The organism is Amycolatopsis sp. lyj-90 (assembly GCF_046549035.1).
In the GTDB taxonomy this organism is placed as follows: domain Bacteria; phylum Actinomycetota; class Actinomycetes; order Mycobacteriales; family Pseudonocardiaceae; genus Amycolatopsis.
In genome coordinates this window covers 1-114,826 of the sequence record NZ_JAJPWP010000010.1, presented here as the reverse complement: position 1 = coordinate 114,826, position 114,826 = coordinate 1, and the positions used below count along the sequence as shown (strand labels likewise).

Here is a 114,826-nt window from a genome sequence, read left to right as displayed (position 1 = left end):
TCCATGGCGATCGGCTGGATCAGCACGACGCTGATGTCCGTGTTGTCGCCCGGCATGACCATCTCGGTGCCCTCCTTGAGGGTCACCACGCCGGTCACGTCCGTCGTGCGGAAGTAGAACTGCGGGCGGTAGTTGTTGAAGAACGGGGTGTGACGACCACCCTCGTCCTTCGACAGGATGTAGACCGAGCCCTCGAACTCCGTGTGCGGGGTGGTGGTGCCCGGCTTCACGACGACCTGGCCGCGCTCGACGTCCTCGCGCTTGATGCCGCGGACCAGCAGACCGACGTTGTCGCCGGCCTCACCCTGGTCGAGCAGCTTGCGGAACATCTCGACACCGGTGACGGTGGTCTTGGTCGACTTCTCCTTGATGCCGACGATCTCGACCTCTTCGTTCACGTTGACGCGGCCACGCTCGATACGGCCGGTCACGACCGTGCCACGGCCGGTGATCGTGAAGACGTCTTCGATCGGCATCAGGAACGGCTTGTCGAGCTCACGCACCGGGTCCGGCACGTTCTCGTCGACGGCCGCCATGAGCTCGAGAACACTCTCGCCCCACTTGGCGTCGCCCTCGAGGGCCTTCAGGCCGGAGACCTTGACGACCGGAGCGTCGTCACCCGGGAAGTCCTGGGAGGACAGCAGCTCGCGGACCTCGAGCTCGACGAGCTCCAGGATCTCTTCGTCGTCGACCATGTCGGCCTTGTTCAGCGCGACCACGATGTAGGGCACGCCGACCTGCTTCGCGAGCAGCACGTGCTCACGGGTCTGCGGCATCGGGCCGTCGGTCGCCGCGACCACGAGGATCGCGCCGTCCATCTGCGCCGCACCGGTGATCATGTTCTTGATGTAGTCCGCGTGACCGGGGGCGTCCACGTGGGCGTAGTGACGCTTCTCGGTCTGGTACTCGACGTGCGAGATGTTGATCGTGATGCCGCGCTGCTTCTCTTCCGGCGCGTTGTCGATCTGGTCGAACGCCGACGCCGTGTTCAGCTCGGGGTACTTGTCGTGCAGAACCTTGGTGATCGCCGCGGTCAGAGTGGTCTTACCGTGGTCGACGTGACCGATGGTCCCGATGTTGACGTGCGGCTTGGTCCGCTCGAATTTCGCCTTCGCCACTGGAATGTCCTCCTGGACTGTTTTGCTTACTCACCGGCCGACGTGGCTGTCGTCGGACGGAGATTCGTTTCTCGGTGGGTGGTGCGGACGTTCAGGAGTTTTCCTTATGCCCGCGAGCGAGAGGGAACTACTCCCCTGTCGCCTTCGCGATGATTTCCTTCGCGACGTTCGCGGGAACCTCGGCGTAGGAGTCGAACACCATGGAGTAGTTGGCCCGCCCCTGGGTACGCGACCGCAGGTCACCGACGTAACCGAACATCTCCGACAGCGGGACCAGTGCCTTGACGACACGGGTACCGGCGCGCTCCTCCATGGCCTGGATCTGGCCACGGCGGGAGTTGAGGTCGCCGATCACATCGCCCATGTAGTCCTCGGGCGTGGTGACCTCGACGGCCATCAACGGCTCGAGGATGACCGGGTTGGCCTTCCGCGCGGCTTCCTTCATCGCGATGGAGCCGGCGATCTTGAAGGCCATTTCCGAAGAGTCGACCTCGTGGTACGCGCCGTCCAACAAGGTGAACTTCAACCCGACGAGCGGGTAGCCGGCCAGCACGCCGTACTGCATGGCGTCCTGCGCGCCCGCGTCGACCGACGGGATGTACTCCCGCGGCACGCGGCCACCGGTGACCTTGTTGGAGAACTCGTAGAGGGCACCGTCGGTGGACTCGAGCGGCTCGAGCTTGACGATGACCTTCGCGAACTGACCGGAACCACCGGTCTGCTTCTTGTGCACGTAGTCGAGCTTCTCGACCGTCTTGCGCACCGTCTCGCGGTAGGCGACCTGCGGCTTACCGATGTTCGCCTCGACCTTGTAGTCGGACTTCATCCGGTTCACCAGCACCTCGAGGTGCAGCTCGCCCATACCCGCGATGATCGTCTGGCCGGTGTCCTCGTCCAGGTTGACCTGGAACGTCGGGTCCTCTTCGGCCAGCTTCTGGATCGCCAGGGACAGCTTCTCCTGGTCGGCCTTGGTCTTGGGCTCGATCGCGACGCGGATGACCGGCGCCGGGAACGTCATCGACTCGAGGACGACCGGGTTCTGCGGGTCGGCGAGGGTGTCACCGGTGGTGGTGTCCTTCAGGCCGATGACCGCGTAGATGTGGCCCGCCTGGGCCTCCTCGACCGGGTTCTCCTTGTTGGAGTGCATCTGGAAGAGCTTCCCGATGCGCTCCTTGCGCTCCTTGGTGGCGTTGATCAGCTGCGCGCCGGAGGAGACCTTGCCCGAGTACACCCGGATGTAGGTCAGCTTGCCGAAGAACGGGTGCGCGGCGATCTTGAACGCCAGAGCGGCGAACGGTTCGTCGACGGACGGCTTCCGCAGCACCGGGGTCTCACCGTCGGGCAGCGTGCCCTCGACGGCGGGGACGTCCAGCGGCGACGGCAGGTAGTCGATGACCGCGTCGAGCATGGGCTGAACGCCCTTGTTCTTGAAGGCGGAACCGGTGAGCACCGGGTACGCCTCGCGGTTCACGGTGAGCTTGCGGATACCGGCCTTGAGCTCGGCTTCCGTCAGCTCCTCGCCCTCGAGGAACTTCTCCATCAGGGAGTCTTCGGTCTCGGCGATGGCCTCGACCAGCTTCTCCCGGTACTCGGCCGCCTTGTCGGCGAGCTCGGCCGGGATCTCCTCGACGGCGTAGTCCTCGCCCTTCTGGACCTCGCCGCGCCAGGTCAGCGCCTTCATGCGGACCAGGTCGATGACGCCTTCGAACTCGTTCTCGGCGCCGATCGGCAGCTGGATGACCAGCGGGCGGGCGCCGAGGCGCTCCTCGATGGTGCGGACGGTGAAGTAGAAGTCCGCGCCGAGCTTGTCCATCTTGTTGACGAAGCAGATACGAGGAACCTCGTACTTGTCCGCCTGACGCCAGACCTGCTCGGACTGCGGCTCGACACCTTCCTTGCCGTCGAACACGGCGACGGCACCATCGAGCACGCGGAGCGAACGCTCCACCTCGACGGTGAAGTCGACGTGACCCGGGGTGTCGATGATGTTGATCTGGTGATCGGCCCAGAAGGTGGTGGTGGCAGCCGAGGTGATGGTGATACCCCGCTTCTGCTCCTCCTCCATCCAGTCCATGGTGGCGGCGCCATCGTGGACTTCACCGATCTTGTAGTTGACCCCGGTGTAGAACAGGATCCGCTCGGTGGTGGTGGTCTTACCGGCGTCGATGTGGGCCATGATGCCGATGTTGCGGACCTGGTTCAGGTCGGTCAGCACTTCACGTGCCACGAGAGTGTTCCCCTGTCTCAAAATTGGGGCCCGGCAAGGCTTTGATCGGCAGCCGGGCGGTCATCACCAGCGGTAGTGCGCGAAGGCCTTGTTGGACTCGGCCATCTTGTGCGTGTCCTCGCGCCGCTTCACGCTGGCGCCGAGGCCGTTGCTCGCGTCGAGGAGCTCGTTCTGCAGGCGCTCGATCATGGTCTTCTCGCGGCGGGCCGCGGAGAAGGAGACCAGCCAACGCAGGGCGAGGGTGGTCGAACGGCCCGGCTTGACCTCGATCGGCACCTGGTAGGTGGCACCACCGACGCGGCGGCTCTTCACCTCGATGGTGGGCTTCACGTTGTCGAGGGCGCGCTTCAGCGTGACGACCGGGTCGGTGCCGGTCTTCTCGCGAGCTCCTTCGAGGGCGCCGTAAACGATGCGCTCGGCCAGGGACCGCTTGCCGTCCTTCAGCACCTTGTTCACCAGCTGGGTGACCAGCGGGGATGCGTAGACGGGGTCAGAGATCAGCGGCCGCTTCGGGGCCGGACCCTTGCGGGGCATTAGCTCTTCTCCTTCTTCGCGCCGTACCGGCTGCGCGCCTGCTTACGGTTCTTGACACCCTGGGTGTCGAGCGAACCGCGGATGATCTTGTAACGGACACCCGGAAGGTCCTTCACACGACCACCACGCACGAGCACCATCGAGTGCTCCTGCAGGTTGTGGCCCTCACCGGGAATGTAGGCGGTGACCTCGATGCCGCTGGTCAACTTCACACGAGCGACCTTGCGAAGCGCCGAGTTCGGCTTCTTGGGGGTTGTGGTGTACACGCGAGTGCACACGCCACGCCGCTGCGGGCTCCCCTTGAGGGCCGCGGTCTTCTGCTTGGCAGCCTTGTCCTGGCGGCCCTTACGGACCAGCTGCTGGATCGTGGGCAATGGACCAGCTTTCTGTTCGCGATCTTGCTACTACGTGTCTGTCTCCGGCCCCCGCGGTCGGGCGTGTCGGCCCGCGTCACGGTCTTTCGACCGGTAACTTCCCGTAGGGATTTTCCGTCGGATCCCGTGTTGGCGAAGCCTTGGAACCGGATGCCTGAGCACCCCGTTCATGCCGCACGGCACACGGGACGGCCCGACGCCTGCCGGGCACGGTCTCCAAAGATACCCGCCCACTGACAGGGCGACCAAATCGGGGGGTCGATAACTATATCGTGCCGGGCGTCACGCCGCGGCCACCCTGATGGAACGGCGTTTCGGGCCGTTTAATTCCTCGTCGGCCCCTACGGCAGAGGGCTCATTCCTCGTCGGGCTTGGCGTGATCCGCCCGGCCCGGATGCGGATCCCGGTTGAGGTCGATCAACGGATGCACGGGAGCCCCCTCCGGCGCCGCGTGACTCCCCCGCCGGGGTTCCTCGGTGCTTTCCTGCTGCTCGGCGTCCACGACGCCCTCCCCTCACTGTGCTGATACCGCCTTACTCGGCGAACCACGCTACCTATTCCCCTGACGGGTGAGCCGGATGGATCCGGAAAGCACACCAGCGCGTCCAAGCGGTGAATGGGTCACGATGACACCGGTCACAGTGATGACCGGTTGACGCAGCGCAAGCACGGGAGGGTCCATGTCGGCCGAGTTCGAACAGCTGGTCGCGGAATTCGAGAAGTTCCAGTCCAAGATCAAGAAGGCCGAAACGCAGTTCGCGAAGGTCGGCGAAATGCAGGCGGAACTGGCGGAACTGGAGTCGGTGGCGGCGTCGCCGGACCGTTCGGTCACCGTCGTCGCGGGGCCGGGCGGGTCGGTCAAGGACATTCGCCTGAGCCCGGAAGCCCTTAGGCAGCAACCACAACAGCTCGCCGCCGCCATTCTGTCCACTTTGCACACCGCGGTGGCCGACGCGGCGCGGAAGCAGGCGGGGATCGTCGACGAGCAGTTCGGCGGGACCTTCCATCTGAACGTCGAAGAACAGGTACTCGAAGCCCAAGCGGAAGCTTTGGGAACCACAGCCGCCGATCTGCGGTCTCAGATGTCGGAGGAGCCACCACCGGAGGCCGCCCGCCCCGCCCGCCGCCCTCGGAACGAGGACGACTTCAGCGAGGAGACGGTGCTCCGGCGGTCGGACGAAGCGACTCCCGGCCAGCCGCCGGCGGGCGGGAACTCGGCCGGTGACCAGTTCCTCAAGAACCTGTTCGACGAGGAGGACCACTGATGACCGGACCAGGCGCCGGCGGGCACGCGGTCAAGACGCAGGCCTTGACCGACTACGCGAACAACCTCGGTTACTACAAGGACGAGGCGGGCAAGTTCGGCGGCCTCGTCGACCAGGCCGACGTCACGGACAAGTCGTGGGGCCTGATCGGCCTCGCGGTGAAGCAGACCTACACGGGCAAGCTCGCCGATCTGCGTGAACTGCTCGAACTGATGAAGACCGGGGTCGATGCCTTCTCCGGGAAGCTCAACCAGGCGGCGTCGATCTACAACGGCTTCGAAACCGACGCGACGATCACCCTGGGGAAGTACGAAGCCAAGATCGACGGACCGAAGTGAGCTGGGAGACGGCATGACCGACGAGAAGGCGAGCATCGCCGGCGGCGTCAAGATCACGGGTGACGACAGTTTCGGCAAGAACGCGCTCGACGCGGCGAAGAAGGTGCCGGTCGCGGGTAAGGGCGTCACCACCGTGGCCAACGCCTACGAGAAGTTCAGCACCGCGCAGGGCCCCGGCGACCTCGCGGCCGCGGGCGGGCAGCTGGTGCAGGACGGCGCCGGGTTCATCGCGGGCGCGGGCGCGGACCTCGCGAGTTTCGTGCTCGACCCGGTCGGCTGGCTGGTCAGCAACGGCCTGAACATCCTGATCGAGCTGATCCAGCCGCTGCAGGACGCGCTGCACTTCGTCACGGGGGACGGTCCGGCACTCAAGACCGCGGCGGGCAACTTCGGCAACATCGCCAAGGGTTTCGTCACGCTGGCCGACGACTTCGTCAAGACCGGCGACGAGTCGCTGAAGGAGTGGGTGGGCGACGCGGGCGACGCCGCTCGCAACGCGCTCGGCGACTTCGCCGTCGGCATCAAGGGCATCGGCAACAGCGCCGGCACGGTGGCCGAGACGTTGCAGATGTGGTCGATGGTGATGACCGTCATCGAAGAGGTCGTCAAATCGATCATCTCCGAGCTGGTCACCTGGGCGATCTACATCTGGCTGCCCGCGCTGGCCGCGTCCATCGTCAGCCTCGGCTCCTCGGTGGCCGCCGCGATGACCGCGACGATCGCCAAGGCCGCGAGCGCGATGGGCAAGATCACCAAGCACCTCGGGAAGCTCGGCAAGCTGCTCGACAAGTTCATGGGCTTCATGCTCAAGTGGACCGATGACCTGGTCAAACAGGGTTCGAAGCTGACGAGGGCAGGCAAGATCGGGATGACGCCCGGTCAGGAGAAGTCGATCGTCGGCGCGATCGCCAAGGGCTCCAAGACGCAGCTGGGCACGTTCGGCGATGCCGCGGCGGACGTCCTCAAGGGCGTGCCGAACCAGGCGATCAAGCAGGTGGTCGGGGTCAACCCGGCCGACATCTCGAAGGGGTCGGCGTACGCGGGCAAGGCCGGCTTCGACTTCGTGAACAAGACCATCGACAACTCGAGGACCACCATCGCCGGACAGGAGTACGGCCGCACCGGCGGGCATCACAGCGAAGAGGAGACCCGCGAGAACCTCGACATGGACCAGTAGGGTCGCCCGATGGACGATCAGGCCGGGCCGTGGCTCGTCGCCGGTGGGTACGCCCTGGCTCTGACGCTGCTGTTGCTCGGCGGGCGGTTCGACGGACGGCGGCCGACCGCCGCGGCGGTCAGCTACGCGCTCTGCGGGATCCTCGTCTCCGAGACGTCGCTGTACTGGCTCTCGGCGGGATCCGGCAGCTCGGTGCCCGGCTGGCTGTGGTTCGCGTTCCCGCTCGTCATCGCGGCGCTAGCGGCGTGGCGTGGCTACCGGCAGAAGACGTGGATCCGCAGGCTCGACGGGTCCGGCGAGCCGAGTTTCGGCGTCCTCCCCCAGCGCGGCATCGCCGTCACCCACGCGTCCCCCGAGTCCGTGGTGACGGCGGTCGAGTTCGAGCACAACGGGCATCGGCTGCTGGGGGTCGAGTACCGGCTCGGTGGTTCGGAAGGCTTCCCGGAGCTGGCCAGGACAGCTGACCTGATGGACGGGACGTACGCCCTGATCCAGCTTCGGACGCCCGCCGTGCCGTCGGTCGTCATCACGCCCAATACGGGTGCTTTCGAGCCGGAGCGGTTCACACCGCTGGAGGACGCCCGCATCACGCGGAACACCGTCGGGGCGCCGAAGCCGGATGCGCTGCTGCAACGGTTCGAGACCGGCACGGAGTTCGACCGCCGGTTCACCGTGACGACGTCCGATCCGGAGTTCGCGCGCACGCTGCTCACCTCGGCTTTCCGTGAACTGCTGGACGGCGATCCGTGGTTCCGGGTCCGCGAAGTGGCTTTCCACGGCGGCTCGCTGTGGGTCGCCGAGGCCGGGACGCTGACCGAAGAAATGATGTTCGCCGACTCCCGCCGTCTCGCTGTCCTGGCGTCCACAGTGGATTGGCAGGATGCGGACTTCCGTGCCGTCGCAGCGGCTTCCGACACGAGCGACGCCGGATGGCTCGGCGGACGGCGAGGTCCGCTCGCCGGGCTCCGCGGTCCGCTCAACCGGCGACGGGAAGCGGCCGGCCGTCAGCCGCTGTCCTCACTGTCGCTGGTGGCGCGTTCGGTCGTCGCGCTCGCTCTGGTGCTGCCGGGGCTGGCGCTCGCGGTGAACTCGCTGACCGCGTTGACCGGGCTCGCTCCCGAGGCGCGGCTCACCGTCACCGCGACGCTGCGGGCGGAGGCGGGCACGTCGAGCTGCACCAGCTGTGGCAACAGCAACCTGGTGGACGGCACCTACGAACTCGACGGCGAAACGCACGAGGTCAAGGACCTGTGGTGGATGTCGTTCGGGACGTTTCCGGAGCGGGGTGACGTCGTCGACATCGCCGTGACGCCGCTGTGGTGGCATCCGCTGATCGAAGGCAAGGACACGGGCGTCTTCCTGCTGCTGATCGGCCTGACCCCCGTCCTCGCCGGCTCCCTCCTCGCGAAGGCGACCTACGCCCCGCGCCCGCGCCGGTCCACGTCGCGTTTAGCGGGCTAAACGCGATCCGACAAAGCCTGGACCAGGGGCTTCGCGAAGTAGTAGTGGGCGTAGGGGTCGTCGTTGAAGGGCTCGACCTCGTCGTAGCCGAGGCGTGTGTACAAGGCCCTCGCCTCGACGAGGTCGCTGCGGGTGTCCAGGCGGATCGTCGTGGCCCCCAGGCCGCGGGCGACGTCCTCGGCGGCGGCCACGAGCAGCGACGCACCGCCCTTGCCGCGCTCGGACCGCCGGAGGAAGACTCGCTTGAGTTCGGTGATCTCGGGCGTCATGACCCGGAGTCCGGCGCAGCCGGCGAGCACCCCGTCGCGCCACGCGAGGAGGAAGGCACCGGTCGGCGGGACCATGTCCCGGCTGTGGTTCTTCTCGAGCAGGTCGTCGAGCTCTTCCTCACCGACCTGGCGCTCGTAGTAGCGGGACGCGATCTCGTCCAGGTACTCGCGCAGCAGCTGGGCGGCGTCCGGGTGATCGACGGGGGTGACTTCGAAGGTCCAGCTCATGCCCCCATTCTGCCCAACCCGGCCACCGATTTTCCCCGGCCACCGGATCGCGATTAGGGGGCTGAAGTCGCCGCGCGAGGCCGGGCCCCGGATCGCACTTTGCCCGCTAAAGTCGCCGCGCGGCGCTGGTCAGGAGGGGGCGAGGCGGCCGGCGCAGGTGGCGACCTCACCGGGCGTGGACTTCTCCGACGTGACGACGGCGCCGCCCACGGCGACCCGGCATTCGACGGTGCCCTCGCCCTGCCCCATCAGCTGGACGGTCGGCGGCGTACCGGTGTTCTTCCACGTGAGCTCCTTGCGCCACGGCAGTGTCACCTGCAACTCCTGGTGCACCAGCCCCAGCCCGTTCGAGTCGTAGACCACGGTCGCGGTCCCCGTCCCGACGAGCTCGTAGGCGATCTGCCAGTCGTTCGACACCGGCTGCGGCTGCGCCTGGCTCAGCGTCCGGGTGATCGTGCGGTCCGGCTCCCGCGACGGCGCGGCGCCGGTCGGCTCCCCGACGACGGCCACGCCCTCGGCCTGCGGTTCCTCACCGCCGTTGAGCAGCACCACACAGGTCGCGAGCGCGGCCACCACGATGCCCGCGATGGCGATGCGCCCGATCAGTTGTCTGTCGGCCATCGGTTCTCCTCACCGAAAGCGGCGGCGCGGCCCGAGAGCCGCGCCGCCACGGAAGTCAGGACGGCAGCAGCCGGCCGGGGACGCCGTTGAGGGACTGGATGAGGCCCAGCACCGGGACGCCGAGCGGCGCGAACGTCCAGATGTTGTTGAGGTCGCTCGTGTCGGGTTCGTCGACGACGACGACATCGCTCGGGGCCGCCTGCACGGCGAGGGCCGGAGCGGCCGAGCCGAGCACGACGAGGCCGGCGAGCGCCACGCCGGTGACCGCGCGGACGAGGGTCTTCTTCATGAGATTCTCCTTTGCTGGTAACGGTTTTACGAAATCGGCGTGATGATCCCGTAGATCGGGGCGAGCAGATCGGTGGGCACGGGGACGCCTGCGCCGAGCAAGCCGCCGAGGTCGAGGCCGGGGATCAGCCACACCGCGGGGTTGCCGCCACCGGTCGGCAGACCCGGCAGCGGGTCGGCCGAGGCGACCCCGCCGGCGAGTCCGGACAGCGCGCCCGCGACGGCGAGCGGCAGCAGCACACGGGCCGCGATTCGCTTCATCTCTTCTCCCTTTTTCCTTACCGCTGCTGGAATCGAGCGGAATCCTTCATCGCAGTACCGAGCTGATCGGCACGATCGTGCCGTCGGGGATCCATTGCCCCGCGTAGTTCCGGTCGGCGATCATCCCGACGGCGTGCGGTTCGCCCGGGTACATCGGCATGGCGTTGACCTGTGCCGCCGCGAAGATCTGGACGTCGCCGTTCAGCGACTTCCACTGGTCGCCCAGCCAGTTCCGGAATCCGCCGAGCGTCGGGCTTTCGCCACCGAAGGCGTTGCCCGCGGCGACGGCGAAGCTCACGGCGACCTGCTCGCGCGGGTCGAACCTCAGCGGGAGCGAGGAACTCGCGACGGAGTTGACGATCGGCCCGTTGAGCAGCCAGGGTGCCAGGTACAGGCCGTACTGGTGGGTCGGCTTGAGCCGCTGGGACTCGGCCGCGCGCGTCATCGCCGTGTAGCCGCCCGCCCAGCCGGACACCACGACCAGCGCGGTGTTCGGGCCCGCCTCGGCCTGCACCGGGAGCCCGGAGCGCGCGGCGGTCTCACGGACCAGCTTCGCGGCCGCCACACTGCGCGGCGAAGTGTCCTCGACGAGGGTGAGCGCGGATGGCTTGCGCGCGGCGAGGAACTCGACGAGTTTGACGAGCGAACCGCTGTCCTCGCCCGAAAGCGCGTCCGCGGGACACGAGGCGAGGACTTCGCGGCGGTCGGCGATCAGGCCGCCCAGCGCGGCCGAAGCGCACTCGGGCGCGTCCGCCTCCACGATGGTGGGTCCTTCTTCTTCGCCCGCGTCGACCTCGATCGTCGTCTTCTCCCCGCCGCGGCTGATGATCAGCTCACTGCGGCCCTTCGGCAGGTCGACTTCGGCCCAGGTGCCCTCGGCGCCGGGACGCACGATGGCCTTGCCGATCAGGCCGCCTTCGATTCCGGCGGACAGCTCGTCCCCCGCGCTCGCGGGGAAATGGACGAGGTTCCTGCCCGGCCGCTGCGGGCTCACCAGCACCGGGAACTGACGCTCGCCGGCGGACGCCTCGGTGAGCAGAGCGACGCCGGGAATCGGCAGGGCGGCCGGTTTCGGGATGGCCGCGAGGGCGCTCCACGCGACGAAACCGATGGCCACGGCGGCCGCGCCGAAGCGGTAAGCACGCGTGGATTCCTTACCGGAGAGGAAGAATCCGGCGACAACGGTGGCGACAACCGGAAGCACGGCGATCACCAGCAACGTGACACCGAAGAGCGTTTCGTAGATCCGGCGGTCCAAGCCGAGTCCCGAGGAGAACAGCTGGACCGCACCCGCGACGACGAGAAGTCCGCCCAATGTCAGGGAAAGCGGGCCGAGCCGGAAGTTCGTCTGTCGCCACTGGTCGGCGGGCACCCACCCGGAGAGAACGGTGACGCCGAACCACAAGGCCGCCGCGGCGACGTAAACGGTGTCGATGGCGAATTCGACGCCCGTCCGCCCCAGCGAGGTTTCGAGCACCACCAGCGCGGCGAGCGCGAGGGAGGCCCAGCGGCCGGCGGACGGCCACCGGACGAGGACCGGGATGGCCAGCGCGAGCACGAGATGCACGATCAGCGCGATGACGTTGACGTCGGTCGCGAAGGCGGAAACCGCCGCGAGGACCGCGGAAACCCCGCCGAGCACGGCGATGGTGAGGTTCAGGCGCTTCGGCAGTTCGCCCACGAGCGGGCGCAGAATCCCGGTACCGGCGAGGAAAGCGGTCGCCAGCAGGAGGCCGAGCCGAAGCAGGACGAGGGCGATGTCGACTCCGGCGGAACCCGAACTCGCCGGTATGACGTGGTGATCCATGGGGACCTTCTCCGAACATGTCGGCGGGGTCGTGGGTGGCGGGGTGTGCCCACCACCCACGACCTTCCGCGCCGAGCAGGGTTACTTGAGATCCGCGTCAGCCACGACGAAGAGTTCCGAGTGCGGCTTGGCGTTGCCGAAGGACCCGTGCGGCCAGGTCTTCCGGTTGAAGTTGATCCCGACCTGTCCGGTGAACTCGTCCCGGAAGTTCTGGTCGACCGCGAGCTTCCCGTCCTGGGCGAGGTTCAGCAGGTTGACCTTGTGGTCACCGTCCAAACCGGACCGTGCGACGAAGTAGTTCGACACCGCGAGGTGCTGCGGCTTGTCGGTCTCGCGGTAGAAGCCGTCTTCACCGAGCACGAAGTTGTCGTACGCGCCCCAGTGCGGTCCGCCACCCGAGGTACCCGGGTTGATCGCGGCCGCGCCGACGACGGTCGGCAGGTCGCCGCCACCGCCCTGCTGGGACTTTTCCTTCGTGTCGATCCGGCCGTTGATGTTCTCGACCTTGTCGCCCGCGGCGAGCAGCTTCTGGATGTCGAGGATGTAGACACCACCGGTGGTGCCGGGGTCGTCCGGGCCGAGCGCGCCTTTGGACCGTCCGGTGATCGCGCGGTAGAGGTACTTGTCGTCGGGGCTGGTCTGGATCCAGCCGCCGTTCGACCCGCCGCCGTTGGAATCGTTGTTCGGGTGGATCGCCTTGTTCGCGGCGCCGTCGTCGAACACCTGGATCCAGTGCGGCTCCTTGGCGGTGATGTCCGGCGTGTAGAACACCGCGCCGCCCTGCATGGTCTGGGCGAACGCGCCCTTGTGACCGGGCAGGTTGGTCACCGTGGTCTCCATGACCGCGCGGCTTTCGGCGTGCAGCGGGTCCGCGGGATCGGCGCGCGGGCCGTCCGGCAGGTACGAAACCGCCTTGAGCTTCGGCTTGTTGCGGTCGGAGATGTCCCACGTGCGGACGGTCGGCCGCCGCAGGTACGGCGACGGCTGCTTCACCGGGTCGAGAATGATGTTGCGCGGCTCGGCGTAGTCACTGGTGACCAGGGTGTTGAGGTCCTCGCGCGCCTGGATGCCGTGCGGGTTGGCGCAGGTCGGCTTGTCCAGCTGCGGGAGGTTGTCGCACAGCTTCTTGTTGTCGCCCTGCGGCGTGGCCGCCGGGGACTCGGAGAGCACCTGTGCGTTCTGGTCGAAGCGGACGACCTCGCCGGGGCTGCCGGCGAAACCGTTGCCCACCACGGTGGAACCGTTGGCGTAGGTGTGCGGTCCGGGCACGACCGGGCCGCCCATGTACGTGCCGTAAGCGGTGCCGTCCTTGAGCACCCAGTACGCGTCCGGCACGGAACCGCCGAGGGTCTGGGTCGGGAGGCTGACGCCCTTGAGCTTCAGTTGCGGCAACGCGGAGACGTCGAAGGCGTACGTCGCGGCGGCGAACAGCGCGCCGGCGTAGATCGTGTCGCCCTTGTGCCACACGTACTGCATGTGGTGCGGCTCGTTCTCGACGAGCGGTCCGACGGTGGCGGTGTTGACGACCTTGCCGTAAGTCGGCGAGCCCTGCGTCGCGTCGATCACGGCGAGGAAGTCCGGGCCAGGCAGCGCGTTCTTGATCTTGTTCAGGCCGCCGCCGAGTGAACCCGGCAGGTTCTTGATGTCCTTGACCAGGGTGTCGGCGATGTTCTCGTCACCGGCCCAGACCAGCAGCCACTTCTTGCGCTGGCCGTCGGCACTCCGGGACGCCGCGACGTCCTTGGACACCAGGTGGTTCTGGACCCAGTACTCCTTGCCGTCGGCCGCCTTCTTCGCGTCCTTGACGACCTGGACGTCGGCGTACGCGCTCGTCGTGGAACCGGTATAGGTCACCGTGCCCACGGCGAGCGCCGCCGCCATGGCGCCAATCACCACTTTTCGCCACTTGGGCGAGTTGGATAGCATTCTTTCTCCCTGTTTTCGCTACCGAAGCGCCAGACAATTGGCACACCTCTCCCCTCATTTCGCGCAGGCGTCACCGACACGGATCAGGGGAAAGCAATCAACCGCCGGTTCAAGCAGGGAACCGTTGCGGCACAGCGGAAAGCGTCAGCGCACGAAGAACGGGCGCATCCGTTTCGGATACGCGAATTCATTGACGACGCGACGAGCCGGAATAGGTCAGGAATCCATACACAGCGCGCTTGCTTGCTGCCGCAAGTCAACGTGCCGGCGCCACACCAAGGCGACTGGGGATTGCATGGGCGAAATACTCGTGTGAAGCCGCCCGAGTGTCAATCTCGTGATCAAAGAATGGGACATGCCACGGTCGAGTGAATTTCCCACGATGCGGATGCGTCATTAGGCCGAACGGGTGGCGATATTCCGAGTACTGGGAATTAGACCACTTGGCGGCACTACTACAGGTCACAACGGCCCAGTAACCTGCGTCCGGCGAACACTGGTCCGTTACGAGTTCGTTATGCAATCCGGGGAACTCTGGTGGATCCGCAGGTCCACGAGGCCCTCGGAGGCTCGCCGACGATCCTGCACGAGATCCGGTACCGCGGGCAGCACAACTTCGTCGGCCGGAAGATCGACGGGTACATCGCGGAGAAGTCCGGGCACAGCCGCGGGAGCACGGTGGACCTGACGATCGTGAAGCTGCCGCCTCTGCCGCAGCGCTCCTTTCGGCCGGGCGAGGCGCTGAAGCCCTGCTTCGCGCCGGACCGGTTCCCGGACAACATGGTCGACATGGGGACCGGGTACGACTGCTTCGACACGCTCTCGCACACCGACGATCCGCGGGTCACCGGCGAGGCCCGGACGAACCGGCAACTGCTCAAGGGCACGCTCGCGGCGGCCGGGTTCCGGAACCTCGCCGAGGAGTGGTGGCACTACACGTTCAACAGGGAGCCCTTCCCGGACACCTACTTCGACTTCCCCGTCTCCCGGCACTCCCTGACCTGCGCTTCTCCCGCCCCGGATCGCGTTTAGCCCGCTAAACGCAGCTCACGCTCCCCCGCCGGCCGGATCGCGATTAGGGGGCTAAACGCAAGTCGGTGGTGGGTCAGGCAGGGCCGCGGAGGGCTTGCAGCTTGAGGGCGGCCAGGGCGTCGTCGATGGGGTGCGGCGTTCCCTCGGTGCCCGGCTTGGCCCACCTCGCCAGGTTCATCGCGGCGGAGAACTGCCGCCCGCCGTCGGGGCGGGTCCAGGCCATCGTCAAGGCTCCCCAGACCGTGCCGTCGTGGCCCCAGAAGGTGCCGTGACCGGGGATCTCGGTCTTGTACAGGCCGAGGCCGTAGTCGAGCAGCCGCCCGTCCTGCGCGATGACCGGGACCGTGCGCTGCATCTGCGCCAGCGATGACGGGCTGACGATCTCGCCGCCGAGCAGCTTGCCGTAGAAGCAGTTGAGATCCTCGACGGTCGAGATCAGGCCCGCGCCGGTCATCACCCAGGACATCTCGTAGACGCTGTAGTCCCGCGGCGGATCGATCGTCCCGAACATCGCCTCGTAGATCCGCGAATGTGGCTCCTCGATCCTCGGACCGACGGGAAACCCGGTGTGCGCGAGACCCGCCGGCTCGATGACGGAGCGAGCGATGTGCTTCTCGACCGGGGCGCCGGTCACGTGCTCCAGGAGCTCACCCAGGAGCAGGTAGTTCGTGTTGGAGTACACCCCGGGAGTGCTTCCCGGCTCGCCGGTGGCGGGCGCGCCGACGCCCATCTCGATCAGCTCGGCCGGGCGGAACTGCCGGAACCGGTTGTCGTCGAGGCTCCCGGGAGCGAGTTCCTTGAGCGACGGGAACGCGTACGGCAGGTACTCGGCGAGGCCGCTGGTGTGGTTGAGCAGCATGCGGACCGTGATCCGGCGCCCGCGCTCACCGGGGACCAGTCGTGGCAGGTAGTCACCGATCGGCGCGTCGAGCCCGATCCGCCCGCTCTCGACTTCCAGCAGAACCGCGGCGGAGACGAAGGTCTTGGTGATGCTGCCGACTCGCTGCCGCATACCGGTCTCGACGGGACGGCCGGTTTCGAGGTCTGCGACTCCGGAGGCGCCGCGCCAGACCTGCTCGCCCGCGCGTACTTCGGCGAACACACCCGGCACGCCCGCCCGGTGGACACCGTCCAAAGCGGACCGCAGCTCCGCGGGGTCGAGGCCCGTGTTCTTGTCTGTCGCTAGAGGTTCCATATCGACCATCCTGTCGATCGGCACCCCCGGGATCGCCCGCCATCCGTCGCGCATCCAGGCGGATACCGCACCGATCGTCGCCCTGCCGCCGGATCGCGATTAGCCCGCTAAACGCAAGTCGCGCTCCCCCGCTACCGGATCGCGATTAGGGGGCTAAACGCACGTCGTGCGGGAGCGGAGCGGGGGAAAGCAAAGCGCCCCCGGCCGGAGGCCAGGGGCGCTTTGGTGAAGCGGGGGTGGATCAGCGGAAGTCGCGGCCGAAGTCGTAATCGTCCAGCGGAACCGCGGCACCCGGGGTGGAGCCGAAGACATCCGGGGTGTAGTAGCCGTCGTCGTAGGACGGGATCGCGTAAGCGGCGACCCGCGCCTCCTCGGTCGGCTGCACCTGGATGTTGCGGTACTTGTTGATCCCGGTACCGGCCGGGATCAGCTTACCGATGATCACGTTCTCCTTGAGGCCCACGAGCCTGTCCGAACGGCCGTTGATGGCCGCGTCGGTCAGAACACGCGTGGTCTCCTGGAACGAGGCCGCCGACAGCCACGAGTCCGTGGTCAGCGAGGCCTTCGTGATCCCCATCAGCACCGGGCGACCCGAAGCCGGCTCGCCACCCTCGGCGACCGACGCACGGTTCTTCGCCTCGAACTTGGTCCGCTCGGGCAGCTCGCCCGGCAGGAAGTCCGTGGCACCGGAGTCGATGATCGTCACGCGGCGCAGCATCTGCCGCACGATGACCTCGATGTGCTTGTCGTGGATCGACACACCCTGCGCCCGGTACACCTTCTGGACCTCGTCCACCAGGTGCATCTGCGCCTCGCGCGGCCCCATGACCCGCAGGACCTCGTGCGGGTCCGGCGTGCCTTCGAGCAGCTGCTGACCGACGTTGACGCGGTCACCGTCGCCCAGCGGGCCGTTCGGGGTGTTCGCGAGCCGCTGACGCTTGGACAGCTTGTCGAAGACGATCTCTTCGCTGCCGTCGTCCGGGATCAGCGTGATCTTCCAGAACCGCTCGCTCTCCTCGATGCGCACACGGCCATCGACGTCGGCGATCGGCGCCTTGCCCTTCGGGACCCGGGCCTCGAACAGCTCCTGGACACGGGGCAGACCGGTCGTGATGTCGTCACCGGCGACACCACCCTGGTGGAACGTACGCATCGTCAGCTGCGTACCCGGCTCACCGATCGACTGGGCCGCGACGATACCCACGGCCTCGCCGACGTCGACGAGCTGACCGGTCGCCATGGACCGGCCGTAACAGGTGGCGCAGATACCGACGGCCGACTCACAGGTCAGCACCGAACGCACCTTGACCTTGGAGATCCCGCTCGAGATGAGCTTGTCCAGGGCCGGGTCGCCGATGTCGTCACCGGCGTTGAGCACGACGTTGCCCTTGGCGTCGACCGCGTCGGTCGCCAGGTTCCGCGCGTACACGCTGGTCTCGACGTGCTGGTCACGCAGGACCTTGCCGTCGCCGATGTCCTCACCGATCGGCATGTTGATGCCGCGGGTGGTGCCACAGTCGACCTCGCGGACGATGACGTCCTGCGACACGTCCACCAGACGACGGGTCAGGTAACCCGAGTCGGCGGTACGGAGCGCCGTGTCCGCCAGACCCTTACGGGCACCGTGCGTCGCGATGAAGTACTCCGCCACCGACAGGCCTTCACGGAAGTTGGCCTTGATCGGACGCGGGATGTACTCACCCTTCGGGTTCGACACCAGACCACGCATACCGGCCAGCGACCGGACCTGCGTCATGTTGCCCGCCGCGCCCGACTTCACGATCATCGCGATCGGGTTGTCGTCCGGCAGCGCCGTCTCCATGATCTTGTGGACCTCTTCGGTGGCCTGCGTCCACACCTTGACGAGCTCGTTGTTGCGCTCGGTGTGCGACAGCTGACCACGCTGGTACCGCTTCTCGACCTGGTCGGCCTTGCCTTCGTACTCGTCCAGAATGGCTTTCTTGCCCGTCGGGACCAGCACGTCGGAGATCGCGACCGTGACACCCGAACGGGTCGCCCAGTAGAAACCGGCGTCCTTCAGGCGGTCCAGGGTCTGCGCGACCTGGGTCATCGAGTACCGCTCGGCGAGGTCGTTCACGATCAGGGCCTGACGCTTCTTCGGCATCGGCTCGTTGATGAACGGGTAGTCCGCCGGCAGCAGCTCGTTGAACAGCACGCGGCCAAGGGTGGTCTCGGCCAGCCAAGCCTTGCCCGGCTCCCAGCCCTTCTCCGCGAGCGCCGCTTCGTCGGCCTTGGCGGGCTGACGGTCGACGATGCGGATCTTGACCGGGGCGTGCAGGCTCAGCGCCTTGAGGTCGTACGCCATGATCGCTTCGGCGGGCGAGGAGTACGCGTTGCCGGCACCCTCCGCCTTCTCGGTGAGCCGGGTCAGGTGGAACAGACCGGTCACCATGTCCAGACGCGGCATGGCGAGCGGGCGGCCCGACGCCGGCGAAAGGATGTTGTTCGCCGACAGCATCAGGATGCGGGCCTCGGCCTGCGCCTCCGCGGAAAGCGGGAGGTGCACGGCCATCTGGTCACCGTCGAAGTCCGCGTTGAACGCTTCACAGACCAGCGGGTGCAGCTGGATGGCCTTGCCTTCGACCAGCTGCGGCTCGAAGGCCTGGATACCGAGGCGGTGCAGGGTCGGCGCACGGTTCAGCATCACCGGGTGACCGGTGATTACCTCTTCGAGCACGTCCCACACCTGCGGGCGCGAGCGCTCCACCATCCGCTTGGCGGACTTGATGTTCTGCGCGTGGTTCAGGTCGACCAGCCGCTTCATGACGAACGGCTTGAACAGCTCGAGCGCCATGTCCTTCGGCAGACCGCACTGGTGAAGCTTCAGCTGCGGGCCGACGATGATGACGGAACGGCCGGAGTAGTCGACACGCTTGCCGAGCAGGTTCTGACGGAACCGGCCCTGCTTGCCCTTGAGCAGATCGGACAGCGACTTCAGCGGGCGGTTACCGGGACCGGTGACCGGGCGGCCGCGGCGGCCGTTGTCGAACAGCGCGTCGACGGCCTCCTGCAGCATCCGCTTCTCGTTGTTGACGATGATCTCGGGCGCGCCGAGGTCGATCAGCCGCTTCAACCGGTTGTTGCGGTTGATGACCCGGCGGTAGAGGTCGTTCAGGTCGGAGGTGGCGAACCGGCCACCGTCGAGCTGGACCATCGGGCGCAGGTCCGGCGGGATCACCGGGACGGCGTCGAGCACCATGCCGCGCGGGTCGTTTCCGGTCATCTGGAAGGCCGCGACGACCTTGAGCCGCTTCAGCGCGCGGAGCTTCTTCTGCCCCTTGCCGTTGCGGATGGTGTCGCGCAGGTTGTCGGCCTCCGCCGAGACGTCGAACTCGGCGGCCAGCTTCTGGATGGCCTCCGCGCCCATGCCGCCGGTGAAGTACTCGCCGTAGCGGTCGATGAGCTCGCGGTAGAGCAGCTCGTCGGCGATCAGCTGACGGACGTCGAGCTTGGTGAAGGTCGTCCAGACCTCCTCGAGACGGTCCAGCTCGCGACCGGCGCGGTCACGCAGCTGACGCATCTCGCGCTCGCCGCCTTCCTTGACCTTGCGGCGGACGTCGGACTTGGCGCCCTCCGCCTCCAGCTCGGCCAGGTCGGCTTCCAGCTTCTGCGCCCGTGCCTCGATGTCCGCGTCACGCTTGGTCTCGAGGTTCTTGCGCTCGACGCCGATCTCGTTCTCGAGGGTCGGCAGGTCGTTGTGCCGCAGCTCGGTGTTCACACCGGTGATCACGTAGGCCGCGAAGTAGATGATCTTCTCGAGGTCCTTCGGCGCCAGGTCCAGCAGGTAGCCGAGGCGGGAAGGAACACCCTTGAAGTACCAGATGTGGGTGACGGGGGCGGCCAGCTCGATGTGGCCCATCCGCTCACGGCGCACCTTGGCGCGGGTGACCTCGACGCCACAGCGCTCGCAGATGATGCCCTTGAAGCGGACCCGCTTGTACTTACCGCAGTAGCACTCCCAGTCCCGGGTCGGGCCGAAGATCTTCTCGCAGAAGAGGCCGTCCTTCTCGGGCTTGAGCGTCCGGTAGTTGATGGTCTCCGGCTTCTTGACCTCACCGAAGGACCACTGACGAATGTCGTCGGCGGTGGCGAGACCGATGCGGAGCTCATCGAAGAAGTTGACGTCCAGCACGTCTTTGCATCCCCTTGGGGTTGAGTCGACTAGAGGGGTTGGCGGTCGAGGCGGGACCCACGGGAGGCAGGCCCCGCCTCGGACAGCCGTCAGTGCACGACGTCGTCCACCGAGGGCGACTCGTTGCGGGACAGGTTGATGCCGAGGTTGGCGGCGGCGCGCTCGAGGTCCTCGTCGTCGGAGTCGCGCATCTCGATCGCGGCGCCGTCGCTGGACAGCACCTCGACGTTGAGGCAGAGCGACTGGAGCTCCTTCAGGAGCACCTTGAACGACTCGGGGATACCCGGCTCGGGGATGTTCTCCCCCTTGACGATCGCCTCGTACACCTTCACGCGGCCGACCACGTCGTCCGACTTGATGGTGAGGAGCTCCTGCAGGGTGTATGCGGCGCCGTACGCCTGCATCGCCCAGCACTCCATCTCACCGAAGCGCTGGCCACCGAACTGCGCCTTACCACCCAGCGGCTGCTGCGTGATCATCGAGTACGGACCGGTCGACCGGGCGTGGATCTTGTCGTCGACGAGGTGGTGCAGCTTCAGGATGTACATGTAGCCGACCGCGACCGGGTACGGGTACGGCTCGCCGGAGCGGCCGTCCAGCAGCGTGGCCTTGCCGTTCTGCTTCACCATGCGCTCACCGTCACGGTTCGGCTTGGTGGCACCGAGCAGGCCGGTCAGCTCGTCTTCCTTGGCACCGTCGAACACCGGGGTGGCGGTGTTCGTGCCGGGGTCGACGTCGTACAGCTCCTCGTTGAGGTTCTTCGCCCAGTCGGGGTTGCCCTCGATCTTCCAGCCCTGCGACGCCAGCCAGCCCAGGTGGAGTTCCAGGACCTGGCCGATGTTCATACGACGCGGGACACCGTGGGTGTTCAGGATGATGTCGACGGGCGTGCCGTCCTCCATGAACGGCATGTCCTCGGCGGGGAGGATCTTGCCGATGACACCCTTGTTCCCGTGGCGGCCGGCGAGCTTGTCGCCCGGCTGGATCTTCCGCTTCTGGGCCACGTAGACGCGGACCAGTTCGTTGACGCCCGGGGGCAGCTCGTCGTCGTCCTCGCGCGAGAACACGCGGATGCCGATGACCTTGCCGGTCTCGCCGTGCGGCACCTTCAGCGAGGTGTCGCGGACTTCACGGGCCTTCTCACCGAAGATCGCGCGGAGCAGGCGCTCTTCCGGGGTCAGCTCGGTCTCGCCCTTGGGCGTGACCTTGCCGACCAGGATGTCGCCGTCGCGGACCTCGGCACCGATGCGGATGATGCCGCGCTCGTCGAGGTCGGCCAGGACCTCCTCGGAGACGTTCGGGATGTCCCGGGTGATCTCCTCGGCGCCCAGCTTGGTGTCGCGGGCGTCGATCTCGTGCTCCTCGATGTGGATCGACGTGAGCACGTCGTCCTGCACCAGGCGCTCCGAGAGGATGATCGCGTCCTCGTAGTTGTGGCCCTCCCACGGCATGACCGCGACGAGCAGGTTCTTGCCGAGCGCCATCTCACCGTTCTCGGTGGACGGGCCGTCGGCGATGACCTGACCCTGCTCGACCCGGTCACCCTCGTTGACGATCGGGCGGTGGTTGAAGCAGGTGCCGTGGTTGGAGCGACGGAACTTGTACAGTCCGTAGCTCTTCCGCGTGCCGTCGTCGTGCATGATCGTGATCAGGTCGGCCGAGAGCTCCTCGACGACACCGGACTGCTCGGCGACGAGCACGTCACCGGCGTCGACCGCGGCACGCAGCTCCACCCCGGTGCCGACGTACGGCGCCTGGTTGCGGAGCAGCGGAACGGCCTGACGCTGCATGTTCGCGCCCATCAGCGCGCGGTTCGCGTCGTCGTGCTCGAGGAACGGGATCATCGCCGTCGCGACCGAGACCATCTGCCGCGGCGAGACGTCCATGTAGTCCACGTCGAGCGGGTCGATCAGCTCGACCTCGCCGCCCTTCTTACGGACCAGGACGCGGTCTTCGACGAAGGTGCCGTCGTCCGAGATCGGCGCGTTGGCCTGCGCCTTCACGAACCGGTCTTCCTCGTCCGCGGTGAGGTAGTCGACCTGGTCGGTGACACGGCCCTCGACGACCTTGCGGTACGGGGTCTCGATGAAACCGAACGGGTTGACCCGCGCGTACGAGCAGAGCGAACCGATCAGGCCGATGTTCGGGCCTTCCGGCGTCTCGATCGGGCACATGCGGCCGTAGTGCGACGGGTGGACGTCACGGACCTCCATGCCGGCGCGCTCACGCGACAGACCACCGGGGCCGAGGGCGGACAGACGACGCTTGTGCGTCAGCCCCGACAGCGGGTTGTTCTGGTCCATGAACTGCGACAGCTGCGAAGTACCGAAGAACTCCTTGATCGCCGCCACGACGGGACGGATGTTGATCAGGGTCTGCGGCGTGATCGCCTCGACGTCCTGCGTGGTCATCCGCTCGCGGACGACGCGCTCCATCCGGGACAGACCCACGCGGATCTGGTTCTGGATGAGCTCGCCGACGGTGCGGAGACGACGGTTGCCGAAGTGGTCGATGTCGTCGGTCTCGACCGGGATGGTCTGGTCGCCGATGGTGACCTTGTCCTCGCCGGCGTGCAGCCGGACCAGGTACTCGATCGTCGAGACGATGTCCTCTTCGGTCAGCGTCCCGGTGTCGTACGGCGTGGTGAGGGCGAGCTTCTTGTTGACCTTGTACCGGCCGACCTTGGCGAGGTCGTAGCGCTTCGGCTTGAAGAACAGGTTCTCCAGCAGCGTCTGCGCGCTTTCCTTGGTGGGGGGTTCGCCCGGGCGCAGCTTGCGGTAGATGTCGAGCAGCGCCTCGTCGGTGCCGGCGGTGTGGTCCTTCTCGAGGGTGGCGAGCAGCGTCTCCGAGAAGGAGAAACGCTCGCGGATCGCCTCGGTGGTCCAGCCCAGCGCCTTCAGCAACACGGTCACCGGCTGGCGGCGCTTGCGGTCGATGCGGACGCCGACGGTGTCGCGCTTGTCGACGTCGAACTCGAGCCAGGCACCCCGGCTCGGGATCACGCGGACGTTGAAGACGTCCTTGTCGGTGGTCTTGTCGACACTGCTGTCGAAGTACACACCGGGCGAACGGACCAGCTGGGACACGACGACACGCTCGGTGCCGTTGATGACGAAGGTGCCCTTGTCGGTCATCACCGGGAAGTCGCCCATGAAGACCGTCTGGCTCTTGATCTCGCCGGTGTTGTTGTTCACGAACTCGGCGGTCACGAACAGCGGGGCCGCGTACGTCATGTCCTTGTCCTTGCACTCCTCGACGGAGGCCTTGACCTCGTCGAAGCGCGGGTCGGAGAAGGACAGCGACATGGATCCGGAGAAGTCTTCGATCGGCGAGATCTCGTTGAGGACCTCTTCCAGGCCGCCGACCGGGTTTTCTTCACCTTCTTCGACGCGGCGTTCGAACCACGCCTCGTCGCCGGTGAACCATTCGAAAGACCTGATCTGCACGTCGAGCAGGTTCGGGGTGCTGAGCGGCTCGCGAATCTTTGCGAAGGAGACCCGTTTGGGGGCTCCCGGGATTCCCGTGGACTCCGAGCGAGATACAGCCGAGGTGGTCGCAGCAGTGGCCTGGTTCGCGGGAGAGACTGCCAAGATGCGTCCTTCCGGGGACAATGAGCGGTGAGCAGCCGCGTCAGCAACAGCTGATGCGGACTGTCAAGGGTGCCGTGTGCCCACTATCCTAACTACCGGCTCCGGGCAGCCTGAAAGAGGGCAGCGCAAAGAAGCAGTCTAGCCCGAACGTCACGGTATGTCCAGGGGGCGCTCCTGACGGGGCCCAGCCTGCGTCGCAACGTCTTCAGGTATGCCTCTCCTCGGCCTCCCCGTGGCTATCCCTCCCGCAAGGGCGCCGCCGGTTCTCACCGTTGGCAGTAAGCGTGACCCCACAGGGGCTCTGAGTCAAGATGCCGCGCGGTGGTCCCGCCGGTTGGCGCAGCGTGGAAGAGGTCCCGCGCAGGGGCCTTCACAGGACGATCATCCTGGTTACCGACCGGTACCCGCAGGTGACGGCGTTGGGGCGCCGACCTGCGTTTAGCGGGCAAATCGCGACCCGTCCGGCGGGGTGTACCGGAGAGTCACCGGGTCGGGGGCGGGGCGCTCTGAGGCCCGTGGGGGCCTGTGGCGGCTGTGGCCGGTGGGTTCGTTGGTGCGGCACACAGGGAGGGGCTCAGATCGCGTTTAGGGGGCTAAACGCGACGCGTCCTGGGGCTGGAGGGGAGGTGGCGGGGGCTGGGGGTGTGAGTGGCGGTTCGGGTCGCCGCGTCGGGCCCTGTGCAAGCACGGTGCTTGCGCGTGAAGGCCCCGCGGCTCAGCCGAGGAACTCGCCACTCACTACCGACCCGACCCCGATGCGGCACCGGCGCTCCCGCCCGTCCGGATCGCGTTTAGCCCGCTAAAGGCGACGTGGCGGTCACGGAGGGGGCGGAAAGCCGTGAAGGCCTCCTTGAGGGACTCAGGGTCCCTCAAGGAGGCCTTCACGGACCGGACCGAGCGGGGCTGACCGGATCGCGATTAGGGGGCTAAACGCAGGTCGCTACTTGGAGGGGGCCGGGGAGGCGGGCGGGGCCGGGGAGGCCGCCGGGTTGGGCGGAGCGGCGTAGGTGTTCATCGCCGTGATCTTCCACTTGTCGCCCTGCAGCTCCGCGTTCAAATGCAGCTGCGCGCTCCCGGCGGTGGTCTTGTTCGTGTCGGCCCGCGTCGAGCTCTGGTCGACGAACACCATCACGTCGGCCCGTTCGCCTTCCAGCCGGATGACGGCACTGCGGGTGACCTTGCAGGTCACGACCATCTTCTGCTGCGGGGCCAGTCGCTTGACCTCGCCCATCAGCAGGTTGTACTTCGCCCGCACATCGTCGTTGACCAGCAGATCGCCCGCCGCGGTCTCGGTCTTCGCGATGTTGTTGTAGTCGTACGAGAACAGCGCTTCGGTCGCCTTCGCGACCTGGTCCTTGACCTGCGCGGTCTTCGCGACGTCCAGCAGCGCCGTGTTGTCCGTCGAGCTGGACACGTCGTCGGCCTGGATTTTGAAGAGCACCGCGGTCGCGGCCAGCAGCAGCCCGACGACGACCAGCGCTCCCGCCAGGATCAGCTGGCGGGAGCCCGGCTTCTTCTCGGACTCCGAAGACTCCGAAGCCTCAGAGTCCTCGGAAGCGGCCTCGGCTTCGGCCTCTTCGATGTCGTCCGGCTTCGCCTCGGCGACCGCCCGGGTCTTCGCCCGCGGGCTCGGCTTCGCGACGACCTCGTCTTCAGGCTCCTCGACCTCTACAGGCTCCTCTTCAGGAGCCTCGACGACAGCCACCTCAGGCTCAACCTCGGGTTCAACAGCGACCTCAGGGACCTCGACAGGCTCAGGCGAAGGACGCGGAGCAGGCCGCGGCGACGGACGGCGAACCGGCGCCGGCTTCGCCACCGGCGTTTCGTCGACCTCGACCTCCACCTCGGCGGCGGAAGCGGGAGCCTCGTCGGCGGGAGACGCGCCTGGCCGGCGCAGACCGGCCACCCGGGGGCGGCGCACCGGCGGAGTGCTGCGAGGGGGCTGGCGGCGGGAGGGGGGCACTACGAGGCTCCGTTCTAGGTGACGCTCTTACTGACCGGCCGCGACGAGGGGCACGTTGTCGATCCCGGACAGCTTCCACTCATCGCCGACCCGGGTCATCGAGACCTCCAGGCGCAGCGCCTTCGAGCTCGCCTTGTCGCCCTGGGTGACCTGGGTGGTGATGGCGGCGAGGAAGCTCGCCTTGCCCTCGTGGTCGTCGAGTTCCTCGACGGCGATGTCCTGGATCGTGGTCGCGACCTTGGTCTTCGCGTCGCCGAGTGCCTTGCGGTAGGTCGGCTCCAACTGGGCCAGCTGTTGGCCCATCTTCTCGTCGGAGACGGCCTTCTGCCGGTTGAAGAACTCATCGAGCTTCTCGAAGTCGACCTCGGTGTACGCCTTGATCGCGGTGCCGCCCGCCTTGACGACGTCGTCCCGCGAGCGCGCCAGGTCGGCGTTGTCGTCCGAAGCGGCTACCGCCCACTGGACACCGAAGATCGCCGCGGCGACGAAGGCCGCCAGCGCGAACGCCGCCGCCCCCAGGACCAGGGTCCGCGATCGAGAAGAACTCATGACACTCCAGGGTAGGTAAACGGTCTCGGGCTCAGCCGGGCAGGCCCAGCAGCGAGCCGAGGCTGGCCAGGCTGACGCCCGGGCTCTGCAGGACGCTCGGCATGCCCTGCGCCGCCCGCAGCGCGGCCAGTTCCTCGGCCGACCGGCCCGCGTTCGCGGCGACTTCGCCCTGCGACGGGATCTGCGGGACCCCGTTGTACGGCACGTTCTGCGAACCGCGCACGTTGATCGGGCTGCCCTTCGGCTCGGCGCAGTACGCGTCGTCCTTCGGCGGCCGAACCGACGTGTCGGTGCCTTCGCGGTACTTGTCGAGGCCGATGTAGCCCTTGGTGCACGAAGGCGGGTTGAACAGGTTGAGCGCGAGGCCCAGGTGCGCGGTGCCGTCCTTGGCGACGCTGTTCGCGCCGGCGGCCAGCAGCGGATAGGTCACCAGGCCCTGCTCCAGCCCGTCGAGCCGGGTCACCAGCAGGTTCGACGTCGTGAGCAGGTTCGCGGTCAGCGCGCCCAGCCCCGGTCCCGCTTCCGCCAGCACCTCGCTGATCTGGGTCGCCACCTGCGGGGTGATCCCGATCAGCTTCCGGATGTCGGCGTCGGAGTTCTTCAGCGTGCCGGACAGCTTGTTCAGATCGGCGCTGAACGACTTCATCGAACTCGCCAGGTCGTTCTGCGTGTCGAGGACCTGCCCGCCCTTTTCCAGCAGCTGGATGGTCTGCGGCAGGTACTCCTGGGCCGTGGTGGTGAAGCTGCGCGCGGTGTCGAGCAGCGTCTGCAGGTCCGGACCGGTGCCGTTGAAGGCGTTGTACGACTCGTCGACGACCTTGCGCAGCGAGTCCGTCGGGACCGAAGCCGCGAGGCTGTCGAGGTCACCGATGAGCTGCTCGGTGGGCACAGGCGTCTTGACCTTGTCCGCGGGGATGACCGAACCCGGCTTCAGGAACGGCCCCTTCTCGCTCTTGGGCCGCAGGTCGACGAACTGCTCGCCGACCGCGGACCGGTTCGCGACCACGGCGTCCAGATCGGCGGGCACCTGCGGGGCGTCCGGCGCGAGGTTGAGGTCGGCTTCCAGCCCCGTCTTGGTGAGGCGCAGTTCGCCGACGCGGCCGATGTTGAAGCCGCGGTAGGTGACTTCGGCGTTCTGGAAGATGCCGCCCGACTGCTTGAGTTCGAGCTTGACCGTGTAGCCCTCGTCGCCGAACACCTGGCCGAGACCGGCGAACCGGATCAGCGCGTACACGATGGCGACCACGGAAATGATCGCGAAGGCGACCAGCTGGAGCTTCGTCCTACGGACCAGCATCAGCCCGCACCTCCCGAGAGCAGGCCGAAGATCCCGGCGGGTCCGGTCTGTTGCGGCTGTCCGCCGCCCTGTGGCACGCCCGTCTGGCCGCCTGCCTGAGTACCGCCGACGCTGTCGGGGATCGGCAGCGGCGGGTTCACGCCCGGCCCCTCGGTCCCGCCGGTCAGCCCCGGCACCGGGATGACGTCCTGGAGCGGGTTCTGCCGGCTGCGGCCGAGGTTCGCGAGGATCTCCTTGAGGTTCAGATCGACCTTCGCGAACAGGTTGAAGTAGTCGCCCTTGACGCCGTCGTAGGACGCGTCGCTGAACGGGAAGGTCAGCAGGATCTCGAGCGCCTTGGGCAGATCCGCCCCGGTTTCGCCGAGCTTCTGCAGTGTCGGCTGCAGTGCCTTGAGGTCCGCGACGAGGTCTTCCTTGCTCTTGTTCACCGTGTCGATGGCGACGCCGGAGAGGCTGTCGAGCGCGTTGAGCATGGTCACCAGCTGACCCCGCTGCTGCTCCAGCACGCCGAGGCCGGGGCCCAGGTTGTCGACCGCGCCGACCAGCTTGTCCTTCTGGCCGTTCAAGGTCGAGGAGAGCCGGTTCAGCCCGTCGAGCGCCCGCGTGATGTTCGCGGACTGCTTGTCCAGGTTCGTCACCAGCTGGTTCGTGTTGTTCAGCAGCGCCTTGAGTTCCGGCGACCGGCCGCTCGTGGCGTTGTTGAGTTCCTTGGTGATGGTGTTGAGCTGTTCCACGCCACCGCCGTTGAGCAGCAGCGAAAGGGCACCGAGGAGCTCCTCGACCTCGACGCTGCGGTTCGTGCGGGCCAGCGGGATCACCGCGTTGTCGGCGAGCTTGCCCTGGCCGTCGACGGGAGCGGCCAGTTCGACGTACTTCTCACCGAGAAGGCTCGATTGCCGCACGTTGGCCAGCGCGTTCGCCGGCAGCTTCACATCCCCGTTGACCCGCAGGGTGACCTCGGCGTTCCAGCCGTCCTGCGTCAGCCCGATCGCCTCGACGCGGCCGATGGACACCTCGTTGACCTTGACCCCGGCCTGCGGGGTCAAGTCCAGGACGTCCCGGAACTGCACCTTGACCGTGTACGGGTGGTCGCCGAGTTCCGCGCCACCGGGCAGCGGGATGTCGTAGATGCCGCTGAACCCGCAGCCGCTCAACGTCAGCGCGGCGACGGTTCCGGCGGCCGCGAGGGCCAGTTTCCTGCAGCGCATCACTTCACCGCCGATCCGTAGAGCTGTCCCGCGATGGGCAGCGGAAGCGGCGGCAGCTGGCCTGCCTGCGCGGACTGGATCACCTGCGCGATCGACGGCAGCGGCACCAGCCCGTCGACCAGCCCGGCGATCCCCTTGCACGCGTCACCCAGCGCGTCGAGCGCCTCCGGGGTCTGCTTGAGCAGGTTGCACACCATCACCAGCGGCGGCTGGGTGAGCTCGTTCAGGTTCGCCCGCGCGTCGAGCGTGCCCGACGAGGCGTTGTACGTGTTGACCAGGTTCCCGAGGCCGACCGGGGCGACGTCGAGGATCTCGGCGAGCGCGCCGCGCTGGTCCACGAGCACCTTGGTCACACTGGCCAGCTTGTCCACATTGGACTTGAGCCGGTCGCGGTTCTTCTCGATGAACCCCTGCACCGCGGTGAGCGTGTCCGACAGCTGCTTCACCGTGGCCGCGAGGTTCTCCCGCTCCCCCGCGAGGAAACCGCTGACGTCGGCGAGCTGCCGCTCGAAGTCGCGGACCTGCGAGTCGCTGTTCACCAGCGTCTGAGAGAAGGAGCCGAGGTTCTCGACGGTCTTGAACAGGTCGTCCTTGTTGCCGGACAACGTGCCCGCGGCCTGGCCGAGTTTGGTGATCGTGTCGTGCAGTGCCTGCCCGTTGCCGTCGAAGTTCTTCGCGGCGGTGTCGACCAGGTTCGACAGCGAACCGTTCTTGTTGGCGCCGTTGGGGCCGAGCGATTTGCTGACCCGCGAAAGGCTGGCGGCGAGTTCGTCGACCTCGAGGGGGACCTCGGTGCGGTCGAGGCCGATGACGGCGCCGTCCTCGATCCGCGGACCGCCCTTGTAGGCCGGGGCGAGCTGGACGTAGCGGTCGCTGACCAGCGACGGCGACACGATGATCGCCTTCGCGTCCGCGGGCACCGCCACCGAACGGTCGTATTCGAGATCGACGCGGACCTGGTCGCCCTGCGGCTGGATCTTGGTGATGGTGCCCATGTCGACGCCGAGCATTCGGACGCTGTTGCCCTCGTAAAGACCGACGGTACCGGCGAAGTAGGCGGTCAGGTGGTTGCGGCCGGCGTCCTTGAGCGTCCACCACAGCGCGCCGGCGACGACCAGCGCGAGCACGATCGCGATGGTGAAGCCGCGGGCGAGACCTTCTCCGAGACGGGTACTCATTTGTCGTAGCACCCCTTCTCGTTGATCGGCCCGAACGACGGGAGGACCAGGCCGCAGATGTAGTTGTCGAACCAGCGGCCGTTGCCGATCGTGTTGGTGAACACCCGGATGAACGGCGCGAACCGCGCGACGCCCTGGCCGAGGGCGTCCTGGTTGCGCTGCAGCATCGAGGTCAGCTGGTCGAGCTGGGTGAGCACCGGGTCGAGCTGCGCGTCGTTGTCGTCGACCAGGCCCTTCAGCTGGGTGGCCAGGTTGCGCGAACCGTCCAGCAGCGCGGAGATCGCGTCCTTGCGGCGCGACACCTCCCCGAGCAGCTTGTTGCCGTCGGCGAGCAGCTTCTGGAACTCGGCATCCCGGTCGACCAGCGTCTGCGAGACCTGCCGAGTGTTCGCGAGCAGGGTCGAAAGCTGCGTGTCGCGCGAAGCGATCGTGTCCGAGAGGCGTGAGAGGCCGCTCAGTGCGCCCTTCACGTCGGCCGGGGTGTCGGCGAAGGTCTCCGAGATGACGTCGAAGCTCTTCGCCAGCTGCGTGGTGTCGATGTCGTCGACGGTCCGCGACAGCCCGCGGAACGCGTCGATGACGTCGAACGGCGACATCGTCCGGTCACGCGGGATGGTCACGCCCGGGTCCAGCGTGCGCTGCCCCTGCGGATCCAGCGCCAGGTACTTCTGGCCGAGCACGGTCTTGATCTTGATCGCCGCGCTGGTCTTGTCGCCCAGCCAGGCGTCCTTGACCTTGAAGGAGATCTTGACCTTGTCGCCGTCGAGCTTGATCTCGGAGACCTTGCCGACCTTCACCCCGGCGACGCGGACGTCGTTGTCCTCCTGCAGGCCCGAAGTCTCGGAGAAGTCGGCGCTGTAGGTCGTCCCACCGCCGATCACAGGCAGGTCCTCGGAGTTGAGCGCGGCGAGGAAACCGAGCAGCAACACCGAAACGCCGACCAGCGCGATCGGGATCGGATTGCGTTTCTGGAACGACTTCATGCCGTGCACCTCGCCCGGTTGACCGGCAGCAGCGGCAGGTTGATCGGCTCGTTGATCAGCGGAGGCAGGGCGACGGCTCCTGTCAGTTCACAGGCGAAGAAGTTGAACCAGGAGCCGTAGTCGGCGGTGCGGGTCAGCGCGGTCACCTTCTGCGGCAGGAACTGGATGAAGTGCTCGATGATCGGCTGGCTGTCGTTGAGGTTCTTCGTCAGCGTGCCGAGCGCCGCGATGTCCTGCTTGAGCGGCTCGCGGGCTTCGCCGAGCAGCCCGGACGTCGTCTGCGCCAGATTCCCGAGCGAGTCGATGGCGTCGCCGATCGGCTCGCGGTCCGCGGCCAGCCCGGAGACCAGCTGCTGCAGTTTGACGATCAGGTCGTTCAGCTGCGGCGTATGCGCGTTGACCGTGTCGAGCACCGAGTTCAGGTTGTCGATGACCTCACCGATCACCTGGTCCTTGTCGGAGATCGTGGTCGCCAGCGACGCGGTGTGCTGCAGCAGGCTTTCGATCGTGCCGCCTTCACCCTGCAGGACCTGGATGACCTCGTAGGACAGCTTGTTGATGTCGTCCGGGTTGAGCGCGGTGAACAGCGGCTTGAACCCGTTGAACAGCTGCGTCAGATCGAGCGCCGGCGTGGTCCGCTCCAGCGGGATGTTCCCACCCGGTGCCAGCGTCTTGCCGGAGGAGTCGGTGCCCTGCCCGAGCGAAAGGTAGCGCTGGCCGACCAGGTTCCGGAACTTGATCTGCGCGGTCACCCCGGCGGGCAGTTTGCGGCCGGCGTCCACCTCGAACTCGATCTCGGCCTGGCGCCGGTCGACGATGCGGACCTCCTTGACCTGCCCGACCCGGACGCCGGCGATGCGGACGTCGTCGTTGGGCAGCACCAGGGTCGCGTCGCTGAAGCGCGCCTTGTAGGCGGTGGTGCTGGTGGTGTTGATGTTGGCGATGCTGATCCCGAGGATCGTCGTGAACAGCACGGTGACCACGACGAAGGCGCAGAGCTTGATCAGCGGTGCGAGCAAACCCCTCATGCCTTCCCCCCGTCTGCGCGCGATCGCGATCGCGCAGCCAGGCCGCGCCTACCAGCCACAACCGGCGGTCGCGCGGAAAGGGCGGCCTGCCTCCGCGATAGCGAGGCCTCCGGCCAGAACGCGCGCGTGTCGATCACCTTTTCGACAAGGGGAGCAACTCCCATTCCAGTCATCGGACGTGCACCTCCGCTCCCCGGTAGAGCGGACCGACGAGCAGCGAGCCCCAGCCGGGCACGTCCGAGGCGGACATGCCGACCTGCGGGGCGACCAGCTGCGCGAGGAAGTCCGACTCCGACGTGCTGAAGGTCGGGTTACCGGCGGGCGCGCCGCCGCCGTTGCCGTTGTAACCGCCGAAGTTCGCGAAGTTGTTGGACGGCGAGAGACCGTCGTTGGTCGACCGGGCGGGGGCCTTGTGCGTGGTGCCGTCCTGGATCGGGCCGTCCGGCGGGTCCTGCGGGAACGGGTCCGGGAACTGCTTGAGGTCGTAGCAGCGCGGGCCGCGTTTGTCCTCGAACTTCGGCTCGTCCTTGCCGGGCAGGTACGGGCCGCGGTTGACGGTGATCTCGATGGTCGCGTGCAGACCGGGCCGGTTGGTGCCCTTGCCCAGCGCCTGGTCGATCTTCGGCAGGACGTCGGCCATCTGCCCGATCACGCACGGGTACTCCGGCGCGTACTTCGCCAGCAGTTCCGCCGTCGGGCGGGCGCTGTCGGCGAGACGGATGAGGTTGTCGCCGTTGTTCTGCAGGAAGGTCTGCAGATCGACCGAAGCCTGGGTGACGCTGCCGTAGAGGTTCTGCAGGTTCAGCTTCTGGTCCACCACGGTGCGCGTGGTGGTGCTCAGGTTGTCCAAGGTCTGCACCAGATCCGGGGCGACGGCGTTGAGGTTGTCCGAGAACTCCGCCAGCTCCTTGAGGTTCCGCTGGAGCTGGGGCTCGTGCGGGTTCAGGTCGCCGACGTACGTGCCGAGCTGGGCGAGGGTGTCGCCGAGCTGGTCACCGCGGCCGTTGAGCGCGGTGGAGATCGCCGAGAGCGTGCTCGAAAGCTTCTGCGGCTGGACGGCCTGGAGCACCGGCATCAGATGGGCGAAGGCCTGCTCCAGTTCGACCGCGCTGGACGTGCGGTCCTGGGTGATCACGTCGCCCTCGGCGATCGTCTTCACCGAAGGGGCGTCCGGGATTTCGAGGGAAACGAAACGCTCACCGAACAACGTCTTCGGCAGGAATCGCGCGGAAACGTTCTGGGGGATCAGTTTCGCCGACTCCGGATTCAGCGCGAGCGTGAGTTCGGCGCCGTCCGGCGTCGCGGCGATGTCCTTCACCGAACCGACGATGAGACCGCGGACCTTCACGTCGGACTGCTTCAGCAGCTGGTTCCCGATGCTGCTCGACTGGAGCTTCACACTCACCACGGGGGTGAACGCCTTTTCGTACAGCGCGATGCTCAGCGCCACTCCGCCGATGAGCACGGCGACAAGCAGCAGGCCCAGCAGCCTCCGCCGGACTGTCGCGATCATCCTGCGATCCTCACCGTGACGTCGGTTCCCCAGATCGCGAAACCGATGAAGAAGTTCATGACGGACACCGTGACGATGCTCAGCCGGACCGCCTTGCCGACGGCCACACCGACACCGGCCGGGCCACCGGTGGCCCGGTAACCGAAATAGCAATGGGACAGGATGATCAAGACGCTGAACAACAGCACCTTGATGAACGAATAGAGCACATCCTGTGGAGGTAGGAAGAGGTCGAAGTAATGGTCGTAGGTACCCGCTGACTGGTTGTAGATGTAGATAACGACCAACCGGGACGCCAGATACGAACTCAGCAGGCCGATGACGTACAGCGGGATGACCGCGACGAAACCGGCGATGATCCGCGTGGTCACCAGGTACGGCAGGCTCGGCACGCCCATGACCTCGAGCGCGTCGATCTCCTCGGAGATCCGCATCGCGCCCAGCTGGGCGGTGAACCCGGCGCCGACCGTCGCCGACAGCGCGAGGCCCGCGACCAGCGGCGCGATCTCACGGGTGTTGAAGAACGCGGTCAGGAACCCGGTGAAGGCCGAGGTGCCGATCGAGTTCAGCGCCGAGTAGCCCTGAAGGCCGACGAGGACACCGGTGAACAGCGTCAGGCCGACCATCACGCCGACCGTGCCGCCGATGACCGCGAGCGAGCCGGAACCGAAGCTCACCTCGGCCAGCAACCGCAGGACCTCTTTCATGTAGCGGCGCAATGTCCGCGGCGTCCACAGCAAAGCGCGGCCGTAGAAGGACATCTGGTCGCCGAGGTTGTCCAGTGTCTGCAAAGGACGGTTGGCGATCCGCTTGGCGCCCTGGAGGAAGGTCATGCGTCAGTCCAGCTTTCCGGGCACGATCTGCAGGTAGATCAGCGTGATCACGAAGTTCACCACGAACAGCATGAGGAACGTGATGACCACAGCCTGGTTCACCGCGTCCCCGACGCCCTTCGGGCCGCCGGACGGGTTCAGTCCCCGGTAGGAGGCGACGACCGCGGCGATGAAGCCGAAGATCAGCGCCTTCAGCTCGCCGACCCAGAGGTCGGGAAGCTGGGCCAGTGCGGAGAAGCTCGCCAGGTACGCGCCCGGCGTCCCGCCCTGGAGGACGACGTTGAAGAAGTAGCCGCCGAGCACGCCGATGACGCTGACCATGCCGTTCAGCAGGAGCGCCACCAGCATCATCGCGAGCACGCGCGGCACGATCAGCCGCTGCACCGCGGAGACGCCGAGCACCTCCATGGCGTCGATCTCTTCACGGATCGTCCGCGCGCCGATGTCGGCGCAGACGGCGCTACCGCCGGCGCCCGCGACCAGCAGCGCGGTGACCAGCGGACTGGCCTGCTGCACGGTGGCGAGCACCGACCCGGCGCCCGTGTAGGACTGGGCGCCGAGCTGGCGGGCGAGCGAACCGAACTGCAGCGAGATGACCGCGCCGAACGGGATCGCGACGAGCGCCGTCGGCAGGATCGTGACGCTCGCGATGAACCAGGCCTGCTGGATGAACTCCCGCAGCTGGAACGGGCGCTGGAAGATGCCACGAACGATGTCGAGGCCGAGAGCGAACAGGTTCCCGGTCTCGCGCAACATGCCGATGCCGGGAATCTTCGCCGATGAAGCGGGAGAGCTCACGCGCCACCTGACCCCGGATCATGTGGCCGCATGCGGTGGTTGCCCGGTCTCCCCGGATGCGGGATGGAGGCGACCTGGTCGTCGGGCAGCTGCCCCTGGTGGTGGTTCGGCATGGAGCCGTCACTCTGCTGTGAACGGTGTCCCGCGGCGGCGAGGCGCTGCGGGCGGACGCCGTAGTGCTGCTGCTCCTCCGGGGAGAGCGACTCGATGATGCTCTGCTGGGCTTCGTGCGGGAGACCGCCGAGGATCTGCATGACGCGGTCCTTGCGGCGGACCGCGCCCATCCGCGTCGGCACGCCGGGCGTCGGCTGCATCTGCGGCGGCACCCCGCTGACGTCCTCGACACCGCCCGAGTGGTGACCGGCCTCGAACATGGCGCGCTCGGCGGCGAGCTGGGCCGAGTCCTTTTCCTCGCTCATGCCGATGGGGCCGTCCATCTTGCCGTTGAGGAACTGCTTGACGACCGGCTCCTCGCTGGTCAGTAGCACCTCGCGCGGACCGAACATGACCAGTTCCTTGCGGAAGAGCATGCCCAGGTTGTCCGGGACGGTGCGGGCGAGGTTGATGTTGTGCGTGACGATCAGGAACGTCGCGTCGATCTGCGCGTTGACGTCCAGGAAGAGCTGGGAGATGTAGGTGGTGCGGACCGGGTCGAGGCCGGAGTCCGGCTCGTCGACCAGGATGATCTGCGGGTCCAGCACCAGGGCGCGGGCGAGGCCGGCGCGCTTGCGCATACCGCCGGAGATCTCGCCGGGCAGCTTCTTGTCGGCGCCGTTGAGACCGGTCATCTCGAGCTTCTCGAGCACGATCCGGCGGACCTCGGTCTCCGACTTCTTCGTGTGCTCCCGCAGGGGGAACGCCACGTTGTCGTAGAGGTTCATCGAGCCGAAGAGCGCGCCGTCCTGGAAAAGGACGCCGAAGAGCTTGCGCACCTCGTAGAGCTGGTGTTCGGAGCACGTCACGATGTCGACGCCGTTGATCATGCACCGGCCCTTGTCGGGCTTGAGCAGACCGATCATCGACTTCAAGAAGACGGACTTACCGGTTCCGGACGGACCGAGCATCGCCGAAACCTCGCCCGGAGGCAGGGTCAGCGTGACGTCCCGCCAGATGGCCTGCTTACCGAAGGACTTGCTCAGACCTTCGATGACCACCTCGGCACCCATCGCACCTCCAGGAGCTGTTCCGCGTCGTCGCGCACTGCCTTCCCGTCCCACTGGCTCGGGAGGGCGCATGCGTCCGCGCAGCGATACCCGCGTCAACCAGGTGCAACGAGCTGAGTGCGAACAGGTTACTCACCAGTTTTCTTTTCTGGCCAGACCCGCGGGTAACTTTTCGCGCAGCCCGCTCCGGCCCGTGCACCGCTAGCGGCACCGTAGTGCACGTCACCCCACAGCGCAGATCCACAACTCGGCCCGTTCCCAGGTCGGGGCGGTTTCGTGTCGCGATTAGGGGGCTAAACGCAGGTCAACCCCCTCCCGTCCGCGCACCCCCGGCCCCCTCCGCCCCGGCCTCCCGAAGCGCCTTTAGCGGGCTAAACGCGATCCGGTGCCCTTGGGGCACTCAGGTGCTTAGCGTGGCTACGCGTCGCGATTAGGGGGCTAAACGCACTCGGGCCAGCCGGGGTGCGAACAGCGAAGGGGCGGGCATCCGTGTGGATGCCCGCCCCTTCGACGGTGCTGCGGTAGGCGCTGACGCGCCCGAGATCACTTGATGGCGATCTTGGCGCCCGCGGCCTCGAGCTTCTCCTTGGCGGCCTCGGCGGCCTCCTTGTCGACCTTCTCCAGGAGGGCCTTGGGAGCGGCCTCGACCAGCTCCTTGGCCTCCTTCAGGCCCAGGCCCGAGACGACCTCACGGACGACCTTGATGACCTGGATCTTCTTCTCACCAGCGGACTCGAGGACGACGTCGAACTCGTCCTGCTCCTCGACCGGCGCGGCAGCGGCGGCACCCGGGCCGGCGGCGACGACGGCAGCCGGGGCGGCCGCGGTCACGTCGAAGGTGGTCTCGAATTCCTTGACGAACTCGGACAGCTCAAGAAGGGTGAGCTCCTTGAAGGCGTCGATCAGCTCGGTGGTGCTCAGCTTCGCCATGGTGGCTTTCCTCTCTGAAACGAACTAAAAGTTCGGGGTGGGGGGTGTTCAGCTCTCGGCGGGTGCTTCGGCTGCTTCGGTACCGGCGTTGCGCTGCTTGTCCTCCAGCGCGGCAGCCAGGCGAGCGACCTGGGACGCCGGCGCCTGGAACAGCGCGGCGGCCTGGGACAGCTTCGCCTTGAACGCGCCCGCCGCCTTGGCGAGCAGGACCTCACGGCTGTCGAGATCGGCGATCTTGTTGATCTCGTCCACGGACAGCGTCTTGCCGTCCATGAAGCCGCCCTTGATCACAAGCGCGTTGTTGTCCTTCGCGAAGTCGCGAAGCGCCTTCGCGGCGTCAACAGCTTCACCTTCGACGAAGGCGATGGCGGTCGGGCCGACGAACAGGTCTTCAAGGCCCTCGATACCCGCGTCCGTGGCGGCACGCTTGACGAGGGTGTTCTTCGCGACCCGGTACTTGGCACTGGTGCCGAGAGCGCGGCGCAGCTGGGACAGCTGGGACACGGAGAGGCCTGTGTACTGGGTAACGACTGTGGCCGAGCTGCTGCGGAAGCTCTCCGCGATCTCGGCGACGGCCGCCTCCTTGTCGGGCTTCGCCATGGTCGCCTCCTCTCTTGGCTAGTGGTCCACTGGCCTTGAGAGCCCTGAAACGACGAAACGCCCCAGCGCAGACAGGCGCGGGGCGTCAGGGCACGCGACGAAAACGTCGCGGCGAGCCTCGTTCCTCCTGCGCGGGTCGCCCGCCCTAGCGGGGCCTTCGTTCTCCAGGCCAGATGACCAGGAGAAGACCAGCGGTCTTCGGTAGAACCTTGACAAGAGTACGCGACCCCGTTTCACCTCCGGCGGCACCCCCTCCCAACTCGCCTTTTTCGAGCTCTGCGCGCGTCAGCGCATCCCTTGAGGGTGGTGGCGGGGGCATGGATGGAGGGCTAAACGCGACCGGCGGAGTGCATCGGGGGGTTCGCGGGGCATCATGGTGACGTGGCGGAGCAGCGTGATGACGGAAAGCCGGGCAGCGAGCCCGGCACGGACATCGAGCCCAAGGCGGGAGGTCAGCCCGCGCCTCAGCTGAACGACGAGCAACTGCGCCAGTTCCAGCAGTTTCAGCAGTTCCAGGACTATCTGAAGTTCACCGAGGCGCAGCAGCAGGGCCTCGTGCCGTCACAGCCCAGTCAGCCCGTGACCCAGCACTACGCCGCGCAGCCGCCTGCGCCTCCGGGACCGCCTCCCGGTGAGCTCGTCCCGGCTCCTCGACCGCGGTTACCGCGCTGGCTGCGACGCCTGGGTGGGAAGGTCCTGGCCTGGGTGATCGTGATCGTGCTGATCTGCGTCGGAGCCACCATCGTCTACCGGCAGTTCTTCCCCAGTGACGCCGGGCAGACCACTGCGGAATTCGTGCAGGGCGGCGGCGGCAAACACCACACCAACCAGGTGCTTTCGACCAACCCGTGGGAGGCCGTACGGGCCATCTACGACACGATCGGCAAGCCGTACCCGCCCGCCACCCGGGTCGAGAAGGTCTGCCTGTCGATGAGCGAACAGGCGCAGGCCCAGTTCGCCCGGAACCTCGGCTACCCGGACTGCGCCACCGCCGTCCCGGCCTTGAACGCCAAGGTCACCGACATCACGCCGTACATCTACGCCGTGCGCCCGATGTCGAGCGTGGTCCCGCGCCAGAACCTGACTATCCATTCGTGCTGGTACAGCATCCGCGGAGGTCCCCTGCTGGGCAGCTTCACCCTGCAGGAAGTCGAGATGGGCCAGTGGCTGATCACCGGGCACGCGAACTCCCCCCAGCCCTGCCCGGCCCCGCCCACCGGCAACTGACCTGGGCCTTCCTACCGCCGGATCGCGATTAGGGGGCGAAACGTACGTGCCCGCCGGATCGCGATTAGGGGGCTAAAGTCGACGCGGGTCAGAGGTCGTGCGCGGTCAGGAAGGCCGCCAGCGTGGAGCCGAAGGCGGGGTGCATGACGGCCGTCATGTGATCGCCGGGGACGCGGACGAGGCGCGCGCCGGCGATGGCGGCGGCCAGGCGTTCGGGCTCGGCGGCCAGCGGGTCGGTGTCCCCGGCCAGGATCAGGGTCGGCACGGAGATCGCCGTCAGGTCCAGTTTCGGGTTCGCGGTCCCGCGCGCGACGGCGGCCAGCGCGACCCGGTCGGCGCGCAGGGCGTCCGCCAGAACCCGGAAAGGCGCCGAAGACGGCGGAAGCGTCGCCGGATCCTCCGAAAGCAGCGCTTCACTGATCGCGTCCGGCGTGACCACTCGTGTGTCCACGCCCCCGAAGTCGACGATCCCCGAGCCGACCCCGCCGATCGCGAGGCACCGGATCCGCGGGTCGGCGGCCACCGCGCCGAGCGCGATCATCGCGCCCATCGAGTAGCCGACCATCGAAACCTCGTCGAGGCCCAGCTCGTCCAGCAGCGCCGACACATCGCGGACCATCGCGTCGTCGGCGTAGCTCGCCTCGTCGTGCGGTTTCGCCGACCGGCCGTGCCCACGCGCGTCGAGGCTGATCACGGGCAGTCCCGCGTCCTGAAGGGTGTCGACGACGCCGGGTGCGATCCAGTTGGCGTTCGTGTCCGCGGCGAAGCCGTGCTGCAGCAGCACTGGACGCCCTTCGCCTTCCCAAGCGGTGTACCTCAGCTGGAGCCCGTCGAACGACGCGAAGGTAGGCATCCCTCCAGCAAACACGAAGAAGGGGCGGCCCCGCCGTAGCGGGACCGCCCCTTTCTCAGTGATGTCTAACTCAGACTCACGCTTCCTCGGAAAGGAGGTTGCGGGTCCGGGCGGGGTCGACCGGGATACCCGGGCCCATCGTCGTGGAGACGACGACCTTGCGCAGGTAGCGGCCCTTCGCCGACGACGGCTTGGCACGCAGGATCTCGTCCAGCGCGGCCGCGTAGTTCTCCACCAGCTTCTCGGTGTCGAACGAGGCCTTGCCGATCACGAAGTGCAGGTTGGCCTGCTTGTCGACGCGGAAGTTAATCTTACCGCCCTTGATGTCCGCCACGGCCTTCGCGACCGCGGGGGTCACGGTGCCGGTCTTCGGGTTCGGCATCAGGCCACGCGGGCCGAGGATGCGGGCGATGCGGCCGACCTTGGCCATCTGGTCCGGCGTCGCGATCGCGGCGTCGAAGTCGAGCCAGCCACCCTGGATGCGCTCGATCAGTTCGTCCGTGCCGACCACGTCCGCGCCGGCGGCTTCGGCCTCGGCGGCCTTGTCACCAACGGCGAAAACGATGACGCGGGCGGTCTTACCGGTGCCGTGCGGCAGGTTCACGGTGCCGCGGACCATCTGGTCGGCCTTACGAGGGTCGACACCGAGGCGCATGGCGACCTCGACGGTGGCGTCCATCTTCGACTTGGAGGTCTCCTTGGCCAGCTTCGCGGCCTCGAGCGGGGCGTACAGCCGCTCGCGGTCCACCAGCTCGAGGGCCTGACGGTAGGCCTTGCTGTGCTTGGTCATGCTTCTGTCCTCAACTCTTCAAAACGGATCAGTGTGGTGTTGGAGCCGGCACTGGCTCTCCCACGTGGTGCTGGAAAGAACAGCGTCAGTCGACGACCGTGATGCCCATCGAGCGGGCGGTGCCCGCGATGATCTTCGCGGCCTGGTCGACGTCGTGCGCGTTCAGGTCGGATTCCTTGGTCTTCGCGATGTCGCGGACCTGGTCCCAAGTGACCTTGGCGACCTTGGTCTTGTGCGGCTCGCCGGAGCCCTTCTCCACGCCCGCGGCCTTCAGCAGCAGCTTCGCGGCCGGCGGCGTCTTGAGCTTGAAGTCGAACGAGCGGTCTTCGTACACGGAGATCTCGACCGGGACGACGTCCCCGCGCTGCGACTCGGTCGCGGCGTTGTAGGCCTTGCAGAACTCCATGATGTTGACGCCGTGCTGACCCAGCGCGGGGCCGACCGGCGGCGCGGGGTTGGCCGCACCCGCCTTGATCTGCAGCTTGATGATCGCCGCAAGCTTCTTCTTCTTGGGTGGCATTTCGTTTGTTCCTTCTTACTGACTTGAGTCCCCCGCACACCTGCCAGTACGCGGGGACTGCCGGCCGTCTGGCGGCCGTCAGATCTTGGAGACCTGGTTGAACGACAGCTCGACCGGGGTCTCCCGGCCGAAGATCGACACCAGGACCTTCAGCTTCTGCCCGTCCACGTTGACCTCGGAGATCGTCGCGGGGAGCGTCGCGAACGGACCGTCCATGACGGTGACCGACTCGCCGATCTCGAAGTCGACCTCGACCGCGGGGCCGCCCAGCTGCGACTCCGACGCGGCGGCCTCGCCCTTGCCGGACTTGGCGGGCGCGGCGGCCTCGACCTTGGGCGCGAGGAACTTCAGCACCTCTTCGACCGTCAGCGGCGAGGGACGCGACGTGGCACCGACGAACCCGGTGACGCCCGGCGTGTTGCGCACCGCGCTCCACGAGGCGTCGTTCAGGTCCATCCGGACCAGGATGTAGCCGGGCAGCACCTTGCGCTGCACCTGCTTGCGCTGGCCGTTCTTGATCTCGGTGACCTCTTCGGTCGGGACCTCGATCTGGAAGATGTAGTCCTCGACGTCCAGCGTCTGAGTACGGGTCTCGAGGTTGGTCTTCACCTTGTTCTCGTAGCCCGCGTACGAGTGCACGACGTACCACTCACCGGGAGCGGCGTTGAGTTCCGCGCGCAGCTTCTCGACCGGGTCGAGGTTCTCGTCGACCTCGGGCTCGGCCTCGGCGGCGGTGTCGTCGGCTGCGGTGTCGTCGGTCTCGTCGGACGCCTCTTCGGCCTCCGCGACATCTCCGGCTTCGTCGACCTCGTCGCCTGCGGCGGGCACCTCGACGGAGTCCAGGTGCTCGGACTGCTCGTCGCCGAGTGCCGCGTGCACCTGCTCGTCGGAAAGCTCGGTCAGCTCATGACCGGCTGCTGTGCCGTTGTCGGAGGTCACGTTCCGTCCTCTCAGTTGATCGGTTGCCGTGGCGCAGGCCACCGTGCGGTGCGCTCAAGCACCGCGACCGGCTGCCTCAGCTGCCGAAGACGGCACCGACGACCTCTTTGAAGGCCAGGTCGAGGCCGCTCACCAGCGCCACCATGAACACCACGAAGACCAGCACCACCGCGGTGTAGGTGACCATCTGCTTGCGGTTCGGCCAGATGACCTTGCGCAGCTCGGCCCAGACTTCGCGGATGAAGCGCATCAGCCGGGCGAAGATCGACGCCTGCTTCGGCTTGCGGTCGCGCTTCGGAGTCGCCGCGCCCTTGGCGTCCTTGGACTTCTCGGTCTTGTCCCCGGCCTTCGCCTTGCCGGCGGGGCGGGTCTTGTCGTCCGACTTGGCGTCGGCCTTCCCGGACGGGCGCGCGGACGCACGGCGCTCACGCCGGGCAGCGGCGGTCACCGGGCGGGACTGTTCGTCGGGCTTCTGCCCGGCGTCGTCCTTCGCCTTATCACCGCTGGCGTCGCTGTCGCTCACGACCACTCCTCCGCCTTCACCAGTTCGCTTACGCAGGGGTGACAGGACTTGAACCTGCAACCTGCGGTTTTGGAGACCGCTGCTCTGCCAATTGAGCTACACCCCTTTGGAGCTCCGATGGTCTGGAGCTCCCGAGGACGCATTCCATCGTCCCCACCGCCGTGGCGGGGATGACCGTAGTGCGTTCCGAGACCAGAAGTCTACGGCAACCCCCGAACAGCTTCGCAACCGCGCCCCTCAAAGGCGGCGCGGAGCAGCCTTCCGTGAGGAAACTCCCCCACGGCCGACCCCATGATCGTGCCACGATGTCGCCATGAGCGCTCCCGCACCCTCGCCTTCGCCGGCTTCACGCGTCTCTGCCCGCATCGGCGGCATCACGCCGTCGGCCACGCTGGCCGTCGACGCGAAGGCCAGGGAGCTCAAGGCGCAGGGCCGTCCGGTGATCGGGTTCGGCGCCGGGCAGCCGGACTTCCCGACCCCGGTCAACGTGCTCGAAGCCGCCGAGGCGGCCGTCCGGGACAGGGTGAACCACGGCTACACGGCCGCGGGCGGGCTGCCGGAGCTTCGCGAGGCGATCGCGGCGAAGACCGTCCGCGACTCCGGGTTCGAGGTGGACCCCGGCCGCGTCCTGGTGACCAACGGCGGCAAGCAGGCGGTCTACTCGGCGTTCGCGACGCTGCTCGACCCGGGCGACGAGGTACTGCTCCCCGCGCCGTACTGGACGACCTACCCGGAGTCGATCGTCCTCGCCGGCGGCGTCGGAGTGCAGGTGACCGCGGACGAGACAACGGGTTACCTCGTCACCGTCGAGCAACTCGAAGCCGCCAGGACGCCGCGCACGAAGGTGCTGCTGTTCGTCTCGCCGTCGAACCCGACAGGCGCGGTGTACCCGCGCGAACAGGTCGAAGCGATCGGGCGCTGGGCGCACGAGAACGGCCTCTGGGTCATCACCGACGAGATCTACGAGCACCTGGTCTACGACGGCGCCGAAGCGCCTTCGATGCCCGTCCTGGTCCCGGAACTCGCCGACCGGACGATCGTCCTCAACGGGGTCGCGAAAACGTACTCGATGACCGGCTGGCGAGTGGGCTGGTTGCTCGGTCCACAGGACGTGGTCAAGGCGGCGACGGCGTACCAGTCGCACTTGTGCGGCAACGTTTCGAACGTCGCGCAGCGGGCCGCGCTGGCGGCCGTGAGCGGTCCGCTCGACGCCGTTTTCGCGATGCGCGACGCGTTCGATGCACGGCGCAAGACCGCGCTTTCGCTGCTTTCCGGGATCGAGGGAGTGGGAACTCCCGTGCCACTCGGCGCCTTCTACGTCTATCCGTCGATGAAAGCCTTGCTGGGCAAGGAGATTCGCGGTGAGCGGCCGGCCGACACGGTGGCGCTGGCCGATCTGATCCTGCGCGAGGCCGAGGTCGCCGTGGTGCCCGGCGAAGCGTTCGGGACACCCGGGTACTTCCGGATTTCCTATGCCCTGGCCGAAAAGGATCTCACCGAGGGAATCACCCGGATGGGCCGGCTGCTCGCGGAAGCACGGTGACCGTGATGCGCCTGGGAATCGCCCTTCCGCAGTACGGCCCCCTGGCGTCCATGGACGCTGTCACCGGCTTCGCGACGGCCGCCGAAGAACTCGGATACGAGTCCTTGTGGGTCGGGGATCGGGTGCTGGCCCCGGTTTTGCCGTCGGACTTCTACCCCGGCGGCACCCCGGAACGGCCGTATCCGCCCGAATTCGTCACCTTCGCCGATCCGCTGATCCTGCTGACGGTGGCCGCGAGCGTCACGAAGAAGGTCCGGCTCGGCACCAGCACGCTCACCGGAACGGTGTATCCGGCCGTGGTCCTCGCCCGGATGCTCACTTCGCTGGATCAGGTGAGCGGCGGACGGCTGGACGTCGGGCTGGGCACCGGCTGGCTACGCGACGAGTACACCGCGACAGGTACCCCCTGGAAGGGCCGCGGCGCGCAGCTGGAGGAGCTTCTGGAAATCCTACGAAAGTTCTGGACTGAGGACCCTTTCGAGCACGAAGGCGAGCGCTGGCGGATCCCCGCGTCGAAGGTGGGGCTGCGGCCGGCACAGCGCCCGCATCCGCCGGTGTTGCTGGGCGGAGGGTCGGAGGCGGCGCTGGACCGCGTCGGACGCCGAGCGGACGGCTGGCTGCCCGCCGGCCTGCCCGCGCCCTACCTCGCGAAGCTCTGGGCGACCGTGGTGAGTTCGGCCGAGAAGGCGGGCCGCGATCCCGGTGCGCTGCGACGGGTGCTGCGGATCAATCCGAAGCCGGGCACCGCCCTCAAGGAGGTCGCGGCGAAGCTGGACGAGGCCGCCGAAACCGGGATCACCGAGGCTTTCGTCGACCCGCATTACCTCGCGCGGGACGTCGGCCATGCCCTCGATCTCGCCGCTGAGCTGCGCGAACTCGTCCCGAAAGGCTGAAGGCCCTCCCCCGGAGGGAAGGGCCTTCAGGGAGGGCAGGGGTCAGGATTCGCCGTCGGCGAGCTGAACGAGTGCGTGGGCCTTCGCGGCGTACTTCCAGTTGCCGAGGTCCCGGACGGTCTTGATCTTGAGTTCCGCGAGGAGTTCGTCGTGCTTCTTGGTCAGGCCTTCGAGCGCGGACGGCGGGGCGTCCAGCAGCTCGTTGATGCCTTTGTCCTCCCACGCCTTGTCGACCAGCTTGTTCAAGTTCAGGCTCACGTCTTCGCCTTTCCTCGGGTCTGGGTACGTGCCCACCCTGAACGTGATCCACGTCTCAGGCAACCGGTGATCACCCGTTCACGCGTAATTCACCGACGGTCGGACCAATGACAAGAGTGACCTGGGTCGCGTACAACGAACGGGTGACACAGCGGAGAACTGGCGGCGGCTGCCTGTTCCTGGTGATCGTGTTGTCCGTCCTGGGGATCGCTTACCACCTGTGGGAGCGTGGGACATCGGTGACACCTGCGGGGGTCACCACTTCGGATGGCGCGGGCCGGTATGTGGCTCTGGGTGACTCCTACACGGCGTCGCCGGGCACCGGACGGCCCGTTGGCGCGCCGGTGGGCTGCGACCGTTCGGACAACAACTACCCGAGCCTGCTCGCCGCGGCGCTGCGTCCGGCCGAGTTCGCCGACGTCAGCTGCGGCGGCGCCACGACCGAGCACCTCACCGGCGAGCAGAAGACCCGGGACGGCACGAACGCTCCGCAACTCGACGCGATCAATGGCGACACGACGCTGGTGACCGTCGGGATCGGCGGCAACGACGTGGGCTTCGCCGGCTTCGCGAGCCAGTGCACGACGCAGCACCAGACCGCTTCGCCCTGTAAGACCCGGCTGACCGCGGGCGGACGCGACCAGCTCGCCGAGCGGATCACCGCCGCGGCGGACCGGCTCGGCGGAGTTCTGGACCAGATCCGCTCGAAGGCCCCCGAAGCGCGCGTCGTGGTCGTCGGGTACCCGACGGCGCTTCCGGACGACAACGCCGGCTGCTGGCCGGTCCTGCCGGTCGGCGAGGGGGACGTCGCCTACTTCCGCGACTCACTGGAGCTGCTGAACAGCACGCTGGAGGAGACGGCGAAGAAGCACGATGCGGGCTTCGCCGACATGTCGACCGCGAGCAAGGGGCGTGACATGTGCAGCGCCGCGAACCGGCGGTGGGTCGAGGGCCCCGCGCCGGCGGTCCCCGCGGCGCCGCTGCATCCGAACGCCCGGGGCGAGGAAGGCATGGCGGAGGTCATCGGGAAGCTGCTCAAGCTCGCTTAGCCAGGTCCGGCCTCGTGAGTGGTAAGGACGGTTCTAACCGCCCTTACCACTCACGAGCGTCAGGCGCGGACGACCGCTTGGGCCTTCCCGAGGACGGCCTTGCCGTCGAACTTGGCGGTGATGTCGATCCGCGCGGTGCCGTCGTCGTTGACCACGGCGACCTTCCCGGTGAACTCGATCGTCGCCGCGCCGTCGTTCGGCACGACCACGGGGCGCGTGAAGCGCGCGAAGTAGTCGACGAGGCGGCCGGGGTCGCCGAGCCAGTCCGTGACGAGCCTCGCCCCGAGAGCCATGGTCAGCATCCCGTGCGCGATGACGTCCGGCAGGCCGACCTCCTTGGCGAAGGCCTCGTTCCAGTGGATGGGGTTGAAGTCCAGCGAAGCGCCCGCGTAGCGCACCAGCTGGTCCCTGGTGACGTCGATGGTCAGCGGCGCCAGTTCTTCTCCGGCGGTGAACGTGCTCACGCGCCCTCCCCTCGGACCACGAGCTGGGCGTACGTGGTGGCGATCGGGCCGCCGTCGGCGCCGGAGATCTCGGCGCGCAGGTTGATGAAGTCGTTCCCGGCGCGGGTCATGATGTTGTCGATGTACGTGGTGAGCGACAGGACGTCGCCCGCGTGCACCGGCCGCGTGTAGGTGAACCGCTGGTCGCCGTGGACCATCCGCGAATAGTCGAGCCCCAGCTCGGGGTCGGAGACGATCGCGTTGATCGAAGCGAGGTTGATGATCGTGAGGAACGTCGGCGGTGCGATGACGTCGGGGTGACCGGCCGCCTTCGCCGCTTCAGTGTCGCGGTAGAGCGGGTTCGCGTCGCCGAGCGCGTCGGCGAACTCCCGGATCTTCTCGCGACTCACTTCATAGGTACTGGTCGGCGGGTATGCCCGCCCGGTGAACGACTGGTCCAAGGCCACCCGAGCAGGCTACCGAACCCGGAAATGCCCGAAGCCGCCCTGGTGACCAGGACGGCTTCGGGTGAGACTTTGTAGAACCGCCAGACGCTCAGCGGGTCTCTTTGTGAGTCCGGTGCGTACCGCAGTTCGGGCAGAACTTCTTCATCTCCAGGCGATCCGGGTTGTTGCGCCGGTTCTTCTTGGTGATGTAGTTGCGGTGCTTGCACTCCTCACACGCGAGCGTGATCTTCGGTCGCACGTCAGTGGCAGCCACAGCATTTCCTTCTCTACTAGGCCTGGGATACCCAGGATTACCGCGTAGCGGTGGCCGGACTTGAACCGGCGACACAGCGATTATGAGCCGCTTGCTCTGCCAGCTGAGCTACACCGCCCTTACATAACCCTAACCGCGACACGCTAGCGTGACGCGGTTGAGGTTGCGAGCCCCTTTACGGAATCGAACCGTAGACCTTTTCCTTACCATGGAAACGCTCTACCGACTGAGCTAAAGGGGCCTTGCCCTCTCGCGAGGACTTGGAAAGATTAGCAGGCCGTTTCAGCGGCCTTGAGAGGGGGGCAGGTTACCGCAAAACCTCAGGTCAGCAGGGTCAAGACGGTCTCGGAGTGTCGTCCCGGCGAGCGTGCCGTGCGGGCCTGCAGCCACGCCTCCAGACGGTCCTCCGGCAACGGCCGCGAGATGAGGTAGCCCTGTGCCACGTCACAGCCCATCGCCTCGAGCTGATCCCGCGCGACGTCCTCCTCGACACCCTCGGCGACGACCGTGAGGCCGAGCGAATGGCCCAGTTCGACGATCGAGCGCACGACGGCGAGGTCACCGAGGTCGGTGCCCATGCCGAGGACGAAGCTCTTGTCGATCTTGACCTGGTCGACCGGGAGCTGCCGCAGGTACGCCAGCGACGAGTAGCCGGTGCCGAAGTCGTCGACGGCGAGCACGATGCCCAGCGAGTGCAGTTCCCGCAGGATCGGCAGCGCCTTCTGCGGGTCGGACATCACGCCGGATTCGGTCAGCTCGAAGGTGAGCAGCTCGGGCGGGATGCCGAAGCGGTCGAGTTCGCGGGCGACCTTCGTCGGGAAGTCCTCGTCGGCCAGGTTCCGCACCGACAGGTTCACCGCGGCGGAGATGCGCAGTCCTTCGTCGAGCCACTTCCGTACACGCTTCAACGACTCTTCGAGCACGAAGGACGTCAGGACGCCGATGAGACCGGCCGCTTCGATCGCCGGGACGAACTCGTCCGGACCGAGCCTGCCGAACTCCGGATGCACCCATCGCACCAGCGCCTCGACACCCTGGATCTGCCGATTCGGCAGGGTGATCTTCGGCTGGTAGTGGACGCTCAGCTGGCCTTCTTCGAGCGACTGCCGGAACTGGGTGACCATCTGGAACCGGCGCATGAAGATCTGGCCCATGCTGGCCATGTAGCCGCGGACCTCTTCGCCGCCCTTGGTCGCGCGGACGGCGACGTCGGCGCGCTGCAGGAGCCCGTCGACGTCGACCTGGTCGTCGTCTTCCGCCGACGAGGTGGCGTAGCCGATCATCGCGTTGGCTTCGACGGAAAGCCGGTCCACCGGGTACGGGGCGACGAGTTCCGCGCGGAGCAGTTCCGCCGCGGCCTGGGCGCGTCCCGGCGCACAGCCGACGAGGAGCGCCGCGAAGGACGCGCCTTCGAGCCTGGCGAGCGGGACGTCGGGGCCGAGCGCGTCGCGGATCCGGCGGCCAGCGGCGATGACCATCCGATCGGCCCACACGTAACCGAGGGCGTCACTGACGGTGGAGAAGACGTCGAGATCGACCCGCAGGACGACCGCGTCGACCTGTTCCCGCAACGGTTCCTTGGCGACCTGACGGAAGCCCGGCCGGTTGAGCAGGCCGGTCAGCGGATCGTGGTAGGCGTCGTGGCGCAGGGTCGCGAGGAGGCGCCGGTTGTCCAGCGACGTCGCGAGGTGGCTGGCCATCGTGCCGAGGAGCTGGATGTCGTACTTGCCGAAACCACGCCAGCGGGACAGCCTGTCGTGCGCTTCGACGACGCCGAGGAGCTGGTTCGCGCTGCGGAGCGGGACGACCAGCGCCTCTTGGGCGCCGCGATCGAGCAACGCGGAGCGGACGTCGGGATTGGCTTCGGTGATCCGGAAGTGCCGGACGTGGGCGCCGGGCAGGCGCAGCAACGGGTCGTCGGCGGCCGGGTCGACGGGTGGCAGTTCGTCGCCCGCGACGACCATCCGCATGGTGTCCTTGGGTTCCAGGCGCAGCCTGAGCACGACACGGCCGGCGGCCAGCTGGTCTTTGATGCGCTCGGCGATGGTCGCCCACTCGCGGACGTCCACACCGCCGACGAGCTCGTCGGCCCGCCCGGCGGGACGCGCGGCGGCCTGCTGACCGGATCGCGCGACCATCAGGCTGACGTCGGACAGCGCTTCCATGTCGCGCTGTTCGCGAAGCAGATCGGAGTACGCCCAGTACAACGCCGTGAGCCCGAGGAAGACGGCCAGCACGAGCGGCCAGGCCTTCGGCGTCCCGGAAATGACCAAATAGCCGGAAAGACCGACCGAAGCGTTGACGAATCCGACGACGAGGATGCGGCCGGTCAGCCGGATCGCGGTGCTGACCCGCATGCGGCGGCGCAGGACGCGGACGGCGGCGAGCGCGAGCAGCGTGCTGACCAGCGGCGCGGTCAAAGTGCCTGCCAGCGCGGCGATCCAGGTCATGTCCTGCGCGCCGGAGGCCTGTTTCACCAGTCCTGCCACGGCGAACGCGCCGGTGATCTCCAGCAGGAACGCGCCGGCGTTGTAGAGCACCCTGCCCGCGACCTTGCGGGCCAGCAAGGTTCCGATGCCCGCCGCGAGATGCGCGGCGAGGACGACTTCGAAGGGAGCGACGAAGAATCCGATGACCAGGGGAATCTCGGTGAACGAGATCGTCCAGGAGATACCGCTGCGGACGTCGACGTTGATGCCGAGTTGTTCGGCCAGGAGGAACGCGAGCGCGAGGATCGGCCCGATCCACAACAGGTCGTCCGAGGCCTCGAAGTCCAGCCAGAGGCTGACCGCGGCCGCGGCGGCGATGCCCATGGTGAGTACCGCGAAGGTGTAGACGCGGAACCGTCGCTCGTCGGTACGAGCCTCCGTAACGGCGCCTCCCTTGCCCGGTGCTGCCTGTGCGGCGCTCACGGGCCTGCCGTTCGTGTCCGGCATCCGACCTTCCTTCCCGGCTGCCCAACCGGTCTTGTCCTACCGCGACCTCGGGGACGAGGGCAATACAGTACCCCGGAGGGCGTACCCAAGTCCCATTCGAGACAGTATGAGATCACCCCAGGGTTAACAATGGGCGCGTCGCGCTGACCTGCGTGGACCAAGGGGTGAAATGGGAGCGTTATTCGCGTTCCTTCCGACTACCGGAAGTCACCTGGCGCCACGGCCGAGCCAATGTCGTGAAGTTCCCTGCGGACCCGTCAGTAGGGGCTTGAATAGTCCTATGAATAGCCACGCCATCGCCGCCGGGCATGCCGAGCGGCTCGCCACCGTGGACGCCCTGCTCCCGGAAATGCCTGCACTGGAGCCTGTCGAGGGCTCCGTGTCACTCTCCGCGACAGAAGGCGACTCGGCCGCCGCCGGATTGTCGGTACGGACTGAAGCGGGCCCGGATTCTGTTGACTCTCCGTGGCGGGCCCTCGTCGAACATCGCCTCGAAGCGCGGCTCACCGGACCCCGCCCGGAAGCGGCCCTTGACGCATTACTCACCCGATGGGATGAACATCTGAAGGCGGTCGCCCCACCTGGGGATGTCGAAACCGCGGCGACCGTGGTGCGGCCCAGCCGCGATTCGCCCGGCTCGGCCGAATTGCTGCGCCGCGGATTCGCTCCGGTGCTGGTGATCGCGGTCCGCCCGGCCGACCGGCTGGCCGTGACGGGACCGCCCGCCACTCCCGGAGTGCACATCCGGCCCGCCGAAGCCGATGATCTCGAAACCGCCGTCGGACTCGAGCTGGAATTGCAGCGCTATGACGCGCAGTTCGGTTCGGTCACTTTGCGCGAGGGTGCGGAGGAAGCGATCACCGCGGACCTGTCGAAACAGCTGGAGCGGGAAAACCCGACGCTGTGGATCGCGGAGTTGTACGGGCGTGCGCTGGGCATGGTGCGGGTGCAGTTCCCCGACGAGACCTCATGGATCGGGAACCGGGTCGCGGCCGAGCGGGTCGGCTATCTGTCCTCGCTGGCGGTGGCCGAACCGGCGCGTTCGAGCGGGGTGGGGTCGGCGCTCGCGGCGCACGCGCACCAGATCTTCGACGAGTGCGGGACCGAAGCCGTGCTGCTGCACCACGCGCTGGCCAATCCGCGCTCGACGCCGTTCTGGTACGCGCAGGGCTACCGGCCGCTCTGGACGTACTGGCAGCGGCGGCCCGCGGTGCCCTGATCCCGATAGGCTGATCTTCGACGATCAGGGGGTTTCCGTGACGAGGGAAGATGACGCGGCCCCGGTGGCGCCGACCGGGGTCGACACCGAAAAGCCGTCCGCGGCGAGGATCTACGACTGGTATCTCGGCGGGACCCACAACTGGGCGGTCGACCGCGAGTTCGCCCGCGGGCTGGAACGCCAGTGGCGGTGGGTCAAACCGGGCGCGCGGCACAACCGCGAGTTCATGAACCGTGTCGTGCGCGCGGCGCTGAACGCGGGGATCAGGCAGTTCGTCGATCTGGGTTCCGGTGTCCCGACCGCCGGGAACGTGCACGAGATCGTCGAAGAAGAGCTGGAGCCGGGCGATACGGCGAAGGTCGTGTACGTCGACTACGAGCCGGTGGCGGTGGCGCACGCGGAGCTGATCCTCGAGCGGCACGAAGCGACCGACTGGGCCGGGATCGTGCACGCCGACATGCGGCGGCCGAAGGACGTCCTGCGGCATCCGGAGACGTTGCGGCTGATCGATTTCTCGCAGCCGGTGTGCCTGATGATGATGGCCGTACTGCATTTCGCCGGGCCGCACGACGATCCGCCCGCGCTGGTCGCGACCTACCGGAACGCGCTGGCGCCGGGCAGCTGGCTGGGGCTTTCGCACATGAGCTTCGGTGGCCAGACCGGCGAGGACGCGGACGGGCTGCGCTGGATGGTCGAGCAGTACCGGAAGACGAGCAACCCGGTGTGGATGCGGGACCGCGAGGAGATCGAACCGCTCTTCGGGGAGTGGCCGTTGCTGGAACCCGGCCTCGTCCACCTGCCCGACTGGCGGCCGGTGCGAGAGCTGCGGCGGGACGAACTGGGCGCCCGGCCGTTCGCCTGGTGCGGCGTCTCGGTCCACCCCTGACGTCCGACCTTTGCGCGGTGCGCGTCGCGTTTAGCGGGCTAAACGCGACGCGTTGGGGCGCGGAGGTCGGAGGGGTGGGGTGATCGCTGACGGCGAACAGCGGGAGGAAACAAACGGGTCGATCGGAGAGTTGAGCTAGGCAGACTCAACTAACCGAGGAGTGCACAGATGACCGACAACCGCCTCCTGCCCGTCCTCCCGCTCGATGACGACGTCGTGCTGCCGGGCATGATCGTCCCGCTCGACCTCGCCGACACGGAGACGCGCGCCGCGGTGGAGTCCGCCCAGGCCAACACGCCTGCCCAGGCTTCCTTCCCGGGGATCCGCTCCGGCACCGCCGCCAAGGCCGAGGTGCTGATCGTTCCCCGCGTCCACGGCGAGTACGCCGGACTCGGCACCATCGCGACGGTCGAGCGCATCGGCCGCGTGCCCGGCGGCAAGACCGCGGTACTGCTGCGCGGTACCCGCCGCGCCGTCGTCGGCCGCATCGCCGACGGTCCCGGCGCCGCCCGCTGGGTCCACGCCGAGCCCGCCACCGAGACCACCGACGACAACTCCGCGAAGCTCGCGACCGAGTACAAGAGCGTCGTCCTGGCGATCCTCCAGCAGCGTGGCGGCTGGCAGATGATCGACGCCGTCCAGGAGGTCGAGGATCCGTCCGCGCTCGCCGACCTCGCGGGCAACTCGTCGTACCTGAACACCGAGCAGAAGCTCGAACTGCTGTCCGCGCTCGATGTTTCGACCCGCCTCGAAAAGGCTCTGGAATGGAGCCGCGAGCAGCTCGCCGAACTCGAGGTCACCGACACCATCCGCAAGGACGTCCAGGAGGGCATGGAGAAGCAGCAGAAGGAATTCCTGCTGCGCCGCCAGCTCGAAGCGATCCGCAAGGAGCTGGGCGAACTCGACGGCACCGCCAACGACGACGACTACCGCGCCCGCGTCGAGGCCGCCGAGCTGCCGGACGCCGTCAAGAAGGCCGCACTGTCCGAAGTGGACAAACTGGAGCGGACGTCGGACCAGTCCCCCGAGGGCGGCTGGATCCGCACCTGGCTGGACACCGTCCTCGAACTGCCGTGGAACAACCGCACCACCGACGTCCACGACATCGCCGCCGCGCGCGAAATCCTCGACGCGGATCACGCCGGTCTCGACGACGTGAAGGAACGCATCATCGAGTACTTGGCCGTGCGCAAGCGCCGTGCGGAGTCGGGTCTCGGGCCGGTCGGCGGACGTCGTTCGGGTGCCGTGCTCGCGCTCGCCGGTCCTCCCGGGGTCGGCAAGACCTCGCTCGGCGAGTCCGTGGCGAAGGCGATGGGCCGTGAGTTCGTCCGTGTCGCGCTCGGCGGCATCCGCGACGAGGCCGAGATCCGCGGTCACCGCCGCACCTACGTCGGCGCGCTGCCCGGCCGGATCGTCCGCGCCATCAAGGAAGCGGGCTCGATGAACCCGGTCGTGCTGCTCGACGAGATCGACAAGGTCGGCGCCGACTACCGCGGCGACCCGACGGCGGCGCTGCTGGAGGTGCTGGACCCGGAGCAGAACCACACGTTCCGCGACCACTACCTCGAAGTCGAGCTGGACCTGTCCGACGTCGTGTTCCTCGCGACGGCGAACGCGCTCGAGACCATCCCCGGTCCGCTGCTGGACCGGATGGAGCTGGTCACCCTCGACGGCTACACCGAGCACGAGAAGGTCACCATCGCCCGCGACCACCTGCTCCCCCGCGAGCTGGACCGCGCGGGCCTCGGCAAGGACGACGTCACGCTGACCGACGACGCGTTCAGCCGCATCGCCGCCGAGTACACGCGGGAAGCCGGGGTGCGCAACGCGAACCGGACCATCGCGAAGGTGCTGCGGAAGGTGGCGACCAAGGTCGCGCTGGACGAGGCCGAGTTGCCGCTGACGATCGACGCCGACGGGCTCGAGACCTACCTCGGCCGCCCTCGGCACCTTCCGGAGTCTTCGCTGCCCGCGTCGACGCAGCGCACGTCGACCCCCGGCGTGGCGACCGGACTGGCGGTGACCGGCGCCGGCGGTGACGTCCTCTACATCGAGGCGTCGCTGGCGGATCCGGAATCCGGTTCGACCGGACTGTCGCTGACCGGTCAGCTGGGCGACGTGATGAAGGAGTCGGTGCAGATCGCGCTGTCGTACCTGCGTTCGCACGGCGCGGAGCTGGAACTCCCGGTCGGTGACCTGAAGGACCGCGGCATCCACGTGCACGTCCCGGCGGGCGCGGTGCCCAAGGACGGGCCGAGCGCGGGCATCACGATGACGACCGCGCTGGCGTCCCTGCTTTCGGGCCGGGTCGTGCGGTCGGACGTCGCGATGACCGGTGAGGTGTCGCTGACCGGGCGCGTGCTGCCGATCGGCGGGGTCAAGCAGAAGCTGCTGGCCGCGCACCGGGCGGGGATGAAGACGGTGATCATCCCGCAGCGCAACGAGCCGGACCTCGACGACGTCCCGGCCGAAGTGCTGGCCCAGCTGGACGTCCACGCGGTGGCGAACGTCCGCGAAGTGCTGGACATCGCGCTGGCCCCGGCGACGGCTCCGGTCGCCCAAGCGGCGTAACGGCGCGAGGCCGAAGCCCCGGATTCTGCCCAGGATCCGGGGCCTTCGGCGTCATCACCGCGATGGCGGATGCGCTCCACTCGACCGGATACTCCTCGCCATCGACATCGCCGAACAACGCGGCGGCGCCGCTCCGCACAACGAGGGAAATAGGGCCTGGTGAAGGGTCCCTACGAAAGTTCTCCCTCACCGGTGAATACGCCGCGAATTCACCTGGAAGTCCCGTTCCGCCCGTACTCTCCGATCCGCTCCTTCCCGCACCACCACATCAGCGGATGTCTCGGAGGCACGAGTGAAGCGACGGAATTTCCTGCGCGCGGCCGTGGTCGGCGCCGGCGTCACGGCGTTCGGAAACAGGCTTTCGGGGACGGCACTGGCCGCTCCCGCGCAGAACGGTCCCAGCCCGTACGGCGCGCTCCAGGCCGCCGACGCGAACGGGATCCAGCTGCCGGCGGGATTCACCAGCCGCGTCATCGCGCGCTCCGGCCAGCAGGTCGCGAGCACCGGTTACACCTGGCACAGCGCGCCGGACGGCGGCGCGGTGTTCGCCGACGGCAGCGGCTGGATCTACGTGTCGAACTCGGAGATCACCCCCGGCGGAGGCGCGAGCGCGGTCAAATTCGACGCGAGCGGGAACATCACCGGCGCCCACCGCGTGCTGGCGAACACCCGGCAGAACTGCGCGGGCGGCAAGACCCCTTGGAACACTTGGCTTTCCTGTGAGGAGGTCGACCTCGGGTTCGTCTACGAGTGCCAGCCGAACGGACCGGCCACGGCCGCCGTCCAACGGCCCGCGATGGGGAAGTTCAAGCACGAGGCCGCCGCGGCCGACCCGGTGCGCAAGGTCGTCTACCTGACCGAGGACACCTCGGACGGCTGCCTCTACCGGTTCGTCCCGACGACCTGGGGCAACCTCTCCGCCGGAACGCTGCAGGTGCTGAAGGCGGGCACGGCGACTTCGGGCAGCTTCACCTGGGCGAACGTGCCCGACCCGGACGGCTCGCCGACGGCCACGCGTAACCAGGTGTCCGGCGCGAAGCGGTTCAACGGCGGCGAAGGACTGCACTACGCCAACGACACCGCGTGGTTCACCACCAAGGGCGACAACCGCGTCTGGCAGCTGAACCTGACCACCGGCACCTACGAACTCGCCTACGACGATTCGCTGGTGAGCCCCGGTTCGGCACCGCTGACCGGCGTCGACAACGTCACCGGGACCTCGTCGGGCGATCTGTTCGTCGCCGAAGACGGCGGGAACATGGAGATCTGCATCATCACGCCGAACGACATCGTGGCGCCGTTCCTGCGGATCGGCGGCCAGAGCTCGTCGGAGATCTGCGGCCCCGCGTTCACCCCGGCCGGGAACCGGCTGTACTTCTCGTCGCAGCGCGGCACTTCCGGGTCGTCGTCCGGCGGGATCACCTACGAGGTGACCGGTCCGTTCCGCTCCTGAAACACGCGTACGGGGCGCCTGGATCCAGGCGCCCCGTACGGCTTCAGGCGTTGGTGCGGTTCTTTTCGCGGACGCGGCTGACGACGAAGAGGATCACCGCGACCGCGACGGCCGCGATCACGAAGTACTGGAAGAACCCGGCGTACTCCTCGACCAGGTGCCAGTTCTCGCCGAGGGCGTAGCCCGCCAGGACGAACACCGTGTTCCAGATCAGGCTGCCCAGCGTCGTCAGAGCCAAGAACCGCCAGAACGGCATGCGCTCGATCCCGGCGGGCAGGGAAATGAGGCTGCGGAAGATCGGCACCATCCGGCCGAAGAACACCGCCTTGGTGCCGTGCTTCTGGAACCAGGCCTCCGTCTTGTCGAAGTCGGCGGCCTTGACCAGCGGGATCTTCGCCATCCAGCGGCGCGTGCGGTCGCGGCCGAGCAACTGGCCGAGGTAGTACACGATGATCGCGCCGGCGACCGACCCGAAGGTCGTCCACACCAGCGCTTCCACCAGGGTGAACGTCCCCTGGCTGGCGGAGAACCCGGCGAGCGGCAGGACCAGCTCGCTGGGGATCGGCGGGAACAGGTTGTCCAGCCCGACGATGATCGCGGCTCCCGGACCTCCCAATGAGTCCATCAGCGATACCGCCCAGCCGGCGAGGCCGCCCATCGGTTCGCTGGCGGCTTGGGCGAGGAGGAGGTTCATGGCGGCCTTTCGTGGTCGTCTTCGGTTTCAACGAACGTACGAATTGCCCGAGTTCCGCACCCTGCGGTGAAGCGGCACAGATCACTGCGGAAAACCTCAGTACCGATCTCCGGTTACCCCGCTAGCCTGGCGTTATGCCTGTTCCGGCCGCCACGCGCCGCTACCTGCGCAAGATGCTCCGCGGCACGCTGGGCCTGGCCATCGGCTCCGCGACGGCGTTCGCCGAGTTCTTCTACGTCCTCTTCGGCGGCATCGCGCTCGCGATCCCCTCACTGCGGAGGCCCGTCTTCGCCGGCGCCCGCGTTCTGTCCGAAGTGGAGCGACGGCGGCTGGAGAGGTACCTCGGCGCCGAGAACGCGACCGACTACACCGGACGCCGTGCGATGACCTACCTCGTCCCGCGGTGCGTCGTCGGCCTGCTCGGCGCCGGGATCTTCGCCCTGATCCTCTGGGGCGCCCTCTCCGGCGCGATCATCGTGGTCCAGCTGTTCCACGGCGAGTCGCCCGGCGGCGGCGCGCCCTCGAGCTGGTACGACTTCATCACCATCGGCCTCTTCGGCGCCCTGCTCCTCTTCCTTGCCCTGCAAGGACTCGTCGGGATCGCGACGCTGGAACGCAGGCTGGCGAGGCACTTTTTCGGGCCCAGCGAGAAAGAGCAGCTGCGCCGCCGGGTTTCCGAACTCGCGACGAGCCGCGCCGAAGTGGTCGAAGCGGTCAACGGCGAGCGCCGCCGGATCGAACGGGACCTGCACGACGGCGTCCAGCAGCGGCTCGTCGCGCTCGGGATGCTGCTCGGCCGGGCACGGCGCACCAGCGATCCGGACCACTCGTCGGAGCTGCTCCGGCAGGCTCACGAGGAGTCCCAGCGCGCCCTCGAAGACCTGCGCGAGGTCTCGTGGCGGGTGTATCCGATCGCATTGGACTCCGACGGGCTGCACCCCGCGCTGGAGGCGCTCGCGGAACGCTCCGGCATACCGGTCCACCTGCGCGTCGACCTGCCGGAACGGCCACCCGCGGCCATCGAGACCGTCGTCTACTTCGTCGCTTCCGAGGCGGTCACCAATACGATCAAGCACGCCGCGGCGACGCGGATCGACATCGAGGCAGAGCGGGACGGGGACAGGGTGCGGGTGCGGATCACCGACGACGGCGCGGGCGGGGCGAGGGAATCCGGCGGCGGCCTTTCCGGCCTCGCGCGGCGGGTGGCGGCGGCGGACGGGGAGTTCACCGTGACCAGCCCGCCCGGCGGTCCGACCGTGGTGACGGCGGTGCTGCCGTGCGAGTGATCCTCGCCGAGGACTCGACCCTGCTGCGCGAGGGGCTGGTCCGGCTGCTGATCGAAGAGGGGCACGACGTCGTGGCGTCGGTCGGCGACGGCGAAGCGCTTCTCTCGACGACCGCCGCCTATCAGCCGGACGTGATCGTCACCGACGTCCGCATGCCGCCGACGCATACCGACGAAGGCCTCCGCGCGGCGCTCGAGATCCGGAAACGCTGGCCGGAGATCGGGGTGCTGGTGCTCTCGCAGTACGTCGAGAAGCGTTACGCCGCCGAGCTGATCACCGGTGACGGCGAACGCGTCGGCTATCTCCTGAAGGACAGGGTCGCCCAGGTGGGCGAATTCCTGGACGCGCTCGACCGGGTCGCCGCGGGCGGGGCGGCGTTCGACCCGGAGGTGGTCCGGCGACTGCTGGCGAGGACCACGCACACCGATCCGCTCGCGAAGCTGACCGCCCGCGAGCGCGAAGTGCTGGAGAAAATGGCGCAGGGCCACACGAACGCCGGGATCGCCGAGTCGCTGTACGTGTCGCAGAGCGCCGTCGAGAAGCACGTGAACGCTCTCTTCGACAAGCTCGGCTTGACCAACACCGCCGGCTACAGCCGCCGCGTCCTGGCCATCCTGCGCTACCTGGGTTCCTGACCCCCGATTTGACAGGCAAGTGACGACTTGCCTATAACGGGGTGGTGGACGACGACCTGTTCAAGGCGATCGGTGACCCGACGCGGCGAACCATCCTGGACGAGCTGACCGAGAAAGACGGTCAGACGCTGTTCGAGCTCTGCGGACGGCTGACCATGAAACACGGTCTCTCCTCGTCGAGGCAGGCCATCTCGCAGCATCTCGCGATGCTCGAACAGGCCGGTCTGGTGCACACCCGGCGGCAGGGCCGCTACAAGTTCCACCACCTCGACACGAGCCCGCTGCGCTCGATCGCCGAGCGGTGGCCCATCGACCGAGAGGAACCGAACCCGTGATCCGCATCAACATCACCAGCGTCTTCGTCGACGACCAGGCCAAGGCGCTCGCCTTCTACACCGAGAAACTGGGGTTCATCAAAAAACACGACGTGCCCACCGGCGACGCCCGCTGGCTCACCGTGGTCTCCCCCGCGAATCCCGACGGCGTCGAGCTCCTGCTGGAACCGGACGGCCACCCCGCGGCGAAGCCGTTCAAGAACGCTCTCGTGGGCGACGGGATCCCGTTCACCCAGTTCGCCGTCGACGACGTGTTCGCCGAGGTCGAGCGGCTCAAGGGACTGGGCGTCGAGTTCACCCAGGACGCCGTCGACCTGGGCCCGGTGGTCACCGCCGTCTTCGACGACACCTGCGGCAACCTGATCCAGCTCGCCACGATGAAGTAGCGCTCACGGGAAAAGCGGGGCCCGGTCCACTGTGGACCAGGCCCCGCTTCGGTTTTTCCTTACTGCTGCACCCATTCCACGAGTTCCACGGACACGCCGTTCGGGTCGGTGACCATGAAGAGACGCTCTCCCCACGGCTCTTCCCTCAGCGGCAACGTGATCTCGACGCCCTCGGCGCGGAGTCGCTTCTCCTCGGCTTCGAGATTCTCGACCGTGAAGGCCACGATCACTCCGGACGCGCACTGCTGCCGCAGATTCTCCGGCAGAACCTCGATCCCCGCCTGGAGCAGGACGATGGTCAGCTTCGCGCTTTCATGCCCGAGGGACACGAATCCCTCCGCGGCCATCTGCTCCGTGAAGCCGAAGTGCTCGATGAAGAAGCGGCTGGAAGCGGCGACGTCGTCGACGGTCAGCGAGACGGTGGAAGCAAGAACGTTCATGGGCTATCCCCTTCGGTCGGCAGTGTGTTTTCGGAATGAGCTGATCGGTCAGTACGACCGGCGGCGCGGGACACCGATCGAGCGGCGCACCGGCGTCGAGCGGCCGGGGAACGGCTGCTGATGGCGGCGGTCGCCCCGGCGGACCTGGGCGCGGCCGGTGCCTTCGTTGCCTTGGGGGATTCGAGCGGGCAAGGAGCCTCTTCTCTCTCAGTCGGTAGTACGGACGTAAGTTTACATTCGACCTACCATAAGTCAAGGATATTTTTACGCCGGTGGTAAACTTCGCCCATGACCAGCACGGATGTGGGTTTGCGAGAGCTCAAGAAGCAGGAGACGCGGCAGCTGATCTCCGACCAGGCGACGCAGCTCTTCATCGAGAAGGGCTTCGAGGAGACGACGATCGCCGAGATCGCCGCGGCGGCGAGGGTCGCGAAGAAGACCGTCACCAACTACTTCGCGCGCAAGGAAGACCTGGCGCTGGACCAGCACGAGGAGTTCACGAACGGGCTGGCGAACGCCGTCCGCGCCAGGAAGACGGGTGAGTCGGCGCTGGCCGCGCTACGGCGCACCTTCCTGGACGCGGTGGCGGCGCATTCGCCCGTGATCGGTTTCACCGGGCCGGTCTTCGCGAAAATGGTGCTGGAGAGCCCGACCCTGACCGCACGTCTGCGCGAACTGCACGAGCTCCGGGAAGCGGCGCTCGCCGACCTGCTCGCGACCGAGACCGGAGCCGACGCGGACGACGTCACCCCGGTCATGGCGGCCGCCGAGCTCAACGCGATCGACCGCGTCCTGTTCCGCGACGTCCTCCGGCGGTCCCACGCGGGCGAAAGCAACGACGAGATCGCCGCGGCACTGACGAAGGCGACCCAGCGAGCCTTTGAGCTGCTGGAACCGGCCTTCGGTGACTACGCGATCCGCGAGTAGTTCACCGGTTCCGTCCCGCCATCACCACGGCGACGATGACGGCCCCGACGAAGACGATCGCCAGCAGCAGGATGAGCAGATGCCACGGTTGGATCGCGAACACGTTGTCCCCCTTCGGTCTGAGGGGCATCCTAGGGGTCTTGTCGGGGGGACCCGCTAGGTTCGCCCCATGTCTGAGGGGACTTCGTTCGACGTCATCCACTGCGAGGGCTGGGATCCGGTCGCCCGCGCACTGGTCGGCAGGCTCGCCCCCGGCACCGCCCGGGAACGGGACACCACCGGCGAGCAGTACGCCGTCGCTCTGGTGCGTCCAGGCACCGAGATTCCGCCGGTGCTGCTCGAAATCGCCTGGCAGCACCGCTTCGCCCGCTGCCATCACATCGACGAACAGGGCAGGCGCCGCGCTTCGTTCGAGTATCGCCTGCTCGAAGACGGCGCCCTGTTCCTGATGAAAGTCGAGCAGTGGCACTACAAATCCGATGACCAGGAGGAGTTCGACAAGAAGACCGCCGGCCGGACGGAGCTGTCCTTCGGCCCCGACGGTGAGGGGTGGGTGCACCGGGCTCCCCGCGGCTACGGCGGCGGTTCCAGCAGTGGCCACGTACGGAAGGCGGTGTCCGAGCTGACCATGCCGAAGCCCGCCTTCGGCGACTGGGAACCGCTCGCGAACTCGGGGCCGCTGATCCTCCAGGCCCCGGAAGCTCCCGAAACCGATCCTCCGATGCCCGCCGAAGAGCGCCCTTGGCGCCCTTCCGTTCCCCTGCGCCCTTCCGACCTGGACGGGATGTTCACCGCAGGCACACGCTTTTCGTTGAGCGACAGCCGAAGTCTCGTCGAAATCGAGCTTCGGGACGCCGGGAAACTCCGGATGCCCAGCGGCAGACTGGTCGCCTCGGATCCGGCCTTCCTGGATTCGGAAACCGGGCATTTCACGGTCACCGTGCCGCCCGGGGAGTACCGGGTCGAGCTCGCCATGATCCGGTTCGTCGACGAACCCGCCCACGAACGGGCCGCCGCCGCCAAACTCGTCGTCGCCGACGTTCCGGTGGTCACCTGGGAGGCCGCGCTCTGGCCGGGGCAGGACGCGCTCTTTCTCGGGGACGGGGAGTTCTACGGCTACGGCGTGGACAGCGGCACAGGCTGTTTCGCCGACGTCACGGCACTTCCCGAAGAGATGGACGACGAACTCCTGGAGAAGTTCACCGAGGTGGATCCCTACTGCGAAGTGGCCCCCGCCGGAGCAGACGGGAACATCATCGCGTTCACCACCGGGTGGGGTGACGGGAGCTATCCGACCTGGATCGGCCGGGCGGCCGACGGCACCCCGGTCTGCTTCGTCACCGACATGCTGATCCTCGACGGCGCGGAGGTTTTCCCGGCTTGAGCGAGGACCATGGCGCCATGGCCTTCACAGACGAAGAGATCGCGTACCTGCGTTCACAGCCCTTGGCCCGCTTCGCGACCCTGTCGGAAGACGGCGAACAGCCCGACGTCGTCCCGCTGGCGTTCGAGTTCGACGGCACGCACTTCTGGGTCGGCGGCGGGGGCGAGTCGGTCCTCGCGACCCGGAAGTTCCGCAACATCCAAGCGGGACAACGCAAAGTCGCCTTGGTCATCGACGACCTCGTCTCGCTCGACCCCTTCATCGCGCGCGGCATCCGGATCTACGGCGAAGCCGCGGATCCTGTCGACCGGGTGGGAACGGTCGGCCCGGGTATCTACGCACGCGTCACACCGACGGTGTCGTGGAGCTGGAACCTGGCGGGCGAACCCGTTGGGGAGGCCTGGTACGAATCGAGGCGCGCGGTACACGGCGACGCGTAAAGGAGCATGTCCCGCCGATCTCCTGATGTCTCCAGCACGCTGACGGAGCCGGCGTGGGAGAACACGACGGTCCTCTCCGGCGACCTGCGCACGGAGATCGAGAGGCTGAAGGGATCGAGCTGTTGCGCTACCGGGCTCGGTAGGGTCGTATTCCGGCGTAGCGGCGGGAGAACGACGGAGGTGACGGTCATGGTCGACGCGTCGAAGTTCACGGCCGAGGTGTTCGGCCGTGCGGCGGCCCGGCCCGACGTCCCGCCGCGCCTGGCACGGGCGGCCGACTGCGTCCGGGAAGGCAAGTTCAGCTGGGAAGAGGTCGCCTCCGGGAAGTGCGAGCACCCGCTCGCGCAGGCGCTGTTCGCGCCGAGGGCCCAGGAGAAGCTGTGGCCGCTGCTGGCCGAGGTCGCCGCGGAACTGGAGTCGGCCCCCGCTCCGGCGGCCCCGCCCCGGCGCGCGCGACGAGCACCCGCGACGGACGACGACTTCAGCGAGCACACCTACCTCGAAGACCTGGCCGAACCGAACACGCATCCGGCCTGGCCGCAGAAGCGGGGTCGTGGCCGGTAGCGCCTAAGGCTCCGGCGGGATCGTTATCCAGAACCGATCCTCTCCGCCGTTCGGCGACGAACCGCTCGAAGTCCGCGGTGGCGCGCTCCAGCAGCTCCGTCGAACCCCCGTCGGCCAGGCGATCCGCCAGCTCACCGTCCAGCCAGGACCGGCGCACCGTCGTCGTCGGCTGCATGAGCCGTGACGGTTCGGGCAGTCGCATCTCCCCAGCGTACGAACAAGAGCGGCCCCGTGACTGGGTCACAGGGCCGCTCTGGTGTGGCGAGTGAGGGATTCGAACCCCCGAAGGCGTAGCCGTCTGATTTACAGTCAGATCCCTTTGGCCGCTCGGGCAACTCGCCGTGGCCGGGCAAGCCCGGTCGAGACGAAAGAATACCCAATGCCATGGCGGGCCGGTCAACCGGGTTCCGCAGGGCTAGGGTGGAAGCTCCTGACAAGCGAGTACGAGGTGTGAGAACACGTGGCGGATCCCTCTTTCGACGTGGTGAGCAAGGTCGATCGCCAGGAGGTGGACAACGCCCTCAACCAGGCCAGCAAGGAACTCGGTACACGGTTCGACTTCCGGGGTACCGGGACCAAGATCGACTGGTCCGGCGAGGAGGCGATCGCGATCGAGTCGGAGACCGAAGAGCGGGCGCTGGCGGCGGTCGAGGTGTTCAAGGAGAAGCTGATCAAGCGCGGCATCTCCCTGAAGGCCTTCGAGGCGGACGAGCCGGCGTTGTCCGGCAAGATCTACAAGATCGGCGGCAAGATCCTGCAGGGGATCGCGTCGGACAAGGCGAAGCAGATCGCCAAGTTCATCCGCGACGAAGGCCCCAAGGGCGTCCAGGCGCAGATCCAGGGCGACCAGCTGCGGGTGTCCGGCAAGAAGAAGGACCAGCTGCAGGACGTGATCGCCTTGCTCAAGGGCAAGGACTTCGAGATCGCGCTGCAGTTCACGAACTACCGGTGATCGATGGGCTCTGACCTGCGGGTATCCGTCAGCGGGTGCCCGTGGGTACAACCCCGGTACAACTCAGCGCGGAGTCGACGAGCGTGCGCGTCTGGTCGACGGCATCCGGCCAGTAGCCGACGTAGGTGTTGAGCGTCACTGTGGGCGTCGTGTGGCCCATGGCGAGCTGGACGGTCTTGACGTTCGCTCCACCGAAGATCAGCACCGTGGCGAAGTAGTGCCGCAGGTCGCGGAGACCGAAGCCCTCCGGCAGGCCAGCCGCCTTCACGGCCGGACGCCAGATGTACGACCAGTCAGCCCGGTGGATCGGTCGACCATCACCCCGTGTGAACACCAGGTCGGCGGGTCGCCGAATCGGCCGGCGGGGGTCGGTCTCGTCGTCGATCTCCTCCGGCAGCGACCGGAAGGTCTCCAGATGGCTGCGCAGCGAGTTCGAGACCAGTGTCGGCAGCTCGTTCACCCGGCGACTGGTCTTCGTCTTCGGAGGGGCCAGATAGGGCGTGCGACCGGACACCACGGTGAGCTGGTGGCGTACCTCGACCTCCATCGTGTCGAAGTTGATCGCATCGCGCTCCAGACCGAAGATCTCACCACCTCGCCAGCCGCAACCGGCCGCCAGGTAGACAATCGGCCGGTATCGCTCAGGGAGTGCGTCGTGCAGCGCGTGGACCTCTTCCGGCCGCGCGATGTAGTACTTGGCGTCCTCGATCTCCGGCAGACGGATACCGACGCACGGAGACGTCCCGATGCGCTTGTCGGCCACAGCCGCGTTGAACAGCGGGACCAACGTTCCAAAGTAGACAACCGCGAGCGTGCTCGGAGCAAGCTTGACGGCCCGATCCTTTACCCAGCCCCGAATATGCGAGCTACGAATCTGCGCGATAGGCAGATCACCGAGCACGGGTACCAGGTGCCGCCGGATGACGCGCTCGGTGCGTTCGGCCGTGCTCGGGCGATGCAGCAACGTCTGCCGCCACTGGTCCGCGTACGCCTTGAACGTCAGCCGTCCGGCGCGCGGGTCGACGTACTGACCGCGCGAAATGTCGGCGTGCATGTTCGCGTCGTGCCGATCAGCGTCAGCCCGCCGCTCGAAAAGCTCAGTCCGGTCCTGCCCGGTGTCCGGGTCAACCCAGCGCACACGCCAGCGCTTGCCGCGTCCGTGTCGCTTTGAACGCAGCCGCTCACCGGTGACAGAGTCACGTTTCCGCAGGTACCAAAGGTCATCAACGGCCATCGGGTGCCCCAGCATCATCGTCTTGGCCGTCGAGCTTGCGTCGGGCGAGGTGGAGTTCGGAGAACATGGCGGCGAGGCGTCGTTCAGCGTCGTTGTGGTAGCCGATGCCGGTCATGGACCAGTCGTTGACGACGGTCAGGGGCTCGGTGTCGGCGATGCCCAGGGCTTCGCGCTGTTCGTCGAGGCGGTATTCGGCGCGGGTGCGGCGGATCGCCCCGAAGGTGGTGGAGTAGCGACGCGACTTGGTCAGGAAGTGGCCTCGGAAGCCGAGCATGTGCGCCCACTTCCGCAGGTTCAGTTCCTCGAACTCAGGCAGTCCACCGAGACGCCATGCCGTGCGCATGAGCTGCTTGTGGTGCTCGGTGACGTCGAGCTGTTCGATGTGCTCAGCCGAGCGGATCCGGTAGTCGGAGCCTTCGGTCAGGCGGGTGCCCTTGGTGGCGTACTTCGCGACATAGCCCGCGACACGCCGGTCATGCCAGCCGTCGCCGGAGTCCTCCGAGGTGCCTTCCGACGTCGCGATGGGCTCGACGTCGACCTGATCACCCCACGCCAGATCCCGCGCGCCCACAGCAGAGGACTCGGGGGTGCGCACGAGGACCGAAGCCGCGGCTTCCTGGATAACGGCCGCGAGGACGTCGGCGTCCAGAAAAGTGGACGGCGGGGGCGGACCGTCCGGGCCTTCCGGGCCGTCGATCCGGACGACCGCGTGAAAGTGGATCAGCCCCCGACGCTGGTATTCGGCGACCTTGGCATACGACAGGCGCATGACCTGCCGCAGCTCAGCCGCCCGGATGCCCAGAGCGCGGGCGAGTTTGCGGCCCACGGCGATGGTGAACCGTCGCCAGAGTTCCCCAGCGTGGGCCTGCCACAACACCGACCCCGCGTAGTCGTACGTGTCCGGGTCCACCGGCGTACCGAGAGCGTCGTCGTACTGGGAGTGGAGCTCTCCGCACGAGCAGCGGCGGACGTGTCCATTGCGGACTGGTCGCGAGTGGACTTTCCCGAACGACGGAGCGGTCAGCGTCGCTAGGACCCGCAGATGGCCGGTGACGGTCTCGGGGACGCCCTTGCCACCGGCCATCCCGGCGCGGATGAGGTGGAATGTGTCGTGGGCGTAGTGCGCCGAGCAGGACTCGCACACAGCCGCGCGACGGTTCTTGCACGGGACGAACACGTTGCCGGACAGCTCCGAGACGACCGCGCCCGAACCGTCGACCACTGTGGACGATCCGGCCATCCGGACTGGCTTCACACAGCCCCGAGCGGCCTGGACTTTCCCGGACCAGGTGTCGAAGTCGGCGCGGGAGAGGACGTGGGCCAGGGCCGGGTCCAGGACGCCGGACTCGGTGAACGTGGCCGCCATCTCCCGCAGGCCCAGCGGAGCGGCGACCATCAGCCCTCCGCGCAGAGGCAGATAGCGGCACCGCCGACGCGCCCGGTCAGCGAACCGTCCCTGTCACGGACCACCAGAGTGCCCCAGCAGTCCGGGCACGTCCCGGCAGGCGCACCCTCGTCACCCCGTCGCGCGACCGACCGCAGGAACCGTGCCAGCGAGTAGGAGCGGAACGGGCCGACCACGGTGTAGGTCTCCCCCGCATCCACCAGCGCGTCCCACTCCGCACCGGAAAGGCCCACCACGTCCGTGATCACGTCCTCCACGAACGGCGGGAGATCACCGAACTTGTTCCGCGCGTACGGCTCCAACGTCAGCGGATTCTCATCCGAGAACCGGAACCGATCCGGGATCACCGTCACATGCGGTCGTTCGTCATCATCCAGCGCAGCTAAGGCACCCATCGAGCTCTCCTAACTGGTCATGACAAGCTGACCAGTTCAGAATGACCGCAACTGGTCATGATGTCAAGATGAGTTGTCCAGCCCTGTGGTGTTTGACCGTCGCCAGGTGGGATACTTGTAGTGACGTCCTGATGCACTGACCAGTAAGGGTGTTGTCGATGATCGACCGAGCGAGCGGACTACCGGCCTACCGTCAGGTGGCCGGTGACCTGCGGGAAAAGATCAACACCGGCGAGTACAACCCTGGTGACAAGCTCCCGTCCGAGCGCATCTTGGTCGAGACCTATGGCGTTTCGCGGATCACTATCCGTGAAGCCGTTGGACTTCTCCGCTCGGAGGGACTCGTGAGCGCAGAGCATGGCAAGGGTGTGTTCATCCGCCCGCCGCACAGGGTTGAGCGCCTCAGCCGGAGCAGGCTCAGCCGGGCAGCCCGCGCCGAGAACAAGGGTGCGTTCCTCGGGGATGCCGAGGCGAACAAGTTCACACCGAGTGTCAGCGTGAAGATCACCTTTGAGCCAGCGGATACGGACACGGCAACAGCGCTTGGCATTGACGAGGGTGCGGAGGTGACGGTCCGAGAACGAGTCATGCGAGCGAATGGCCTGCCGGTCCAGCTCGCAACGTCTCGGCTTCCCAGGGAGATCACGCGGGCCACGCTGATCGAGCAGGTGGACACTGGCAAGGGCGGTAGCTACGCACGCCTTGAAGAAGCCGGGTACCCGCTAGACCACTTCGTGGAGACAGTCAGCACTCGTATGCCGACTCCTGAAGAGGCGTCCATGCTCCAGCTCGACAACGGAACTCCGATCTTCGCGGTTCGGCGGATTGCCTACAGCACAGAAGGTCGAGCGGTCGAGATGAACGACATGCGCTTGTCTGGCGACAAGTACGAGCTTGCGTACGAGTTCCCGGCGGGCTGATCTCCGTAGATCCCATGCCGGTGAGCCGGGCGCTTGGTGAGAACTTTCTCTACTGGATCAAGGCGGCCCCTCCGGGGCCGCTGGCAGAGTGTTCGATCCACGGGCAAGCCCCGCCGGGGCATGCGGCCTGGCGGCCGGTCCCCGGCGGTCGCCCGTGGAAAAGCCAACCAGCGGCCACCCGCCGAAGAGGCCGCCAATAAGGTTTCAAGTCATCGACCAGGGCAAACAGCGATGCCGGCGTAGCTCCGCGGGAAGGCTCCGTCAACAAGCAATGTCCTCGCCGGACGGGCAGGTCTCCGGGATGGCCGGGAAAGCACGGAAGTCGCGTTCGTGAGTGCCTGTCGTCCATCCCATCGACCTCCCAGAGGGCTATCGAGCCTGTCAAGGGGGCAGTCCGGCGGCAAACTCACGACAGTAGGCCTGTGCCCCCTTGACAGGCTCGATCGGGCTGACGCCAGGTCGACGGGATGGACGAAAGGCCCCACTTGTTGGTTTAGATCGAAGATCAAACCCGCCTTTAACCCATCGCAATCAGTCGACCATGACAGCAAACGACGCCAGTCAACGGGTGTTCTCTTTCGCAAAGACGGAAAGCCTCTTAGACGCGACGTGATCGGGGCTGTGCCAGGTAGACGAGGTGCCGCGAGGGTCGCCCACCTGCCTGCGTAGACGACTATGCGATGCGCCTTAGCCGAAGCTGCACCCAAGCAGACAGCGCGGGAAGCGGCACATTACCCGCAGCAGCAGCACGCACTACGTCGTCCGTCTCTTTTCCATCGTCCTCGTCAGCCGCCGGAGGTACCCAATCCCATCCATTCAAGGCCGAAAAACCAATCGCACATAACAGCGCCGTTCGCTTGTTCCCATCGGGTAGCGGGTGATTCGAAGCGATGCGCTGCAACAGGATCGCAACTTTGTCCGGAAACCGCTCGTACTGCTCATGGTCACCGAAACCTGCCGCAGGTGCTGCAAGCGCAGACTCGGCCAGACCGACGTCGACCACGGCTCGAACAGTGGGCTCCGGCATCTTGAGCGCAACAGAGGCGGCGACTACGAAGTAGTCGAAATTAAGGTACCTGACGTCGTCAGCCACGAATTTTGACTACTTCGCCAACCGATTTAGCGCAGCCTCATTGACCATAGCAGCAGTTTTAATAGCCTCAAGAAAGCTGCTACCCGGGGCGCCAGTCGCGTCGTGCTCCGCCTGCATCTGCCGAAGATTCTCCAGCCTAGGCGACACACCGGCAACCGTGGGCTTACGCTTTGACGCACCCTTAGCACGAACGGTCGTCCTTCGACCTTTTTTGACCTCAGCCCTAAAAGCACCAGTCTTCGCGGAATACGTCACATCACTGATTCGTCGATTCCGCTGCGTCGCAAGAGCGTAGTTAACGGCTTCATGTTGAGTCTTGAAGACGCGCGAACGCTCAGATTGCTGCGCGGGCGTCACGACGCGCCAACCACCTGTCGCGGTCGGCACAACGTGGACATCCTTCGCAGCCATACGGCCATGATACGTCACCCTCACCGCTCGACACAGCCGTTCCACCAGCGCAACCCCGTCACAGCGTCAACGCGTAACCACGAGGTTAGGTACAAATCCGGTACAGATGGCACCGACCAACGATGACCGACAACGACCAGCAACAGGCACAAACCCGCAGTCAAAGCCCTACGTCTCCCCATAACCCCTGGTCAGACGCAGTTCACGAACTACCGCTGACAGCGGCATCGACAAGGCCACCTTCGGGAGCACCGAAGGTGGCCTTCGTCATACCTAAGACGCGGTGACCGTCCAGCTCCCGTCGCCTTCGAGCGAGACGTACGCGGGGCCGGGCACGGGCACGCTGCCCTGGTAGTCGCCGAGCTGGTTCACGGGGAGATCCGAGTAGTCGCCGCCGTGCACCCACACCGCGGTGTTGCCGTTGCCCTTGGTGGTGACGGCGACCGCCGAGACGGCCTCGGGCACGAAGAAGACCACGTCGCGCTTGCCCGAGAGGGCCTTGCCCGGTTCCAGCACGGGCAGGCCGCTTTCGTCGGTGACGGTCAGCGTCCAGGCGGCGTTGGCCTTGATGGTGAACGTCTTCGCCTGGTAGCCGGGCATGTCGTTGATCCACTGCGTGCCCTTGTACGGGCCTGCGTCGTTGACGATCAGCTCGTGCTCGGTGTTGACCGCGACGTGCCCGGAACACTTCGGACAGTCGAAGGTCACGAAGCCGAGGCGCATCGGCCAGGTCGTGGGGACCGACGCGTTCCCCTTGCCCGAATGCTTCTCCACCGGCTGGGGGCCTGGTGGCGGGGTGGTGGTGGACGTCGGCGGCGGCGTGGGAGTCGCCGAAGGTGAGCGCAGTCCGTCCGACGCGGCCCGCGCGACGACGCGGCCCGTGTTCGGCGGCGAGCAGGCCAGCAGGCCCGCGGTCAGCAGCACGGCACTCGCGGCCGCGCACAAGCGCCTGATCACGTACATCCCCCTAGATGGTCACTCCTGGGATCTTCGCGGGCCGATAGCCCAGCGTTACCGGGCCACCCGGCCGAGCGATTCACGCCACCCGGGCGTGGGTTTCTTCCGCAACGCCTTCGCTGGAGTCCGAAATGGACAAATGCCCGTGTTGTAATCCGGCGATCGCGTTCAAGGAAGGTTCCGATGAAGCGCCGTTTCAGCTCCGCACTCGCCCTAGCGCTGTCACTCACCGTGATCGCGTCGCTGTTCACCTCCGCGCAGGCCGCGGAACGGCAACAGCTCGTGCCCGGCTACGGCTCGTACGCACGGCTGATCCGGCTGGAGCATTCCGCGATCGGCCGAGGCCGCATCCTCGCGTCGCTGACCAGCGAGGACGCCAGCGGCAAGTTCACCCCGATCATGGAAAGCACCGACGAGGGGCAGAGCTTCCACAAGATCGGCGAGGTCCGCGACCGCGACGGCCGCTACGGCATGTGCTGCGGAACGCTGTACGAGCTGCCGCAGCGAGTCGGCAGGCTCCGCGCGGGCACCTTGCTGTGGGCCGCGAGCTACCGTCAGGACGCCGGTCCGCAGCGGCGGATCGGCATCAAGATCTGGTACAGCCGGGACGCCGGACGCAGCTGGGCCTTCCTGTCCGAGGCCGCCCGCTCCCACAACCACGACGGCATCTGGGAGCCGGAGTTCGTCGTCGACGCGGGCGGCACACTGTGGCTGCACTACGCCGACGAGACCGAGGCGCCGCAGTTCGCGCAGGTGATGAACCGGGTCGCTTCCACGGACGGGGTGCACTGGGGCACCAAGCAGCGCACGATGGCCATCCCGCCCCACCGGGTGCGGCCGGGGATGCCGATCATCCGCAGGCTCCCCGACGGCCGGTACTACCTGGCCTACGAGATCTGCAACTACGGCAACCGCTACTGCGACCCGTACTTCAAGATCTCCTCCGACGGCGCCAACTGGGGCGACCCCCTCGATCCCGGCACCCGCGTCACCACTGCCAGCGGCAACTACTTCCAGCACGCCCAGACGATCACGCTGTTCCCCGGCGGCCCGAACGGCGTGCGGCTGGTGATGGTCGGGCAGATCTACACCAACGCCGCCGGCGTCCCCCAGCCCAAGAACGGCCAGGTCCTGCTGGCGAACGACAACTTCGGCGCCGGGAACTGGTACGAGCTGCCCGCGCCCGTGCACATCACCGGCATCCACAACAACTTCTGCCCCAACTACAGCTCGACCCTGCTGCCGGTCGACGGCGGCAAGAACGTGCTGCAGATCTCCACCGAGTACAACCTGGGCTGCAAGGCCTATTTCGCGAAGGGCCCCGCGTTCTGATCCACCCGGTAGTGTGAGTCGTCGAGCGAACGGCTACGAAGCGGGGGCTGAGGATGAAGGGCATCGTGCTGGCCGGGGGCAGCGGGACACGGCTGCATCCCATCACCCAGGCGGTCTCGAAACAGCTGCTGCCGGTCTACGACAAACCGATGATCTACTACCCGATCTCGGTGCTGATGTTCGCCGGGATCCGCGAAATCCTGATCATCTCGACCCCCGTCGACCTGCCGCATTTCCGCAGGCTGCTCGGCGACGGCAGCCAGTTCGGGCTCAGCTTCACCTACGCCGAGCAGGCCGCCCCCAACGGACTCGCCGAGGCGTTCGTCATCGGCGCGGACTTCATCGGCGATGACGACGTCGCGCTCGTGCTCGGCGACAACATCTTCTACGGCCAGGGGTTCTCCAGCCGGTTGCAGGCCGCCGTGACCGCGCTCGACGGCTGCGTGCTGTTCGGCTACCCGGTCAAGGATCCGCAGCGCTACGGCGTCGGCGAGATCGGCGCCGACGGCAAGCTCCTCTCCATCGAGGAGAAGCCCGAGAAGCCGAAGTCGAACAAGGCCATCACCGGCCTGTACTTCTACGACAACCAGGTCGTCGAGATCGCCCGTGACCTCAAGCCCTCGCCCCGTGGCGAGCTCGAGATCACGGACGTCAACCTCGCCTACCTGCGACAGGACCGCGCGACCCTGGTCGACCTCGGCCGCGGGTTCGCCTGGCTCGACACCGGCACGCACGACTCGCTGCTGGAAGCGGGCCAGTTCGTGCAGGTCCTCGAACACCGGACGGGCGTCCGGATCGCCTGTCTCGAGGAGGTCGCGCTGCGGATGGGCTTCATCGACGCGGACCAGTGCTTCGCGCTCGGCGCGAAGCTGGCGAAGTCCGGCTACGGCGAATACCTGATGAACGTCGCGCGCACGCAGGGCGCTACCGGCTGAACAAGTGCTCCCTCAGGGTGTCGCCGGTGTAATCCGTCCGGAAGACACCCCGTTCCTGCAGGTGGGGAACGACGTCGTCGACGAACGCGTCCAGCCCGCCCGGGGTCAGATGCGGCACCAGCACGAAGCCGTCGGCGGCGTCGCTCTGGACGTACTCGTTCACCGAGTCCGCGACCTGACGGGCGGTGCCGACGAACTGCTGGCGCGCGGTCACCTCGATGACCAGTTCGCGGATCGAAAGCTTCTTCTCCTCCGCGATCGCCCGCCATTTCGCGGCCACGGCCAGCGGATCCTTCTCGTGCCGGACGCGGCCCCAGGTCAGCGGTTCGGCGTCGGGGTCCGGGTCGACCTCGGGTAGCGGGCCGTCGGCGTCGTAGGCGGAGAGGTCGCGGCTCCAGACCTGTTCGAGGAACTGGATCGCGGTCGCGGGCCGCACCTGCTGATAGCGGATCTCGCGTGCGTACTCGTGCGCGTCCTCCTCGGTGTCGCCGAGGACGAACGTCGCGGCGGGCATGATCAGCAGCTCGCCGGGCTCGCGGCCGTGGGCGGGCAGCCGCCGTTTGACGTCGGCGAAGAACTCCTTGCCGCTTTCCAGCGAACCGTGGCGGCTGAAGATGACGTCCGCGGTCTTGGCCGCGAACTCCCTGCCCTCGTCGGAATCCCCGGCCTGGATGACGATCGGCTGCCCCTGCGGTGTCCTCGGGACGGTGAACTCGCCGCGGATGTCGAACTGCGGTCCGCTGTGGACGAAGCGGTCGATGCCGCGGGCGAAGACGCCGTTCTCCTTGTCCCCCACCAGCGCGTCGGGCGCCCAGCTGTCCCAGAGTTCCCGGACGGTGGCGAGGAATTCCTCGGCACGGCGGTAGCGGTCCTCGCGTTTCAGGAAGCCGCCGCGCCGGAAGTTCTGTCCCGTCCACGCGTCCGGTGAGGTGACGACGTTCCACGCGGCGCGACCGCCGGAGAGGTGGTCGATGCTCGCGACCTGCCGCGCGACCTCGTAGGGCTCGTTGAAGGTCGAGGACAGTGTTCCCGCGAGGCCGAGCCGGGTGGTGACCGCGGAGAGCGCGGCCAGGACGGTGGTGGTGTTCGGCCGCCCGACAACGTCGGAGTCGAGGATCTCGCCCGCGTGCTCGCGCAGGCGCAGCCCTTCGGCGAGGAACAGGAAGTCGAACTTGCCCCGCTCGGCGGCGCGCGCGAGATGTTCGAAGGACGAAAAGTCGATTTGGCTACCCGAACGCGGGTCGCTCCACACGGTCGTGTTGTTGACGCCGGGGAAATGGGCGGCGAGTTTGACCTGCTTGGGCATCTGTCACGCCTCCGCGTACTGGTTGGCGGCGACCCCGAGGCCGAGGTGCTCGCGCAGGGTGGTGCCGGTGTAGGCCTGCCGGAACACGCCCGCCGCCTGGAGCGCGGGGACGGTCTCGGCGGTGAAGAGTTCCAGGTCGTCGGGCAGGACGGCGGGCCTGATGTGGAAGCCGTCGAGACCGCTCGCGGCGGCGAGGCGGGGCAGTTCGGCGGCGAGGTCGGCCGGGGTGCCGGTGAAGCTGAGCCCGCCGGTCGGGAAGGGGGCGTAGGCCTCCAGCGCGTGGCGGCGGCCGATGGCCGCCTGCTCGGTCTCGGCGAGCACGATCGACAGGCCCGCCAGGAGTTTGGCGTCCGGGAAACGCACGCGGGCGTCCCGGACCTCGTCGATCAGGACGACCTCGGCGCCGTGCGCGTACGGCGAGTCGCCGTACACCGCGACGACGGGGTGGCCCTGCGGCGGGCGCGGCGTGATCGAAGGTCCCTTGACGCTGAAGAAGCGGCCCTCGAAGTCGACGTAGTGCAGCTTCTCGCGATCGATGAAGCGGCCTGTCGGCTCGTCGCGGATGATCGCGCCGTCTTCCCAGCTGTCCCAGAGCCGGGCGATGACTTCGACGACATCGGCGTTCTCCGCTTCGGCGTCCACCTCGGACGGCAGGGTGCGCCTGCCGAAGTGCGTCACCTCGGCTTCGGTGCGCGAAGGCGTCGCGAGGATGCCGGCGCGGCCACGGCTCGCGAAGTCGAGCGAAGCGACGGCCGTCGAGAGGTGGAACGGCTCGGTGTGCGTGGTGGTGACCGTCGGGACGAGGCCGATTCCGCTGGTCACGGGGGCTATCGCGGCGAAGGTCAACAACGCGTCGAGCCTGCCTCGGACGACCTCTTCACCGCCTGGTTGGAGCGCGAGAGTGTCGTCGAGGGTGACGAAGTCGAGCGAAGCCGCTTCGGCGAGCTTCGCGTGGGCTAGGTAGTGGGCGGCGGTGAACAAGGCTGCCGGGCGGACGCCGGAAACCCGCCAGGCGGCCGGATGCTGCCCGGCCCCGTCGAGCGCGACCCCGAGGTGCAACTGCTGTGCGGAACCCATGCCCGGGGAACTCCCGCGCCCACCCCTCGATTCCCCCTCCCACGAGGTGAGACACCCCTCCCCCGCAACTCGTCCTCTAGTTGCGGTCCTTGCACACGCAACTACCGCAATTCGTCCTCTAGTTGCGGTAGTTCGAGGGTGAACTACCGCAACTAGAGGACGAAACGCGGCGTGGGACGGGGTCAGAAGGGGCGGCGGGCCATTTCTTCCAGGCGCCGGATGCGTTCGTCCATGGGCGGGTGGGTCGAGAAGAGCTTCGAGAGGCCCTCGCCCGGTTTGAACGGGTTCGCGATCATGAGGTGCGACTGCGAGACCAGCTTCGGCTCCGGCACGAGCGGAGCCGCACGGGTCCCCCGGTCGAGTTTCCGCAGCGCCGACGCCAGACCGAGCGGGTCACCGGTGAGCTCCGCGCCCGACGCGTCGGCCTGGTACTCCCGCGACCGGCTCACCCCGAGTTTCACGATGGCGGCCGCGATCGGCCCGATCAGCACCAGGATCAGCGCGACCAGTGGGCTGTCGCCGTCTTCGCGGTCGTTGCCGCCGAAGATGCTCGCGAACATCGCGATGTTGGCGATCACGCTGATCACGCTCGCCAGCGCGCCCGCGACACACGAAATGAGGATGTCGCGGTTGTAGACATGCGACAGTTCGTGCCCGAGCACGGCCCGCAGTTCGCGCTCGTCGAGCAGGTCGAGGATGCCGGTCGTGCAGCACACCGCCGCGTGCCGGGGGCTGCGGCCGGTGGCGAAGGCGTTCGGCGCCTGCGTGGGGCTGATGTAGAGCCTCGGCATCGGCTGACGTGCCGTGGTCGCCAGTTCCCGCACGATCCGGTACATCGCAGGCTGCTCGGCCTCGGAAACCGCCCGGGCGCGCATCGCCCGCAGCGCCAGCTTGTCGGAGTTGAAGTACGCGTAGGCGTTGACCGCCAGCGCCACCACCAGGCCGATGACCAGCGCGCCCCGGCCGAAGAAACCGCTGATCCCGACGATGAGCGCGGACAGCGCGCCGAGCAGGACGACGGTCTTGAGCCCGTTCTGGTGTTTGTGCACGGCGTCCTGCTCCTTTCTTTCTCCGAGGTTGGGGGCAAAGGGAGGTTACCCACCGGAAACAACGCGATCGGGGGACGCGAAGTTCCTTCGCCCGGACGAACCGCGGGTTATCGTCGAGTTCCGGAACGATCATGGGGAGGCGCCTGTGCGAGGACCCGAACTGAGCCGCCGAGCCCTGCTCACGCTGGCCGCGGCCGGCGCTTCCGCGGTCGCCTTCGCTCCGGCGGCCAGAGCCGAGAAAGTCCTCCTCGTCGAGGTCGGGGGCACCCCGGAAGCGGTCGCGGTGAATTCCGTCACCGGCTTCGCCTACCTCTCGGACCCGTCGACAGGCACGGTCGTCGTCCTCGACTCGCGGAGCGGCACCGTCGGCGCGGTGATCCCGGTCGGCGGCGAGCCCGCAGGCCTGGCCGTGGACACCGTGACCAACCGGATCTTCGTCACGAACCCGCCCGCCGGGACCGTCCTCGTCGTCGACGGGCTGAGCAACGACGTCGTCAGCGTCATCCCGGCCGGCCCCGGCGCGTCCAGGGTCGACGTCGACGAGCAGGCGAACCGCATCTACGCGGTCAGCGACCTCACCGGGACACTCGCCGTCCTCGACGGCGTCGGCTGCCGCCTGCTGAAACTGGTCCCCGGGCCCACGCCCGGGCTGTCCTCGATCGCGGTGGACGGCGGCCGCAAACTCGCGTACGCCACCAGCACGCGCACGGACTCCCTCGAAATCTTCGACCTCGGCGCGGAGAAGTTCACCGGCGGGATCCCGGTCGGCAAGTCACCGACCGGGGTCACCGTGCACCGCGGGAGCGGAACGGTGTTCGTCGCGAATTCGGCGATCCATCATCTGTCCGTTGTGGATCCGGGCGCGCGCAAGGAGAAAGCGACCGTGCTCCTGCGCTCGGAATCGTCGGCGGTCGCCATCCACCAGGGCACGAACACCGTGTACGCCAACGGAGGCCCCAACGGCGTCGCCCGGATCGACGGCGTGACGAACCTGCTCACCGGTGATCTGTCACTCGGCGTGAACCCCGGCGCGGTCGCGATCGACCAGCGCTCCAAAACGGTGTACGTGACGGATCCCTTGCGCGGCAGTGTTTCCTTGATCAGGGATTTCTGAGTCGGGCCGGCCGAACTCGGCGTCGACGTCATCCCGGTCGCGGAAAAGCTCTGACGGCACTCGCCCACCCCGCCATCCACGGGCATGATGGCGGGGTGAGCGAGTACGAATTGCGTGGCGGACTGCAACCGGACGTGTCGGCCGTGGCCGCCGTACTGGCACACCACGGTGTCGAAGGGCCGGACGGGACGGCGCCCAGCGAGGCGCTGGTCTTCGCCGTGTCCGGCGGGATCGGCGCGGGCTACATCCTGTGGGACTTCGCGCACGAAACGATGTCGACCATCGTGTTCGGTTTCCGTGCGCGCTGGCAATATCCGCACGACTGGCTCAAGTCCACAATGGACCGACTCGGGCTCGGCGTGGACATCCACACCACCGGCGGCAAACGCGCCGCCGCGAAACGGCTCACCACCGACCTCGAGGCGGGGCGGCCGGTGATCGTCCTCCCCGACCGTGAGTCGCTCGGTTACTGGCACCTGCCGACGGAGATGTCCGGCGGTGGCGGGCATTTCGTCGTCGCGTACGGCGAGGAGGACGGCCGGGTGCTCGTCGACGACCGGAACCTCGCCCCGCTGACGGTCGACCGGAAGACGTTCGACGCCGCACGCGCCCGGGTCGGCTCGTACAAGAACCTGCTCGCGACGCCCCAGCCCGGCGAGGTCACCGACTGGCAGGCCGCCGTCCGCGGCGGGCTGACGGACTGCGCGCGGAATCTCTCGGCCCCGTCGAAGTCGTTCTCGCTGCCCGCCTGGGGACGCTGGGCGAAGGCGATGACCGACGACCGCGACCCCAAGGGGTGGCCGCGCGCGTTCGGCGAGCGGCGCGGGCTCGTCGGGGCGCTCCTCAACGTCTGGGAGAGCGTCACCCCGGCCGGGGCGGAGGGCGGGCACCTGCGCGGGCTGTTCGCCGACGCGCTCACCGAGGCCTCCGGCCTGCTCGAACTGCCCGAGCTGGCCGAACAGGCGTCGACCTGGCGAGGGATCGGGGAACGCTGGGCCGAGCTGGCCGAGGCCGCCGTTCCGGCGTCGACCGCGGAGTTCGCCTGGGTGCGGGGCCTGGTCAGCGCGGTGTCCGCGGGCGTCCGTGAGGGCGACGCGGGACAGGAGGCGGCCGCGGCGGCGGGCGAGGAGATGTGGAAGCTGCGCGCGCACTACAACGACGAGATGCCGTTCACCGACGTCGAGGTCGGCGACCTCTTCGCCGAGCTGGGCACGCTGATCCGGGACATCCACACCGCCGAGACCGCCGCGATCCGCGAGCTTTCCGAAACCCTGATGGAGTGAACCCGGGCAGGCGTCCGTTGCGCCGCGCTGCCGGATCGCCACGCGATCGTTGAAGATCCACTTCGTGCACGCACATCCGCTGGGGACGACGACCGAGCGTCCCGCCCCCGAGATCCACCTGTACCGCCACCGCCTGCGTGTCACCGACCTGGACTACCTCGGCCACGTCGGGAACGTGCGGCTGCTGGACTACTTCCAGGAAGCGCAGATCGCGATGCTCGACCCGCTGCGCGAACGTGTCTTCCAGACGGAAGGACCGTCCTACCTGATCGCGAAGCACAACGTCAGTTACGTGCGGCGGCTGACGTTCCGCGACCATCCGGTCGAGGTGGAGACCGTGGTCGGCCGGATCGGGACCTGCGACGTCGTGGTGAACAGCAGGCTGCGCGACGAGAGGTCCGTCTACGCGCGCTGCCGCACGATCTGGGTCTCGTGCACCCTGCCCGAAGGTGGCATCCGGCGTCTCGACGACGAGGAACGCACCCGGCTGACGCGGTTCAGCGGGACCCTCGACGAGATCCCCTCCGCCCGCTGAGCAAGACTTCCGGCGGAATTCTTTTTAACCGTTAATGCTCCATTTCCCGCAACACCGTAAAACGGCTGGGCCGTTCAGCGGCTGATCATCACGCTTTTCGGCCGGTACCTTCGAAAGACCTCTCTCCCCTGCAGAGCTCCCCGGAGGTATTTCATGCCACGGCCGAAGTCTGTCCGCTTCCTCGCGCCCTTGGTCGGCGCGCTCCTCCTGACGAGCGGGGTGGCCGTCGCCGCCCCGTCCGGCGAAGATCCGCAGTTCATCCGTCTGGCCAGCAGGACCTTCGATCCGCTCAGCGAACGTACGGCCGCGAGCCAGGACTGGAAGGGCGCCTACCTGCTCCAGGTCCGCGGCTCACTGACCGACATCCAGCGCGAACGCTTGCGCTCGCTCGGCGTGCGAATCGGGACCTACATTCCCGATTTCGCCTACGTGGTCCGGCTGAAGCCGGAGAACCGCGAATCGGTGGCGAAATTGAATTTCGTCCGCTGGCTCGGCGAATACCGTCCGGACGACAAGGTGGAAATCTCGCTGGCCGGGACGGGCAGCTATCTGGTGACGCTGGTCGAAACCGACGCGCGGGACCAGCGCGCGGTCGCCGAGCGGATCCTGCGGCTCGGCGGCGGCATCGAGGCGATCTCGCAGAGCGGGCAGCACCTCGTCGCGAAGCTCGGCTCCGGCCAGGCCGCCACCGTGGCGCAGGGTGCCGAGGTGCTCGCGGTCGGCGCGATCACCGCGCCCGGGACCGACATGGCGAACGCGCGGGAAAGCAGCGGCGCGAACTACATCGAGAGTGTCGGCGGGTACCGCGGCCAGGGGGTGCGCGGCGAGGTGATGGACGGCGGGCTACGCGCCACCCACCAGGAGTTCAAGGCACGGCCGACCGTGCTGCACGGCACGAACTCGACCGACACCAGCCACGGCACTTCGACGTACGGTCAGATCTTCGCCTCCGGCGTGAGCGCGCCGCAGCGTGGCCTGCTGCCCGAGGCCCAGGGCATCTTCGCCACCTACAACAAACCGGACCGCTACGCCCACACCAAGGAACTGGTCGACCCCGCGGGCAAGTACCGCGCGGTGTTCCAGAGCAACAGCTGGGGCGGCGGGCTGACGACGGCGTACAACTCGGTTTCGGCCGAGCTCGACCGCATCGTCTTCGACCACGACCTGCTGATCTGCCAGTCGCAGAGCAACGCGGGGACCCAGCAGTCGCGGCCGCAGGCCTGGTCGAAGAACGTGCTCTCGGTCGGCGGGCAGTACCACTACAACACGCTGGGCCGCACCGACGACAAGTGGAACGGCGGCGCGAGCATCGGCCCGGCCGCCGACGGCCGGATCAAGCCGGAGCTGTCGAACTACTACGACCGGATCGACACCACGTCGTCCGGCAGCGACACCTCGTACACGACGTCGTTCGGCGGCACGAGCGGCGCGACCCCGATCACCTGCGGGAACGCCGGCCTGCTGTTCCAGATGTGGGCCGACGGCGTGTTCGACGGCGGCCCCGGCAAGGGCCGCGACGTCTTCACGAGCCGCCCGCACGCCGCGACCGCGAAGGCGCTGCTGATCAACGGGGCCGACCAGTTCGCGTTCACCGGCACCTCGCACGACATGACCAGGACGCACCAGGGCTGGGGCACCGCGAACGTGCGCTACCTGCACGAACAGGCCAAGGCGAACGGCTGGAAGCTGCCGGTGCTGGTCAACGAGACGGATCTGCTGGGCACCGGGCAGTCCAAGAAGTACACGGTGGCGGTGAACGGGACCAAGCAGTTCAAGGCGACGCTGGCCTACACCGACCCGGCGGGCTCGCCGAGCGCGTCGGTCACCCGGGTCAACGACCTGACGCTGAAGGTCACCGCTCCGAACGGGACCGTGTACTACGGCAACAACGGGCTGAAGGCGGGCAACTTCTCGACCGCCGGCGGGGCGCCGAACACCATCGACACGGTGGAGAACGTGATCCTCGAGAAGCCGGCCGCGGGTACTTGGACGGTGGAGGTCGTGGCGACTCAGGTGAACGCCGACGGTCACCCGGAGACGTCGGCGACCGACGCGGACTACGCGTTGGTGGTTTCTTGACGGTGTGAGGGCCGCCACTGCGGGTGGCGTCCGGCGAATGCGTCGTGAAGGGCCCCTTCCCTACCTTGAGAGTAGGGAAGGGGCCCTTCACGCGGGTATCGGAGGTGAGGTGCGGGGCCGTTGCAGCTGAGGTGGCGGTGAAGGGATCGTTGCTTGCGCCTAGCGCAATGAAGGGGGCCTTCATGTACTTCGGCAGGTCCGTGAAGGGCCCCTTGAGGGACCCAGAGTCCCTCAAGGGGGCCTTCACGGACTACGGAAATGTCGCGTTCGTCCCATCGCCACCGCAGATCACGCCGGCAATGCCGTGAAGGGCCCCTTCCCTACCTTGAGAGTAGGGAAGGGGCCCTTCACGTACTCGCGCACCGTGTTTCGAGGTGACGGAGAGCGGTCGGTTCAGGCGGGTCGTGAGTGGCGTTTCGGCTTGGAACCCGAAGCGCCACTCACGACCCACCAGGCCCACACGTCACCATGATCACCCTCGGTAGCGCTTTGGCCGCGCATTGCCCGCGCCCGGATGGCGGAGACGTCTGCGCCGATGGCCGAGACGGCAGGTTTCGGTTAAGAGACGGAAATGTGAGAGCCCTGAATGGCCTGTAACGAGGCGACCCGAGGTGCCGACGTCTGGGATACGTGACGCGAGCCTAGGAGCCTTTCGATGACCACCTGCCGACTCTGCGGCTCGGCCCATCTCGCCAGCGTCGTCGACCTCGGAGCGACGCCGCCGTGCGAACGATTCCTGACCGCGGAGCAACTCGCGGAACCGGAACCGACCTACCCCCTGCACCTGCAGGTCTGCACCGAATGCTGGCTCGCCCAGATCCCGCCGCTGATCACCCCGGAAGAGACGTTCACCGAATACGCGTACTTCTCGTCGTATTCCGCCTCCTGGGTCGAACACGCCAAGACGTTCGTCGACGGCGCCGTCGAGCGGCTGGGTCTCGACGAGTCCTCGTTCGTCGTCGAGGTCGCCAGCAATGACGGCTACCTCCTCAAACACGTTGTGGCGCAGCAGATCCGCTGTCTGGGCGTGGAACCTTCGGTGAACGTGGGCCAAGCCGCGCGTGACGCCGGGGTGCCGACGAAGACCGCCTTCCTCAGCCCCGAAAGCGGACGTGACGTCCGTGAGGAACACGGTCCCGCCGACCTCGTCGTGGCGAACAACGTTTACGCACACATTCCGGACATCATCGGCTTCACGCACGGGCTCCGCGCCCTGGTGGCCGACGACGGCTGGGTCAGCATCGAGGTCCAGCACCTGCTGACGCTGATCCAGGAGAACCAGTACGACACGATCTACCACGAGCACTTCCAGTACTACACGGTGGAATCCGCGCGCCGGGCACTTTCGCGCGGCGGATTGTCCGTTGTGGACGTCGAGCTCCTCCCCACCCACGGCGGTTCCATCCGGCTGTGGGCGCGCCCGGACGCCGTCGCGGGCGAGCCGAGCGAGCGGATGACGCAGATCCTCGACGCCGAGAAGGCGGCCGGACTGCACGAAATGTCCGGCTACACCGAATTCTCCGAGCGGGTCACCAAGGTCCGACTCGATCTGAACAAGTTCCTCACCGACGCGGCGCTCGAAGGCAAGACCGTCGTCGGTTACGGCGCCCCGGGCAAGGGCAACACGCTGCTGAACCACTGCGGCATCCGCCCGGACGTCCTGCGGTACACCGTCGACCGCAACCCGTACAAGCACGGCCGCTTCACCCCCGGCACCCGGATTCCCATCCTCCCGCCGGAGCGCATCGAAGCGGACAAGCCCGACTACGTGCTCGTCCTTCCGTGGAACCTCCGGACGGAACTGACCGCCCAATTGTCCTTTGTGGACGAATGGGGCGGAAAACTGGTCTTCCCCATCCCGCACCTGGAAATCGTCGAGGTGAAGTCGTGAAGGTAGTCCTCTTCTGCGGCGGCTACGGCATGCGGATGCGCAACGGTGACGCGTCCGACGTGCCCAAGCCGATGGCCATGGTCGGCCCCAGACCCCTGATCTGGCACGTGATGCGGTATTACGCGCATTTCGGGCACACCGAGTTCATTCTCTGTCTCGGTTACGGCGCGCACCACATCAAGGAGTTCTTCCTCAATTACCAGGAAACCGTCTCCAACGATTTCGTCCTGCGGAACGGCAAGGCGGAACTGCTCTCGACCGACATCGCGGACTGGTCGATCTCCTTCGTGCAGACCGGTCTCGAATCGGCCATCGGCGAGCGGCTGCGCCGGGTGCGCCCGCATCTCGACGGCGACGAGATGTTCCTCGCCAACTACGCCGACGTCCTCACCGACGCCCCGCTGCCGGAGATGATCGAGCGGTTCAAGAACACCGACGCCGGCGCGTCGATGATGGTCGTGCCGCCGCAGTCGTCGTTCCACTGCGTCGAGATGGGCGAGGACGGCCTGATCGGCGCGCTGACCCCGGTCAGCGAGATGCCGCTGTGGGAGAACGGCGGGTACTTCGTGCTGCGCCAGGAGGTCTTCGACCACATCCCCGAGGGCGGCGACCTGGTGGCCGACGGCTGCGGCGAGCTCGCCAAGCGGGGCAAGCTCCTCGCGTACCCGTACCGCGGGTTCTGGAAGCCGACCGACACCGTCAAGGAACGCGTCCAGCTGGACGACGCCTACGCGCACGGCGACCGCCCGTGGGCACGCTGGGAACGCGAACCCGCGACGGCGGGCACGGCGTGATCGGACTCGGTACCGGCGGGATCGAGCGGATCGTCGCGCTCGGCGCGCATTGTGACGACATCGCCATCGGGGCGGGCGGCACACTGCTGACGCTCTGCGCGGCCAACCCGGGTGTCCGGGTCGACGCGCTCGTCCTGTCCGGCGGCGGCACCGAACGGGAGGCCGAGGAGCGCGCCGCGCTCACGGCCTTCTGCCCGGGGGCCGACGTCGAGGTCACCGTGCTCAAACTGCCCGACGGCCGGTTCCCCTCGCACTGGGAAGAGGCCAAGAACGGGCTGGAGGAGCTGCGCCGCCGTACCGACCCGGACCTCGTCCTCTCCCCGCGCACGGCCGACGCGCATCAGGATCACCGCGGTCTGGCGACGCTGGTGCCGACGGTGTTCCGCACCCATCTCCAGCTGGAGTACGAGATCGCCAAATGGGACGGCGACCTCGGCAAACCCTCCGCTTACGTCCCGCTCTCCCCGGAGCTCGCCGAGGAGAAGGTCCGTCTGCTGCAGGAGCATTACGCCTCTCAACGGCACCGGCCTTGGTACGACCGGGAAGCCTTCCTCGGCCTCGCCCGCATTCGCGGTATCGAATGCGGGCAGCGCTATGCCGAGGCCTTCGACCTCAAAAAACTGACGCTCGACCTCACTTCGAAAGGCTGAAAGCCATGCGTGTGCTGCTGACCGGGCACAAGGGTTACCTGGGCACGGTGATGGCCCCGGTGCTGGCCGCCGAAGGCCACGAGGTGATCGGCCTCGACTCCGGTCTTTACGACACCTGCGTGCTGGGCCCCCAGCCCGAAGACCCCGAGGGCTTCGAGGTCGACCTTCGTGACGTCACGGCCGAGCACGTGGCGGGGGTGGACGCCGTGATCCACCTCGGCGCGCTGTCCAACGACCCGCTCGGCTCGCTGGCGCCGGAGCTGACGTACGACATCAACCACCACGCTTCGGTCAAGCTCGCCAAGCTGGCGAAGGACGCCGGGGTCAAGCGGTACCTCTACGCCTCGACGTGCTCGGTCTACGGCGCCTCCGGCGGCGACGGCCTGGTCGACGAGGACGCGCCGCTGCGCCCGGTGACGCCGTACGCCGAGTCGAAGGTGCGGGTGGAGGACGACGTCCAGGAACTCGCCGACGGCGACTTCAGCCCGGTGTACATGCGCAACGCCACCGCGTTCGGCTTCTCGCCGCGGCTGCGCGGCGACATCGTGCTCAACAACCTGACCGCGCACGCCCACCTGTCCGGCGAGGTGCTGGTGCTCTCCGACGGCACGCCGTGGCGTCCGCTGGTGCACGCCAAGGACATCGCGCGCGCGTTCGCGGCGGCCCTGGTCGCGCCCAAGGAGGCCGTCCACGGCAAGGCGTTCAACATCGGCACCGAACGCAACAACGTGACCGTCGCCGAGATCGCCGAAGAGGTCGTCGAGGCCGTTCCCGGCTCGACACTGCGGATCACCGGCGAAGCGGGCGCGGATCCGCGTTCGTACCGGGTCGACTTCTCCCGGTTCCGCGCGGCGATCCCCGGCTTCGAGTGCGACTGGTCGGTCAAGGACGGCGCGGTCGAACTGATCCAGGCCTACCGGACCCACGGCCTCACCGAGCACGGCTTCCAGCGCCTGTTCACCCGGCTCGCACGGCTGCAGGACCGCACCGCCGCCGGCGAACTCGACGACACCTTGCGACGTCGCTGATGACACACCGGGACCTGGAGACGGGCGCTGACCTCGAGAAGCTGGTCGAGCGCCTGTATCCGCTGTGCCGCAGCATCACCGGCGACGGCGTCCGCCGCACGCTGGAGATCGTCGGCGAGCACATCCCGCTGGAGATCCACGAGGTCCCCACCGGCACCCAGGTGCTCGACTGGACGGTGCCGCAGGAGTGGAACATCCGCGACGCGTACATCAAGGACGCGTCGGGCCGCCGCGTGGTCGACTTCCAGGAGTCGAACCTCCACGTCGTCGGTTACAGCGTCCCGATCTCACGGAAGATGCCGCTCAGCGAACTGCGCGAACACCTGCACACGCTGCCGGACCAGCCGTCCCTGGTGCCGTACCGGACCAGCTACTACTCGCCGACGTGGGGTTTCTGCCTGGCGCAGGACACCCTCGACGCGATGCCGGACGGCGAGTACGAGGTGCACATCGACTCCACCCTCGCCGACGGGCACCTCACCTACGCCGAACACGTCGTGCCGGGCGAGGTCACCGACGAGGTGATCATCTCCTGCCACACCTGCCATCCCTCGCTGGCGAACGACAACGTCGCCGGGATCGCGATCGCCGCCGCGTTCGCGCAGACGCTCGAAAAGCCGCACCACACCTATCGTTTCCTGTTCATGCCGGGCACGATCGGCGCCATCACCTGGCTCGCGCGCAACAACGAACGCGTCGGCCGGATCAAGGCGGGGCTCGTCCTCGCGTGCGCCGGTGATCCGGGATCGCTGACGTACAAGCGAAGCCGCCGTGGCGACGCCGTGATCGACCGCGTACTCGCGTACGTCCTCGCCGATCGCACGCACAAGATCCTGGACTTCTCGCCGTACGGCTACGACGAGCGCCAGTTCTGCTCCCCCGGTTTCAACCTCGGTGTCGGTTCGCTGACGAGGACGCCGTACGCGGGTTACCCCGAGTACCACACCTCGGCCGACAACCTCGATTTCGTCTCCACGGCGGCGATGGAGGAAACCCTCCGGACCCTGCGGGACGTGCACGCCGTCCTCGACCGCGATCGCAGCTACGTCAACCTCAGCCCCTACGGCGAGCCGCAACTCGGCAAGCGCGGGCTGTACGACTCGCTCGGCGGGCGAAGCGACGCCAAACAAGCCCAGATGGCCATGCTCTGGGTGCTCAACCTCTCGGACGGCGAGCACAGCCTGCTCGACGTCGCCGAGCGGTCCGGGCTGCCGTTCGATTCCGTCGCCGCCGCCGCTCAGGCGCTGCACGACGCCGGATTGCTCAAGGATTAGAGGCCGATGCGATCACTGCTGCGTTCCCAAGCCGTCCGGGCCATGGCCGGACGGCTCAGCTGGGGCCTGGGCGACCAGGCCGTCTCCAGCATCACCAACTTCGTCGTCGGCCTTTACGTCGCGCGTTCGCTCGGCACCACGGCGTTCGGCATGTTCAGCCTCGCCTGGGTGAGCTACGGCGTGGTGCTCAACCTCTCGCGCGGGCTGACGACCGACCCGCTGATGGTGCGGTTCTCCGGCGTGTCCACCGAATCCTGGCGGGCGGCGACGGCGCGGGCGACCGGGACGGCGCTCACCGCGGGTGTCGTGGCGGGTGTCGTCAGCGTGACGGCCGGGCTCCTGGTGGGCGACGACATCGGCGGCGCGTTCGTCGCGCTCGGGATCGTCATCCCCACCCTGCTGCTGCAGGACGCCTGGCGGTTCACCTTCTTCGCCGCCGGGCACGGGAAGAAGGCGTTCGTCAACGACGTCGTCTGGGGTATCGCGCTGATCCCGGCGCTGTTCATCGCGCACCGGTGGTTCGACACGGTCATCGCCTTCATCCTGGCGTGGGGCCTTTCCGGGGCGGTCGCCGCCGGGTACGGCTGTCTGCAGGCGGGCGTCCGGCCGGATCCGCGCGGCACGCTCGAATGGCTCAAACGGCACCGCGACCTCGGCGCCCGGTATGTGATCGAGAACGTCAGCAACGCCGGTTCGACCCAGCTGCGGATGTACGGCCTCGGCGCTATCGCCGGGCTGGCGAGCGTCGGCGCGGTGCGCGGCGCCGAACTGCTGCTCGGACCGTTCTTCGCCCTTTTGATGGGACTTTCCCTGGTCACGGTGGCCGAAAGCGCACGGGTGCTCCAACGGGCCCCGCACCGCCTTCGGAACTTCTGCGCCGTTCTCGGTGCCGGCCAGGCGGCCGCGGCCCTGCTCTGGGGTCTCGCCCTGCTTCTGGTACCCGACGACGCCGGCCGGTTCGTGCTCGGTGACGTCTGGGATCCCGCCTCGCAGTTGATCCTCCCGGTGACCATCGGTATCGCCGCGGCAGGGTTCAACACCGGGGCGGCCGCCGGATTGCGTGCGCTCGGCGCTGCGAAAAGGAGCCTTCGCGCCCAGCTGATCAACTCGGCCGGCTACGTCGGTTTCGGGCTCATTGGCGCCTTCTTGGCCGGGGCGTCCGGATCCGCCTGGGGGGTCGCGTTGGCGATCACCAGCGGATCAGCGGTGTGGTGGCTCCAGCTGCACATCGCCCTCAAAGAACACCTGACTTCGGAGAAGGAAGAAATGAGGACGTCATGAGCACCGCTCCTCGGCTGAGCATCGGGCTCCCGGTCTACAACGGCGAGGACTACCTCGCCGAATCGCTGGACGCACTCCTCGGCCAAAGCTATGAGAACTTCGAACTGATCATCTCGGACAACGCGTCCACGGATCGCACCGAAGAGATCAGCCGTGAGTACGCGAAGCTGGATTCCCGCGTGCGCTACGTGCGGCAGCCGGTGAACATCGGCTGCGCGCCCAACCACAACTACTGCGTCGACATCGCCCGCGGCGAGCTGTTCAAGTGGGCCTCCGACGACGACCTCTACGCGCGCGATCTGCTGGAGCGCTGCGTCGAGGCGCTCGACGAGCACCCCGAGTTCGTCCTGTCGCACTCGTGGACGGCGATGATCGACGAGAAGGGCATCGTCACGCAGGCGCTGGAGTACCCGCTCAACACGGTTTCGCCGCACGCCGCGGAACGCTTCCGCAGCACGCTGTTCGCACCCGGCGGGGACGACGACGGCGCGGTCATCCGCACCGAGGTGCTGCGCCGCGTCGCGCCGCTGGACAGCTACCACCACGCGGACCGCACGATCATCTCGGAACTGGCCCTGCACGGCCCGTTCCACCAGGTGCCCGACTGGCTGTACTTCCGGCGCGACCACCCCGGCCGCTCCGAACACGAGCACCCCACCGTGCGCAGGCGTGCCACCAACCTCGACCCGAAGCGGGCCGACAAACTGCGTCACCCGATGATCCGGCTGCTCGGCGAGTACGTCCTGGGTTACGCCAACGCGATCCGCAACGCGCCGATCTCCGGCGCGGAGAAGCGCGAATGCTTCCGGTACCTGCGGCAGTGGATGCTGAACCGGGCCGGAAACCCGGCCATGGGACGGATGCCGGTGCAGGCCGAGGCCGAAACCGGGCCGCGTGAGGTGTCGGTGGTCTCGGTAGTGGCCGGCCAGGAGGGAAGACTCCCTTGACCTCGCCCGCGAGAATCGGGCTGTTCGGACTCCTCGGATCCGGGAACCTCGGCAACGACGGTTCCTTCGAGGCGGTTCTCGGGTACTTGCGCGCGGAACATCCAGACGCCGCGCTCAGCGTGATGTGCGGCGGTCCGGAAATCGTCGCGTCGCGCCACGAACTCGAGACGACCGCGTTGAACTGGTATCAGGGTGAGTACCGGACGGCCTCGGGACCGCTGTCCATCGCCATGAAGGGCTTCGGCAAACTCGTCGACGTCGTCCGCACGGCGGCGTGGGCACGACGCCAGGACGTGGTGATCGTGCCGGGGATGGGTGTCCTCGAATCCACCCTTCCGTTGCGCCCGTGGGGTTTCCCGTACGCCTTGCTGCTGCTTTCGGCGTCCGGCCGCTTGGTCGGCACCAAGGTGGCTTTGGTGAGCGTCGGCGCCAGCGTGAGCACGCACCGGGCCACCCGGTCGATCATCGGCTGGGCCGCGCGGCTGGCGACGTTCCGATCGTACCGGGACGAGCCGTCACGGGAAGCGATGCGCACGATGGGGGTGGACGTCACGAACGACCGCGTCTACCCGGATCTCGCCTTCGCCCTCCCGGCACCGTCGGAACCGGTGCTGCCCCGCTCCGTCGGGGTCGGCGTGATGGCCTATCGCGGCGGGAACGACGACCGGGCGCGCGCCGACGACATCTACGAGTCCTATGTGGACAACATGACCCGGTTCGTCGCCCGGCTGGTCGCCGACGGCCGCCCGGTGCGGTTGTTCATCGGCGACCAGGCCGACCGGCAGGTCGTCGACGAGATCATCCGGGAACTGGACTCCCCGCTGATCGCCGCCGCCGATACGTCCACTTTGGACGAAGTGCTGCGGGCGATGTCGGCTGTCGAGACCGTCGTCGCCACCCGCTACCACAACGTCCTGTGCGCGCTGAAGCTGGCGAAACCGACGCTGTCCGTCGGGTACGCCGGCAAGAACGACGTCCTCATGACCGCACTGGGGCTGGGGGACTTCTGCCAGTCCGCCAAGGAGATCGATTTCGACGCGCTGGTGCGCCAGTTCACCGAACTCGAAACCCGGGCGGGCGAACTGACCGGGATCCTGGCGAAACGCGGCGACGAACAGGTGCGACTACTGGACGAGCAGTTCGCCGAACTGTCGGCCGCCTTCCTGCCGATGGGAGTCCGATGAAGGTGATCCCGGTGCCCGCCATCGCGGGCGCGTTCCTGTTCGAGCCGACCCCGCACGCCGACGAGCGCGGCTTCTTCAGCCGCACGTTCGACGCCGACGTCGTCCGGTCGGCCGGGATCGACCCGAACGAGTTCCTCCAGGACAGCGTCTCCCGGTCCCGCAAGGGAGTGCTGCGCGGGATGCACCTCCGCTCCGGCGCGGGCGAGGCGAAACTGGTCCGGTGCTCGTGGGGCGCCGTCTTCGACGTCGTCGTCGACCTGAGGCCGGATTCGCCGACCTATCTCGGCAAGGAGACGTTCGACCTGTCCGGGGAGACCCAGGTCTCGCTGTACATCCCGGCCGGGTGCGCGCATGGTTTCCAGGCGCTCACCGAATACGCCGACGTCTCCTACCGGATCGACCGCGCGCACGATCCCGCCGAAGACGTCGCGATCGCCTACGACGACCCCGAACTGGCGATCGACTGGCCGCTTCCGGCGGCCTTCGTCTCGGAGCGGGATCGCCGTGCCCTCCCGCTCTCCGCGGTACTACAGAACACGAGGTGAGATAGACGTGTCCCGTCAGCTTCCCGAGTCCATGCGGGCCAACGAGCGTCTCCACGCGATGATCCCCGGAGGCGCGCACACCTACGCCAAGGGCGACGACCAGTACCCGGAGAACCTGGCACCGGTCATCTCCCACGGGCGCGGCGCGCATGTCTGGGACGTCGACGGGAACGAATACATCGAGTACGGCTCGGGGCTGCGCGCGGTCAGCCTCGGGCACGTGCACCCGCGGGTCAGCGAAGCGGCCCACCGGGAGATTGACCGGGGCGCCAACTTCGCCCGTCCGTCCATTGTGGAGGAACGGGCGGCGGCGAAGTTCCTCGAAACCGTCCCCACCGCGGAGATGGTCAAGTTCGCCAAGAACGGCTCGGACGCCACCACGGCCGCGGTCAAGCTCGCCAGGGCGGCCACCGGCAGGCCGCTGGTGGCGATCTGCCGCGACCACGCCTTCTTCTCCATCGACGACTGGTTCATCGGCACCACGGCGATGTCGTCGGGCATCCCCGGTGAGATCACCGACCTCACCGTGTCGTTCCCCTACGGCGATCTGCCCGCCACGGAACAGGTGCTGCGGGAGCACGAAGGCCGGATCGCCTGCCTGATCCTGGAGGCGTCCACCCAGCTCGAACCGCCCGCCGGATACCTCGCCGGCCTGCGGGACCTCGCCGACCGCTACGGCTGTGTCCTGGTCTTCGACGAGATGATCACCGGTTTCCGCTGGTCCGAGGCGGGCGCGCAGGGGCTCTACGGCGTGACGCCGGATCTCTCGACGTTCGGCAAGGCGCTCGGCAACGGATTCGCGGTCTCGGCGCTCGCGGGCAAACGCGAACTGATGGAGCTCGGCGGCCTTCGCACCGCCGGGGACCGGGTCTTCCTGCTGTCCACCACGCACGGCGCCGAGACGCATTCACTGGCCGCCGCGATCGCGGTCATGGAGACCTACACCGAAGAAGGCATCGCCGCGCGGCTGCACGCGCTCGGCGACCGGCTCGCCGCCGGGGTCCGCGAAGTCGCGGCCTCGGCCGGAGTCGAGGAACACGTCGTCGTGCGCGGCCGGGCGAGCAATCTCGTCTTCGGCACGCTCGACGCGGAAAGGAAACCGTCGCAGGACTACCGAACGTTGTTCCTGCGGCAACTGGTCACGGGCGGGGTCCTCGGACCGTCGTTCGTGGTCAGCAGCGCGTTGTCCGAAGAAGATATCGACCGAACGGTCGAAGTGGTCTCGCAGGCCTGCCTCGTGTATCGCAAAGCTCTCGACGCGGATGACCCGGCGCCGTGGCTGGGTGGCCGTTCGGTCAAGCCGGTGTTTCGGAGAAGGGTATGAGTTCAGGGATCGCATATCGCTCGGCCGGCTCGCGCACGCTCTGCGTCGCGTTGTCGGTATTACTGCTCCAGGTCGCCGTTGAAACCACAGCGGTGGCGACTCCAGAGCCGACTCGAGGGGTGTGCGGCACGACCGTCGGCGTCCCTTCCGCCCCGGAAGGCGCCCAGGTCATCGAACCGGGCACCGACCTGACCGACCGGACCCGGTTCAGCCCGCCGGGGAGCACGTTCTGGCTGGCACCCGGCGAGCACACGCTGAGTTCCGACCAGTTCGGCCAGGTGATGCCCAAGGACGGCAACGTCTACCTCGGCGCGCCCGGCGCCGTGCTCAACGGTCGCGGGCTCAACCGCGCGGCCTTCACCACGTCGGCCAAGGACGTGGTGATCCGCGGGCTGACCATCCGCGGCTTCGTCGCCGAACGGGATCAGGGCGTTGTCAACCACGACTCCGGCGAACGCTGGACCATCGAAGGCAACGTCATCGAGAACAACGAAGGTGCCGGGATGATGACCGGCACCGGCCAGCGGGTGATCGGGAACTGCCTGCGGAACAACGGTCAGTACGGCATCAACGCCTACCGGTTCGGTGGCGGGCTGGCCGATCTGGTGATCGAAGGCAACGAGATCTCCGGGAACAACACCGGCGACTGGGAGACGAAGATCCCGGGCTGCGGCTGCAGCGGCGGTGCGAAGTTCTGGGCCGTGAACGGCGCCGACATCGTCGGCAACTGGGTCCACGGCAACCACGGTGTCGGGCTCTGGGCCGACACGAACAACAACGATTTCCTCATCGAGGACAATCTGATCGAGGACAACGCGTCCGAAGGGCTGTTCTACGAGATCTCCTACAACCTGGAGCTGATCGGGAACACCTTCCGGCGCAACGCGCTGGTACAGGGCCGCACCCGGGCCGCCAAGGGCGACAACTTCCCGGTCGCCGCGGTGTACCTGAGCGAGTCCGGTGGTGAGCCGAGGCTGCCTGCCCGGACGAGCCGGATCGACATCCGGGGCAACATGTTCTCCGACAACTGGTCGGGGATCACGCTGTGGGAGAACGCGGACCGGTTCTGCAACAGTCCGGCCAACACCTCCACGCTCTCCTGTACGGCACTGGTCTCACCGACGCCCACCTGCTCGGATCCGGGCATCGCGACCGAGCCGCTGTACGGCGACTGCCGGTGGAAGACCCAGCGCGTTTCGGTGCACGAGAACACGTTCGAGTTCGATTCGTCGATGGAGGGCTGTCTCGGCCTCTGCGGGCGGATGGCGGTGCTCTCGAACTACGGGACCTTCCCGGCCTGGTCGCCGTACCGGGGTGCGGTGGTCTCGGAGGCGATCACCTTCCGGCAGGACAACCGGTGGTACGACAACCAGTACTACGGGCCATGGACGTTCGTCGCCCACGACACGTCGCGGCGGCTGACCGCGGAACAATGGAAGGCGGCGCCCTATCTGCAGGACACCTGCAGCGGATTCGGAGAGTCGATGACGTGCTGAAGGTTCACCTGTAAGTGTCCATCTGAGACGGTCCGAAGTGGCCTACCGTTTCGGGTATGCCCGCGTTCCTGGTCATCTTGATGCTGCTCGCGACAGGGGTCGTCACGGCCTTACCGGCCGAGGCTTCCCCTGTCGCGGTCTGCGACGCGGGACCGGTGAGCCCGTCGAAACCCGACGGCGCCGTGGTCGTCGAACCCGGGACCGACCTTTCCGTGAAGACGCGCGAACTCCCGGCCGGCACGACGTTCTGGCTGGCCGGGGGCAAGCACACGCTCGGCGCGGACGAGTTCGGGCAGATCATCCCGAAGGACGGCAACGCCTACCTCGGCGCGCCCGGCGCGGTTTTGGACGGTGGCGGCGTCAACCGCTACGCGTTCACCCAGCAGGCGCGCGACGTCGTCATCCGCGGCCTCACGATCCGCGGTTTCGCGGCACCGCGGGACCAGGGTGTGGTCAACCACGACTCCGGTGAACACTGGACCATCGAGGGCAACACCATCGAAGCCAACCGCGGCGCCGCGATGATGGCGGGACCGCGTCAGGAGATCCGGCGGAACTGCCTGCGGAACAGCGGGCAGTACGGCATCAACGCCTACCGGGCGGGCGACGGGATCACCGGACTGCTCGTCGAGGGCAACGAGATCACCGGGAACAACACCGACGACTGGGAGAAGCAGGTTCCCGGTTGCGGCTGCAGCGGTGGCGCCAAATTCTGGGCCGTGGACGGCGCCGACGTCCGCGGCAACTGGGTCCACCACAACCACGGCGCCGGCCTGTGGGCGGACACGAACAACAACGACTTCCTCATCGAGGACAACCTGATCGAGGACAACGAGGCGGAGGCGTTGTTCTACGAGATCTCCTACAACCTCGTGGTCCGCGGGAACACCTTCCGGCGGAACACCCTCGTCCAGGGCCGCGCGTTCGCCGCGCGGGGCGACGACTTCCCGGTCGGGACGATCTATCTTTCCGAGTCGGGCGGGGAACCTCGTATTCGCGCGCGAACTTCGTCGGTGGAGATCGTCGACAACGTCTTCGAAAACAACTGGGCCGGAATCACCCTTTGGGAGAACGCGGACCGCTTCTGCAACAGCCCGGCGAACACCTCGTCCGGCTCGTGCACCCGGCTGGTCCCCTCGGTTTCGACCTGTTCGGCGCCCGGCATCGCGTCACGGCCGCTGTACGACGACTGCCGGTGGAAGACGCAGCGGGTTTCCATTCACGGCAACAAGTTCTCTCACGGTCCTGATTGCTCAGGTCTGTGCGGGCGGATGGCGATGCTGGCGAATTTCGGAACCTTTCCGGAGTGGTCGCCTTATCGGGGCGATGTCGTTTCGGACGCGGTTACCTTCCGGCAGGAGAACCGGTGGTACGACAACGCTTATACGGGGGCTTGGCGGTTCGTCGTCCATGACACTTCGCGGACGGTGGGGGCTTCGGCTTGGCAGGGGGCTCCTTACTCGCAGGACGCCTGTAGTTCCTTTGGGGATGGTGGGTGCTGAGCGGCTCGGCTTCGAGTGGGGAAGATTTGAGACGTTGAACGTCTCAAATCTTCCCCACTCGCCCGAATTTTGGCGCGACAGGTCCGTTCATGCTCCTCGCAGCCCGTTCTTGTCGGTGGTGGGGGGCATGGTGATCCGGTGCTACGAGGAACCTGGACGAGCAGTCCACTTCTGACCGACGGTCCGCTGGTCGTTCGAGCGGCCGAGCTCGAGGCCGCCGGTGTACCGAACCGGACCGTTACGCGCCGGTGCGCTCCGGGCGGTCCCTGGCAGCGGCTACTGCCCGGAATTGTGCTGCTCCACAGCGGAGAACCCACCGACGAACAACGACTCCAGGCCGCGCTGCTCCACGGACGCGGTGACGCGAGCCTGACCGGCCTCTGGGCGCTCCGCCACCATGGTTTGGAGCGAGTACCACCACCAGAAGACGTGCACATCCTGGTCCCTCACGATCGCCGGGTCGCAGCGACGGGCTTCGTGTACGTCGAACGAACTCGAAATCCGCCCCGCCCTCACCTTCGAGGTGGCCTCCCGGTCGCCCCGGTCCCCCGAGCCGTCATCGACGCCGCCCGACGCCTCACCGACGAAGACGAGATCCAAGCCCTGATGGCCGAGTCGGTCCAGCGCCGCTTCTGCACCCCCGAAATGCTCACCCACGAACTAGACCAAGCCGGCCGCACCGGAACAGCGCTGTCCAGGAAGGCCCTGGCCCCACTCCTCGCCGGAGCGAGATCCGTCGCCGAGGCCGACGCCTGGCGTCTCTGGCGAAGATCCGGTCTCCCGCCAGGCCACTGGAACGTCCCGATCTTCGACGCGAACGGCAACTACATCGCCACCCCGGACTTCTGGTGCGACGAGATCGCCTTCGCCTGGGAGATCGATTCCTACCGCCACCACGCGAACCTCGAAGACCATCGCGCCACCGTCGCCCGCAACGCGAGATACGTCGCCGCCGGGATCGTCGTGCTGCAGACACTTCCGTCCCGGCTGCGCACCGAGCCGGACGAGGTCGAGCGCGAGCTTCAAGCCGCGTTCCGGACCGCGCAGGCTCGCCCTCGCCCGGACGTCAGGCGGGCCGCGTGAGCCGGTCCACCGCCCACGCCACCACCGGCACCACCGTGACAGCCACCCCGAAACCCCCGAAGGTGTCCGTCGGATAGTGCGCCCCGAGCGCCACCTCGGCCCACCCCATCGCGAGGCCCGCGAAAGCGACCAGGCCCACCAACACCCCGGCCCCGCCAAGAGGCCCGAGACCGCGTACGTCGATCACCAGCAGAGCGACCACGGTCGCCACCGTCACCGCGAAGGCCGTGTGCCCGCTGGGGTACGAGAGGAATTCGCCGTGGATCAGCCTGCCGGTCAGGGGTTTCAGGCCGGTGGTCAGTGCCACGGTCACCCCGGAGGCGGCCACCAGCAGGATCGCCGTCCGCGGCCGTCGGTGCCGCAGGCACAGCCAGCCGAACAGCGCGATGACGATGATCGCGCCCACCGGTTCGCCCGCGAAGTCGATCGCGGTCGCCAGGTACCAGAGCGGCCCTTCGACCCGGTCGACGACGGGGAGGACGAGGGCGTCCAGTCCGGCGGTGTGGGAGGTCCCGGCGTAGCGCAGGGCGAGTACGAGGGCGACAACGAAGCCGAAGGCGCCCAGAGTCCAGAGCGGGACCCGCGCCCGCGGTGGGAGTGCGGGCGGACCGGTGATCACGCGTCGATCGCGGCCTGGTAGCCGCCGACAAGTCGTTCCAGACCGACCTTCGGCGTGAACTCCTGTTCGTACACCAGCCTGGCCGCCCAGCCCATCTCCTGGTTCCGTTCGGCGTCGCCGACGATCTCGCGCAGCCGCGCCGCGAGCGATTCGGGGTTCCCCGGTTCGTGCAGCAGGCCGGTGACACCGTCTTCGACGAGTTCGCGGAAGGCGCCGTGGGCCGCGGCGACCGTCGGGACACCGGCGGCCATCGCCTCGACCACGACCAGCCCGAACGCTTCCAGCCATTCCGAGGGGGCGACGACGGCGTTCGAGCGGGCGATCAGGTCCCGGCATTCCTCTTTGGACTGAAGCCCGACGTAGCGAACGTCGTCGCGGCCGTGTGCCCAGCGCGCGACCTCGTCCTGCATCGGGCCGGTGCCGGCGATCACCAGCGGCGGCAGGGGCCCGCCCACCGCGGCGAGCTGGTCCCAGGCCGTCATCAGCAGGCCGATGCCCTTTTCGGCGGTGATCCGGCCGAGGAACAGCACGTGCTCCCCCGCGCCCTTGCGCGTCTTGCCCGGATCGGCGACGTAGTTGTACTTCACCGCGAGCCGTTCGGCGGGCATCCCGGCGGCGATCAGCACCTCACGCTGGGCTTTCGAGATGCAGAAGAACTGTGAAACCCCGGTCCACCAGCGATTGCGGTTCAGCACCAGGCTCGCCGCCATCGGCACGGTGGCGAGCCCCGAGCCGCGGTAGCACCCGTGCCGCACCGCCGGGATCGGCTTGCGGCCCACGCAGTCGGTGCAGATGTAGCCCTCGCGGTACAGCGTGCCGGGCGGGCAGATCAGGCTGTAGTTGTGCACGGTCGCGACCGTCGGGACCCCGGCGTCGGCGCACGCGGCCAGCACCGACGGCGACAGCAGCGGGAACGTGTTGTGGATGTGGACGATGTCCGGCCGGTCGTCGGCCAGCCGTCTGGCCAGCTCCGCGCGCACGGCCCGGTTCCACGGCACCTGGAGCGGGACGATGGCCTTGCGCGGCAAGGACATCTCCGCGATGTCGTCGCTGCGCTTTTCGAACAGGCTGACGTCGTGCCCGGCCTCACCCAGCAGCGCGACCTCCTGGTCGACGACGTTGTTCTCGCCGCTCGGCTGCTCGGATCTGTACCGGTTGTGGATCACGAGGACCTTCACGCGGGCTCCTTGAGAAACTCGGGTTCTTCGGCGGGCGCACGCACCAGCAGCGACGCGGCCAAGGCCAGGTGCAGCAGGTACGGCGACGCGTCGCCGAGGCCCGCCTCGGTGTAGGAGGCGGAAAGACAGTAGGTGATCAGGAAGATCGCGCACGCCCTCGCCGGTGACGGCGGCCGCAGCACCGCGACCACCACCAGCACGAGCAGGAACGCCGCCACGATCGCGATCCCGACGAAGCCCTGCTCGTGGTAGACCGCGAGCCAGCTGCTGTCGATCGGGAGACCGTCGTAGGACTTGTCGGTCAGGCCGACGCCGAACAGGTACTCCAGTGTCGTCCGCGGCGCGCCGAGCAGTGAGTCCCACACCTTCGCCCGGCCCGTGAGGCTGGAGAAGTTCTCCTCGGACTGCCCTCGCAGGAACCACGTCTGCAGCAGCCCGCCCAGCACCACCACGGCGAACACCCCGCCGAGGACCAGCCCGGTGAACACCTTGCGGGCGCGGGCACTGGACATCCACTGCGACATCAGCGCCACGATGGTCCCGGCCACCAGGCCGAGCATCGCGGTGCGGGTGTGCGTCAGCAGCAGGATCCCGAACGACGGGATGATGACGATCAGCGCGTTCCGCCGGTCCAGCTTCCCGCTGAGCCACAACAGGGTCGTGAGGCCGATGACGATGGCCGCGTACTGGCCGACCTGCGGCGGGGTCAGCGGCCACAGCGTCCCGGTGAGCCGTCCGCCGTATTCGAACGGCATCGCGTTGCCCGGGCTCAGCGCGAGCCCGATCACCACCGTCACCAGCACCACGCCATAGGCGCGAATATGCGTGCGGACGAGGTCGAGGCCGCCGTTCCACCAGCGGGTCAGCAACCACAGGGTGCTGAGGAAGAGGGTGAACCGGAAGCAGCGGAACAGCGCGCCGAACCCGCCTTCCAGGTTCAGGCTCGCGACCACGCTCAGCACCAGCAGCAACGTGAGCAGGGAGAGGTACGCGCTGGGCCTGATGCGCAGCTTGCTGTTCAGGGCGAGCGCGATGACGAACGCGGCGCCCAGCGAGCCCATGGTGATCAGCTGGCTGACCGACCTCGGCAGCGGGATGACCGTCTTCGCCCCGGTCGAGCCCAGGGTGTTGATGATCAGCAACGTCCAGGCGATGCCGACGGCCTTGGGCATGCCGGTACGGATCGCCGCCGCGGGACGCACCGCGGGATCGAGCATGTCAGCCACCTCCCGCGCGGGTGAATTTGCTGCCCTGGTCCTGACGGTACGGCGAACCCTGCCATTCGCCGAAGCCCAGCACCCGGCTCGGCTCGAAGGCCACGAAGTTCCACGGCCCGGAGTAGGTGTTGTCGTAGAGCCGGTTGCCCTGGTCGAAGGTGATCGCCCGCTGGACGACCTCGCCCTTGTACGGCGACCACTCCGGGAACGTGCCGAAGTTCGCGAGCATCGCCATCCGCGCGCAGCTCTCTTCGCAGTTGGCGACGGCCGGATCGAGCGCGAACCGGTTGTGGTGGATCTCGACGCGCTGGGTCTTCCACCGGCAGTCGGCGTTCAGCGCGCCGGCCGCGATCGCGGGCTGCGCGCATTTGCCCTGCTCGGGTACCAGTCGCGTGCAGGAGCCGGACGAGGTGTTGGCCGGGCTGTTGCAGAACCGGTCGGAGTTCTCCCACAGGGTGACGCCGTTCCAGTTGTTCTCGAACGAGTTGCCGGAGATCTCCAGTTTGTCCGTGCGTGCCTTCACCCTCGGCTCGCCGCCGGACTCGGAAATGTAGATCGACGCCACCGGGAAGCTGTCGCCGCGGTCGATGTAGCCCTTGCCGTCCACCCAGTTGTTCCGGCGGATGGTGTTGCCGGTGATGACGGCGTTGTAGCTGGTCTCGTACATCAGCGCGGAACCGTCGTTGTTCTCGATGACGTTGCCCGCGATGCGGAAGTCGTTGTTGTTCGTGTCGGCCCACAGCCCGACGCCGCGGTTGTCGTGCACCCAGTTGCCGGTGATGTCCGCGCCGTTGACCGACCAGAACTTGATCCCGCCGGTGCAGCCGCAGCCGTCGATCTTGGCTTCCCAGTCGCCGGTGTTGTTCCCGGAGATCTCGTTGCCCTCGACGACGAGACCGGTGATCCCGTTGCTCTGCGCGTACGCGTTCATCCCGTACTGCCCGTTGCGCCGCAGGCAGTTCCCCCGGACCTGCTGCCGCGCGCCCGCCATCAGCGCCGCGCCGTCGTTGTCCTGGACGGCGCTGTGCTCGATGATCCAGCCGTCGGCCGAATCGTGGTTGACCACGCCCTCGTCGTGCGGCGCGGCGAAGCCCTGGACGGTCAGGTACTGGATCTTGACGTCGGTGGCGTTGCCGGAGAAGGCGTACTGGTTGATCTTCCGGCCGTCGAGGACCGCTTTCGGCCCGCCGAGGTAGACGTTCCCCTGCTTCGGGTTGACCTGGTCGTAGCGGTCGTCGCCGAGTTTGTGCGTCCCCGGTGCCAGCCAGAACGTCGTCCCGGCCGGGTTCGCCCGGGTCTTCGCGGCGAGGTCGCCCGGCACCGCGGGGTCGATCTTCACCGCCCCCGCCGGCGCTTCCGCCGGTCCCGCCGGGAGCTTGTCGCACACCTGCGCGACCGAACCGGACGGCGCCTCGGCCGGATCCGGTCCCGGTCCGGCCTGGTCGGCCGGGGTGGTGCAGGCGGTGAGCGCCAGCGGGCCGAGCAGCACCAGAAGTGCCGCCCGGCGGAGGCGGTGCGGTCGTGCGATCACAATGGGGGATCCTCGTTACCTGAATCGAAGGTGAGCGCCGTGGTGAACGCGGCGCCGTCGGCGGCGAGCCCGCTGCCGAGCAGGGTCCACGAGGGTTCGCGACGGCCGAAGCCCACCGAGTACCAGCCCATCGGCGGAGTGGTTTCGCCGCGGTGCGCCGACCACTGCAGTTCCGGCGGCAGCACGAGCGACGCCTTCCGGCTTCGGCCGTCGACCGTCCACGACAGCTCCGCCGACTCGCCGGAAAGCGTGACCTCGACGGCCGGGCCGAAGTGGAACGCGAGGCGGCAGTGCTGTGCCTCGCCACCGCGGACCTCGTCGAGAACGCGCAGCACCGAGTCCTCCAGTTCCACCGACCGCCGGTGGACCGCCGGGGCGTAGCCGTCGTGTTCGGCGCTCCAGCGCGACGGGGTCCCCGCCGCGATCACGGTGGTGACCGCGTGTTTCGTCCACAGGAAAGGACCGCCGGAGACGGACTGGTCGGCGCGGGAGAGTTCGAGCGTGTTGTGTCCCGCCGTGGACCGGAAGTACGACCGCCACTTCGGTTCGCCGTGGTAGCAGTAGGTCCCCGGGTCGGCGAGGATGTCGACGCCGTCGTGCCGGACCTCCACCGAGAGCGCGTCCGCGTGCGCGTGGGCGGCGATGGACAGGAAGCCGTGCGGGCCCCCGTCGCACCGGGCCCAGATCTCGCCGTCGCGCAGGATGGTCATCCCGGCGTCGGTGAAGTCGTCCCGTCGCCGCGCCGGACGCGGGGCGGCGACCTGGATGTCCATGGCCAGTGCGGCGAAGAGCGGCGTGCGGACATCTCCTCCGCGCACCTCCGGCCACCAGTCCGACCGTCCGAAAAGGACAGCGCCGGTGTTGAGTAGCGAAGCCCAGCGGCTCGTCTCGTCGCCATCGACGATGAGGCCGAAGCCGTCGTCGGCGTCTCCCTGCCGGGGCGGACGCAACCGATTGTCCACAATGGACGCCAGTGCGTCGGTCATCCGGAGCAGCACGAGCCAGGTCGACTCGGGCACCACGACACCGGCGGCCTTCGCCTCCAGCGCCCCGGCGAGCCCCAGTTCCAGCACGAGTCCGTGGTACTCGGTGGCAAGTTCGCGGTTGAGTCCGGAGTCAAAGGTGTTGTGCCGCAGCATCTTGTCCAACGACGCCAGCGCGGCGTCCCGCCACTGACCGGACTCGGGGAACCAGGCGAACGCGCAGGCGGCGGCGAGCTGCCCGGCGTCCTCGGCGATCACGTGGTTGTTCGCCGACGAACCCCGGCTCGGGAACGCGGCCAGCCAGCGCTGGTGGTGCCAGATCTGGTCGAGCGCCACCGGGTTGTCCTCGAACAGCGCCGGGGCGGGCGCCCAGCCGTCGAGCAGCCGCCGGACCCACACCCACGACAGCAGCCGGATGCCGAGCTCGATCCCGCTGAGCCAGTGCACCCCGCGCATCGGCGGGTTGGCCGCCCACCACGACTTCAGGTGCGCGGCGACCCGCTCGGCGTACCGGTCTTCGCCGGTCAGGGCGTACGCGGCGGCCAGCACGGTGAGGTGCTGGTGCCGCGACGGCTCCCAGATCTGCTTGATGTCGCCGACGGCGTCCTCGCTCCGATAAGGGATGTCGAAGGAGTACACATCGGACGGCGCGCGGCGGCCGGTCTTCGGGTCGAACGACCAATCCGGGTCGACGAGGTCTTCCCGTTCGACGCCGAAGTACTCGGCGCGGCCGTCCATCAGGCGGTCGGCGGTGACGAGCAGATCCTTCACCGCTTCACCGGAGACGGCGGCGAGGACCTCGTCACCGGGCACCGGCGCGAACCGGCGGTCCGGCAGCCAGGCCGCCTTGTCCCCGGCGACCCCGCGCCACTGGCGTTTGCGCACGACGTCGGTGACCCGGCCCGCGATCTCGGCGGGCCCCATCCGCGACAGTCTTCGCAGGTACCAGGACGGATCCATCAGCCCAGACCTTCCTTGGCGTTGATCCGCACCGGCGCGCCGGTTTCGAGGCTGCGGTTGACCGCGAGCGTGGCCAGCGTCGTCGAGACGAGGGAGTCGACCGAAACCGGCATCGCGACCCCGGTCTTGAGCGCGTTGACGAACGCTTCGAGCTCGGCGGCCTGCCCCTTGTCGCGCCCCTTGGGGATACGGGAGCTGGCCCACTTCTTGCGGCCGAACACCGACGCGCGCGCGAAGTCGTCGAACTTCAGCACCTTGCCGTCGGCGGTGACGTCGATCGTCTCCTTGGGGAACGCCGACGAACCGCTGGTGGTGTACGCGATCGACGCGGTCGAGCCGTCCGGATAGCGCAGCAGGATCTGCAGGTCCTGGTGGCCGGGCGTCGCGGTGGCGTACACCGAGACCGGGTCGGACCCGAGCAGCCAGCTGACCGTGTCGATGAAGTGACCGCCCTCGCCCGCGAACCGCGAGCCCTCGCTGTCGGCCTGGTTGTACCAGCTGCCGGCGTCGAGCTGACCGGCGTTGACCAGGTACCGCACGGAGGCCGGGCCGATCCGCGGGCCGAAGTGGAGCACCGACTCGTTGAGCAGCGGGGCGAACCGGCGGTTGAAGCCGACCTGCAGCCGGTCGTTGCCGGACTCCTCGATCGCGCCGAGCACGACCTCGAGTTCCTTCTCCGAGAGCGCGAGAGGCTTCTCGACGAAGACGGCCTTGCCCGCGAGCAGCGCCCGCCTGGTCAGCTCGGCGTGCGAGCTGTGCCGGGTCACGATGAACACCGCGTCGATCGCGGAGTCTTCGAGCATCGTGTCGAGGTCGGTGGTGGCGCGGGCGAAACCGAACTTGCGCTTGGCGTTCGCGCCCGAGAGCGCGGAGGTGGTGACGACCTCGGTGAGGTGGACGTGCTCCATCTCCGCCAGATGCGGCAGGAGCATCGAGGACGCGTAGTTGCCCGCGCCGATGAACCCGACCCGCACCCCTCCGGCCTTCGGCGCCGCGCGAACCGTCGACGGCTTCGGGACGGAAACCGAGGTGACGTGCTCCGTGGTGGCGGCCGCGTGCTTCTCGTACTCGAACAGCACCGCGACGGCCTTGAGTTCGCCTTCGTTCAACTTCCGGTACGTCTCGACGGCGTCGGAGAAGTCCGAGGTGTGCGAGATCAGCGGCTCGACGTCGAGACGTCCGCTGCCCATCAGGTCGACGACGCATTCGAGGTTGCGGCGCTCGGTCCAGCGGACCTGGCCGATCGGGTAGTCGCGGCCTTCGAGTTCGTACTCCGGGTCGTAGCGGCCGGGGCCGTACGAACGGGAGAACCGGACGTCGAGTTCCTTTTCGTAGTAGGCGTTCCACGGCAGGTTCAGCGAGCACTTGCCGATGTCGATCACCCGGCCGCGGTCGCGGGCCAGCTTCGCGGCCAGCTCCACCGGCTCGTTGGTGCTGCCACCCGCGGCGAGGTACACCTGGTCGACGCCGTGCCCGGCGCTGATCTCCGCGACCGCCGTGTCGATGACGCCGGAGCCCGGGTCACCGCATTTGAGCGCGCCGAGCTGTTCGGCGAGCGCGCAACGCCCCGGGTCCGGGTCGACGCCGACCACGCGGACACCCGACGCGACCAGCAGCTGCACGACCAGCTGGCCGATCAGGCCGAGCCCGATGACCAGCGCGATGTCGCCGATCTGCGGCTCGCCCTGGCGGACGCCCTGCATCGCGATCGAGCCGACCGTGCCGAACGCGGCGTGCCGCGGGTCGACGCCGTCGGGCACCTTGGAGTACAGGTTCTTGGGCACCCAGTTCAGTTCCGCGTGCAGCGCGTGCTCGTTCCCGGCGCACGCCACGTAGTCCCCGACGGCGACGTCGTGGATGCCCGCGCCGACCTCCTCGACCACACCGCACAGCGAGTAGCCCAGCGGCGTGTACGAGTCGAGTTTGTTCATCGCCTTGCGGTAGGTGGCGCCGAGCCCGTTGGTCGCGACGCTCTGCATCACCTTCGCGACCTGGTCCGGCCGCGCCTTCGCCTTGCCCACCAGGGAAAGGCTCGCCTCGGAGACCTTCATCATCTCGGTGCCGGTGGAGATCAGCGAATAGGCGGTGCGGACCAGCACACCTCCCGGTTTGCACGCGGGTACTTCGACGTCGAGGAGCGCCAGCTCCCCGCTCTTGTAGTTCTGCACTACCTGCTTCACGTCGCTCCTAGGAAGCTGCGTTCGCGCGGGCCTCGACGGCGCCGCGATACCAGTACTCGAGGGTCAAGATGTGCCAGAGATGCTTGGACCGGTCCTGCTGCCCGGACGCGTCTTCGTCGACGAGCCGTTGCAGGGCCTCACGACGGAGGAACCCGGCCTTCACCAATTCACCTTCGTTCGTCACCTCGCGCACCAACGGCGCGAGGTCGCGGCTCATCCAAGCCCGCAGCGGTGCGCTGAACAGGCCCTTCGGCCGGTGCACGATCTCGGCGGGGAGGATCGAGAGCGCCGCTTCCTTGAGCGCCATCTTCCCTTGGCGCTTCACGATCTTCTTGTCGCCGGGGATCCGGAACGCGGCCTTCACGACCTCGATGTCGACGAACGGCGTCCGCACCTCGGTGGAGGCCGCCATGCTCGACCGGTCGGTGTAGGCGAGGTTCAGCCCCGGCAGGAAGAGCCGGGAATCGGCGAGGCACATGCGGTTCACGAAGTCGGTCAACGTGTTGTCGTGATAGGTGTCCGCGTGCTCGGTGATCACGTCGTCGACGGCGCCCGCGAGATCCGGGTTCAGCAGCCCGGCGAGCTCGGCCTGGTCGTACATCGTGTAGCTGCGCCGGAACGCGGTCTCCTCCGGCAGTTCCGCGAACGAGAGGAACCGCTTGGCGAACCGGACCGACCGGAACCCACGCTTCGACGTCGCCACCGGCAGTCTGTCCACAAGGGACTCGACCGGGCGGCGGACGAGGCCGGGCACCCGCTGGTACTGCACGGCGATCTTGTTCGCGAGATGCTTGCGGTACCCGGCGAACAGCTCGTCGGCACCCATCCCCGAAAGCATCACCTTGACGCCTGCCTCACGGGCGGCGGTGCAGATCAGGTAGCTGTTGATCGCCGCCGGATCGCCGATCGGCTCGTCGAGGTGGTAGGTCATCCGCGGCAGCAGGTCGAGGACCTGCGGCGCGATCTCGATCTCGTGCAGGTCGACACCGAACTTCGCGGCGACCTTCTTCGCGTACATGAGGTCGTCCGGCATCGCCTCGAACTTCGCGTCCTCGGCCCGGAAACCGATGGTGTACGCGGAGATCCCCGGCTGTTCGCGCGCGGCGAGCGCGGTCAGGTAGCTGGAGTCGAGGCCGCCGGAGAGGAAGGTCGCGACCGGCACGTCGGCCATCAGGTGCTTGCGCGTGGAGTCCTCGATGACGGCGTTGAGGTCGAATTCGCCCTCGTACGCGGCGCCTTCCTCGGCGACCTGGCGCAGCGACCAGAAGGTGCCGCGTTCGACGTCACCGTTCGGCCGGAACCGCGCCCAGCTGCCCGGGGGCAGCTTCTCGGCCTCGCTGAACGCGCACCGGCCGTCCGGAACCCAGTAGTAGAGCAGGGAAGCGACGAGCGCGGTGTCGTCGACGGTCAGCGAGCCGCCGAGTTCGGTGGCCAGGGCCTTCAGTTCGGAGGCGAACGCGACGCCCTTGCCCCGGCGGACCATGAACAGCGGTTTGATGCCCAGCTGGTCTCGCACCAGCGTCAAGGCGCCGGTGCGCTCGTCGAAGACACCGAACGCGAACATGCCGCGCAGCCGGTGCAGGCCGTCGGTGCCCCACGCGCGCCAGGCTTCCAGCAGGACCTCGGTGTCGGACGTCCCCCGGAACCGCACTCCGGTGGCTTCGAGCTCCTTGCGCAGCTCCGGCGAGTTGTACAGCTCGCCGTTGTAGGTCAGCGCGAGGCCGTCCTTGACCATCGGCTGCGCGCCGGTGTCGGTCAGGTCGACGATCGACAGCCGCCGGTGTCCCAAGTGGACATCTCCTTCGCCGGCACGGTGGTCGTATCGCCCCGAACCGTCCGGTCCGCGATGGGCGATGATCTTGGTGAGCCGATCGGTGAGCGGTCCCCCGTCCGGCCAGAAATAGGCCCCTGCGATGCCGCACATCTGGTTCGCTCCCTAAAGCGCTTCGGCGTTATCCGGTGACACAGGCGAGAATCGTTTGGTCGGCTGATCCGCGTTGTCGTGGTCTTCGGGCCGCTTGTACGGCGTCGGAGGCCTTCGTCGCGCGCTCTTCTTCTCCCGTGGCGGCTCCAGGACCCGCTCGACGGTGCGTTCGGCGTCCGTCTCGACCGGCGCCACCCGCGAGAGCCGCCGCACCGGGGCGTCCTCCTCGGGGAACATCTCGACCGGTTTCGGCGCGGGCCTGGCGACCCGCTCGGGCACGACCTTGCGCTCGGGCATCGGCATGCGTTCCGGCACGACCGGGCGGGCGCGCGCCACCGGCCGCGCGGGCACGGGCAGCGGCTCCGGCAGTGCGCTGCCGCGTCCGCGCAGCGCGGTGTGCAGGCCGTCCCACAGCGTTCCGTCGGTGTGGTCGCGCGGATCGGGATCCACCACCACGACACCGAGGATCGGGATGCGCCGGTCGGCCAGCTGGCGCGCGACGGTGTGCAGCCATTCGGTGTTCGCGTGCCCGGTGCGGACGACGAGGATCGCCTCCTCGCCGAGGAATTCCAGATCGGTCCACGCCGTGCCGGGCTCGATCGAGCCGACGCCGATCCGGCGCTCCTTACCGGACGCGGGCGCGTCGCCGCGGTCGAGCACCTGGATCTGGCCGTCACCCGCCAGCTCGCGCAGGTTCGCCTTCGGCAGGTCGTCGACGATCGAGACCGGCCCCTTCTCCGCCAGTTCGCGTGCCATGTCGACGGCGAGCGCGGCGGTGACCTTGCGGGCGCCGAGGTCGAGCACCGACACCGAACCGCCCTCCTTGCGGACGGCGCGGACCAGCGTCGCCGCGACCCGCTTGCGCCGGGCGGCCGCGCGCGAGGCCCGCAGGAAACGCGGCGGCTTCGGCAGCTGCGCGATGACCGAGGCGCCGAGGTGCCGCGAGATCTCACGGCGCAGGACCGGCCGGTCCTTCACCACGCTCGTGACGGCCGCGAGCGCCAGCCCGGCCAGCAGTCCCAGCGCGAAGCCGATCCCGGCGTCGGTGGCGAGGGTCTTGAGCAGCGAACGCGGCAGGATCCGCGGCGCGTCCACGATCTGCGTCCCGGCGGCGACCTTCGGCGTGCCGATGCCCGCCTCCTGCGCGCGGCCGTCGTAGTCGGAGATCTTCGAGTTCAGCTCGGCCCGGCGCGAGTAGAACCGCTCCAGCTGGGCCGGGTTGGCGTTACGGCCCTTGGCCTCTTCGGTGACGATCCCGCTTTCGATCGTGGTGAGCTCGTTCTGGGCCTGGTTGCGCTGATCCAGCAAGGCTTTCTGAGTCGCCGCCGCGGCCGCCTGGTTGCGGGCGATGTACTCGGTGATGAAGGCGTCGGAGATCGCCTGGGCCTTGGCGAGGGCCTCGTCCTTGCTCTTCCCCTTGACCGTCAGCTGGAGGACGTTGTTCGTCAGCCCCAGCCCTTCGTAGTCCTTGAGGAACTCCTCCGGCGCCTGGGTGCTGTTCAGCTTCTTGAGCGCTTCGTTGGCGATCTTCGTCGTCTGGAGCACGGCGACGTCGGTCCGCATCAGCGTTCCGCTGTCGGTCGGCGAGTCGTCGGGGTGGATCACCAGGATCTGCGCCACCGCAGTGGGCGGCGACGGCAGGAGCATCGCGACCAGCCCGCCGGCGATCAGCCCCAGCAGGGCGGTGGCCAGCCACAGGCGGCGGCGTCTGCGGACCGAGACGACCAGCCGCTGCAGGTCGATGAGCGGCTCGGACTTCGCTTTTTCGGCGCTGGTCACGCTGTACCTGCCAGTGCTTCGTGGTCGGTGGGGGTGGGTGCGCCGGACCGGGTGCGGGTCGGCCGGACCGGGCGGGTCAGCACGGTGCCGACCACGGCGAGGCCGGCGTCGGCGACGGCTTCGGCGATCCCGACCAGCTCCCAGTCGGACCGGGAGCCGAGGCTCGACACGACGAGGACCCCTTCGGCGTCGTTGTCTTCGACGACGGGCCGGTTCGGGGACACCGTCACCACGGTGAACCAGCGGTCGGCGAGACCGGCGATCCGCTCGGCGGCCGCCTGCCCGGCGTGGTCACCGTCGGCGGTCAGCACGAGCAAACGCCGGTGCGGGAGCCGCGAGACCAGGCGGCGGTAGTGGACGTCGTTGTCGACCTCGTCGGCGAAGACGTCGACCCGCGGGGTGTTCCACGGCCGGTCGTCACCCAGCAGCTTGGCCCGCAGGGTGGTCGCGGCGGGCCGCTCGTCCACGACGTCGAAGGTGGCCAGCACCGGGCCGCCGAGCGCCGCGGCGATCTCCTCCTCGTCCCGCAGCCGCCGGTCGGTGCGGGCGGTGAAGAGGTGCCCGAACAGGCCGATCAGGAAGAACAGCGCCGCGCCGCCGAGGGCGAGCTGAGGCAAGGTGGGCGCGGCGGCCGCGGACGGCAGCTCGGCCGAACCCAGGACGACCATGTTGCCGAGGCCGCTCGCGGTGTCGGCCGCGTTCAGGCTGGACATCGCCGACTCGATCGACGAGCGCAGGCCTTGCAGTTCGGTGCGGAGCTGGACGCTCTCCACCGTCGTCTTGCCTTCGTTGACCTTCGCCGAGAGCTCGCTGATCCGCTGGTTCGTCTGCGCGACCTGCTGCCGCAGCGTCTCGCGGCGTTCCTGCGCCAGCTGGACCGCGGCGTCGCCCGAACCGGCGATGATCTGGGTGGAGTACTTCACGAACTCCTGGGCGAGCTGATCGGCCATCCGCTGCGTCTGTTCGGCGGTGTCACCGGTGGCCTCGATGGTGATGACATTGCCCTGTGCGACCGAAGTGGCCACCTTGTCCCGCAGTTCGGCGCCGGTCTCACCGTCGCCGAGGACGGCGGCGGCCCGGTCGAGCACGACCGAACTGGTCGCCACCTCGGCCTGGGTGAGCAGTTCGTCCGCCTCGCGCGGCCCCTGGAGCAGCACGCTGGACGTGGTGCGGTAGCCGGGGGAAAGGATCACCGACGATCCCGCCCCGACCAGGGCACCGAGGACGGCGAGGACCACCAAGGTCCGCCATCGCCCGCGCAGAACCTGTCCGATCATGGACAGGCGCACCGTGTCGTCAGTCAAAGCCGGGATCTCCCATCGGTGCCTGGCACCGCCGCAGATGGCGTATCACCAACCCCGTCGGACCGACCACGACGTTGGTTACAGGATTGCCCGAGTCTTGTTCAAAACGCGACCGGGAAGTCGATCAACGGACCGCGGCCGCATAGGCCGCGAGCAGGGCTTTCTGGGAGTTCTCCCAAGAGAGCGGACCGGCGACGCGCGCCCGCCCCAGCTCGCCCATCTCGGCCCGCTGTTCCGGCGAGTCGAGCAGATGCGCGATCAGCTTCGCGAACTCCGGCTCGTCGTTCGCCGGTGCGTACAGCGCGGCCTCTCCGGCCGAGACCCGGGCCTCCCGCAGTTCGAAGGAGACGATCGGGCGGCTCATCGCCATGTACTCCATGATCTTGTTCATGGTCGACACGTCGTTGAGCGGGTTCAGGGGGTCCGGCGACAGGCACACGTCGGCCGAGGACAGGTAGCGCAGCAGGTCCTCGTCGGAGATCCGGCCGGTGAACTCGACCTGGTCGTCGAGCTTCAGTTCCTTGGACAGCGCGACCATGGCGTCGAAGGCGTCACCGGAACCGATGAACACGGCGTGCCAGTCGGTGCGGCCGACCTCGTCACGCAGGGACGCGAGTGCGCGCAGTGCGTAGTCGACGCCGTCCTGCGGGCCCATCACGCCGAGGTACGCCAGCAGGTGCGGCTTGCCCTTCTTCAGCTCGGGCTCGGCCGGGACCATGTGGAACCGCTCGACCACGGGCGCGCTGCGCACGACGAAGACGTCGTCCGGCGACTTGCCGCCGCGCTTCACGGCGACGTCCTTGTAGCTCTCGTTGGTCGCGATGACGACGTTCGCCGTCTTGTAGGTGCGGCGCTCCAGCGCGCAGACCGCGCGGTACAGGAAGTCCTCGCCGCGGTTGAACCGCGAGAGGTACAGCTCGGGGCAGAGGTCGTGCTGGTCGAAGATGAACTTCGCGCCCTGGCGCTTGAGGTAGAGCGCGACCAGGAACAGCATGTCCGGCGGGTTGCACGCGTGCACGACGTCGATCTTGCCGCCCCGGCCGACCTTGCGGGCGAGGCGGAGCGTGTGCCACAGCGCGGAGCCGTACTCCTGGACGTACCCGGCCGGACCGCCGGTGGCGGCCTTCAGCGGGTACCGCAGGATGTGGACGCCGTCGATGGTGACTTCGGCCTCGGTGTCCCGCTTCGTCCCTTGTGGACAGATGACGTGGACTTCCCAGCCGGCGTCACGGAGCGTTTGGCACTCCTGCCAGACACGGCGATCGAAGGGGACGGAAAGGTTCTCGACGAGGATGAGAGCTTTACCAGGCAAGACCGACATATCCCTCTTCAGCCCGGCGCTTGTCAGCATCGGGTACGCGGACGAGATCGATGATGGTGTGGCCGCCGCCGACCGGATGCGCCGCGAGGACGTCCGGGTCGTTGCAGCCGATGAGGGAGACCTCGGCGTGGTCGAGGACCTCGTCGATGGAGCCGGCCAGCAGCTGGCCGAGATGCGGCAGCCTGCCCTCGATGTACTCGCGGTTCGCGCCCATCAGCCGCGAAAGGCTGACGTTGGCGTCGTAGATGCGGAGGTCGTAGCCCTTGCCGAGCAGCCGCTCCGCGAGCTCGACGAGCGGGCTCTCACGGAGGTCGTCGGTGCCGGGTTTGAAGGACAGGCCGAACAGCCCGACCTTGCGTTTCCCGGTGCGCGCGACCAGGTCGAAGGCACGCTGGAGGTGTTCGTCGTTGGAGGGCAGCACGTGCGACAGGATCGGGACGGCGACGTCCGCGCGGTGCGCGGCGTAGACCAGGCCGCGCAGATCCTTGGGGAGGCACGAGCCGCCGAAGGCGAACCCGGGGCGGAGGTAGGCGGGGCTGATGTTGAGCTTGCGATCGGCCAGGAAGACGTCGATCACCTGGTGCGAGTCGAGCCCCAAGGCGCGGCAGATGGCGCCGAGCTCGTTCGCGAAGCCGATCTTGAGCCCGTGGAAGGAGTTGTCGGCGTACTTCGTCATCTCGGCGACCGGGATCGCGACGCGGAAGACCTCGCCGGGAAGCCCCTCGTAGAGCGCCGCGACGACGTCGCCGCTGGCCGCGTCGAGCTGGCCGATGACGGTCTTGGGCGGGTCGTAGAAGTCCTTGACGCTGCTGCCCTCGCGCAGGAACTCGGGGTTCACCGCGACCCCGAAGTCGACGCCGGCGGTGAGGCCGGACGACTTCTCGAGGATGGGGACCAGCAGGTCGAGGCAGGTGCCCGGCAGCATGGTGCTGCGGAAGACCACGGTGTGCCGCTCGGTCTTGGCCTTGAGCGCCTCGCCGATCTCCTCGGCCACGCGCTCCAGGAACGCCGTCGACAGGCTGCCGTTCGGCGCCGACGGGGTACCGACGCAGATCAGGGAGACTTCGCTGTCCGCGATCGCCTGTCTGACGTCGGTGGTCGCTCTCAGCGCGCCGCTGGCGACGACCTCCGCGGTCAGCTCGCCGATGCGCTCCTCGACCACCGGCGCCTTGCCGCTGGAAATGAGGTCGATCTTCACCGGGTTCACGTCGACCCCGACGACCTCGTGCCCACGCCCCGCCAGGCACGCCGCCGACACACAACCGACGTAACCGAGCCCGAAGACACTGATCTTCATGACGAATTCCTCCAGCCGCATTCCGCTGCCCGTTGGTCGGCTGGAGGACCGGGTTCGTTACCGCCGTCCGCAAGTCGCCTGCTTTTGGCGGAATGCCTGTGCGGCAAGGGAATTACTCATCGTTCGAAGGGCAGGAAACGCTACAGGACGGGCGTAAGGGTTTCGTACCGATTGAGGCGGGCCGGAGGGCGGAGGGGCGGAGGGGCCCCGGGGGGGGGAGGGAGAAGGGCGGGGAGGGAGAGGGGAGTGATAGGGGTGGCGGTACCGAGTGGGTCGGGGTGGTCGTGAGTGGTAAGTGACGTTCTAACGTCACTTACCACTCACGACCACCCCGACCCAGTTATCCACAGCCACCCCTCCGCTCACCCGGTTGTCCACAGATCCGCTCCACGCACTCCACGACCGTGCCCCAGGAGCGATCGTCGAAGGGTGCCCACTCACAAACGCTGGTCGCGAGACTCGATCCCAGTTGAACAACGCCCGAGCTGGCCGGTCCTGCTGGGCGAGCAGCATGGAATCGTCTCGAGGCGGCAATTACGCGCCTACGGCCACACCATGTCGGATATCAGGGCGAATCTCGCGGCCGGTCGCTGGCAGCGGGTTCTCCCGCGCGTTTACTCGACGTTCACCGGCGGGTTGTCCCGTTCGGCGAAGATCCACGCCGCGTTGCTCTATGGAAGTGGTTACGCGATCTTGAGCCATCGCACCGCCGCGGAAGAATGGAAAATTCTTCCGATCGTCGAAGGACCTGTCGAAATCACAGTTCCGTACGCCTTCTCGGCGATCTCGCAGGAACCCTTGGTCATAGTGCACAGATCCCGTGCATTGCCCCACATCGCCGCCGGGACGAATCCCCCACGGACCAGGGTCACGGACACGATCCTCGATCTGGCCACCGCTCAGCGGACACCGCAGCAGGCGACGAACGTCATCGTCGATCTCCTCGGCCGGACAAGGGTCTCTGTGGCCACCATGCGGGCGTGTGTACTCGCGCGGCCACCGTTCCGCTATCGGCCCGCCATCCGATACGGCCTCGCACTCGTCGGCGGCGGACTGATGTCGGCACTCGAAGTGGCCTACAAGGAGAAGGTCGAAGACGAGCACGGACTACCCCGCGGAAATCGGCAAACCCCCATCGAAGTGGACGGCAAAACGCTTTGGGAGGACGTCACCTACGACCCGCACGGGGCAGCGGTGACGATCCGGCTCGACGGCCGCGCGACCCACGCCATGGCCGGCATCGCCTTCCGGGACCGTCGCCGCGACAACGCGGCCGAGCTGGCAGGACGGGCACGACTCGTCTACGGCTGGCAGGACGTCCGCAACTCACCGTGCGAAGTGGCAGCCGAGGTCCGGGCCATCCTGATCCGCGAAGGCTGGGACCCGGAAGGCGCGAGAGAAGCGACTTGCTGGAAATGCGGAGGTGGCGAAGGTGTGGGAGGTGAGTGATAGGGGTGGCGGTACCGAGTGGGTCGGGGTGGTCGTGAGTGGTAAGTGACGTTAGAACGTCTTGGGTTCTAGCGGTCGTCGCAACATCTGGTGTGGAGGTGTTGTGATGGCTGGGAAACGTCGTCGTTGGTTGCCGCGGGATGTTCGGGTGGCGTTCTGGGGCCGGGTTCGGGCGGGGTTGCCGGTG

The 114,826-nt window shown here is 67.8% G+C and carries 104 protein-coding genes and 4 tRNA genes (1 of these 108 cut by a window edge); 43 read left to right on the top strand and 65 right to left on the bottom strand.

The window, feature by feature from the left end:
* From tuf to ACLJPX_RS33530, 5 genes are all read right to left on the bottom strand, one after another.
* A protein-coding gene (gene tuf, locus ACLJPX_RS33550; protein WP_101612165.1) for an elongation factor Tu crosses the window boundary here: on the bottom strand, window positions 1–1,118 show its 5' portion. It extends 76 nt beyond the left edge of the window; the window shows 1,118 of its 1,194 coding nt (coding positions 1–1,118); its start codon is at window positions 1,116–1,118; its stop codon lies beyond the left edge, outside the window.
* A 127-nt stretch (window positions 1,119–1,245) separates the two neighbouring features.
* Entirely contained in the window at window positions 1,246–3,345 is a 2,100-nt protein-coding gene (fusA, locus tag ACLJPX_RS33545; protein ID WP_101612164.1) for an elongation factor G, read from the bottom strand.
* A 63-nt stretch (window positions 3,346–3,408) separates the two neighbouring features.
* A complete protein-coding gene (gene rpsG, locus ACLJPX_RS33540) occupies window positions 3,409–3,879 on the bottom strand; it encodes a 30S ribosomal protein S7 (protein ID WP_005166770.1) in 471 nt (156 codons plus the stop codon).
* Entirely contained in the window at window positions 3,879–4,253 is a 375-nt protein-coding gene (gene rpsL, locus ACLJPX_RS33535) for a 30S ribosomal protein S12 (protein WP_003102113.1), read from the bottom strand. Before rpsL ends, rpsG begins: the two co-directional genes overlap by 1 nt.
* Before the next feature lie 355 nt (window positions 4,254–4,608).
* The gene (locus ACLJPX_RS33530) at window positions 4,609–4,755 is read right to left on the bottom strand and encodes a hypothetical protein (protein ID WP_020633314.1); all 147 of its coding nucleotides are present in this window, start codon (window positions 4,753–4,755) and stop codon (window positions 4,609–4,611) included.
* A 178-nt stretch (window positions 4,756–4,933) separates the two neighbouring features.
* Here ACLJPX_RS33530 and ACLJPX_RS33525 point away from each other — a divergent pair, with 178 nt between their 5' ends.
* From ACLJPX_RS33525 to ACLJPX_RS33510, 4 genes are read left to right on the top strand one after another with little or no spacing between them, the layout of a single operon-like run.
* Entirely contained in the window at window positions 4,934–5,518 is a 585-nt protein-coding gene (locus tag ACLJPX_RS33525; RefSeq protein ID WP_410604428.1) for a YbaB/EbfC family nucleoid-associated protein, read from the top strand.
* Window positions 5,518–5,856: a hypothetical protein gene (locus tag ACLJPX_RS33520; protein ID WP_410604427.1), complete on the top strand. Its 339-nt coding sequence runs from the start codon at window positions 5,518–5,520 to the stop codon at window positions 5,854–5,856. The genes ACLJPX_RS33525 and ACLJPX_RS33520 overlap by 1 nt, the downstream gene beginning before the upstream one ends.
* Window positions 5,857–5,869: 13 nt before the next feature.
* Entirely contained in the window at window positions 5,870–7,033 is a 1,164-nt protein-coding gene (locus ACLJPX_RS33515; protein ID WP_410604426.1) for a hypothetical protein, read from the top strand.
* A gap of 9 nt (window positions 7,034–7,042) precedes the next feature.
* A complete protein-coding gene (locus ACLJPX_RS33510) occupies window positions 7,043–8,494 on the top strand; it encodes a hypothetical protein (protein WP_410604425.1) in 1,452 nt (483 codons plus the stop codon).
* On the opposite strand, the gene ACLJPX_RS33505 is transcribed toward ACLJPX_RS33510, so the two are convergent.
* The 6 genes from ACLJPX_RS33505 to ACLJPX_RS33480 form a co-directional block, all read right to left on the bottom strand.
* A complete protein-coding gene (locus ACLJPX_RS33505; protein ID WP_410604424.1) occupies window positions 8,491–8,991 on the bottom strand; it encodes a GNAT family N-acetyltransferase in 501 nt (166 codons plus the stop codon). The genes ACLJPX_RS33510 and ACLJPX_RS33505 overlap by 4 nt on opposite strands.
* A 129-nt stretch (window positions 8,992–9,120) precedes the next feature.
* Window positions 9,121–9,612 carry an MmpS family transport accessory protein gene (locus ACLJPX_RS33500; RefSeq protein WP_410604423.1) on the bottom strand — a complete coding sequence of 164 codons (492 nt, stop codon included), beginning with the start codon at window positions 9,610–9,612 and terminating at the stop codon, window positions 9,121–9,123.
* A 55-nt stretch (window positions 9,613–9,667) separates the two neighbouring features.
* The gene (locus ACLJPX_RS33495; RefSeq protein WP_410604422.1) at window positions 9,668–9,901 is read right to left on the bottom strand and encodes a hypothetical protein; all 234 of its coding nucleotides are present in this window, start codon (window positions 9,899–9,901) and stop codon (window positions 9,668–9,670) included.
* Between the two features lie 26 nt (window positions 9,902–9,927).
* Window positions 9,928–10,161, bottom strand: coding sequence for a hypothetical protein (locus ACLJPX_RS33490; RefSeq protein WP_101612156.1), 234 nt, complete (start codon window positions 10,159–10,161; stop codon window positions 9,928–9,930).
* Between the two features lie 46 nt (window positions 10,162–10,207).
* A complete protein-coding gene (locus ACLJPX_RS33485; RefSeq protein WP_410604421.1) occupies window positions 10,208–11,968 on the bottom strand; it encodes a hypothetical protein in 1,761 nt (586 codons plus the stop codon).
* Window positions 11,969–12,049: 81 nt separating this feature from the next.
* Window positions 12,050–13,849 carry a hypothetical protein gene (locus tag ACLJPX_RS33480; RefSeq protein ID WP_410604608.1) on the bottom strand — a complete coding sequence of 600 codons (1,800 nt, stop codon included), beginning with the start codon at window positions 13,847–13,849 and terminating at the stop codon, window positions 12,050–12,052.
* Window positions 13,850–14,431: 582 nt separating this feature from the next.
* On the opposite strand from ACLJPX_RS33480, the gene ACLJPX_RS33475 reads away from it, so the two are divergent.
* A complete protein-coding gene (locus tag ACLJPX_RS33475) occupies window positions 14,432–14,926 on the top strand; it encodes a M15 family metallopeptidase (protein ID WP_410604420.1) in 495 nt (164 codons plus the stop codon).
* A gap of 73 nt (window positions 14,927–14,999) precedes the next feature.
* On the opposite strand, the gene ACLJPX_RS33470 is transcribed toward ACLJPX_RS33475, so the two are convergent.
* From ACLJPX_RS33470 to rplJ, 16 genes are all read right to left on the bottom strand, one after another.
* Window positions 15,000–16,121, bottom strand: coding sequence for a serine hydrolase domain-containing protein (locus tag ACLJPX_RS33470; protein ID WP_410604419.1), 1,122 nt, complete (start codon window positions 16,119–16,121; stop codon window positions 15,000–15,002).
* Between the two features lie 241 nt (window positions 16,122–16,362).
* The gene (locus tag ACLJPX_RS33465) at window positions 16,363–20,274 is read right to left on the bottom strand and encodes a DNA-directed RNA polymerase subunit beta' (protein WP_410604418.1); all 3,912 of its coding nucleotides are present in this window, start codon (window positions 20,272–20,274) and stop codon (window positions 16,363–16,365) included.
* 89 nt (window positions 20,275–20,363) lie between these two features.
* Window positions 20,364–23,864 carry a DNA-directed RNA polymerase subunit beta gene (locus ACLJPX_RS33460; RefSeq protein WP_101612150.1) on the bottom strand — a complete coding sequence of 1,167 codons (3,501 nt, stop codon included), beginning with the start codon at window positions 23,862–23,864 and terminating at the stop codon, window positions 20,364–20,366.
* Window positions 23,865–24,804: 940 nt separating this feature from the next.
* Entirely contained in the window at window positions 24,805–25,770 is a 966-nt protein-coding gene (locus ACLJPX_RS33455; protein ID WP_410604607.1) for a hypothetical protein, read from the bottom strand.
* 84 nt (window positions 25,771–25,854) lie between these two features.
* A complete protein-coding gene (locus ACLJPX_RS33450) occupies window positions 25,855–26,376 on the bottom strand; it encodes a hypothetical protein (RefSeq protein ID WP_410604417.1) in 522 nt (173 codons plus the stop codon).
* A gap of 31 nt (window positions 26,377–26,407) precedes the next feature.
* Window positions 26,408–27,673, bottom strand: coding sequence for an MCE family protein (locus ACLJPX_RS33445; protein WP_410604416.1), 1,266 nt, complete (start codon window positions 27,671–27,673; stop codon window positions 26,408–26,410).
* A complete protein-coding gene (locus ACLJPX_RS33440) occupies window positions 27,673–28,881 on the bottom strand; it encodes an MCE family protein (RefSeq protein WP_410604415.1) in 1,209 nt (402 codons plus the stop codon). The genes ACLJPX_RS33445 and ACLJPX_RS33440 overlap by 1 nt, the downstream gene beginning before the upstream one ends.
* Window positions 28,881–30,059 carry an MCE family protein gene (locus tag ACLJPX_RS33435; protein WP_410604414.1) on the bottom strand — a complete coding sequence of 393 codons (1,179 nt, stop codon included), beginning with the start codon at window positions 30,057–30,059 and terminating at the stop codon, window positions 28,881–28,883. Before ACLJPX_RS33435 ends, ACLJPX_RS33440 begins: the two co-directional genes overlap by 1 nt.
* Window positions 30,056–31,042 carry an MCE family protein gene (locus tag ACLJPX_RS33430; RefSeq protein WP_410604413.1) on the bottom strand — a complete coding sequence of 329 codons (987 nt, stop codon included), beginning with the start codon at window positions 31,040–31,042 and terminating at the stop codon, window positions 30,056–30,058. Before ACLJPX_RS33430 ends, ACLJPX_RS33435 begins: the two co-directional genes overlap by 4 nt.
* On the bottom strand, window positions 31,039–32,070 hold the full coding sequence (locus ACLJPX_RS33425; protein WP_410604412.1) for an MCE family protein: 1,032 nt from the start codon (window positions 32,068–32,070) through the stop codon (window positions 31,039–31,041). Before ACLJPX_RS33425 ends, ACLJPX_RS33430 begins: the two co-directional genes overlap by 4 nt.
* Window positions 32,071–32,239: 169 nt before the next feature.
* Window positions 32,240–33,583, bottom strand: a complete 1,344-nt coding sequence (locus tag ACLJPX_RS33420; RefSeq protein ID WP_410604411.1) for an MCE family protein — start codon at window positions 33,581–33,583, stop codon at window positions 32,240–32,242.
* Window positions 33,580–34,416 (bottom strand): MlaE family ABC transporter permease, encoded by an 837-nt coding sequence (locus ACLJPX_RS33415; RefSeq protein ID WP_101612143.1) that lies wholly within the window; start codon window positions 34,414–34,416, stop codon window positions 33,580–33,582. The genes ACLJPX_RS33420 and ACLJPX_RS33415 overlap by 4 nt, the downstream gene beginning before the upstream one ends.
* A 3-nt stretch (window positions 34,417–34,419) precedes the next feature.
* Window positions 34,420–35,172 (bottom strand): MlaE family ABC transporter permease, encoded by a 753-nt coding sequence (locus ACLJPX_RS33410; protein ID WP_101612142.1) that lies wholly within the window; start codon window positions 35,170–35,172, stop codon window positions 34,420–34,422.
* A gap of 38 nt (window positions 35,173–35,210) precedes the next feature.
* Window positions 35,211–36,380 (bottom strand): ABC transporter ATP-binding protein, encoded by a 1,170-nt coding sequence (locus ACLJPX_RS33405; RefSeq protein WP_410604410.1) that lies wholly within the window; start codon window positions 36,378–36,380, stop codon window positions 35,211–35,213.
* A 540-nt stretch (window positions 36,381–36,920) separates the two neighbouring features.
* Window positions 36,921–37,307: a 50S ribosomal protein L7/L12 gene (gene rplL / locus ACLJPX_RS33400; protein ID WP_101612140.1), complete on the bottom strand. Its 387-nt coding sequence runs from the start codon at window positions 37,305–37,307 to the stop codon at window positions 36,921–36,923.
* 48 nt (window positions 37,308–37,355) lie between these two features.
* Entirely contained in the window at window positions 37,356–37,907 is a 552-nt protein-coding gene (rplJ, locus tag ACLJPX_RS33395; protein ID WP_101612139.1) for a 50S ribosomal protein L10, read from the bottom strand.
* A 381-nt stretch (window positions 37,908–38,288) separates the two neighbouring features.
* On the opposite strand from rplJ, the gene ACLJPX_RS33390 reads away from it, so the two are divergent.
* Window positions 38,289–39,134 carry a hypothetical protein gene (locus ACLJPX_RS33390; protein WP_410604409.1) on the top strand — a complete coding sequence of 282 codons (846 nt, stop codon included), beginning with the start codon at window positions 38,289–38,291 and terminating at the stop codon, window positions 39,132–39,134.
* Between the two features lie 88 nt (window positions 39,135–39,222).
* On the opposite strand, the gene ACLJPX_RS33385 is transcribed toward ACLJPX_RS33390, so the two are convergent.
* The 6 genes from ACLJPX_RS33385 to ACLJPX_RS33360 form a co-directional block, all read right to left on the bottom strand.
* On the bottom strand, window positions 39,223–39,987 hold the full coding sequence (locus ACLJPX_RS33385; protein WP_410604408.1) for an alpha/beta fold hydrolase: 765 nt from the start codon (window positions 39,985–39,987) through the stop codon (window positions 39,223–39,225).
* A 76-nt stretch (window positions 39,988–40,063) separates the two neighbouring features.
* Window positions 40,064–40,777, bottom strand: a complete 714-nt coding sequence (gene rplA, locus ACLJPX_RS33380; protein ID WP_410604407.1) for a 50S ribosomal protein L1 — start codon at window positions 40,775–40,777, stop codon at window positions 40,064–40,066.
* A gap of 85 nt (window positions 40,778–40,862) precedes the next feature.
* A complete protein-coding gene (gene rplK / locus ACLJPX_RS33375) occupies window positions 40,863–41,297 on the bottom strand; it encodes a 50S ribosomal protein L11 (protein WP_076164368.1) in 435 nt (144 codons plus the stop codon).
* Window positions 41,298–41,375: 78 nt separating this feature from the next.
* Window positions 41,376–42,236, bottom strand: a complete 861-nt coding sequence (gene nusG / locus ACLJPX_RS33370; RefSeq protein WP_410604406.1) for a transcription termination/antitermination protein NusG — start codon at window positions 42,234–42,236, stop codon at window positions 41,376–41,378.
* Window positions 42,237–42,312: 76 nt separating this feature from the next.
* Window positions 42,313–42,765, bottom strand: a complete 453-nt coding sequence (secE, locus tag ACLJPX_RS33365) for a preprotein translocase subunit SecE (protein ID WP_101612134.1) — start codon at window positions 42,763–42,765, stop codon at window positions 42,313–42,315.
* A gap of 27 nt (window positions 42,766–42,792) precedes the next feature.
* Window positions 42,793–42,865: transfer RNA gene (locus ACLJPX_RS33360), tRNA-Trp, on the bottom strand.
* 207 nt (window positions 42,866–43,072) lie between these two features.
* Between ACLJPX_RS33360 and ACLJPX_RS33355 the strand changes: the two genes are divergently transcribed.
* On the top strand, window positions 43,073–44,302 hold the full coding sequence (locus tag ACLJPX_RS33355; RefSeq protein ID WP_410604405.1) for a pyridoxal phosphate-dependent aminotransferase: 1,230 nt from the start codon (window positions 43,073–43,075) through the stop codon (window positions 44,300–44,302).
* Window positions 44,299–45,195: a TIGR03619 family F420-dependent LLM class oxidoreductase gene (locus tag ACLJPX_RS33350; protein WP_410604404.1), complete on the top strand. Its 897-nt coding sequence runs from the start codon at window positions 44,299–44,301 to the stop codon at window positions 45,193–45,195. Before ACLJPX_RS33355 ends, ACLJPX_RS33350 begins: the two co-directional genes overlap by 4 nt.
* Before the next feature lie 42 nt (window positions 45,196–45,237).
* Here the strand turns inward: ACLJPX_RS33350 and ACLJPX_RS33345 are convergent, their stop codons facing one another.
* Window positions 45,238–45,453 carry a hypothetical protein gene (locus ACLJPX_RS33345; protein WP_101612131.1) on the bottom strand — a complete coding sequence of 72 codons (216 nt, stop codon included), beginning with the start codon at window positions 45,451–45,453 and terminating at the stop codon, window positions 45,238–45,240.
* A gap of 116 nt (window positions 45,454–45,569) precedes the next feature.
* Between ACLJPX_RS33345 and ACLJPX_RS33340 the strand changes: the two genes are divergently transcribed.
* Window positions 45,570–46,502, top strand: coding sequence for an SGNH/GDSL hydrolase family protein (locus ACLJPX_RS33340; RefSeq protein ID WP_410604606.1), 933 nt, complete (start codon window positions 45,570–45,572; stop codon window positions 46,500–46,502).
* A 59-nt stretch (window positions 46,503–46,561) separates the two neighbouring features.
* On the opposite strand, the gene ACLJPX_RS33335 is transcribed toward ACLJPX_RS33340, so the two are convergent.
* The 6 genes from ACLJPX_RS33335 to ACLJPX_RS33310 all read right to left on the bottom strand — a co-directional run bounded on the left by ACLJPX_RS33335 (window position 46,562) and on the right by ACLJPX_RS33310 (window position 50,601).
* A complete protein-coding gene (locus tag ACLJPX_RS33335; protein WP_410604403.1) occupies window positions 46,562–46,966 on the bottom strand; it encodes a MaoC family dehydratase in 405 nt (134 codons plus the stop codon).
* Complete coding sequence (locus ACLJPX_RS33330) at window positions 46,963–47,412, bottom strand: MaoC family dehydratase N-terminal domain-containing protein (RefSeq protein WP_101612128.1); 450 nt, start codon at window positions 47,410–47,412, stop codon at window positions 46,963–46,965. Before ACLJPX_RS33330 ends, ACLJPX_RS33335 begins: the two co-directional genes overlap by 4 nt.
* Window positions 47,413–47,500: 88 nt before the next feature.
* Window positions 47,501–47,665 carry a 50S ribosomal protein L33 gene (rpmG, locus tag ACLJPX_RS33325; protein ID WP_005152047.1) on the bottom strand — a complete coding sequence of 55 codons (165 nt, stop codon included), beginning with the start codon at window positions 47,663–47,665 and terminating at the stop codon, window positions 47,501–47,503.
* 45 nt (window positions 47,666–47,710) lie between these two features.
* Window positions 47,711–47,783, bottom strand: a tRNA-Met gene (locus tag ACLJPX_RS33320).
* 50 nt (window positions 47,784–47,833) lie between these two features.
* A tRNA-Thr gene (locus ACLJPX_RS33315) sits at window positions 47,834–47,906 on the bottom strand.
* Between the two features lie 79 nt (window positions 47,907–47,985).
* A complete protein-coding gene (locus ACLJPX_RS33310; protein ID WP_410604402.1) occupies window positions 47,986–50,601 on the bottom strand; it encodes a putative bifunctional diguanylate cyclase/phosphodiesterase in 2,616 nt (871 codons plus the stop codon).
* Window positions 50,602–50,881: 280 nt separating this feature from the next.
* Between ACLJPX_RS33310 and ACLJPX_RS33305 the strand changes: the two genes are divergently transcribed.
* The 4 genes from ACLJPX_RS33305 to ACLJPX_RS33290 all read left to right on the top strand — a co-directional run bounded on the left by ACLJPX_RS33305 (window position 50,882) and on the right by ACLJPX_RS33290 (window position 56,730).
* Window positions 50,882–51,820 (top strand): GNAT family N-acetyltransferase, encoded by a 939-nt coding sequence (locus ACLJPX_RS33305; RefSeq protein WP_101612126.1) that lies wholly within the window; start codon window positions 50,882–50,884, stop codon window positions 51,818–51,820.
* A gap of 37 nt (window positions 51,821–51,857) precedes the next feature.
* Window positions 51,858–52,706 (top strand): SAM-dependent methyltransferase, encoded by an 849-nt coding sequence (locus ACLJPX_RS33300; RefSeq protein WP_101612125.1) that lies wholly within the window; start codon window positions 51,858–51,860, stop codon window positions 52,704–52,706.
* 168 nt (window positions 52,707–52,874) lie between these two features.
* A complete protein-coding gene (gene lon, locus ACLJPX_RS33295) occupies window positions 52,875–55,277 on the top strand; it encodes an endopeptidase La (protein WP_410604401.1) in 2,403 nt (800 codons plus the stop codon).
* 292 nt (window positions 55,278–55,569) lie between these two features.
* A complete protein-coding gene (locus ACLJPX_RS33290; RefSeq protein ID WP_410604400.1) occupies window positions 55,570–56,730 on the top strand; it encodes an alkaline phosphatase PhoX in 1,161 nt (386 codons plus the stop codon).
* Window positions 56,731–56,773: 43 nt separating this feature from the next.
* Here the strand turns inward: ACLJPX_RS33290 and ACLJPX_RS33285 are convergent, their stop codons facing one another.
* Window positions 56,774–57,424 (bottom strand): DedA family protein, encoded by a 651-nt coding sequence (locus ACLJPX_RS33285; protein WP_101612122.1) that lies wholly within the window; start codon window positions 57,422–57,424, stop codon window positions 56,774–56,776.
* A 134-nt stretch (window positions 57,425–57,558) separates the two neighbouring features.
* Between ACLJPX_RS33285 and ACLJPX_RS33280 the strand changes: the two genes are divergently transcribed.
* The 4 genes from ACLJPX_RS33280 to ACLJPX_RS33265 are packed head-to-tail and all read left to right on the top strand — an operon-like array spanning window position 57,559 to window position 60,066.
* The gene (locus tag ACLJPX_RS33280; protein WP_410604399.1) at window positions 57,559–58,710 is read left to right on the top strand and encodes a sensor histidine kinase; all 1,152 of its coding nucleotides are present in this window, start codon (window positions 57,559–57,561) and stop codon (window positions 58,708–58,710) included.
* Window positions 58,701–59,345, top strand: a complete 645-nt coding sequence (locus tag ACLJPX_RS33275) for a response regulator (protein WP_410604398.1) — start codon at window positions 58,701–58,703, stop codon at window positions 59,343–59,345. The genes ACLJPX_RS33280 and ACLJPX_RS33275 overlap by 10 nt, the downstream gene beginning before the upstream one ends.
* A 44-nt stretch (window positions 59,346–59,389) precedes the next feature.
* Window positions 59,390–59,680 carry an ArsR/SmtB family transcription factor gene (locus ACLJPX_RS33270; protein WP_101612119.1) on the top strand — a complete coding sequence of 97 codons (291 nt, stop codon included), beginning with the start codon at window positions 59,390–59,392 and terminating at the stop codon, window positions 59,678–59,680.
* Entirely contained in the window at window positions 59,677–60,066 is a 390-nt protein-coding gene (locus ACLJPX_RS33265; RefSeq protein WP_101612118.1) for a VOC family protein, read from the top strand. The genes ACLJPX_RS33270 and ACLJPX_RS33265 overlap by 4 nt, the downstream gene beginning before the upstream one ends.
* A 59-nt stretch (window positions 60,067–60,125) precedes the next feature.
* Here ACLJPX_RS33265 and ACLJPX_RS33260 read toward each other — a convergent pair whose 3' ends face one another.
* Both ACLJPX_RS33260 and ACLJPX_RS33255 read right to left on the bottom strand, forming a co-directional pair.
* Window positions 60,126–60,506: a VOC family protein gene (locus tag ACLJPX_RS33260; RefSeq protein ID WP_410604397.1), complete on the bottom strand. Its 381-nt coding sequence runs from the start codon at window positions 60,504–60,506 to the stop codon at window positions 60,126–60,128.
* Between the two features lie 48 nt (window positions 60,507–60,554).
* Window positions 60,555–60,698 (bottom strand): hypothetical protein, encoded by a 144-nt coding sequence (locus ACLJPX_RS33255; RefSeq protein WP_410604396.1) that lies wholly within the window; start codon window positions 60,696–60,698, stop codon window positions 60,555–60,557.
* A gap of 96 nt (window positions 60,699–60,794) precedes the next feature.
* Here ACLJPX_RS33255 and ACLJPX_RS33250 point away from each other — a divergent pair, with 96 nt between their 5' ends.
* From ACLJPX_RS33250 to ACLJPX_RS33235, 4 genes are all read left to right on the top strand, one after another.
* Complete coding sequence (locus ACLJPX_RS33250; RefSeq protein ID WP_410604395.1) at window positions 60,795–61,433, top strand: TetR/AcrR family transcriptional regulator; 639 nt, start codon at window positions 60,795–60,797, stop codon at window positions 61,431–61,433.
* Window positions 61,434–61,602: 169 nt separating this feature from the next.
* Window positions 61,603–62,817: a DUF4241 domain-containing protein gene (locus tag ACLJPX_RS33245; RefSeq protein ID WP_410604394.1), complete on the top strand. Its 1,215-nt coding sequence runs from the start codon at window positions 61,603–61,605 to the stop codon at window positions 62,815–62,817.
* A 17-nt stretch (window positions 62,818–62,834) separates the two neighbouring features.
* On the top strand, window positions 62,835–63,257 hold the full coding sequence (locus ACLJPX_RS33240; protein ID WP_410604393.1) for a PPOX class F420-dependent oxidoreductase: 423 nt from the start codon (window positions 62,835–62,837) through the stop codon (window positions 63,255–63,257).
* 189 nt (window positions 63,258–63,446) lie between these two features.
* Window positions 63,447–63,821 carry a hypothetical protein gene (locus ACLJPX_RS33235; protein WP_410604392.1) on the top strand — a complete coding sequence of 125 codons (375 nt, stop codon included), beginning with the start codon at window positions 63,447–63,449 and terminating at the stop codon, window positions 63,819–63,821.
* A gap of 259 nt (window positions 63,822–64,080) precedes the next feature.
* Here the strand turns inward: ACLJPX_RS33235 and ACLJPX_RS33230 are convergent.
* A tRNA-Tyr gene (locus ACLJPX_RS33230) sits at window positions 64,081–64,162 on the bottom strand.
* 119 nt (window positions 64,163–64,281) lie between these two features.
* On the opposite strand from ACLJPX_RS33230, the gene ACLJPX_RS33225 reads away from it, so the two are divergent.
* Complete coding sequence (locus tag ACLJPX_RS33225; RefSeq protein ID WP_007030975.1) at window positions 64,282–64,773, top strand: YajQ family cyclic di-GMP-binding protein; 492 nt, start codon at window positions 64,282–64,284, stop codon at window positions 64,771–64,773.
* 28 nt (window positions 64,774–64,801) lie between these two features.
* Here the strand turns inward: ACLJPX_RS33225 and ACLJPX_RS33220 are convergent, their stop codons facing one another.
* The 3 genes from ACLJPX_RS33220 to ACLJPX_RS33210 are packed head-to-tail and all read right to left on the bottom strand — an operon-like array spanning window position 64,802 to window position 67,807.
* Window positions 64,802–66,007 (bottom strand): tyrosine-type recombinase/integrase, encoded by a 1,206-nt coding sequence (locus tag ACLJPX_RS33220; RefSeq protein WP_410604391.1) that lies wholly within the window; start codon window positions 66,005–66,007, stop codon window positions 64,802–64,804.
* Window positions 65,997–67,403, bottom strand: coding sequence for a replication initiator (locus ACLJPX_RS33215; protein ID WP_410604390.1), 1,407 nt, complete (start codon window positions 67,401–67,403; stop codon window positions 65,997–65,999). The genes ACLJPX_RS33220 and ACLJPX_RS33215 overlap by 11 nt, the downstream gene beginning before the upstream one ends.
* Window positions 67,403–67,807: a hypothetical protein gene (locus ACLJPX_RS33210; RefSeq protein WP_410604389.1), complete on the bottom strand. Its 405-nt coding sequence runs from the start codon at window positions 67,805–67,807 to the stop codon at window positions 67,403–67,405. Before ACLJPX_RS33210 ends, ACLJPX_RS33215 begins: the two co-directional genes overlap by 1 nt.
* Before the next feature lie 158 nt (window positions 67,808–67,965).
* On the opposite strand from ACLJPX_RS33210, the gene ACLJPX_RS33205 reads away from it, so the two are divergent.
* Window positions 67,966–68,727, top strand: a complete 762-nt coding sequence (locus ACLJPX_RS33205; protein ID WP_410604388.1) for a GntR family transcriptional regulator — start codon at window positions 67,966–67,968, stop codon at window positions 68,725–68,727.
* Window positions 68,728–69,400: 673 nt separating this feature from the next.
* Here the strand turns inward: ACLJPX_RS33205 and ACLJPX_RS33200 are convergent.
* From ACLJPX_RS33200 to ACLJPX_RS33190, 3 genes are all read right to left on the bottom strand, one after another.
* Entirely contained in the window at window positions 69,401–69,820 is a 420-nt protein-coding gene (locus tag ACLJPX_RS33200; protein ID WP_410604387.1) for a Fic family protein, read from the bottom strand.
* A gap of 9 nt (window positions 69,821–69,829) precedes the next feature.
* The gene (locus tag ACLJPX_RS33195; protein WP_410604386.1) at window positions 69,830–70,231 is read right to left on the bottom strand and encodes a DUF2188 domain-containing protein; all 402 of its coding nucleotides are present in this window, start codon (window positions 70,229–70,231) and stop codon (window positions 69,830–69,832) included.
* Window positions 70,232–70,504: 273 nt separating this feature from the next.
* Window positions 70,505–71,194, bottom strand: coding sequence for a hypothetical protein (locus ACLJPX_RS33190; protein ID WP_410604385.1), 690 nt, complete (start codon window positions 71,192–71,194; stop codon window positions 70,505–70,507).
* A 177-nt stretch (window positions 71,195–71,371) separates the two neighbouring features.
* Between ACLJPX_RS33190 and ACLJPX_RS33185 the strand changes: the two genes are divergently transcribed.
* Both ACLJPX_RS33185 and rfbA read left to right on the top strand, forming a co-directional pair.
* The gene (locus ACLJPX_RS33185; RefSeq protein ID WP_410604384.1) at window positions 71,372–72,520 is read left to right on the top strand and encodes a sialidase family protein; all 1,149 of its coding nucleotides are present in this window, start codon (window positions 71,372–71,374) and stop codon (window positions 72,518–72,520) included.
* 53 nt (window positions 72,521–72,573) lie between these two features.
* The gene (rfbA, locus tag ACLJPX_RS33180) at window positions 72,574–73,455 is read left to right on the top strand and encodes a glucose-1-phosphate thymidylyltransferase RfbA (RefSeq protein WP_101612110.1); all 882 of its coding nucleotides are present in this window, start codon (window positions 72,574–72,576) and stop codon (window positions 73,453–73,455) included.
* On the opposite strand, the gene ACLJPX_RS33175 is transcribed toward rfbA, so the two are convergent.
* From ACLJPX_RS33175 to htpX, 3 genes are all read right to left on the bottom strand, one after another.
* Entirely contained in the window at window positions 73,445–74,761 is a 1,317-nt protein-coding gene (locus ACLJPX_RS33175; protein ID WP_410604383.1) for an NtaA/DmoA family FMN-dependent monooxygenase, read from the bottom strand. The two genes, rfbA and ACLJPX_RS33175, sit on opposite strands and share 11 nt — an antisense overlap.
* A 3-nt stretch (window positions 74,762–74,764) precedes the next feature.
* Window positions 74,765–75,838 carry an LLM class flavin-dependent oxidoreductase gene (locus tag ACLJPX_RS33170; protein WP_410604382.1) on the bottom strand — a complete coding sequence of 358 codons (1,074 nt, stop codon included), beginning with the start codon at window positions 75,836–75,838 and terminating at the stop codon, window positions 74,765–74,767.
* Between the two features lie 182 nt (window positions 75,839–76,020).
* Window positions 76,021–76,887, bottom strand: a complete 867-nt coding sequence (gene htpX, locus ACLJPX_RS33165) for a zinc metalloprotease HtpX (RefSeq protein WP_101612107.1) — start codon at window positions 76,885–76,887, stop codon at window positions 76,021–76,023.
* 145 nt (window positions 76,888–77,032) lie between these two features.
* Between htpX and ACLJPX_RS33160 the strand changes: the two genes are divergently transcribed.
* The 16 genes from ACLJPX_RS33160 to ACLJPX_RS33085 all read left to right on the top strand — a co-directional run bounded on the left by ACLJPX_RS33160 (window position 77,033) and on the right by ACLJPX_RS33085 (window position 95,814).
* Window positions 77,033–78,001, top strand: a complete 969-nt coding sequence (locus tag ACLJPX_RS33160; RefSeq protein WP_410604381.1) for a YncE family protein — start codon at window positions 77,033–77,035, stop codon at window positions 77,999–78,001.
* Between the two features lie 95 nt (window positions 78,002–78,096).
* Window positions 78,097–79,284, top strand: coding sequence for a BtrH N-terminal domain-containing protein (locus ACLJPX_RS33155; protein ID WP_410604380.1), 1,188 nt, complete (start codon window positions 78,097–78,099; stop codon window positions 79,282–79,284).
* Window positions 79,285–79,348: 64 nt separating this feature from the next.
* Window positions 79,349–79,819, top strand: coding sequence for an acyl-CoA thioesterase (locus tag ACLJPX_RS33150; RefSeq protein ID WP_410604379.1), 471 nt, complete (start codon window positions 79,349–79,351; stop codon window positions 79,817–79,819).
* A gap of 153 nt (window positions 79,820–79,972) precedes the next feature.
* Complete coding sequence (locus ACLJPX_RS33145; protein WP_410604378.1) at window positions 79,973–81,898, top strand: S8 family serine peptidase; 1,926 nt, start codon at window positions 79,973–79,975, stop codon at window positions 81,896–81,898.
* Window positions 81,899–82,553: 655 nt separating this feature from the next.
* On the top strand, window positions 82,554–83,789 hold the full coding sequence (locus ACLJPX_RS33140) for a class I SAM-dependent methyltransferase (protein WP_101612102.1): 1,236 nt from the start codon (window positions 82,554–82,556) through the stop codon (window positions 83,787–83,789).
* A complete protein-coding gene (locus tag ACLJPX_RS33135; protein ID WP_410604377.1) occupies window positions 83,786–84,583 on the top strand; it encodes a glucose-1-phosphate cytidylyltransferase in 798 nt (265 codons plus the stop codon). The genes ACLJPX_RS33140 and ACLJPX_RS33135 overlap by 4 nt, the downstream gene beginning before the upstream one ends.
* The gene (locus ACLJPX_RS33130) at window positions 84,580–85,233 is read left to right on the top strand and encodes a PIG-L deacetylase family protein (RefSeq protein WP_410604605.1); all 654 of its coding nucleotides are present in this window, start codon (window positions 84,580–84,582) and stop codon (window positions 85,231–85,233) included. Before ACLJPX_RS33135 ends, ACLJPX_RS33130 begins: the two co-directional genes overlap by 4 nt.
* A gap of 5 nt (window positions 85,234–85,238) precedes the next feature.
* Window positions 85,239–86,261 (top strand): NAD-dependent epimerase/dehydratase family protein, encoded by a 1,023-nt coding sequence (locus ACLJPX_RS33125; protein WP_101612099.1) that lies wholly within the window; start codon window positions 85,239–85,241, stop codon window positions 86,259–86,261.
* Window positions 86,261–87,535: a DUF4910 domain-containing protein gene (locus ACLJPX_RS33120; protein ID WP_410604376.1), complete on the top strand. Its 1,275-nt coding sequence runs from the start codon at window positions 86,261–86,263 to the stop codon at window positions 87,533–87,535. Before ACLJPX_RS33125 ends, ACLJPX_RS33120 begins: the two co-directional genes overlap by 1 nt.
* Window positions 87,536–87,541: 6 nt before the next feature.
* The gene (locus tag ACLJPX_RS33115; protein WP_410604375.1) at window positions 87,542–88,816 is read left to right on the top strand and encodes a hypothetical protein; all 1,275 of its coding nucleotides are present in this window, start codon (window positions 87,542–87,544) and stop codon (window positions 88,814–88,816) included.
* Window positions 88,813–89,763 (top strand): glycosyltransferase family 2 protein, encoded by a 951-nt coding sequence (locus tag ACLJPX_RS33110; protein WP_410604374.1) that lies wholly within the window; start codon window positions 88,813–88,815, stop codon window positions 89,761–89,763. Before ACLJPX_RS33115 ends, ACLJPX_RS33110 begins: the two co-directional genes overlap by 4 nt.
* Window positions 89,760–90,947, top strand: coding sequence for a polysaccharide pyruvyl transferase family protein (locus tag ACLJPX_RS33105; protein WP_410604373.1), 1,188 nt, complete (start codon window positions 89,760–89,762; stop codon window positions 90,945–90,947). The genes ACLJPX_RS33110 and ACLJPX_RS33105 overlap by 4 nt, the downstream gene beginning before the upstream one ends.
* On the top strand, window positions 90,944–91,492 hold the full coding sequence (gene rfbC, locus ACLJPX_RS33100; RefSeq protein WP_410604372.1) for a dTDP-4-dehydrorhamnose 3,5-epimerase: 549 nt from the start codon (window positions 90,944–90,946) through the stop codon (window positions 91,490–91,492). Before ACLJPX_RS33105 ends, rfbC begins: the two co-directional genes overlap by 4 nt.
* Window positions 91,493–91,499: 7 nt before the next feature.
* On the top strand, window positions 91,500–92,816 hold the full coding sequence (locus ACLJPX_RS33095; protein ID WP_410604371.1) for a glutamate-1-semialdehyde 2,1-aminomutase: 1,317 nt from the start codon (window positions 91,500–91,502) through the stop codon (window positions 92,814–92,816).
* Entirely contained in the window at window positions 92,813–94,312 is a 1,500-nt protein-coding gene (locus ACLJPX_RS33090) for a right-handed parallel beta-helix repeat-containing protein (RefSeq protein ID WP_410604370.1), read from the top strand. The genes ACLJPX_RS33095 and ACLJPX_RS33090 overlap by 4 nt, the downstream gene beginning before the upstream one ends.
* A gap of 56 nt (window positions 94,313–94,368) precedes the next feature.
* Window positions 94,369–95,814, top strand: a complete 1,446-nt coding sequence (locus ACLJPX_RS33085; protein ID WP_410604369.1) for a right-handed parallel beta-helix repeat-containing protein — start codon at window positions 94,369–94,371, stop codon at window positions 95,812–95,814.
* Window positions 95,815–96,090: 276 nt separating this feature from the next.
* Here the strand turns inward: ACLJPX_RS33085 and ACLJPX_RS33080 are convergent, their stop codons facing one another.
* The gene (locus ACLJPX_RS33080) at window positions 96,091–96,414 is read right to left on the bottom strand and encodes a hypothetical protein (protein WP_410604368.1); all 324 of its coding nucleotides are present in this window, start codon (window positions 96,412–96,414) and stop codon (window positions 96,091–96,093) included.
* Between the two features lie 6 nt (window positions 96,415–96,420).
* On the opposite strand from ACLJPX_RS33080, the gene ACLJPX_RS33075 reads away from it, so the two are divergent.
* On the top strand, window positions 96,421–96,897 hold the full coding sequence (locus tag ACLJPX_RS33075) for a hypothetical protein (protein WP_410604367.1): 477 nt from the start codon (window positions 96,421–96,423) through the stop codon (window positions 96,895–96,897).
* Here the strand turns inward: ACLJPX_RS33075 and ACLJPX_RS33070 are convergent.
* The 11 genes from ACLJPX_RS33070 to ACLJPX_RS33020 form a co-directional block, all read right to left on the bottom strand.
* Window positions 96,881–97,516: a phosphatase PAP2 family protein gene (locus tag ACLJPX_RS33070; RefSeq protein WP_101612089.1), complete on the bottom strand. Its 636-nt coding sequence runs from the start codon at window positions 97,514–97,516 to the stop codon at window positions 96,881–96,883. The two genes, ACLJPX_RS33075 and ACLJPX_RS33070, sit on opposite strands and share 17 nt — an antisense overlap.
* On the bottom strand, window positions 97,513–98,694 hold the full coding sequence (locus ACLJPX_RS33065) for a glycosyltransferase family 4 protein (RefSeq protein ID WP_410604366.1): 1,182 nt from the start codon (window positions 98,692–98,694) through the stop codon (window positions 97,513–97,515). Before ACLJPX_RS33065 ends, ACLJPX_RS33070 begins: the two co-directional genes overlap by 4 nt.
* Window positions 98,691–99,911 (bottom strand): O-antigen ligase domain-containing protein, encoded by a 1,221-nt coding sequence (locus ACLJPX_RS33060; RefSeq protein WP_410604365.1) that lies wholly within the window; start codon window positions 99,909–99,911, stop codon window positions 98,691–98,693. Before ACLJPX_RS33060 ends, ACLJPX_RS33065 begins: the two co-directional genes overlap by 4 nt.
* A 1-nt stretch (window position 99,912) precedes the next feature.
* Window positions 99,913–101,442, bottom strand: a complete 1,530-nt coding sequence (locus tag ACLJPX_RS33055; protein ID WP_410604364.1) for a right-handed parallel beta-helix repeat-containing protein — start codon at window positions 101,440–101,442, stop codon at window positions 99,913–99,915.
* Window positions 101,439–103,385: an alginate lyase family protein gene (locus ACLJPX_RS33050; protein ID WP_410604363.1), complete on the bottom strand. Its 1,947-nt coding sequence runs from the start codon at window positions 103,383–103,385 to the stop codon at window positions 101,439–101,441. Before ACLJPX_RS33050 ends, ACLJPX_RS33055 begins: the two co-directional genes overlap by 4 nt.
* A complete protein-coding gene (locus tag ACLJPX_RS33045; RefSeq protein ID WP_410604362.1) occupies window positions 103,385–105,565 on the bottom strand; it encodes a bi-domain-containing oxidoreductase in 2,181 nt (726 codons plus the stop codon). The genes ACLJPX_RS33050 and ACLJPX_RS33045 overlap by 1 nt, the downstream gene beginning before the upstream one ends.
* Before the next feature lie 7 nt (window positions 105,566–105,572).
* Window positions 105,573–107,489 carry an asparagine synthase (glutamine-hydrolyzing) gene (asnB, locus tag ACLJPX_RS33040; RefSeq protein ID WP_410604361.1) on the bottom strand — a complete coding sequence of 639 codons (1,917 nt, stop codon included), beginning with the start codon at window positions 107,487–107,489 and terminating at the stop codon, window positions 105,573–105,575.
* A gap of 12 nt (window positions 107,490–107,501) precedes the next feature.
* On the bottom strand, window positions 107,502–109,268 hold the full coding sequence (locus ACLJPX_RS33035; RefSeq protein ID WP_410604360.1) for a Wzz/FepE/Etk N-terminal domain-containing protein: 1,767 nt from the start codon (window positions 109,266–109,268) through the stop codon (window positions 107,502–107,504).
* Entirely contained in the window at window positions 109,265–110,545 is a 1,281-nt protein-coding gene (locus ACLJPX_RS33030) for an exopolysaccharide biosynthesis protein (protein ID WP_410604359.1), read from the bottom strand. The genes ACLJPX_RS33035 and ACLJPX_RS33030 overlap by 4 nt, the downstream gene beginning before the upstream one ends.
* A gap of 151 nt (window positions 110,546–110,696) precedes the next feature.
* A complete protein-coding gene (locus ACLJPX_RS33025; RefSeq protein WP_410604358.1) occupies window positions 110,697–111,893 on the bottom strand; it encodes a glycosyltransferase family 4 protein in 1,197 nt (398 codons plus the stop codon).
* A complete protein-coding gene (locus ACLJPX_RS33020) occupies window positions 111,874–113,190 on the bottom strand; it encodes a nucleotide sugar dehydrogenase (protein ID WP_410604357.1) in 1,317 nt (438 codons plus the stop codon). Before ACLJPX_RS33020 ends, ACLJPX_RS33025 begins: the two co-directional genes overlap by 20 nt.
* 429 nt (window positions 113,191–113,619) lie before the next feature.
* Here ACLJPX_RS33020 and ACLJPX_RS33015 point away from each other — a divergent pair, with 429 nt between their 5' ends.
* Complete coding sequence (locus tag ACLJPX_RS33015) at window positions 113,620–114,639, top strand: hypothetical protein (protein ID WP_410604356.1); 1,020 nt, start codon at window positions 113,620–113,622, stop codon at window positions 114,637–114,639.
* Window positions 114,640–114,826: the final 187 nt, after the last annotated feature.

Bases quoted from the DNA above. Each gene is read 5' to 3' on its own strand.
- ACLJPX_RS33425 (WP_410604412.1), bottom strand. From the start codon at position 32,070: ATGAGGGGTTTGCTCGCACCGCTGATCAAGCTCTGCGCCTTCGTCGTG.
- ACLJPX_RS33125 (WP_101612099.1), top strand. From the start codon at position 85,239: ATGCGTGTGCTGCTGACCGGGCACAAGGGTTACCTGGGCACGGTGATG.
- ACLJPX_RS33415 (WP_101612143.1), bottom strand. From the start codon at position 34,416: ATGACCTTCCTCCAGGGCGCCAAGCGGATCGCCAACCGTCCTTTGCAG.
- ACLJPX_RS33260 (WP_410604397.1), bottom strand. From the start codon at position 60,506: ATGAACGTTCTTGCTTCCACCGTCTCGCTGACCGTCGACGACGTCGCC.
- ACLJPX_RS33450 (WP_410604417.1), bottom strand. From the start codon at position 26,376: ATGAGTTCTTCTCGATCGCGGACCCTGGTCCTGGGGGCGGCGGCGTTC.
- ACLJPX_RS33490 (WP_101612156.1), bottom strand. From the start codon at position 10,161: ATGAAGCGAATCGCGGCCCGTGTGCTGCTGCCGCTCGCCGTCGCGGGC.
- ACLJPX_RS33220 (WP_410604391.1), bottom strand. From the start codon at position 66,007: ATGGCCGTTGATGACCTTTGGTACCTGCGGAAACGTGACTCTGTCACC.
- ACLJPX_RS33050 (WP_410604363.1), bottom strand. From the start codon at position 103,385: ATGGATCCGTCCTGGTACCTGCGAAGACTGTCGCGGATGGGGCCCGCC.
- rpsG (WP_005166770.1), bottom strand. From the start codon at position 3,879: ATGCCCCGCAAGGGTCCGGCCCCGAAGCGGCCGCTGATCTCTGACCCC.
- ACLJPX_RS33385 (WP_410604408.1), bottom strand. From the start codon at position 39,987: ATGCCTACCTTCGCGTCGTTCGACGGGCTCCAGCTGAGGTACACCGCT.
- ACLJPX_RS33470 (WP_410604419.1), bottom strand. From the start codon at position 16,121: ATGGAACCTCTAGCGACAGACAAGAACACGGGCCTCGACCCCGCGGAG.
- ACLJPX_RS33205 (WP_410604388.1), top strand. From the start codon at position 67,966: ATGATCGACCGAGCGAGCGGACTACCGGCCTACCGTCAGGTGGCCGGT.
- ACLJPX_RS33405 (WP_410604410.1), bottom strand. From the start codon at position 36,380: ATGGGTGCCGAGGTGGTCATCGAAGGTCTGAGCAAGTCCTTCGGTAAG.
- rfbA (WP_101612110.1), top strand. From the start codon at position 72,574: ATGAAGGGCATCGTGCTGGCCGGGGGCAGCGGGACACGGCTGCATCCC.
- ACLJPX_RS33145 (WP_410604378.1), top strand. From the start codon at position 79,973: ATGCCACGGCCGAAGTCTGTCCGCTTCCTCGCGCCCTTGGTCGGCGCG.
- ACLJPX_RS33215 (WP_410604390.1), bottom strand. From the start codon at position 67,403: ATGGTCGCCGCTCCGCTGGGCCTGCGGGAGATGGCGGCCACGTTCACC.
- ACLJPX_RS33280 (WP_410604399.1), top strand. From the start codon at position 57,559: ATGCCTGTTCCGGCCGCCACGCGCCGCTACCTGCGCAAGATGCTCCGC.
- ACLJPX_RS33310 (WP_410604402.1), bottom strand. From the start codon at position 50,601: ATGCCGGACACGAACGGCAGGCCCGTGAGCGCCGCACAGGCAGCACCG.
- ACLJPX_RS33420 (WP_410604411.1), bottom strand. From the start codon at position 33,583: ATGATCGCGACAGTCCGGCGGAGGCTGCTGGGCCTGCTGCTTGTCGCC.
- ACLJPX_RS33060 (WP_410604365.1), bottom strand. From the start codon at position 99,911: ATGCTCGATCCCGCGGTGCGTCCCGCGGCGGCGATCCGTACCGGCATG.
- rplA (WP_410604407.1), bottom strand. From the start codon at position 40,777: ATGACCAAGCACAGCAAGGCCTACCGTCAGGCCCTCGAGCTGGTGGAC.
- ACLJPX_RS33030 (WP_410604359.1), bottom strand. From the start codon at position 110,545: ATGATCGGACAGGTTCTGCGCGGGCGATGGCGGACCTTGGTGGTCCTC.
- rplJ (WP_101612139.1), bottom strand. From the start codon at position 37,907: ATGGCGAAGCCCGACAAGGAGGCGGCCGTCGCCGAGATCGCGGAGAGC.
- ACLJPX_RS33515 (WP_410604426.1), top strand. From the start codon at position 5,870: ATGACCGACGAGAAGGCGAGCATCGCCGGCGGCGTCAAGATCACGGGT.
- ACLJPX_RS33520 (WP_410604427.1), top strand. From the start codon at position 5,518: ATGACCGGACCAGGCGCCGGCGGGCACGCGGTCAAGACGCAGGCCTTG.
- asnB (WP_410604361.1), bottom strand. From the start codon at position 107,489: ATGTGCGGCATCGCAGGGGCCTATTTCTGGCCGGACGGGGGACCGCTC.
- lon (WP_410604401.1), top strand. From the start codon at position 52,875: ATGACCGACAACCGCCTCCTGCCCGTCCTCCCGCTCGATGACGACGTC.
- ACLJPX_RS33410 (WP_101612142.1), bottom strand. From the start codon at position 35,172: ATGTTGCGCGAGACCGGGAACCTGTTCGCTCTCGGCCTCGACATCGTT.
- ACLJPX_RS33140 (WP_101612102.1), top strand. From the start codon at position 82,554: ATGACCACCTGCCGACTCTGCGGCTCGGCCCATCTCGCCAGCGTCGTC.
- ACLJPX_RS33075 (WP_410604367.1), top strand. From the start codon at position 96,421: ATGGCCGAGTCGGTCCAGCGCCGCTTCTGCACCCCCGAAATGCTCACC.
- ACLJPX_RS33175 (WP_410604383.1), bottom strand. From the start codon at position 74,761: ATGCCCAAGCAGGTCAAACTCGCCGCCCATTTCCCCGGCGTCAACAAC.
- ACLJPX_RS33185 (WP_410604384.1), top strand. From the start codon at position 71,372: ATGAAGCGCCGTTTCAGCTCCGCACTCGCCCTAGCGCTGTCACTCACC.
- rplK (WP_076164368.1), bottom strand. From the start codon at position 41,297: ATGCCACCCAAGAAGAAGAAGCTTGCGGCGATCATCAAGCTGCAGATC.
- ACLJPX_RS33510 (WP_410604425.1), top strand. From the start codon at position 7,043: ATGGACGATCAGGCCGGGCCGTGGCTCGTCGCCGGTGGGTACGCCCTG.
- ACLJPX_RS33110 (WP_410604374.1), top strand. From the start codon at position 88,813: ATGAGCACCGCTCCTCGGCTGAGCATCGGGCTCCCGGTCTACAACGGC.
- ACLJPX_RS33435 (WP_410604414.1), bottom strand. From the start codon at position 30,059: ATGAGTACCCGTCTCGGAGAAGGTCTCGCCCGCGGCTTCACCATCGCG.
- ACLJPX_RS33210 (WP_410604389.1), bottom strand. From the start codon at position 67,807: ATGGGTGCCTTAGCTGCGCTGGATGATGACGAACGACCGCATGTGACG.
- ACLJPX_RS33195 (WP_410604386.1), bottom strand. From the start codon at position 70,231: ATGGCTGCGAAGGATGTCCACGTTGTGCCGACCGCGACAGGTGGTTGG.
- ACLJPX_RS33090 (WP_410604370.1), top strand. From the start codon at position 92,813: ATGAGTTCAGGGATCGCATATCGCTCGGCCGGCTCGCGCACGCTCTGC.
- ACLJPX_RS33120 (WP_410604376.1), top strand. From the start codon at position 86,261: ATGACACACCGGGACCTGGAGACGGGCGCTGACCTCGAGAAGCTGGTC.
- ACLJPX_RS33190 (WP_410604385.1), bottom strand. From the start codon at position 71,194: ATGTACGTGATCAGGCGCTTGTGCGCGGCCGCGAGTGCCGTGCTGCTG.
- ACLJPX_RS33305 (WP_101612126.1), top strand. From the start codon at position 50,882: ATGAATAGCCACGCCATCGCCGCCGGGCATGCCGAGCGGCTCGCCACC.
- ACLJPX_RS33430 (WP_410604413.1), bottom strand. From the start codon at position 31,042: ATGAAGTCGTTCCAGAAACGCAATCCGATCCCGATCGCGCTGGTCGGC.
- ACLJPX_RS33500 (WP_410604423.1), bottom strand. From the start codon at position 9,612: ATGGCCGACAGACAACTGATCGGGCGCATCGCCATCGCGGGCATCGTG.
- ACLJPX_RS33250 (WP_410604395.1), top strand. From the start codon at position 60,795: ATGACCAGCACGGATGTGGGTTTGCGAGAGCTCAAGAAGCAGGAGACG.
- ACLJPX_RS33085 (WP_410604369.1), top strand. From the start codon at position 94,369: ATGCCCGCGTTCCTGGTCATCTTGATGCTGCTCGCGACAGGGGTCGTC.
- ACLJPX_RS33495 (WP_410604422.1), bottom strand. From the start codon at position 9,901: ATGAAGAAGACCCTCGTCCGCGCGGTCACCGGCGTGGCGCTCGCCGGC.
- ACLJPX_RS33445 (WP_410604416.1), bottom strand. From the start codon at position 27,673: ATGCTGGTCCGTAGGACGAAGCTCCAGCTGGTCGCCTTCGCGATCATT.
- ACLJPX_RS33480 (WP_410604608.1), bottom strand. From the start codon at position 13,849: ATGGCGGCGGCGCTCGCCGTGGGCACGGTGACCTATACCGGTTCCACG.
- ACLJPX_RS33020 (WP_410604357.1), bottom strand. From the start codon at position 113,190: ATGAAGATCAGTGTCTTCGGGCTCGGTTACGTCGGTTGTGTGTCGGCG.
- ACLJPX_RS33240 (WP_410604393.1), top strand. From the start codon at position 62,835: ATGGCCTTCACAGACGAAGAGATCGCGTACCTGCGTTCACAGCCCTTG.
- ACLJPX_RS33025 (WP_410604358.1), bottom strand. From the start codon at position 111,893: ATGTCGGTCTTGCCTGGTAAAGCTCTCATCCTCGTCGAGAACCTTTCC.
- rplL (WP_101612140.1), bottom strand. From the start codon at position 37,307: ATGGCGAAGCTGAGCACCACCGAGCTGATCGACGCCTTCAAGGAGCTC.
- ACLJPX_RS33505 (WP_410604424.1), bottom strand. From the start codon at position 8,991: ATGAGCTGGACCTTCGAAGTCACCCCCGTCGATCACCCGGACGCCGCC.
- rfbC (WP_410604372.1), top strand. From the start codon at position 90,944: ATGAAGGTGATCCCGGTGCCCGCCATCGCGGGCGCGTTCCTGTTCGAG.
- ACLJPX_RS33235 (WP_410604392.1), top strand. From the start codon at position 63,447: ATGGTCGACGCGTCGAAGTTCACGGCCGAGGTGTTCGGCCGTGCGGCG.
- ACLJPX_RS33525 (WP_410604428.1), top strand. From the start codon at position 4,934: ATGTCGGCCGAGTTCGAACAGCTGGTCGCGGAATTCGAGAAGTTCCAG.
- ACLJPX_RS33245 (WP_410604394.1), top strand. From the start codon at position 61,603: ATGTCTGAGGGGACTTCGTTCGACGTCATCCACTGCGAGGGCTGGGAT.
- ACLJPX_RS33355 (WP_410604405.1), top strand. From the start codon at position 43,073: ATGAGCGCTCCCGCACCCTCGCCTTCGCCGGCTTCACGCGTCTCTGCC.
- ACLJPX_RS33485 (WP_410604421.1), bottom strand. From the start codon at position 11,968: ATGGATCACCACGTCATACCGGCGAGTTCGGGTTCCGCCGGAGTCGAC.
- ACLJPX_RS33440 (WP_410604415.1), bottom strand. From the start codon at position 28,881: ATGCGCTGCAGGAAACTGGCCCTCGCGGCCGCCGGAACCGTCGCCGCG.
- ACLJPX_RS33115 (WP_410604375.1), top strand. From the start codon at position 87,542: ATGCGATCACTGCTGCGTTCCCAAGCCGTCCGGGCCATGGCCGGACGG.
- ACLJPX_RS33170 (WP_410604382.1), bottom strand. From the start codon at position 75,838: ATGGGTTCCGCACAGCAGTTGCACCTCGGGGTCGCGCTCGACGGGGCC.
- ACLJPX_RS33285 (WP_101612122.1), bottom strand. From the start codon at position 57,424: ATGAACCTCCTCCTCGCCCAAGCCGCCAGCGAACCGATGGGCGGCCTC.